The following is a 93,963-nucleotide window of genomic DNA, read 5'->3' on the forward strand; positions in this document are numbered from 1 at the left end:
ATATCGTGGGATGCAGAAGAACGCGCACCGCTTGTTCGTCACTTGTGCACTGGCGAACTTGTTCATGGTTCGCAGGCGCTTGATGCGCATGCAAGGGGCATAGTGTGCCCAATGGGCGAGAAATCGCTCGAGAACTGAAGAAGTTGGGGATACAACTCCCCAATTCTTGATGAAAATCATGTTCAGCAGCACGTTTTATGCTTTGACTGGAACATGATTTTGTAATTGATGGAAATTAGAACTTAATCAGATGTTCCCTAGAGTAATCCGGCATTCCGTTTTGCAAACCAGCGCATCAGAAAGGGAATAGCGCAAATCATGCCGAATAGCATAAACAGGCCGGCGCCACCCAATTTCAGCTTGTCACTCAGGCTAAGTCCGAAGGCCAGAAGTGCGACAAACAGCCAGATTCGTAGCACTTGCATGATCTCCAAAGGAATATCTGCTTCGACTACTTCAAAACTGGAACTGCTTTCTTCAATGAAGCGATAGCTGGCTAATGGAACAATGGGAATATAGACCAATACCACCCACTTGGTAGTGATAAAGGACTGATCCGGATGAAATTTGCATTTGCCGTAAAAAGTAGTGCCTATGCCGTTGATGGTTCTTGCCATGATGTTGTAGATGAAAAGTGATTGGAAAATAGAAGTAATCAGGCCAGGCAGCTAAGCTGGCAAGCCATTAAGGCATCAGCCAGCGCTCGATTATCCCGCATCAACCATCAGTACGTAAAGCCGCAATTGGGTCCAGTGCTGCGGCCTGTCGTGCCGGGAACACACCAAAACCCAGGCCAACTGCTATGCAGGAGCTGACCGCAATCAACAGACTCAGCGGTGACCAGGCAACAGACCAGCCCGCCAGCGCGGCGATGCTGTATGCAGCTATCGCGCCCAACAATACACCGAGCAGTGCGCCGCTGAAGGCAATCACCAGGGCTTCCGCCAGAAATTGTTCTATGACATCGCGCCTGCGTGCACCCAAGGCGCGCTTGAGGCCAATTTCACGGCGGCGTTCCAGTACATTGGCGAGCATGATGTTCATGATGCCTATGCCGCCCACCAACAGGGATACCGCAGCGATAGAGCTCATGACGATGGTAAAGATGCGCTGGGTTTGCTGGTTTTGTCTATACAGACCCATGGGGACGATGAGGTTGGTGTCATCAGCGCCGGCATGCCTTTGCTCTATCAGGTTTTGCAGCACACGGGCCGCAATATCAGGTGCTGTCTGGCCATCCAGGCGCAAACTCAGGCTATCGACTTCGTTTTCCAGCGCAGTGAATCGGAAACGGGCGCGTCCGGTTAGCCAGGGTACGAACAGGCGCTCTTCATCCAGACCAAGTTTGACGCCTTCGAATTCGGATTTGGAGAGGGCGCGGTCAGCCAGCACGCCAACTACTTCAAGCCAGGCGTGATTGAGCTTGATGCGCTCGCCAACTGGATTTTTGTCACCAAAGAGTTGATGGGCCAGGCGCGGGCCTATCACGCAAACAGGGGCGAGGGTGGCATCATCCTGCTGGCTTAACCAGCGCCCCTGGCCGATTTGCAGGCCACCGAGTTCGGCATATGAATCAGATACGGCAAAGGCGCGGGCAGGGACGACATTGCTGCCGCTGACCAGTTGATCTACCTTGATCTCTTTTTTGAGTGCCACTGCCTTGGCGCCAGGTACAACGGACAATGCAGCATCCGCGTCAGCAGCCGACAAGCCCAGTGAGCGTGTGCGTATTTCCTTGAGACGTTTGTCGTCAATATTCTTGCTGTCTATGATGACATTGTCCAGACCCAGTTCGGCGACCAGGCGCAAGGCTTCGCGGCGGCTGCCTTCACCCACGGCCAGCATGGCAACGATGGCTGCCACACCAAAGATCATGCCTAACAGGGTCAGGCCAGTACGCAGCTTGCGCCTTTGCAGCTCATTGACTGCTTCCAGTATCAGGGCGCGGTTCATGAATGTGTATCCTTGCTTTTTTCTTTGTCTTTTACTTCAGGCAACAGGACTACCTGATTGCCCTGGCTGATACCTGATTTGATTTCACTGCGCACCGGGCCACGCTGCCCCAGTACTACCGCCTGGCGCTTGAGCTGGTCGCCATCCTTGATATATGCAGCGAAATTACTCCCGTCCTGTATCAGGGCGATATTCGGTACCGTCATGGCTTTAGCCTGATTGATGAGACTGACCGTGCCTATCAATGCCTGGCCAGGTTTAAGTGCCAGACTTTGTGCCTGCGCCTTATTGAAAGCGGCTTCGAAGGTGATGAATTTGACTGGCGACTCCCGTGAAGTGACGCTGGCGCTATTGCCAACCTTGGTAATGCTCAATTCAATTTCCTGGCCGTTACCAGCTAGACGTACCTTGACTGGCAGGCCGACTTTCAAACCAAAGGTGCGGCCTTCTTCTATATTGAAATTGGCGACCAGTTGATCAAGGTCTGGCAGTGAGCCAAATTCTTCCCTGGGCCGGAAGCTTGAGCCAACCAGAGGTTTGGCACCATCCCAGTTTGCCTGCAACAAGAATACGCCATCATGCGGGGCCAGCAATTCCAGTGCATCCAGGTTCTTTTTGTGCTGGCTGGCATTCAGGCTGACACTTTCTTTCTGCGAGCTTAATACTGCCTGCTCTGCTGCACTGCGTGCCTGTACCTGCCCGGTTTTCCAGTTCAGGTAGCCGCGTTTGTTCTTCAGAAATCCGCTGTCCTGCAATTCATCCAGTATTTTATTACGTGAGAAAATAGCCAGATCGGCGTTTGCATAGCGTTCGCTGAGTCGCAAATCTGTCTGTACTTTGGCGCTGTCTGCAGACAGAGCAGAGCGGCTGCTGGCATCACTGGCCTGTATGGTCTCTGCGGCCAGTTCCTTGCGCAATAATTCCATTTCTGCCTGGGATAATTCCATGCGTGATTTTGGGGCATCAAAGAGAGCAATGACCTGGTCTTTTTTCACCAGACTGCCTTCTGGCAGCATCTTTATCAGGGTGCGCGAATCCCAGCCCTGGCCAGGTACAGTCAGTGGTGTTTTGTTGGCGGCAATGATTTCTCCATCGACGACAATATTTTCTTGCCAGTTTCTGGGCGAGAAGGTTTCAGTTGCATGCTGGGTTTGTTCAGCCTTGTTGCTGCAGCCTGTGCTGCTGAACGCTAGTGTTACGCAGATGAGGAGTAGCCTTGATTTCATTTTTTTGCTGTTCCTGTCGTCGCCGTCTCTATTCCCGATGAGGCTAAAATTGCCTGCACTGCCGCACCGGGCTTGAGCCCTTTGGGCATCTGATCAAATTCCAGCTCTATATCCCGCACGATGATGGGTTGTGAGCTTGATTTGCTATGGAATACGTTGCCCAGCCCGGTAACGCGCGCAGGCACCGTCATATTGGCGCCAGGTATGGTGATGCGGGCGCTTTGGCCAACTTTAATCGTAGTCGATTGGGCTTCGGGCACTTTGGCAGAGACAAATAATTTATCTGGGTCTGCCACGCTAGCAATTGATAATCCCATCCAGACCTGGCTGCCAGCAGCAAATTTCTCTCCTTCGAAATTGCTTTTGTAGATCATCATGCCCGGTTTGCTTGCTGTCACAGTCAGGGCTTTTTGCCCTTTGTTCAGTACGTCGATTTTCCCTTGCAGCATGGCGATCTCTGTTTCCAATCCCGTTTTTTCTGCCTTACGGGCACGTGCCTGGGTAGTGCGCAAACGCAAAGACATCGCAGCCAGATCGCTATTCAATGACTTTTCTATGACCAGCTTGTCATAATCGACGCGCCGGATTAATTCTTTGGGCATGGTGGCTTTGCGTGCAGCTTTTTCCGCATTGCTTTGTGCTTCTGCTACAGCCAGATCCGCCGCTTTTTCTGCTTCTGTCTGTTCCAGCTTCAGTTTTTCCAGCGCCCTCAGCTTCTCATTGAGCTGGCTTTTTTGACTGGCAAGCTGGTTGGGTACTTCCGCCGCCTGGAACATGGCAAGCATGTCACCTGTTTTGACGGCGCTGCCCTCGGGGGCGATCTGTGCCAGGGTATATTGCCAGATGTAGGGGATGGACGGCGGCCCTATGGACGTGATATTGCGTGATTGTATTTCACCTTCCAGTGTCAGCTCCTTGTTTTGGGAGGTAGATTTTTCGCTGATTTTCTTACTGGCCTGAGCAGGTTCTATCAGCACGCTCATACCAGGTATCAGTTTGAGGTTTGACTGCGCTGGTAATTTGATATCGACACGAAAATATCTGCCATAACCCCAGACATTGTGTTCTTCAGGTGCGTTGGAAATACTTTCTATACTGGCCATTACTTCAGTGCCGGGCAGGGCATCAAATTTCAGGCCTACAGTTTGCCCTTCCTTCAAATAAATCCTGTCTGCTTCCAGTGCCCATGCCCTGACTTCCATTTGACCTGAACCTATGACCTGTCCCGCAGTATTGCCGGGAAAAGCGCTTGAACCTTCTTCCAGGCGCTCACTACGCCAGTTGCTGTAACCATGGACGACATAGCCGTCCTGGCTGGCTCTGACCTCAGAGCGTGTCAATTGCGTTTTGAGGTAATTGATGTTGATCTCTTGTTTTTTTAACTCGAGGTCAGCATCCGATTTTTTTCTGTTGATGGAGGTGTAAGCGTCATCAAATGCCAGTTGTTTGACTTGCAGATCGCGTTCTGATCTTTCTTTTTCTGCCTGATATTTATCAAATTCCAGCGCAGCAATCTGGGTTTTGGGTAGAGCCGCATCAACCAGAGACTTGGCTAATGCAGCTTTGGCTGTGAGCAGATTTTTTTCGGCGTCCAGCGCAGTGACCTCAAGTTTGGCCAATTCGGCATCGGCTTTTGCCCGGGTTTGTTGCATGCTGATTTCCAGTTGCTCCAGGTTGGACGCATTTGGCGTTTCTATGCGCAACACCAGGTCGCCTTTTTTGACCTGGCTACCCTCAGCAACGAAATTGCGTAAGACTACTGGTGAAGAATTGGATGGCGGCACCAGGATGGCTTGAGAATCTTTTGCAATGACTTCACCAGTCAATAATACCGGGCGACTCTTTGCAGGAGTGGCGGTTTTGTCTGTGTTGACTGGCGCTAACGATGAGGCTGGCGCAAGTGCAGGTATGCTGGCACATGCAGAGAGTACGCAGATGCCGAGTTTTGATAAGCTCAGGTGTTTTCGCAAATTGTGTTTCACGCTGTTATCTCCGCGACCTTGCCGTCAGCCAGGTGTATGGTTCTTTGCGCCCTGGCAGCAACTGCAGGGTCATGCGTGACCAGCACCAGGGTTTGTCCACCTGCATGTAATTCACCCAACAAGCTAAGCACATCGGCAGCACTTTTGGAATCGAGGTTGCCGGTAGGTTCATCGGCCAGCAGCAAGGCGGGCTGATTCAACAGGGCGCGGGCGATGGCGGCGCGTTGCAACTGGCCACCAGACAATTCACCTGGCTTGTGATCGATGCGTTGTGCCAGGCCTATACGTTCGAGCAACTGGCGGGCGCGTGTTTCGGCCTGCGCATCCGGTGAATTGCTATAACGTTGCGGGAGCAGTACATTTTCCAGCACGCTAAGACGCGGTAATAAATGAAATGACTGGAAAACAAAGCCTATGCTGCGATTGCGTATATCTGAGGCCGCATCGTCATTCATGGCGCTGATTTCTTCCTGGTTAAGGAGATAGCGGCCATGGTCGGGGCGGTCAAGCGCGCCGAGTACATTCAATAGAGTGGATTTGCCAGAACCTGAGGGGCCCATGATGGCGACGAACTCACCACTGGCAATGTGTAAATCGATACCATCAAGCGCTCGTATTTCATTGCCGCCTTGCTTGTAGGTCTTGCGTATCTGACTGAGTTTTATCATGCCAATTTTTTTCTGGTTTCAGTAAGGCTGCGCCGGAAAAAAATTGCTGATGATATTGCCCGGCAAGCAAGCTGGGCAGTATCACTGTGATAATTTAATTTGTCAAATGGCTATGCAAAAATAGATGGAAAATTCGATTCTTTTTGCTGCTCATCTTCCTGAGCAATTTGAATAAACTAATCAAGCTGCCAGCAGCGCAAACGATGCTGGCAAGCAGTGCTTATTTTTTACGCTTGGGTGACAAGACGGTAGGCAAGGCTTTTGGCAAAGTGTCTGGATAATCTCGGCTAAAATGCAGGCCACGGCTTTCGCGGCGTGACAATGCGCTGTTGACGATCAGTGAGGCGACTTCCACGAGGTTGCGCAATTCCAGCAAATTATTCGAGATGCGGAAGTTGGCATAGTATTCGTCTATCTCTTCCTTCAGCAGGCGTATGCGGTGCTTGGCGCGCTCCAGGCGTTTGGTGGTGCGCACTATGCCAACATAATTCCACATGAAGCGACGCAACTCATCCCAGTTATTGGCGATGACGACTTCTTCATCTGCATCTGAAACACGGCTTTCATCCCAGTCTGGCAGGGCAATGACGCTGACACGTTCCTGGGCTTCTATGTGCTTGGCTGTGGCGCGGCCTACGACCAGGCATTCCAGCAGCGAATTACTGGCGAGACGATTGGCACCATGCAAGCCGGTGTAGGCCGTTTCGCCAACGGCATACAGGCCAGGCAGATCAGTGCGGCCATCAGTATCTGTCACGATGCCGCCACAAGTGAAATGTACTGCCGGCACCACGGGTATGGCTTGCTTGGTGATGTCTATGCCGAGCTCAAGACAGCGCGCATAAATAGTGGGGAAATGTTCTTTCAAGAATTCTGGCGGCTGGTGGCTGATATCAAGTTCAACAAAGTCCAGGCCGCGTTTTTTCATTTCAAAGTCAATCGCACGGGCGACTACGTCGCGTGGTGCCAGTTCCATGCGCTCATCATGATTGGTCATGAAGCGCTTGCCGGCAGAGGCGCCAGCTTCGGCTGGTAACTTCAGGATACCGCCTTCACCACGTACCGCTTCAGTAATCAAAAATGATTTGGCAAAAGGGTGATACAGGCAGGTAGGGTGGAACTGTATGAATTCCATATTGCCGATGCGGCAGCCAGCTCGCCAGGCCATGGCGATACCATCACCAGTAGCAGTGTCAGGATTGGTGGTGTACAGATAAACTTTGCCAGCGCCACCAGTTGCCATCACTGTGTGTTGCGCTGCAAACGTATCGACCTTGCCAGTTTTTACGTCCTGTACATACAGGCCCAGGCAGCGTGGAGTCGGCGAAGTGTCACCGATCTTGGCCGAGGTAATGACATCGATTGCATAGTGATGCTCAAACAGCGTGATGTTGGGATGATTGCGTACTTTCTGTTCCAGCGTGACTTGCACTGCATGGCCGGTGGCATCTGCCGCATGGATAATGCGGCGCTGGCTGTGGCCGCCTTCGCGTGTCAGATGAAAGCCCAGTTCTGCTTCTTCATCGCGGGTGAAGGGAACGCCTTGTTCTATCAGCCAGTCTATGGCTTCGCGGCCATGTTCTATGATGTAGCGGGTGGCACCTTCATCGCACAGGCCGCCGCCTGCGATCAGAGTGTCTGAAATATGTTGTTCATGACTGTCATGGGAATCCAGTACGGCAGCGATGCCGCCTTGTGCCCAGTTGCTGGCACCGTCAAGTAATTCACGCTTGGAAATGATGGCGACTTTGCGTGTTTGCGCCAGATGCAGGGCGACAGATAAGCCAGCCAGTCCACTACCTACGATTGCTACGTCAAAATTCTTCATTGTCTTCCGTGTCTGCCTTTATTTGCTTTCGGTTGATCCGCTTACGGTAGCTTGTCATCTTTGTGCTTAATCCCGTACTGCTTCCTATAACTTAAAGCCATACCAAATGATGAATCAGGAATGGTCTTGCTGTGTGCGTCGGGCTGTCACAGACATCTTATGATGCCTCGCTTTTTGATGTGGGCTTGTCACATTCTAATTCAGGATGCAAAAGAGGGTGGCTTTTCCATATAGCAAAAATGCGCAGCTACCTGATTTTTTGCACAGTAGCTGTCAGCTTGAAAGGTGGAAAAAACGAATAAGCAAATCACAAATCAGCAAACTTGGCCTTAAAGCTTGCAAACCGCTTGACATAAGGCTTTGCGGCTTGCTCTAATACCGGATGCAGATTTCCTGCTTGCCGTGATAGATGCACGACCAATAAAATAATCGAATACATCATCGCGAAATTCAAATTTTTGTGAGGGGGCTATAAGTGAATAAGACTGAGTTGATCGATCATATTGCGAAAACAGCGGATATTTCCAAAGCGGCTTCGTCGCGTGCGCTGGATGCTGTGATCGGTGCCGTAAAAACCACATTGAAAAAAAATGGCACGGTAACACTGGTTGGTTTTGGTACCTTCTCCGTTGCCAAACGTGCTGCCAGGGCAGGTCGTAATCCTAAGACTGGCGAGCCTATCAAGATCAAATCTGCCAAGGTTCCTAAATTTAAACCTGGCAAAGCGTTGAAAGATGCGGTAAACTAATGCACTTTCGTGGCTCAGGACATGGGTCGCGGAGTTTGTTTGTATGCGTGGGGCGCTTAGCTCAGTTGGTAGAGCGGAGCCCTTACAAGGCTTAGGTCGGGAGTTCGAGCCTCTCAGCGCCCACCAGTAGCAAGCAAGCTGTAGTGCCAGGAAGTACAAAAGAAACAAAAGGAGTGGTAGTTCAGTTGGTTAGAATACCGGCCTGTCACGCCGGGGGTCGCGGGTTCGAGCCCCGTCCGCTCCGCCAGAAAATCGAGAAGGCGAACGAAAGTTCGCCTTTTTTTGTATTCGTCAAATTGTTATTGTGATACTTAGCCACGTGATTGGTTGAACATGTTTGAATTTATTCGTACCCATCAGCGCTTAATGCAAATTTTGCTAGCTGTTCTTATCTTGCCGTCATTTGTTCTGTTCGGTAATCCTGACGCTTTGCGCTCCTACTTCAGTAAAGAGGAAGGTATTGCAAAAATTGGTAAGGTTCCAGTCTTGCAAGCTGAGTTTGATCAGGCATTGCGTGACCGGCTTGATAACATGCGCCAGATGTATGGCCCGGATTTTGATACAAAATTGCTCAATACCGTTGAGCAAAGGCAAAGCGTTCTGGATGAACTGATTGAGCGCAAGCTTATTGCTTATGATTTTTCGCAAAAGGATCTCACTGTTTCCAAAGTCTCCCTGCAAAGCTTGATTGCACAAATTCCAGGTGTGGTTACAGCTGATAATCGTTTTGATAGTGCCGCATATGCCAGGTATGCAGCTTCTCAAGGTTTGAGTACGGATGAGTATGAAAGGCGTTTGAAGTTGCGCGAGGAAATTCGGCAAGTAATTGGGCCTGTAGCTTCGGCGGCATTTGTGCCAAAAACAGTTGCAGCGCGTCTGTCAGCCATTAATGAACAAGAGCGCGAAGTGCAGATGTTGATGCTCAAGCCAGAAGACTTTGCGGCGCGCGTCAAAGTGACGGATGAAATGCTGAAGGCCTATTATGAAAAAAATGCGGCTCAGTTTGAAATCCCCGAGCAAATCAATGCTGAATATGTCGTGTTGAATAGTGACGCACTGGCAGAGCAGATCACAGTAGCAGATGCGGATGTCCAGGCTTACTATAAGGCCAATGAGAAATCCTATACGACTGAAGAACAGCGTCGTGCCAGCCATATCCTGATTACTGCAGGCAAAGACAGTAGTGATGCTGACAAAGCCAAGGCAAAGGCCAAGGCTGCAGACATACTGGCACAATTGCGCAAGAAGCCTGAAGACTTCGCCAAGCTGGCAAAGGAAAATTCTGAGGATCCGGGTTCTAAAGAAAAAGGTGGTGACCTGGATTTCTTTGGCAAGGGCATGATGGTGCCGCAGTTTGATGAAAGTGTATTCAAGCTTAAGCAAGGTGAAATCAGTGACCTGGTGCAGTCCGACTATGGTTTTCACATCATCACGTTGACTGCTATCAGGCCTGCTGGCGTAAAAACCCTGGATGAAGTCAAGGCTCAAATTGCAGCAGACATCAAAAAGCAAAAAGCAGCCAAGGCGTACAAAGAGGCGGCAGAGACTTTTGGCAATGTCTTGTATGAGCAGGGTGATAGTCTCAAACCTGCAGCAGAAAAGCTGAAGTTGAAGATTCAGACGGTGAATGGCTTGACGCGTAACAGCAAGCCTGGGGTACCTGCAACAGTAGAAACCAATAATCCTAAATTCCTGAAGGCGATCTTCTCTGATGATGTGGTCAAGAAAAAACACAACACTGAGGCGGTAGAGGTTGCTCCAAATACCTTGATTGCTGGCCGCATCGTTGAATACAAGCCTGCATCCAAACGTCCGTTTGAAGAAGTGAAAGCAGTCATCCAGGCGCAGGTCACTGCGACGGAAGCCGCAGCCCTGGCTGAAAAAGAAGGTATAGCCAAGCTGGCAGCACTGAAAACGGCTGATTCTACCGCTGGATTTGCCGAAGCCAAAGTGGTATCGCGTTTGAAAAATCAGGACATCCCTGCTGTGGCCCTGGTAGATCTGATGCGCGCTGATGTCCAGAAGTTGCCAGCTTTTGTCGGCACGCATCTGGGCAATGCTGGCTATGTTATTTTCCGTATAGGCAAGGTAACTGCTGGTACGCCGGATGCAGCGCGTCGTGCTTCAGAAGCGCAGCAACTGACAAGCATGCAGTCTGCTCAAAATCTGTATTCTTATATTGAATTGTTGAAGCAAAAGTCGAAAGTGACTGTCAATAAAGCAGCAGTAACCGCACCGGTATTAGCCGCGCCGTAATCCAGCTAATTACGCACTAAGTACGCACTAAGTTGCGTAATTCAAAAAGACATCCTCAGGGATGTCTTTTTTTTTTTGAAAATTAGTTTTGCTGATTCCTGGTCATGTTGTCTTTCTCAGGCAATTGAATTTGAAACTGGCTGCATTTGATGTGCATCAATGTAGCTGGGCAAGGTGATTGTTATTCTGGCGGTGTATTTTTACAACAGAGTGAGATCATGACAATAACTAAAGAAAACACATACAACTACCGGGTTGTACGGCAATTTTCTGTCATGGCAGTGGTTTGGGGTGTCATCGGCATGCTCGTGGGCGTGGTGATTGCATCCCAGCTTGCCTGGCCAGAATTTCTTGGGGGGATACCGTGGCTCAGCTATGGCCGTTTGCGCCCCTTGCATACCAATGCCGTGATCTTTGCCTTTGGTGGTTGCGCCTTGTTTGCAACTTCCTACTATGTCGTCCAGCGCACGTCCAATGTGCGCTTGTTTGCAGAAGGTCTGGCTGAATTCACTTTCTGGGGCTGGCAACTGGTTATCGTCGCAGCAGTCATCAGTTTGCCATTGGGTTTTACCCAAGGCAAAGAATATGCAGAACTTGAATGGCCTATAGACTTGCTCATCGCTGTCGTGTGGGTGTCATATGCCATCGTATTTTTTGGCACACTGATGAAACGCAAGGTTGAGCATATTTATGTTGCCAACTGGTTTTATGGTGCCTTCATCATCGCAGTAGCAGTTTTGCATATCGTGAATAGTGCGGCCATTCCCGTGTCCTTTATGAAGTCATATTCTGCTTATGCCGGTGTGCAGGATGCGATGGTGCAGTGGTGGTATGGTCACAATGCGGTCGGCTTTTTCCTGACGGCTGGTTTCCTGGGCATGATGTATTACTTCATCCCCAAACAAATTGAGCGCCCGGTTTATTCTTATCGTTTGTCCATCGTCCACTTCTGGGCTCTGATTTTCACTTACATGTGGGCGGGTCCGCATCATTTGCATTACACCGCCTTGCCTGACTGGGCACAATCCATAGGCATGGTGTTCTCACTGATTCTGCTGGCTCCATCATGGGGTGGCATGGTCAACGGCATCATGACCTTGTCTGGTGCCTGGAGCAAGTTGCGCTCTGATCCTATCTTGCGTTTCCTGATCGTGTCTCTGTCGTTCTACGGTATGTCAACCTTTGAAGGTCCGATGATGGCGATCAAGACTGTGAATGCCTTGTCGCACTACACAGACTGGACTGTCGGTCACGTGCACTCCGGTGCTTTGGGCTGGGTGGGTTTCATTACGATCGGCAGTCTTTACTATCTGATCCCGCGTCTGTTTGGCCAGACACAAATGCATAGCAAGAGGCTCATAGAAGTGCATTTCTGGGTAGCGACAATTGGCGTTGTGTTGTACATCGCTTCGATGTGGGTAGCCGGTGTCATGCAAGGTCTGATGTGGCGTGCAGTCAATGAAGATGGCACGCTGACTTACTCATTTGTCGAGAGTGTCAAGGCGACCTATCCCTACTATGTGATACGCATGCTGGGCGGCCTTCTGTATCTCAGTGGCATGCTGGTTATGGCCTACAACGTCACAAAAACCATCATGGCTGCCAAACCCGTGAATAACACAATCCCGGCTTTGCCTGCTGCTGCAGCACATGCTTGAATCATAGGAGAAATTTGATGCGTAATTTTACTCATGATCTGATTGAGCGCAATGTCGGTCTGTTGCTAGTGCTAGTGATCCTGACAATTAGTGTCGGTGGTTTGGTTGAGATTGTTCCTCTGTTCTTTCAAAAATCGACCACGCAACCAGTGCAAGGCATGCTGCCGTATTCGGCGCTGCAACTGGCTGGCCGTGATATTTATCTGAGAGAGGGGTGCTACGGCTGCCACTCGCAAATGATACGCCCCTTCCGTGCCGAGACTGAACGTTATGGCCATTATTCTGTTGCGGGTGAGTCTGTGTATGACCATCCTTTCCAGTGGGGTAGCAAGCGCACCGGCCCTGATCTCGCAAGGGTGGGTGGGCGTTACAGCGATACCTGGCACAGAGATCATCTGAATGACCCGCGCTCTGTTGTCGTTGAGTCGAATATGCCTGCCTATCCATGGCTGGCGAAGACCCAGCTCGTGCCTGACGATATCACGCCCAAGCTCAAGGCGATGAAGACCCTGGGCGTGCCCTACAGCGATGAGCAAATCAAGGCAGGGCCTGTCGAGCTGGCTAACAAAACTGAGCTTGATGCGGTGATCGCTTATTTGCAAGTGCTGGGCACTGCGGTCAAAAACAAGAATTGATAGCAGAAAAAGCCAGTTTTTTATCTGCTGGCCTTTTGGGGAGAAAAAAATGAATTTCACAATACTGAGCAGCGTCGTGACGGTCATCAGCCTCATCGTATTTCTTGGCATTATTTACTGGGCTTTCAGTGCCGGTAATAAAGAAAAATTTGAAAAAATGGCGCGCTTGCCAATTGATAATGAGAATGGGAAATAGCCATGGCAGACTTTTTTAATGAATGGTGGAGTACCGGTATCGCCATCGTCACGGCCTTATCCATGCTGGCCTGTGTTTTACTGTTGTGGTCGCAATCCAAAGTCAAGGTTAAGGTCGGTAGCGACGGTAAGCCTCTGCCCGCAGAAACCACTGGCCATGTCTGGGATGGTGACTTGATGGAGCAAAACAATCCGCTGCCAAAATGGTGGATGTGGTTGTTTTATCTGACCGTGGTGTATAGCGTGGGTTATCTGGTGGTATACCCGGGCTTTGGCAAATGGCAGGGCACATTTGGCTGGAGTCAAAAGGGTGCGTATGAAAAAGAAATGAGAGATGGTGAAGCGCAATATGGCCCCATCTTCAATAAATACCTGGCCATGGACATCAAGGCGGTGGCCAAAGATGCGCAAGCACATGAAATTGGTCAGCGCCTGTTCCTGAACACTTGCGCGCAATGCCATGGTTCTGATGCGCAGGGCGGCAAAGGTTATCCCAACCTGACTGATACTGACTGGCTGTATGGTGGTGATCCACAAACTATCCTGACCACGATACGTGAAGGTCGCCATGGCCAGATGCCTCCCATGGGGGCAGCGCTGGGCACCGATGACGATGTCAGAAATGTCGCCAACTATGTGCTGAGCCTGTCCAGTTCTGCACATGACCCTATCAAGGCAGCCCTGGGTAAATCCAAATTTGCCGCCTGTGCTGCCTGTCATGGTGGTGATGGCAAGGGCAACCAGGCCCTGGGTGCACCAAACCTGACAGACAAAGTCTGGCTGTATGGCGGTGGTATTGAAAACGTCATGGAAACCATCAACAAAGGCCGCAATAACCAGATGCCAGCTCACAAGGCAATTTTGACCGAAGGCAAGATACATTTGCTGGCAGCCTATGTCTGGAGCTTATCCAATAATTCTGCGACTGCGCAGGTAAGCGATGCGGATGTCAGCGCCGTCAAGCAAATTGCCGCCAGTGCTGCTGAAGCCGCATTAGCTAAATAGTCAGCTAAATAATTAGCTTATTAACTGCTTGAAAACCATGAATGTGCCAATTATGAACAGGGAGAGAAAATGATTATCCAGCACGCTCCGCCTGTACTGATTGGCACTGTCATTTTGTCTTACTAAGAAAAACAGAATCAAGATGAAGCACATACCCATAATCCCGGTGCCTATAGAAGAAGCTGAACTGGCGCTTTTTGAAGAGCGCCGGAAAATTTATCCGCGTTCACAAACTGGCTGGTTTTCTTCGTGGCGCTGGGTGCTGGTGTTATTTACCCAGGCTTTGTTTTATGGCACAGCCTGGCTGAACTGGAATGACAGGCAGGCAGTTTTATTTGACCTGGTTGCCCGTAAATTTTATATTTTTGGCCTGGTTTTGTGGCCCCAGGATTTTATTTATCTGGCGGTATTGCTGGTCATTTCAGCCTTGAGCCTGTTCTTGTTTACTGCCATTGCCGGCAGGGTATTTTGCGGTTATGCCTGCCCACAAACCGTATATACCGAAATTTTCCTGTGGATAGAACACAAGATAGAAGGTGAGCGCAACGCAAGAATGAAGCTCGATGCTTTACCTATGACAGCGCGTAAATTCTCGCTCAAGTTCATCAAGCATTTCATCTGGATAGTGCTGGCATTGTGGACCGGTTTTACCTTTGTCGGTTATTTCACTCCCATACGTGAGCTGGCGATAGAGGTGGGTAGTTTTACGCTGGGTCCATGGGAGACTTTCTGGTTTCTGTTCTATGGTTTTGCCACGTATGGCAATGCAGGCTGGATGCGTGAGCAAGTCTGCAAATACATGTGTCCTTATGCGCGCTTCCAGAGTGCCATGTTTGATAAAGACACCTTGATTGTTACTTACGATACCGCACGTGGAGATCCACGTGGTTCAAGGAATAAGAAGATTGACCACAAATCTCAGGGTATGGGGGATTGTGTGGATTGCGGCATCTGTGTGCAGGTGTGCCCGACCGGCATTGATATCCGCCAGGGCCTGCAATATGAATGTATTGCCTGCGGTGCCTGCATTGATGGCTGCGATCAGGTCATGGACAAGATGGGCTATGAGCGTGGTTTGATACGCTATACCACTGAACATGCCCTGACCAGAAAGCTGGATGACAAAGCCATGTGGAAGCGCGTATTCCGCATGCGTACCCTGATTTATGGTGGCTTGCTGGGCTGTATCATTTTGGTGGCGGCAGTTTCTCTGGCCATGCATACCCCCTTGAAAGTCGATGTCATCAAAGACCGTGGCATGCCTAAAATAACTGAAGCGGGCGCAATTGAAAATGTCTATCGTCTGCAAGTCATGAACACCCAGGAATCGGCGCGACATTACAGTGTGGCAGTAGAAGGCGCCGCAGGTGCGGTTATCGTCAACCCTGCGAATCTGGAAGTTGGCTCTGCGAGCACAAAAGCGTTTCCGGTCAGGGTCAGGGTGCCAGCCAATGTATTGGCAAGCGGTTCTAACCGCATACGTTTTGTCGTCAAGGATATTGAAACACCAGAAGTAACGGTGATTGAAAAAGCCGTGTTCACTGTTCCACGTTAGGAGAAGAAAATGGAAGCCAGTCTGATGCCCCCAAAATCCAGGCGCGATACCTGGTACAAAGAACCCTGGTTACTGCTGGTGGCTGGCGGTCCGGCCTTTGTGGTTTGTGCCAGTCTGTATACCGGCTACATTGCCATGCATGGTGCCGACAAGGTCGTGGCCGAAGATTATTACAAACAGGGCCTGATGATCAACAAGGATATACAGCGCGACGCCAAGGCCAGGGAGTTGCAACTGAATGCCTACATCAATGCCGACTTTGCCAAAGGCAAGATCGTTCTGCAAGTCAGTGGAAAGGGTAATTTACCCGAGACCATACAATTGAGCCTGGCCAATGCCGCAGCTGGCGGCAATTCAGTCAGTGAGCTCATACGTCGCTTACCGATGAAGCGTACGGCCGCTGGTCAATATGAAGGCGACCTCAAACTGATGCCAAATGCCGGAGAACAAGCTGTAAAACTGTTTCATATCAAACTGGAGACCACAGACTGGCGCCTGACCGGTGACTGGTTTGATCCAGGACAAAAACCAGTGCAGCTGAATGCGGCAAAATGAGTTCAATCCCTGAAATTTGTTGACCTGAGGCTGGACTATCACTAGAAGGGGACAGGATTTGGAAAATAGCACTATCACATCACGTAAACCACAATTGCGTTCTATGTTGATGATCGTTTTGTGGCCAGCTTTTTTGATGGCCTGTGCGGCAACGGGCTTGTTCTTTAGCCTGGTTGATCCCATGGAATTGATTGTGCTGGACAGGCGCCTGCAAATGCATGAAACAGGTGTTTATACCATAGGCTTTTTCGCCTTCTGGTTACTGGGAATTCTGTCTAGTGGTCTGACGGCCTTGCTAGTGCAAAAAGCACATTGAGACCCATCATGATAATGAACGAAGCGGCTGTATTTCCAGCAATAGAAATTCCAGAAGCACTGATACGCCGTTTCGACAGCCTGGGGCCCAGATACACGTCTTACCCCACGGCAGACAGGTTTGCAGAAACTTTCACGGCAGAGTCTTACATACGCTATCTGGAAGAACGCAGCCATTTGCTGAGCAAACCACCATTATCGCTATACATACACATCCCGTTCTGCGCCTCGCTGTGTTATTACTGCGCCTGCAATAAAGTCATCACCAAAGACCACGGGCGTTCGGCCAAGTATCTGGAATACCTGACCAAGGAATTGAAGCTGGTGACTGCCCATTTGCATGCGCGTGAAATCCTGAGCCAGTTGCATCTTGGTGGTGGTACGCCGACCTTTCTCAGCCATGCCGAATTGCGCCAGCTGATGAGCCTGCTGCACGAGCATTTTGACTTCACTGATGATGCCGAAATCTCTATAGAGATAGATCCACGTACCGTTACTACCGAAACCCTGCAAATACTGGCAGAACTGGGCTTTAACCGGACCAGTCTCGGTGTACAGGATTTCAATGAGGAAGTACAAAAGGCAGTGCACCGCATACAGCCTTACGAAATGGTGGCTGCTACGGTGGCAGATAGCCGGGCCTGCGGTTTTCAGTCTATCAATTTTGATTTGATCTATGGTCTGCCGAAACAGAATCTGGAAAGTTTTTCCGAGACACTGGACCAAGTCATCGCACTGTCGCCTGCCCGCATTGCGCTTTACAACTATGCACACCTGCCGACACGCTTTAAACCTCAGCGCCGGATCGCCGAAGCAGATCTGCCGTCTGCGGAGCAGCGCCTGCAAATTTTCCTGATGTCGATACGGCGCTTGCTGGCTGAGGGTTATGTGTATATTGGCCTCGATCACTTTGCCAAACCGGACGACAGTCTGGCACAGGCGACTCTGGATGGTAGCCTGCACCGGAACTTCCAAGGCTACACGACGCGGGCAGATTGCGATCTCATCGCCCTGGGTTTGTCGGCAATAGGCAAGGTCGGGGCATCTTATGGTCAGAATCTGCGCACTCTGGATGAATACTATGCCAGTCTGGACCAAGGCAGATTACCTGTAGAAAAAGGTTATCACCTGGACGTCGATGATATCTTGCGTCGCCAGGTCATCATGAGCCTGATGTGCAGCAATACCCTGAATTTCAAATACCTTGAAATGCAATATGGTATTTCTTTCCCTGACTATTTTGCTGATGAACTGCAAAGGCTGCAAGACTATGCACAAGAAGGCATAGTGTTGGTCAATGACAGTAGTATCAGTATTCCGCCCAAGGGCCGCTTGTTCGTGCGCGCACTGGCGATGGTTTTTGACCGCTATCTGTCGCAGCAATCAGGCGCCAGATATTCCAAACTGATCTGAGATGCTGACCCTTCCTTTGGTCTTTGCTGCAATGACAGCTGGTGCCATAGGCGGGGTGCACTGTGCTGGCATGTGCGGTGGTATTTCCGCGCTGCTGACGAAATCTGGAAAAGGCGCTTACGGAACTGCTGGCAAAATTATTCCTATTGGCCTGGCAGAGCAGGCGGAAATCAGGCAGACTTCATTTGGTTTGCCTGCCAGCGTGCAGTATCAGATCATGCTGCAGGGCGGGCGCATTTTTACTTACATGATTGCCGGTACTGTACTCGGCGGCCTTGGTGCCGCCGGCATATTGTTCAAACCTTACCTGCCAGTGCAGCAAATCATGTTTGTCATTGGTAACCTGATGTTGATATTACTTGGTTTGCGTGTATTGGGATTGCTGCCACGCCTGGCTATTGTGCAAAACCTGCTGGCAGAGTTACATGCGAAATTGACTGGCAGACTGCCATCATTGCGCCAGGTGGCGCGACATCCATTTTTGGTGGGCATGGGTTGGGGATGTCTGCCTTGCGGTCTTTTGTACGGTGTTGCACCATTCGCCTTATTGTCCGGTGATGCATGGTCTGGTGCTGTGCTGATGCTGGTGTTTGGCCTGTTTGCCTTGCCACATTTATTGCTGACCCAGGCAGTTATGCAACAGGCGCAAAATAAAACTATCATGCGTGGCTTGCGCTACCTGGGTGCAGCAATTCTGTTGGGAATAGGAGGATTTGGGCTTTGGTATTTTGATATGAAGGATATGCCATCCATCCTGTGTCTGGTACCAGCGGCTTAGCTGGCAGGTCCTGCTCAGGCTTTGATGTCGATCAGCGTGCCGAGTATCTCATCTTGCGTTTTGATAATTTTCGCAGACAGGTCAAAGCCTGCCTTGAATTGTATCGATTGCACAATTTCACTGCTCAGGTCAGTGCCGCTCTGCTCTTGTGCAGCAAGGCTGCTGCCTTCTTTGCTGATATTGGCAATCACACCACCAGCAGGCTGCTCTTGAAAGCTGACTTGTTGCGGAACAAAGCCTGCCGTACTCGCATTCGCTACATTGTGCCCTGAACTGTCGAGCGCACGAGCGTAAGCCTGGAGTCCTGAAAGGCCGCTATTGAGTGCTGAAACTGACATTGAAATGCTCCTGCAGCGATACGATTTTCCGTAAGCTTATACTGGATTTGCCAAGTCTGCACGCTTCTTCAATTTGCTTAATTTATTTGCATAATTCATTGGCATGGCTTATTTACATGGCTTATTTATATGAATTATTCCTTTAGCTTAATGGTAAATTAATCTTCAGCTCGGTTCCTTCCCCGGGCTGGCTATCAACCAGGAATTCGCCATGCATGGCTTTGACGCGCTCACGCATGCCAACCAAGCCAAAAGAACGTGATTTGCGCATCTCATCTGCTTCTATACCTTTGCCATTGTCGGTAATGCTGAAGCTCAACGTGTCAGGGGTGCGCTCGAAAGAAATTTGCACCTCTGTGGCATCTGCATGCCTGACTACATTGGTCAGTGATTCCTGGACGATACGGAAGATCGCAGTGCTGCGGGTATCGTCAAGTGCCAGTTGTTCTTCGTTTGCCTGCAAGTCACAGGCTATGCCATGGCGCTGGGAAAAATCTTTTTGCAAAGTCTGCAAGGCAAAATAAAGTCCTCCTTCATCCAGCGCACGTGGCCTAAGGTCGGTGGCGATGCGTCTCAGCGTGGTAATTGAAGTCAGCAATAACTGATCCATGCTGTTGATGGTTTGCTGAGTCTTGCCTGTCAAGACACTGTCTCGTTGCAGTAGTGATAAATCCATGCGCAGCGCGGCCAGTAACTGACCCAGGTCATCGTGCAGTTCACGGGCAATATGTTTACGTTCTTCTTCACGTATGCTTTGCAGTGCTGCTGATAACTGTGTCAATTCATCGTGATAAAGCGCCATTTTTTCTTTGGCGACCTTGCGCTCAGTGATGTCGCGGAAGATAACGGTATAAAAACGTTTGCCGTTTTCTATCTGACTGGAAATGGAAGCTTCAATGGGAAACTCATCGCCATTGGCTTTGACGCCGGTGACATAAAAATCTTCAAAATTACCGCCCATCTTCCTGCGGGTTTCACCAGTTTCGCCAAACTGCTGCACATGTTTGCCATGTACTTTGCGATGGCGCTCTGGTAAGACAAGATCAAGTGAAGCCCCCATCAGATCATCGACTTCGTAACCAAAAGTGGCAGCAGCAGCGGGATTGACGAGGATGATGGATTGTGACTCGTTGATGGTGATAATGCCATCTATGGCAGTATCTATCATGCGGCTCAGGCGCTCACGCTCCATGCTGAGCTCGGCTGCAGAGCGGGCCAGGTTCTGGCTGGTTTCTGCCAGACTGGCATACGGGGTATGGATGTTCACCGAGACCATGCCGCGATAAATGGCAATGGCAGCCAGCAACTGAAACACATGGCCGATGGCGACGAAGACATCATTGCCGTCCGCATAGATAGCAAAATACCCCTCTGAAATGGCCAGCAGGGTGGCCGCAAGAAACAGGGGCGCACGTTCTATTTGCAGGCGCTCACCTTGCTTGCCAGGTCCAGCAGACCCTGCTGAAATGGCCTTGCCCGGTTTGTTCAATTGATAGGCGGTGAACAGATTGATGGCGATCAGACCTGCTTCACACGCTATTTTGAAAGAAGTTTGCCCTTCACCCTGGATATAGGTTAGCGGCAGCAGATGTGGTAGTGCGAACACCATCATCATCCACCCGGCTGTGGCTATCAATCCTGCAATCAGGACGAAATAAGCCTGGGTCGGGCTGACTTCTGAATCCTCAGGTGCTAATGCCAGGCCCAGCAGCGTGGTGGCGATGAATGAGCGTGACAGCAGCCAGAACAGCAGGGATTTATGCATGTCTGCCGCATCAGGAAAGCCGGGCATGCCCTGAAAGCTGATCGCATGCATGAAACCGAGAATGGCAGTACACAAAAACGCTACGGCGAGAATGACACTGCTCTTTTTCCTGGCGCCGCCAAAGGCATTCCAGCATACGATGAATACCGATGTGAAAATCACGATGGTGATGGTTTCCAGCACGGTATGTACCGGCAGAGGTGCTGGCATCTGTATGGTGGACAGGGTTGCGTGGTTCAACCATAAAACGATTGATAGCAGGGCCAGCAAACCTGCTGTCCATCGTGCTTTTACCATGCCAGGGTTATCATGTGCCATGTGGTTTAGTTTTATTTAATGTAGACCAGTATTCTAATTCGTAAATGCCCGGTTAAAGCTTGGGCGACTTGCTACAAAAAAGAAAATGACACTCCTTTTGCAAGGAGTGTCATTTGCCAGGTCTCAGATGCTGATGAGCTGCTTAATGCGACATCAGCACTGGCAGCGTCATGCTTTGCAAGATGGTTCTGGTGACGCCGCCCATGATCATTTCACGGAAGCGCGAATGACCATAACCGCCCATGACCAGCAAATCGTTGTCCTGATCGTGTGACAGTGACAGCAGTGCATTGCCTATGTCAGTCGAAGTTTTATGCACGCCAACTTCTACCTTGATGCCATGTCTTGCCAGGTACAGGGCAATATCGGCACCTGGTTGTTCACCATGGCTGTCGGGTACGGCTTTGGGATTGAAAATCGCCACATGCACCAGCTCTGCGCGGCGCAGCAATGGAATTGCATCGGTGATGGCACGGGTGGATTCGCGGCTGGCATCCCATGCAATCAAGGGGCGTTTTGCAACTGTCGTGACATCGCCAACATAGGGGATGATCAGGATAGGGCGCCCTGAATTCATGATCAGGTATTCAGGAAAATCGGGCAAAACCGAAGGTGAGGGTTCATCACGGTTGGTCTGGCCTATGACCACCAGGTCGCTATACCTGGCTTGCAGGCCAACGCCACCACCGGCTTCATCATTGGCGATCACGCTTTCATAAGAATTGACGCCTAAAGCCTGGGCCTGCTGGCTAAAGTTGGCAACAGCTTTTTCTGCGCGTTCGCGCAAATAACTGAGGTGTATGCTCAGATTGGGATCATTGGCACTGATATTGCCATCCTGATAGATAAAGCGGGAGACACCGGTGACGGCGGTTCCTGTCAGATGGGCTTCGTCAGCCCTGGCAATTTCTGCTGCAACACGGACACGGAAGTTGGAACGTTCAGATTCATCGACATGAACCAAGATGGTTTTGTATGGCATGTTTTACTCCTTGATGTGAAATCCGGGAAAGAAAACAAATACAAGTTCAGCCATCTTTTTGCCATGGCAAACATGGCAAAAAGATGAAGCTACTTGTTAAAGCTTACACTAGTTTAAGGCAACAGCAACTTCTTTGCCCCATTGCGGCAATAAATTCTTGCCAACTAAAGCCGAGACTTTCTCGCTGACCTTGATGCGTGCCTTGGCAGGTGGCAGACGGCGCAGGGTTTTCAGCGCAGTTACATCATTCAGGGCGATCTGGCGCTGATCGACACTGATCAGGCCCATTTCATTGAAGGCCGACAGGGTGCGGCTGACGGTTTCCAGTGTCAGGCCCAGGTAGCTGCCTATCTCATGACGGGTCATGCGCAGATTGAAGGTTTTGCCAGAATAACCCAGTTGGCTGAAACGTTCACCGAGTGTCGTCAGGAAGCGGGCAACCTTGGCTTCTGCACTCAGAGCGCTGAGCATGCCTATCATGATCTGTTCACGTACCAGTTCGCGGCTCATGACGCTGAACATGGCTTGCTCGAGTTCTGCATAAATGCGGCCCAATGCAGAGAAAGTTTTATAAGGCAGCAGGATGATGTCGCAATCCGAGAGTGCAACAGCTTCAGATGCATGATGCTGGTTATGTATGCCATCTATGCCCAGCAAATCGCCTTTCATGGGAAAGCTCAGGACTTGTTCATTGCCGTATTCATCAAGCAGTACAGTTTTCAGAAAACCTGAATTGACGATGTACAGGGTGTCAAAATCCTGGCCTATGGTATGGATTCTCTGACCAGCCTTGAAGCGTACATGCTGGAACAATACTTCTTCATCTGCTGACGCGGCTGGAGTAGGGATGCGCAAGAGTTCACAGACTTCGCGTAGATTCGACCAGAGATTGCCATGACAGCGCCAGCCAGCCTCATTGGCGATGGCTGGAAAGGCAGTTTTGCTGGCAGCGGAAGGCAGGCTGTTTGCGCTTGTGTTGAAGGCTGCTGTAGTCATGATATTTCCCTTGTAAGGTAAGGACATTGATTAATTGATTTGATGATTTGAATCCGGTTGCTGCCAGCGCAGCAGATAATCTTGTAGCAGGCCAAAGTCCGTCGATTTATCGAGGAAACCATCGGCACCAGCCCGCATGGCATGCAGGCGGTTGTTTTCGGTTGCGTGATTTGTCAGTACCACGACTTTGATCCCTGGCCTGCTTTGCTTGATGTTCTTTAAAAACTGTAAACCATTGCCATCAGCGAGTTGTATATCGAGTATCAAGGCGTCGGCATCATTGCCCAGCAGGGCCTGATAGGCGCTGCTCATATCGCTTGCTACGCCGAGTACATGCATGCCGGGTACTTCTTCCACGAACCGTATCAAACGGTTCTGAATCAGGACTGAATCTTCAAGGATGAACAGGTTCATGCTGTTACTTGCTGTGCTTGTTTGCTCAGACTCTATTATCGTTAGCATGGACTTTGATTTAAATCAGGAGATGCTGATTTGAACTGTCAGATTTGGCGCTGCCGGGGTAGGAATATTCCTAGAGGGCAATTTGCATGACGTGATACAGCGCAGCCATCCCGCTAAGGATGGCTGCGCTGTATCAGAGGTAGTTCGATGTACTGCGGTAGAAGGCTGAGGAGAGGCTGCTTACGCCTGTGGCTGCAAGAGATGGTGGGCAACGGCGTACTGCACGAGGTCGGACAAATTACTCATGTTCATCTTTTGCATGATACGGGTCTTGTGCGTGCTGACAGTCTTCACGCTCAGATGCAGGAGTTCGCCAATTTCGGTAATCGACTTGCCTTTGACCAGGTGGGTGAATACCTCAAATTCACGGTCAGACAGGCTGGTGTGTGGCTGGCTGTCGTCCGCAGGCATGGCGCTCATGGCCAGTTGCTCTGCCACTTCTATGCTGATATACGGGCGGCCAGACGCAACTTTGCGCAAGGCGGTGACCAGTTGTGTACCTGCGCTTTCCTTGGTCAGATAACCGCGTGCACCAGCGCGTATGGCGCGCACCGCATACTGTTCTTCTTCATGCATGGTCAATATCAGTATGGGCAGTTTGGGGAATTCATCCTTGATCTGCCGTATCAGATCAACGCCGCTACGGCCAGGCATGGACAAGTCCATCAGCAAGACATCAAATTCGCTAGTGCGTACTTTTTCCAGGGTATCGAAACCATCTACTGCCTCGGCAACTACCTGTATGTCTTCTATGCCATCAAGTATGCGTTTCAGTCCTTCACGCATGATGGTGTGGTCGTCAGCAATCAGGATACGGGTCATCGTTGTTGTACAAGGCGTTAGTCATGTTGAAGCTTGTCAGGTGTTGTGCCTGCGCAAGGTGAAACGCTATTGTACTGCAAGCCCTTGCTGGCGCGGGCTCGTTGATCGTCTTCAGTGATGCTTGATACGATGTACCAGCACAGGTATCAGACACAATGACAAGACTTTGGTGGTGACACTGCCGAGTATGAATTGGCCCAGACCGCTGCGGCCATGTGAACCCATGAAGATCAGGTCGCAGGCATATTCTTGTGCAGTGTGGACGATTTCCTTGGCTGTGGAATCGTTGAATTGTATGACCTCCTGATAAGCCAGACCAGCGGCAGCGGCGACATCTCTTACCGGTTGCAGATAACTTTCTGCCAGGGTCTGCATGGCGGCCTGATATTCTTCTTCGGTCGGTCCATTAGGCGGGAGTATATCTACATACAGCGGATATTGATAATTGCCCGCAACAAAAACAGCAACCACTTCTGCCTGTAATTGTTGGGCAAATTCCAGTCCCGCCGCAACGCAGGCATGTGACAATTCAGAGCCGTCAGTGGGTAACAAGATTCTGGAGTACATATCCTGTGCCTTTCATCGTTGAGCTTGAAACCAGTATGCTTGTTGATTGTTGCACCAGCTTTGATTTCAAACAAGCTATTTGATGAATTATTCAGCAATCATTGCACACCTTTTGCGCACCCTATTGCATTCCTACTTGTATACTTATTGCGTACCCAAGTGCTGTTTGAGAAACAATAGCATTTCTTTGTAGGCAAGTTCTTTGGCTGCCGGGTTGCTGCCTGTCGTCACACCTTGTCCGGGATGTACGCCATTCGGCACATCCATGCGTTTGCGCACTGGCAGGTCTGGTGCATCAAAATCATGATAACTATCGGCAAAGACGCTGACCTTGACAGGCGAAGGCGCGAGCATTTTTTCAAAGCTCACACAAGGGGCCGCAGGTGTCCAGTCATCTTCTGCCCCTATCAGTATCAACAAAGGTGACGCCAGCCGATAGGCAGGACGTGCTTTCAGGTAACCCTGGCAACCTGGGTAAAACGCCACGGCTGCCTTGGGATAAAAATCATCTTTGCCTGCCGCTTTATGGGCAGTATTCAGGGAATTCAGCGTGGTAGAACCACCATTTGACCAGCCGAGAAGGGCTATGTTTTTTACATCAACAGTAGCTTGCTTGCCCACCCATTGCAAGGCGGCTTGCACATCCAGGCGGCGGTTGTTGGTGCTGATATCGCGGTTTTTGTAGGCGCTGCTGCAAATGCTATTTGTACCGCGCGGGCGAAAACTGTCAGGCATCAGCACGTTGTAGCCATTTTCCTGCAATAGTCTGGCCATATTATGATGCCTGGCATTCAGTTCCTGTTCATGTCCCTTGCGGGTGCTGTACAAGCCACCGCAACCATGCAGGGCAATAACAGTTGGTGCACTGCCTGCATTGCCGTTGGCATGGAACCAGAAGGCATCAAGCTGGACAGCCTGGCCATCTTGCAAGTCCAGGCTGGGGAAGCTGACTTTTTCAGGAGCTTCACCAGCCATTGCCATGGAGCTGGCCAGCAGCAGGCTGATTAATAATGCGTATCGTGGAAACATTTAAATCAGTGCCTCTAATAAAGGTGTCAGCTCCGCTGAGCTACACCATGTCAATTGCAGATCATGGCATTCGTGCCATGTGGCGAATTCGCGCAAGGTCTTTGCCAAGTCAGTCGCCAGGGCTTGAGAAACGCGTACGCCCGGTTCCAGATGCAGGGCCTTGATTTCCAGTATGCCTTCCTTGCGATGGGCTTTGGCGTCCATGCGCCCAATCAGGGCACCCTTGCGCAAGATCGGCAGGGTGAAATAGCCATAACGCCGTTTTGGCGCTGGCGTATAGCATTCAAGTTTATAGTCAAAATCAAACAGGTCTATCGCACGCTTCCTGTCCCACACTACCGGGTCAAAAGGTGAAAGGATACGGGTCGCCGTGGCTTTTAATTTGTTCTCGCTTGCCTGTTCCAGCAAATCTCTGCGATCGGGATGCACATAAAATAGGGCCTCGTGCTGGTCAACCGTAACAGGTATCAATAAGCCTTCTTTGACCAGCTGTGCTGTCTGGTTACTGACATCTGGTTTGCCCATGCGAAAATAATCACTGATCCAGTTTGCCTTGCAAATACCAAGTGCACGGACGGATTGCAATATCTGTGCGCGCTCGCAATGCAGGATGGGTTTCAGATGTTTTTTGTCATTCCATTTGGGATGAACACGTTCCCTCAGATCATAAATACGCTGGAAATTATGGCGCTTGGCGACCATCAGTTCGCCAGTTGTAAACAGCACTTCGAGTGAACGTTTTTCCGGCTTCCACTCCCACCAGCCACCGCTTTTGCCATCAGTGCGTTCAAAGTCTGCCGAGCGGCTGGCACCATTCGCATGAATATGCTGGCGCACGGTTTCTACCTGCGCAGCATTTTCTTTGAGCCACTTGTGATTGTATTTCCAGCCCATCCCTTGTGGCGACACCATCTGATGCCGGTACAGGCCGTAGTCTTCTATAGGCAAGAAGCAGGCTTCATGCGACCAGTATTCAAACAGATGACCTTCTTCCAGCAATTCATGCAGCCATGCATGCGGATAATTGCCCAGGCGGCTCCACAGCACCAGATAAGGGCTGCGCGCAACCACGCTGATGGTGTCAATCTGCAGTGCCGACATATTGCGTATGCAGGCCAGTACATCCTGTTTGTTAGCTTTGCGCGGCGAAGGATTTAACAAGCCCTGTGCGGCCAGATGCAGGGCGCGAGCGGAACTGAGTGTCAGATGGAAATCAGCTACGCTCATAGAGTTTTCCAAAGGAAGCAGAGAGAGACGGGGGGCGAATCGCCCCCCCATAGATCAGAAATCAGAAGTGTTTCAAGCCGATTGCTGCCCTGACTTCATCAGTCGTTTGTGCAGCGATTTCACGAGCCTTGCGTGTACCTTCTTTCAGTATTTGCAAAACCTGACCACGGTCTTTGGCAAATTCTTCACGGCGTTCACGTATTGGTTTCAACAAATCCTGCAAGATACCTTCCAGGCGTGCTTTGACGATGCTGTCACCGAGGCCACCACGGACATAATGGTCTTTCATTTCTTGCAGACCGGCTTTGTCTTCATCGAAGGCATCGAGGTAGATAAAGGCGACATTGCCTTCCAGATGGCCAGGGTCAGCCACGCGCAGATGCAATGGATCAGTGTAGACATTACGTACCGCTGCCTTGATTTCTGCAGGTGTGAAGCCAAGATTGATGACATTGCCCAGTGACTTGCTCATCTTGGCCTTGCCATCGACACCAGGCAGGCGGCCAATTTCAGGCACCAGCGCCTGGCATTCCACCAATATCTCTTTATTTGCCAGACGGTTGAAACGACGGACGATTTCATTGGTCTGTTCTATCATCGGTATCTGGTCTTCGCCGACCGGTACCAGGCTCGCCTTGAAGGCGCTAATATCTGCTGCCTGGCTGACAGGGTAAGTCAGAAAGCCGGCAGGGATGTCGCGCTCAAAGTTGCGCAGGGTGATCTCTTGCTTAATTGTTGGATTACGTTCCAGACGCGCTACCGTGACCAGATTGAGGTAGTAGAAAGTTAATTCCGTCAGTTCAGGAATTTGTGACTGGATCAGGATAGTTGATTTGGCCGGGTCGATACCAACAGCCAGGTAATCCAGCGCCACTTCCATGACATTGTCATGGACTTTGGCCGGGTTTTCCATATTGTCGGTCAGGGCCTGGGCATCAGCCAGCATGATGTACTGTTCATACTGGTTCTGGAATTTGACGCGGTTGCGCAGGCTGCCTACAAAATGGCCAAGGTGCAGGGGGCCGGTAGGGCGGTCGCCCGTCAGTATCAGGTGTTTTTTATCTTCGGTACCAGGGAGCATGCTAAATCCAGTTGGGTGATGCGGTGAAAAATAGCTAGTATACGTAAAAAAGCCGCTGAATCATGAGCGGCATGACGTATATCAAGGCGTGTTCTAGGGCTATGATGCCGTTTTCAGGCTGACTATGTCAAGTTTGACCAGATTTGATGTGCTTCTATCTCCATTCTGCCGCTGCATTTAATTTAATTCACGCAAAACTATCATCTTGTCATCTGAATTACTTATAAAGTCATTTCCTGCAATGATAAAATCGTGCCTGGTTTTTGTATCCAGCTTTTACAGTTGAAAGTAGCCTTATTTTGACATCTTCAAGTTCTAAAAAATTGATTATTGCCTCACGCGAAAGCCGTTTGGCGATGTGGCAGGCCGAACATGTGCGTGATCGTCTGGCTGCACTGTACCCTGATTGGCAGATAGAAATTTTGGGCATGACGACCCGTGGTGACCAGATACTTGACCGCGCGCTGTCCAAAGTGGGTGGCAAAGGCCTGTTCGTCAAGGAGCTGGAAGTCGCCATGGCAGAAGGCCGCGCTGACCTGGCTGTGCATTCTCTCAAGGATGTACCCATGGATTTGCCCGAGGGCTTTACCTTGGCGGCCATACTGGAACGTGAAGATCCACGCGATGCCTTTGTTTCGAATGACTATGCTGGTCTGGATAGCTTGCCTGCCGGTGCCGTCGTCGGTACCAGCAGCTTGCGCCGTCAGGCCCTGATTTCCACACGTTACCCGCATCTGGTGATACGCCCGCTGCGCGGTAATCTGGATACCCGCTTGCGTAAACTTGATAATGGCGAATACGCTGCCATCATCCTGGCTGCAGCTGGTCTCAAACGTCTTGGTGTACCTGAGCGCATACGCGCCTGCCTGGATCCCGAAGAAAGCTTGCCGGCAGCAGGGCAGGGTGCGATGGCAATAGAAATACCGGATAACCGGCCAGAACTGCAAGCCATGCTGGCTGCATTGAATCATACCGAGACTGCACAGGCAGTGACGGCGGAGCGCACAGTGTCAAAGGCTTTTGGCGGTAGTTGCCAAATACCGCTGGCAGCTTTTGCGACAGTCAGCCAGGGCCAGATGCAGATTCGAGCCATGGTTGCCACGCCGGACGGTACCCGCATCGCCAGGGCAGAAGCTGCTGGTGCCGCTGATCAGCCGCATGCACTGGGCCTGAAGCTGGCACAAGCGCTATCCGCGCAAGATGCAGAAGCCATATTGGCAGTGTGCAAAGCTGAGATTACTGAGTGATATAGCCAAGGCATGCAGAATCACAAGGTCATACTGACGCGCCCACTTGCACAGGCTCAGGATTTTGCCCGGCAGGTAATAGCCATGGGGCGAGAGGTTGAGCATTTTCCTTTGCTGGAGATAGCAGCACTGGAAGACAATACTGCCTTGATTGCACAATTAGGGCAGTTGCAAGACTATGCCCTGATCGCCTTTGTCAGCCCGAATGCGATAGAGGCTTTTTTCCGGCATTTGAAGAACTTGCCAGAGAAGCTGACTTTTGCTGTCATGGGAGAGGGTAGCCGGGCAAAACTGGCCGAATATGGCGTGAACGACCAGACCGCGACCATTTTGCGCCCACGTAATCAATTGAAGACAGATTCTGAAACTCTGCTTGCCGAGTTGGATCTTGATGCGCTGCGCGGCCAGAAAGTATTGATCATCCGCGGTGAGTCAGGCCGGGAATTATTGGCCGACGCCTTGCGTGCGCATGGTGTAGAAGTGGTGCAGGTAGCTGCCTATCGCAGGGTCAAACCAATACTGAATAATGAAAAAGAAAAGCATTTAACACAATTGCTTGGAAGTGATAATGACTGGGTCATCACCAGTTCCGAGGCTTTGCGCAATTTGTGTGACTATGTAGAGGCCTTGAAATTAAATAGTGGCGTGGCAAAAATGCAACGACAACATTTGCTGGTACCACACAGCCGTATCGAAGAAACCGCACAATCTCTGGGGTTTCTGCACATAACCTTAACAGCTTCTGGCGACGAACAACTGCTTGTCGCGTTACAATCTCGTCTATGAGTGAACAGCAATCAAATCCCGACGCCGTCGTGACGGCAAATCCTGTCGATGCCCAGGCACGACAGCCCGCCCCAACTTTACCTGCAGAAGCTGCCAGGGAACCAGGCTGGGCCAGTCCGGCTTATCTGGTATCCGGTGTGCTCGCAGTTTTACTGGCAGCTAACTGGTGGTCATCGCAAAATCAGATCAGTGGTTTGCGTGAAGAAGTCGCCAAGAGACTGCAAACTGCCGATACCAATAGCAGTGAAACCAAAGTGTTGGCACGCAATGTGCAAGAGACTGCCAAGGAAATCCAGTCCAAGGTCATTCTGCTGGAAGGCAAACAGTCTGAAGCGCAAAGCCAGCAACTGGCCCTTGAACAGTTGTATCAAGACTTGTCCAAGAATCGCGATGACTGGGCACTGGCCGAGATTGAGCAGGTATTGGCGACGGCTAGCCAGCAATTGCAATTGGCAGGTAATGTGCAAGGTGCGTTGATTGCTCTGCAAAATGCCGATGGCCGCCTCGCCAAATCCGATAAGCCGCAATTTATTTCCATACGCCGTGCGATTGCCAAGGATATTGAGAGACTGAAGTCTTTACCTGCCCTGGATTTGCCTGGCGTCGCACTGCGCCTGGATAGTGTGATTGCCCAGATTGACCATATTCCATTATGGTCGGATGAGAAATCAGTGGTATCAGCAACACCACCAAAAGCGCCATTGCGCGTTTTACCCAAATCTTCAGTCACTGCAAAAGCAGAAAAGAAGACTGTTGATGATGTTGAAGAAATTACCTGGAGCATGCGCCTGCAAGACGGCTGGCAGAGTTTTTCCAGCGAAATGTGGAACGAGGTCAAACAGTTAATACGCGTGCGTAATGTAGAGACGCCGGATGTATTGTTGCTGACACCATCTCAATCTTATTTCGCCCGCGAAAACCTGAAGCTGCGCCTGTTGAATGCGAGGCTGGCACTGTTGTCCAGAAATGAAAGTATCTTCAGGAGCGACATGATCGCCGCACAGGATGCCATCGGCAAGTATTTTGATACTCGTGCCAAGCAGACGCAGACTGTACAAGCCTTGTTGCGCCAGGTGCAGGGCAGCAATCTGTCGATAGAAATGCCGACATTGGGCGAGAGCCTGAATGCGGTACGTAACTACAAAGTGAAGCCATAAGAGTATGCGTATCTTTATCCGGCTTCTGATTCTTTTTGCGCTCGCTGTTGGCCTTGCCGTGGGTGCACGTTATAACCCTGGGAATGTGGTCCTGTTCTTTCCGCCTTACCGGATAGACCTGTCACTGAACTTCTTCCTGTTCCTGTTGCTGCTTACTTTTATCGTTATTTATCTGGTCATACGTGCCATTGTCACAACCAGAAAAATGCCACGCAAAGTTGCCTTGTATCGCCAGAACAAGCGTGAAAAAGACAGCAACAAGGCCTTGCGCGAAGCCTTGAAGGCCTTGTTTGAAGGCCGCTTTGGTCACGCCGAAAAAGCGGCCATGCGTGCCACTGATTTGCCAGACAATGCTGGCGTTGCTTCACTGATCGGCGCGCGCGCGGCGCATCACATGAGCCAGTATGAGCGACGTGATTCATGGTTTGCCGGTCTTGAGCAGGATGGCACTTACAAGGTTGCCCGTTTGGTGAGTATGACAGAATTGCTGGTCGATCAGCATCACCCTGGCAAGGCGCTGGAAGCAGTGCGTGAACTGAATGCCAATGGTACACGCCACATTCAGGTCTTGCGTTGGGCCTTGAAAGCCAATCAGCAGGCACAGAAGTGGCAGGAAGTATTGAAGCTGGTACGCACACTGGACAAGCACCGCGCCCTGCATCCGGCGTTGTCGCAACGTTTGCGTGAACTGGCTTATGAAGATTTGCTGAAGAACCAGGGCCATGATGCCGAATCCCTGCGCCGGGTCTGGTATGAAATCCCTCAGGCAGAGCGCAAATCGGCTTTTATCGCTAGCACTGCTGCAACAGCTTTTAACTCGCACGGCTTGTTTGATGATGCCCGTGGCATAGTCGAAAAAGCATTGGCAGAGGAGTGGGATGAGCGCCTCATGCGCGCCTACCGTGATGCTGCAGCATCAGAGGGCTCTGCTGCCTTGTTATCACAAATTGAACATTGTGAAAAATGGTCAGAGCAACATCCGACTGACCCAGAACTGGCACTGACGCTTGGTACACTATGCCTGCGTCAGAAATTATGGGGCAAGGCACAAAGGCATATGGAGCAGGCCTTGTCCGATGCAGTTGACCCGCGCACTGTGCGCGAAGGCAACCTGAAGCTGGCGCAGTTGCATGAGGCGCTGGGCCAGGCAGAAGAAGCTGCCAGCCATTATCGCCAATGTGCGATGGCAACCATGTTATGAGGATGCGGATTGTATTAACTGGCTGAAAGTTAAATTGTCATACCGCCCTGTTGCGGCGCACAATTCTGCCTTGAAAAACTATATAATCCTGTCCAAACCATTTCTTCTATTGATACTTATACAGAAAGTGCAAGATGAGCTTGAATAAAGTACCAGCAGGTCGTGATCTGCCAAATGACTTCAACGTTATTATCGAAATCCCTATGAATGGCGATCCGATCAAGTATGAAGTCGATAAAGACACTGGCGCCCTTTTTGTTGATCGTTTCATGGGTACTGCCATGCATTATCCTTGCAACTATGGCTATGTGCCACAAACTCTGGCTGGTGATGGCGACCCGGTTGACGTATTGGTCATCACGCCTTTCCCGCTGATCCCTGGTGTGGTAGTGCGTTGCCGTCCTATCGGCATCCTGAAAATGACAGATGAAGCCGGTAACGATGCCAAAGTATTGGCTGTACCAGTAGATAAAATCCTGCCTATCTACACACACTGGCAAAAACCTGAAGACCTGAACGAATTGCGTCTGCGCCAGATCCAGCATTTCTTTGAGCACTACAAAGATCTGGAAAAAGGCAAATGGGTTAAAGTTGAAGGTTGGGGCGGTCCCGACGATGCCAGGGCAGAAATTTTGGCAGGCGTAGAAAGTTTCCAAAAAGCCGAAGCTTAAGACTTAAGAGCTAGCAATTAAAAGTTAGTAACTAAGAGCTTTAGAATTAAAAAAAGGTGCGATTTGATCGCACCTTTTTTGTTTTTTTCTGACGCAATCAGCGTGCATCGCTACCAGGCTCATATCCTGTGTATCAGATAAGCTGCCACACCGACGACGGCAGCAATCAGCGCGGCCCAACTCAGCCAGGAACCAACGTGTGGACTATCGTCATTGGCATAGTCGCTGGTATCACCACCTTGTTTCTGACGCTTGCGCTTTAGTTTTCTGTCGCGCTCCAGGAATTTCTCTAATGCCAAAGACATTTCAGCGGCACTTTCATATCGTGCTGCAGGATCTTTCTGCATCGCTTTCATGACAATTTTGGATAGTGAATCCGGTATGCTAGTGCGAATTTCTGAGGGATATTTCGCTACTTTATTTACAATCTGTTGCAATAATTTGTCAACATCTTGCGACTGAAATGGCTTTTGGCCAGTCAGCATTTCATACATGACTGTGCCCAGCGAATACACATCCGTCAAGGCATTGACAGCTTTGCCATTAGCCTGCTCTGGTGACATGTAGTTGGGCGTGCCCAGAATATTATTGTTGAACAGGGTGTGGGCTTGTTCCCTGGTTTCATCCAGTACGCGATTTGGTGCGCGGGCAATACCAAAATCCACCACCTTGGGTTGCTGGCTAGGTAAAACAAAGATATTCGCAGGCTTGATGTCGCGGTGTATCACGCCATTGGCATGGGCGTAAGCAAGTGCCTCGGCGATCTTCTGTATGATATTCGCGGTCTCTATGATGTCGAATTGCTTGCCGTCTGCCAGGATATGCCGCAAATCCTTGCCCTGCAGAAATTCCATCGCGATAAATGTCGTGCCACCTTCGCTGGACGCGTCGAATATCGTCACGATATTCGGGTGGGATAACCTGCCAGCCGCACGTGCTTCATTGATAAATTGCTGCTCGCGTTGCTTCTTGTCGGCAGCATTATTGCCAGCACTAAATATTTTAATGGCGACATCGCGGTCTATGACGGGATCGTGGCCCAAATACACGGCACCATTTGATCCCATGCCCAGACGCTCGCTGAGGTAAAAGCGTCCGACGCGTTTGCTTGGCAATGCAGCAGGTGGTGCATTCGGTGTCGAGAGAAAGTTATTTTGCATGGCGACAGGATGCCTTGAACGAAGCAAAATTTCAAGTAGCGCTTACTTCATTGTGTTTCAGCGCTTTATATGGTGTGTGTTGATGTAACTCATCTAAATATAGCTCAATATCTTGTGTTTCACGTACAAGGAAATTTGATACTGCGTCAAAAAATTCTGGATGACTCAAGTAATGTGCTGACCAGGTCGTGGTTGGCAGAAAGCCGCGTGCCATTTTGTGCTCGCCTTGTGCTCCGCCTTCGAAAATCGCAATTTTTTCCTGTATGCAGAAAGCTATGGATTGGTAGTAAGCGGTTTCAAAATGCAGGCAGGGATGTGTTTCCAGGCAACCCCAATAACGCCCATACACGCGCTGCTGATCATGAATGAGCAGGGATGCAGCGATCTTATTGCCTCGCAATGCAATGATAAGATGGATATTTTCTGGCATGGCACGACCTATGCGCAAGAAAAAATCCAGATTCAGGTACGGCGTTGAATGATGTTCTTCATAAGTCTGGTCATAACAGCTTTTGAAAAAGCGCCAGTCGTCTTCTTGTATGTCTTTGCCGCGCACATGCTGGAACTGTATGCCGGCATCCTGCACTTTCCTGCGCTCGGCACGAATATTCTTGCGTTTTTTCTTGTCTAGCGTATCCAGAAAATCATCAAAACATTGGTAGCCCTTGTTTTCCCAGTGAAACTGCACGCCTTTGCGCAACAGATAGCCTTCTTCATTGAGCATGCGCGCCTGATCTTCCGGCAAGAACAGCAAATGGCTGGAAGAGTATTCACCGGCCTCTTGTAGCTCCTGCAGGGCAGCGATCAATGCCCCTTGTGCGGCAGTATTGCGTGCCAGCAGACGGCTGCCCGTGATGGGAGAGAAAGGGATGGCGGACAACAGCTTGGGATAATAATCGTGGCCATGCCGCTCAAACGCCCTGGCCCAGGCCCAGTCAAACACATACTCGCCATAGGAATGGCTCTTTTCATACAGCGGCATCGCAGCTTCAAGCTGCTCGCCATTCCAGATGGTAATAAAACAGATTTGCCAGCCAGTTTTTTCAGTGGCAGAACCTGACTCTTCCATGGCGCTCAAAAATGCATACGATAGAAATGGATTGGCAAGCGTCTGATCTGCAATCAGGCTGTCCCATGATGATTGCGCTATCTCGCTCAGTGAAGTGACGATACGCATGCGATAATGTGGGGCTGGAGATTCAGATTTCATTTTCGATTTAATACAGATTTGCAAATATGACCGTAAAAGTTGCCATTGCCCAGATGAATAGCGTTGTCGGTGATCTTGCCGGCAATGCTGCCCAGATCGCAGAATATGCCCGCCGTGCCGCAGAGCAGGGAGCAGACATACTCGTCACACCGGAATTGTCCCTGGTAGGCTATCCACCAGAAGATTTATTGCTGCGCCAGGCGTTTTATCATGATACTGCTGCCGCACTCGATACCTTAAAGAAACAGCTTACGCTATTTCCCGGCCTTGCGGTTTTGGTCGGTCATCCGGGTGAGGTCGATGGTAAACGGTATAATGCTGTTTCTGTGCTGCAAGATGGTGTGGTATTAGCAAGTTATTTTAAGCGTGATTTACCAAATGATATGGTGTTCGATGAAAAACGCTATTTTTCATCAGGTAACGAGGCTTGTGTATTCGCTATCAAGGGCGTGAATTTCGGCATCAATATCTGTGAAGATACCTGGCTGCCAGATGCGCCAGCACAAGCCAGGCAGGCGGGCGCAGAAGTGCTGCTGGTGCCAAACGGTTCACCCTATCACATGGGCAAGCAGCATCAGCGCTACGACGTCATGCGCGCCAATGTGATTTCTCAGGGTTTGTCCCTGGTGTATGCCAATCTGGTCGGTGGCCAGGACGAATTGATTTTTGATGGCAATTCATTTGTCATGGATGTCCACGGTCAGATTTGCGCCCAGATGAAGCATTGCGAAGCTGATTTGCAAGTAGTCGAATTTGACGGCGCGCAGCCTTTGAATGCTCGCGTGGAAGCGGCCTTATCGCTGGAAGCGGAGGTTTATCAGGCACTGGTCATGGGCGTGCGTGATTATGTAGGCAAGAACGGCTTCCCCAGTGTATTGCTGGGTTTGTCTGGCGGGGTTGATTCTGCCCTGGTGCTGGCAATTGCAGTCGATGCGCTGGGGGCAGACAAGGTCAGGGCGATCATGATGCCTTCGCCTTATACTGCCGATATTTCATGGCTGGATTCGCGTGATATGGTGGCACGCATAGGTGTGCGCTACGATGAAATCGCCATCAGCGATTGCTTCAGCGCATTCCGTTCTACTCTGAGCCAGGAATTTGCTGGCTTGAAGGAAGATACCACCGAAGAAAATATACAGGCTAGGATACGTGGCACACTGTTGATGGCCTTGTCGAACAAATATGGTTCCATCGTTTTGACGACGGGTAACAAGAGTGAAATGGCAGTTGGTTACTGTACTTTGTACGGTGACATGGCAGGTGGCTTTGCCGTCATCAAGGATATTGCCAAAACCCTGGTATATCGCCTATGTGCCTATCGCAATACCCTGTCAGCCGTAATACCCGAGCGGATACTGACGAGGGCGCCATCAGCTGAATTGCGACCTGATCAAAAAGACCAGGATTCTTTGCCGCCCTATGACATTCTGGACGGCATCATGGCCATGTATATGGAAGAAAACAAGGCGCGTGCCGAGATAGTTGCGGCAGGCTATGCGGCAGAGGATGTGGAACGCATCACGCGCCTGATCAAAATTAATGAGTACAAGCGGCGTCAAGCGCCCATAGGTATCAGGATTACCCATCGCGCTTTCGGGCGTGACTGGCGTTATCCTATTACTTCGAAGTTCAGAGACTAGTTTGATCCGTATTAATTATATTAATCGTATTAACCGTAACAATTTAAGGAGAGGGAAATGAAACAGATTACCGCTATCATCAAACCATTCAAACTCGACGAGGTGCGTGAAGCGCTGGCTGACGTTGGCGTGACAGGATTGACTGTGGTCGAGGTAAAAGGTTTTGGCCGTCAAAAAGGGCACACGGAGCTGTATCGTGGCGCTGAGTACGTGGTCGATTTCTTGCCCAAGATCAAGGTGGAAGTCGTAGTAGATGACAAGATTGCCGACAATGTAGTCGACGCAATTATTAAGGCGGCTCATACCGGCAAGATTGGTGATGGGAAGATTTTTGTACAAAATGTGGAGCAGGTAATACGTATTCGCACTGGCGAGACGGGTCCTGATGCGGTTTAAATATGATGATGTTTAAGAAGTTTGCAGTAAATGAATTTGTTGGTGTTTCAAAAGCAAGAGCAAAAACAAAAATAGGGGTGGCACTGGTGTTGATGGCGATGGCAAATGCCCAAGCCGAAACCGGTGTCACAGATAGAAAAATTTTATTGGGTCAGTCAGCCGCATTTTCCGGCCCGGCAGCACAACTTGGCTTGCAGCTCAATTCAGGTGCCAAGACTTATTTTGATCAGGTCAATGCTGCAGGTGGTGTCTATGGCCGCAAGATTGAAATCATACAAAAAGATGATAAGTATGAGGCAGATCTGGCGGCTACCAATACCAGGGCCCTGATTGAAAATGATGGTGTATTTGCTTTATTTGGCTATGTAGGTACAGCCACCAGTAATGCAGCCTTGCCCATTTTCACGCAAGCAAAAGTCCCTTTTTTCGCACCTTATACCGGTGCGCAATCCTTGAGAGAACCTCTCAACCGTCAGATTTTCAATATCCGGGCAAGTTATAACGACGAGACTGAATATCTGGTCGATCGTCTGGCCAATCTGGGGACAAAAAATATCGCCATTTTTTACCAGAACGATGCCTATGGCAAGGCGGGTCTGGCGGGTGTGGAACTGGCGATGAAGAAAAGAAATTTGCGTATAGCCGAGATGGCAACAGTGGAAAGGAACAGCACTGATGTCTCAGCTGCCGTTGCCAAGCTCTTGCCAAAACGGCCTGATGCCATCATACAGATCAGCACCTATGCAGCCAGTAGTGCACTGGTCAAAGAAATGCACAGGGCTGCCTATACAGGCATGTTCTACAATGTTTCTTTTGTCGGTAGCCAGGCTCTGGCAGATGCCCTGGATAAAGATGGCGTCGGTGTCGTGATTTCACAGGTGGTTCCATTTCCATGGTCACCGTCAATACCAGTAGTTGCCGAATACACGAAAAGTATGGAGAAAGCCGGAAATAAAAATCTGAACTTTTCCAGCTTTGAAGGTTATCTGGCTGCCAAAGTATTTGTGGAAGGCTTAAAGCGCGCCGGATCAGGTCTCACCAGAGAAAAGCTGGTGTCTGCACTGGAAAGTATTAACCGCAGCAGTTATGACCCTGGTGGTTTTGATGTGAGTTTTTCGCCTTCGAATCATAACGGTTCAAAATATGTTGATATGACCGTTATTTCGAAGGACAAGAAGTTCCGCAATTAAGTTTGCTATGCCTGAGCCTCGGTTTGTCGGGGACTCAGGCTGCATAGCTATGAGCCATCGTCAAGATTTCAATAGCACGATCAAGGCACCAGAGCCACCATCAGCCGCAGTCGCCTGGCTGAATGCCAATACTTCATCTTTCTGTATCAGCCAGTTTCTGACTTTTTGCTTCAGTACAGGTTCCTTGTTGACAGAGCCCAGACCTTTGCCATGGATGATGCGCACGCAACGTGTGCCATTGCGCATGCACTTGCGCAAAAATTCTCCCAGACTATCCCTGGCTTCATCGCGACGCAAGCCATGCAGGTCAAGTTGCGCCTGTATGACCCAGTGGCCTTTACGCAGCTTCCTGACGACATCCTGGCCCACGCCTGATCTGGTATAGCTGAGGTTTTCATCAGTTTCCAGCAAAGAATCAGCATCGAATTCATCCGACAAAGATTCTTGTAGGGCTGCCTGTTCATCTGCAATGTGCTGAAACGGCAGGGGTTCAAGGCGAGCTGGGGCAGGGTGATGTTTCACCGCGGTTTTTAAAACCTCTACCTTGCCTACGCTGGAACGAAAAATATTCGCCTCTTCCCTGGCTTTCTTTTCCCGTTCCAGACGTTCTGCTTCGGCACGTTGTCGGCTTTCTTCTTGTTGCTTTAATTGCTGACTGAGTGACTTCAGGTCAGCAAGGTTTTTAAAAGACGACATCCTTTACATCCTTGGCGTTTGACTTATTCTTCCAGGAAGCGTTGCGCATCCAGCGCTGCCATACAGCCTGTACCAGCACTGGTAATCGCCTGGCGATAGATATGATCCTGTACGTCACCGGCAGCAAACACGCCTGGTACATTGGTCGCTGTTGCCATGCCCTCAGTACCGGTACGGGTTTTGATATAGCCATTCTTCATATCAAGCTGGCCATCAAAGATGCTGGTATTTGGTTTGTGGCCTATCGCAATGAATACGCCATGCAGAGTGATAGGGGTAACAGTTCCATCTGCTGCCTTGATATTGATGCCAGTCACACCAGAGTCATCACCGATGACTTCATCGAGCGTATGGTTCCATTTGACTTCGATCTTGCCTTCTGCCACTTTGGCCATCAGGCGGTCAATCAAAATTGCCTCTGCACGGAACTTGTCGCGACGGTGGATGACGGTAACCTTGCTGGCGATATTCGACAGGTAGAGGGCTTCTTCCACCGCTGTATTGCCACCACCAACCACAGCCACTTCCTTGCCGCGGTAAAAGAAACCATCGCAAGTAGCGCAGGCAGACACGCCTTTGCCCATGAAAGCCTGTTCAGATGGCAGACCCAGATATTGAGCAGATGCGCCGGTAGCAATGATCAGGGAGTCGCAAGTATATTGCGCCTGGTCACCGATCAGGCGTATCGGTTTTTCATCGAGCTTGGCGGTGTGGATGTAATCAAAAATGATTTCTGTATTAAAGCGTTCTGCATGCTGCAAAAAGCGCTGCATCAGTTCTGGTCCTTGTACGCCCATAGGATCAGCAGGCCAGTTTTCTACATCGGTGGTGGTCATCAACTGGCCGCCTTGTTCTACACCGGTGATCAGTACAGGTTTCAGATTGGCGCGGGCAGCATACACAGCGGCGGAATAACCTGCGGGGCCAGAGCCAAGAATTAATACGCGGGCATGTTTGGGTGTGGACATAGCAGACCTGATAAAAAAGTTGATGATTAGCTGAATTGCAGATAATAGATGGCGTTTTTCATGCAAATTTCAAGTTTTTTGCTGATTTTGCATCGCTATCCTGAGGTAAGCCTGAATTATAGACTATCCTCATAGTGGTCGTCTTCCTGCCGTGGTGCGCCAGACGGGCATATCTGTTTCAACTGTTACAGTGCACAAGTTTGGCGCATACACGGCTTCATGCTATCTTGTCAGCTTTTGATAGCTGTCCGAATGAGGTTGCTCTCTGTTTTATGACTACTGGTAACGAAGCTTATACTCGAAGCAAGAAAACTGCAGCACCTGCAGCGCCACCAAACCGCTTTCTGGTTCTTTTGATGGAAGCGAAATGGATAGCCCTTGCCGCATTTTGCATTTGCCTGATACTGATCATGGCAAGTTATTCCACGCAAGACCCAGGCTGGTCGCGGTCGGTGGATATTCCGCGCATACACAATATCGCTGGCAAATTTGGTGCCTGGCTATCTGATGTGCTGTTTTATGTATTTGGCATTTCGGCATGGTGGTGGTGTGTATTTGCCTGCCGCCAGGTGTGGATCTCGTATAGTAATTTGTCGCAAAGAGTGAAACTCAATCCTGATCCGGAACCTGAAGTCGGCTTCCCTGAAATCCTGGTGCGTAATATTGGTTTTGGCTTGCTATTGGCTGGCAGCATGGGACTGGAATATTTGCGCATGCACAGCCTTAAAGTAGCCTTGCCGCTAGGGCCGGGCGGGGTATTGGGTGAGTTGATCGGCAATGCCGGTTTTGCGGCATTGGGCTTCACTGGCGCGACACTGGCTTTGTTGCTGATGATTGCTCTGGGTATCAGCCTCTATTTCCACGTGTCCTGGCTGACCATCGCAGAACGCATAGGTACAGGCATAGAATGGGCTTTTGTCTTCGTGCAAAGCAAACATGCAGATGCAGAAGACCGGCGCGCTGGCCAGACTGCCGCCGTCAAGCGTGAAGAAGTCGTAGTGCAGGAAAGAGCCAAAATCGTTGAAGCCACACCAATACGCATAGAGCCGCAAGTAGTTGCCGTGCAGCGCTCAGAGCGAGTGGAAAAAGAAAAGCAGGTTTCCCTGTTCAATGAATTGCCAGATACCAATTTACCACCCTTGTCTTTGCTGGATGAGCCGCCGCCAGTGCAAGAAACTGTCAGCGTACAAACCCTGGAATTCACCAGCCGCCTGATAGAAAAGAAACTCTCAGACTTTGGTGTTGATGCCAAGGTTGTTGCAGCTTATCCTGGCCCTGTAGTAACCCGCTATGAAATAGAACCGGCTACTGGCGTAAAAGGTAGCCAGATTGTGAATCTGGCACGTGACCTGGCGCGCTCTTTGTCGCTGACATCCATACGCGTGGTTGAAACCATCCCCGGTAAAAATTACATGGGCCTGGAGTTGCCCAACCCCAAGCGCCAGATCGTTCGCCTGACCGAGATTTTGGGCTCCAAGGTCTATAACGACAGCTCATCGAGCCTGACCGTGGCATTGGGCAAGGATATTGGCGGCCTTCCTATCTGTGCAGATTTAGCCAAGATGCCTCACTTGCTGGTGGCCGGTACGACAGGTTCTGGTAAATCTGTGGGTATCAATGCCACCATCCTGTCGCTGCTGTACAAGTCAGACCCAAATGATGTACGCATGATACTCATCGATCCAAAAATGCTGGAGATGTCGGTGTATGAGGGCATACCGCATTTGCTGGCTCCGGTGGTCACGGATATGCGCCAGGCAGGCCATGCCCTGAACTGGGCGGTGGCAGAGATGGAACGCCGTTACAAACTCATGTCCAAACTCGGTGTGCGTAATCTGGCTGGCTATAACGCCAAGATTGCAGAGGCAACGCGTAAGGAAGTGCATATCCCTAATCCTTTCAGTCTGACGCCAGATGCGCCAGAGCCCCTTGAAAAACTGCCAACCATCGTCATTATTATTGATGAGCTGGCTGATTTGATGATGGTGGTCGGTAAAAAGGTAGAAGAACTGATTGCCCGTATTGCGCAAAAAGCCCGTGCTGCGGGCTTGCATCTGATATTAGCGACGCAAAGACCATCGGTGGACGTGATCACGGGCCTGATCAAGGCGAATATTCCTACCCGTATCGCCTTCCAGGTCAGCAGCAAGATAGATTCACGCACTATTCTTGATCAGATGGGCGCAGAAGCATTGCTGGGCATGGGTGACATGCTTTACATGCCACCGGGCACAGGCTTGCCTGTCCGTGTGCATGGAGCTTTTGTCTCGGATGAAGAAGTACATCGCGTAGTTGAATATTTAAAATCGCAGGGCGAACCAAATTACATAGAAGGCATACTTGAAGGTGGCACTCTGGAAGAGGGCGGCGAAGCCGGTGGCGAGAGTGCTGGCGCAGGTGGTGGCGAATCAGATGCCTTGTATGATCAGGCCGTTGCCATCGTACTCAAGAATCGCCGTGCCTCTATCTCGCTCGTACAAAGGCATTTACGCATAGGCTATAACCGTGCAGCCCGTTTGCTGGAACAAATGGAACAAAGTGGTGTCGTATCTACCATGCAGTCCAACGGCAACCGCGAAATTCTGGTTCCTGCTGGGAATACAGAATAATTGTGACGGAATAAAGCAAAACAATAGCAGCGACAGAACAGGATAAATCAGTGAAGAAACAATTTAGCATGAAGGCAAAACTGGTGGCAGGTGCGTTTGCATTTGCCATGATACCTGCATGGGCATCCGCCACTGCGGTTGATCAGTTCAAATCCTTCGTCACCAATAATAAAAGCGCCAAGGGTGAATTTACCCAGCAGCAAGTCAAAATGGTCGATGGCAATCCCAAGATCAGCAAGACAGCAACAGGCAATTTTGTGTTTGCCCGTCCAGGCAAGTTCATCTGGTCTTATGTGAAGCCGTATGAGCAAGTCTTGCAGGCAGATGGTGAAAAGCTGTACATCTACGACAAAGACTTGAATCAGGTCACGATACGTCCGCTTGGTAATTCCCTGGGTTCCAGCCCCGCAGCCATTTTGTTTGGCAGTGCTGGCGCGGCTGATCTGGACAAGAATTTCAATTTCAAAGAGGTCGGTGTCAAGCAAGGCTTGGAATGGCTGGAAGCTACGCCCAAAGCCAAGGACTCACAGTTTGAAACCATAGGTATAGGTATGAAAGATGGCGTGCCTGTTGCCCTGGAATTGCACGACAATTTTGGCCAGTTTTCTACCTTGACCCTGAGGAACCTGGAAAAAAATCCTGCGCTGAAGCCTGAGCAATTCAAGTTTGTCGTGCCTGCTGGTGCAGATGTATTTCGCCAGTAATAGCGCTTAATGAACATGTTGCACAATAATCCGCGCAAAAAACCTGCCCCACTGGCAGAGCGCATGCGTCCGGCTACGCTGGACGATGTCATAGGCCAGCAACATATACTGGGCGAGGGCAAACCCTTGCGAGTGGCTTTTCAGTCGGGTGAACCACATTCGATGATATTGTGGGGTCCGCCAGGCGTAGGCAAGACCACGCTGGCGCGCCTGATGGCTGATGCTTTTCTATGTGAATTCATCGCCTTGTCGGCAGTCTTGTCCGGCATTAAGGACATACGCGAGGCGGTAGAGCGTGCGCAGATATTGCAGGCCACTTCACATCGCCGCACCATTTTGTTTGTTGATGAAGTCCATCGCTTCAACAAGAGCCAGCAAGATGCCTTCTTGCCGCATGTGGAAAGTGGTTTGTTTACCTTCATAGGTGCGACGACAGAAAATCCTTCATTTGAAGTCAATAGCGCCTTGCTGTCACGGGCCTCAGTATATGTGTTGAAGTCACTAACAGATGAAGATCTGACAGCCATGGTAGTGCGCGCCTGCGAACGTGAGCTTGATGGCTTGACACTGACGCCAGAGGCTATGGCCAGCCTGGTGTCCAGTGCTGACGGCGATGGCCGCAAATTGCTGAACAATCTCGACATCGTTGCCCATGCAGCGGTCGCCAAAAATCTTGATACAGTAGATCAGGGTTTGCTGGGTGAATGCCTGGGTGACGCCTTGCGCCGCTTTGACAAGGGCGGTGATGCTTTCTATGACCAGATTTCTGCCCTGCATAAATCGGTACGTGGCTCCAACCCTGATGCAGCCTTATACTGGCTGGTACGCATGCTCGATGGCGGTGCCGACCCACGTTACATGGCAAGACGCATAGTACGCATGGCGTCAGAAGATATAGGCCTGGCTGACCCACGCGCCTTGCGCATTTGCCTTGATGCGGCAGAAACCTATGAACGGCTGGGTTCGCCCGAAGGGGAGTTGGCCCTGGCAGAAGCAGTGATTTATCTGGCATGCGCTGCCAAGTCGAATGCAGTCTACAAAGCCTATAACGCCGTGCGCGCCATGATCGCCAAAGACAAGTCCCGCGTCGTACCAGAGCATTTGCGCAATGCACCCACCAAGCTCATGAAAGAACTGGGCTATGGCAAATTGTATCGCTATGCCCATGATGAGCCAGATGCCTATGCCGCAGGTGAAACTTATCTGCCAGAGGGTCTGGAAAATGAATCCTGGTATCACCCAGTGCCACGCGGGCTGGAAATCAAGATAGCGGAAAAACTCGCGTATTTGCGCAGCCTGGATGATCAGGTCAAATAATTTCAGTTTCGTCTGAATTTCAATTATTTAAGCTTCATTCGTTTAGATTTCATTCGTCTGAGTTTCATTCTTTTATATATCATTGCAAACCAATAATCATAACAAGGACTTTCATGAATAAAACATTGACCGCAAGCGCAAGCCTATTGTTATTGTCACTCGCAGGCACTGTCTATGCCGAAACAGAGGAGCAGCGCAGTACATTGGCTGACCAAAAAGAAGTCGCCGTCACGATCTACAATGAAAACCTGGCACTGATCAAGGACCAGCGCAAGCTGCCTTTGAAACGCGGTGCAAGCGCACTGGCTTTCCGCGATGTTAGTGCCAAGATGCGTGCTGAAACTGCCTTGCTGCGCAGCTTGTCTTCTCCAGGCAGCTTGTCTGTGGTTGAGCAAAACTTTAATTTTGATTTGCTGACACCGCAAAAACTGCTGGAAAAATATGTAGGCCGCAACGTCAACATCATTCGCACCAATCCGGCGACTGGCGCAGAGACTACAGAATCGGCCACAGTCTTGTCCGCCAATAATGGCGTGGTATTGAAGATAGGTGACCGCATCGAAACCGGCTTGCCAGGTCGCATCATTTATCCTGATGTGCCAGCAAACCTGCGTGACCGTCCTACCCTGGTCATGGCACTTGATAACAACGGGGCACAGCAACAGGATGTAGAACTTAGTTACCTGACAGGCGGTTTGTCCTGGAAGGCAGACTATGTCGTTGAGCTGAATGCGGCTGATGACAAGCTTGATATTTTAGGCTGGGTTACGCTGGGCAATACCAGTGGTACGACTTACCGCAATGCGAAGCTGCAACTGGTGGCGGGTGATGTGCATCAAGTGCTGCAAAAAGTAGAAATAACCGGTAGTTCAGTCAGAAGACTGGATGCCCCGCAGCCCATGATGGCAAAAAAAGCCATGGCGGAAGAATCTTTGTTTGAGTATCACCTGTACACACTGGACAGGCCAACCACCATAGCAGAAAACCAGACCAAGCAAGTGGCCTTGTTGTCTGCGTCCGGCGTTCCCGCCCGCAAGGAATTGTTGTTGGCAGGTAGTGATTATTACTACCAAAGCAGTTACGGTGATCTTGGTCAAAAAATGAAGATAGGTGTTTTTGTTGAATTCGACAATAAAGAAGCTTCGCAATTGGGCATGCCTTTACCTAAAGGTGTTGTACGCGTTTACAAAAAAGATGGCGCGGGTAATGCGCAGTTCATTGGTGAAGATAACGTTGATCACACACCAAAGAATGAAAAAGTTCGCCTGAAACTGGGTGAAGCCTTTGATGTAACAGCAGACAAAAAGCAGACTGACTTCAAAAAACTCGCAGCGAGTGGCAAATACAATTATGTATCTGAAAGCGCCTATGAGCTGGTTTTGAAGAATGCCAAAAAAGAAGCCGTCATCGTCACCGTGCAAGAACCCATGCCTGGTGACTGGCAAGTCTTGAGTAGCAGCCATCCTTATACCAAGAGCGCCAGCAATACCGCAGTATGGAAAATAAGCGTGCCTGCAGAAGGCAATACCAAGCTGGTTTACCGTAGTCTTGTGAAGTATTGATGCATAGGTATTGATGTAAAAACGGCATTTTCCTTTGTCTGAAAATAGGGGAAATGCCCATCCCTTGATACAATACTCGATTAGCTTAGTTCACTGCACTTAAAATCATGATAGATATTCAACTTTTGCGCAAAGATATTGCCAGTGCGGCAGCGCGCCTGGCTACCCGTAAATTCCAACTGGATGTAGAAACCTTCAATGCCCTTGAAGCCGAACGCAAGCAAATCCAGTCCCGTACTGAAGAGCTGCAAGGCAAAAAGAATACCATCTCCAAACAGATCGGTAATCTCAGAAGCAAAGGCGAAGATACTTCCGCATTAATGGCTGAAGCTGCGAGCATTCCGGAAGAGTTGAAAGCATCAGAAGCGCATTTGAGTGATGTGCAGGTGCGTATGAGTGCCTTCCTGCAAACCATTCCTAACCTGCCACATGAATCTGTTGCTGTCGGTGAAGACGAAACCGGCAATGTGGAAGTACGCAAGGTCGGTATGCCACGCGCATTTGACTTTGAAGTCAAAGACCATGTAGACATCGGTTCTGCCCTGGGTCTGGATTTTGAAACTGCAGTCAAACTGACAGGTTCGCGTTTCTCTGTCATGAAAGGTGGCATGGCACGCCTGCATCGCGCACTGGCTCAGTTCATGCTCGACATGCAAACGCTGGAACATGGCTATACCGAAATGTATACACCTTACATGGTCAATGCTGATTCCATGCGTGGCACAGGCCAATTGCCCAAATTTGAAGAAGACTTGTTCGCAGTAAAAAAAGGCGGGCAAGAAGGCGCAGGCGAGACGTTTTACCTGATCCCGACTTCAGAAGTTACATTGACGAATACTGTGCGCGATGAGATTCTGGCTGCCGATGCATTGCCTATCAAAATGACGGCGCATACTCCATGCTTCCGTTCTGAAGCCGGTAGCGCAGGCCGCGACACCCGCGGCATGATACGTCAGCATCAATTCGACAAAGTCGAAATGGTGCAAATCGTTCATCCAGAAAAATCCATGGAAGCCCTGGATGAAATGGTGGGCCATGCTGAAGCCGTTCTGACCAAGCTGGAGCTGCCTTACCGCGTCATGAGCCTGTGTACTGGTGATATGGGCTTTGGTGCCTGCAAGACTTTCGATCTGGAAGTCTGGCTGCCAGCACAAAACACTTACCGTGAGATTTCTTCTATCTCGAATATGTTCGACTTTCAGGCGCGCCGCATGCAAGCCCGCTTCCGCAATGCCCAGGGCAAACCAGAATTGGTACATACCCTGAACGGCTCTGCACTTGCAGTTGGCCGTACTTTAGTGGCTGTGCTGGAAAATTATCAGCAGGCGGATGGCTCTGTCGTCATCCCTGCAGCTTTGCGCCCTTACATGGGTGGCCTGGAAAAACTGGCACCTGCAGCTTAATTAGTCCTTGCTTCATGAAAAAAGCGCTTCACTACATAAAGTGAAGCGCTTTTTTTATGTGCAGATGGCGCTTAACCTACCAGCAAATCCATTTCAGAGCGACGATCTACAAACAGGCTATTGCCATGAATTTTCTTGGCCTGCTTCTTGGCATCTGATGCGGCGATGGAAATCTGGTGATGTGAGTAATAACGGTTTGCTCTTGACCTGACCACACCCAGGGAGAGGCTGACCAGTGGGTAAAAGACTTTCTTACCCTGCCTGTCTTCACTGAGATAACCACCTCTTTCGCGGTCTTCAATGCTGTAAAAATCATCAATGGCAGCAGAGAAACTAGCCAGTATTGCCTGGCAACGCACTTCCCAATCCTCACTGCGGAACAGAATGATGAAATCATCGCCACCGATGTGCCCTATAAAATCCAGTTGCGGATCACAGTGCTGCTTTAATACATCGCTGGTCATTTGTATGATGTCGTCGCCACGGCGGTAGCCATAGACGTCATTAAATGGTTTGAAATGATCAAGGTCGCAATAGCAGGCACAAAAAGACTGCTCTTTCTGTAGCAGCAAATCAATATGTTCATTGATGGGCACGTTACCCGGTAGTTGCGTCAAGGGATTGGCATAACGCGCCGCATTGATTTGCATCTGCGTGATCTCGCGCATCAAGTCCGGCCCGCTGCCCAGGCCTATATAGCGGCCCTGATCAGTAATGATAATACCGTTGATTAACTGCTCAGAATTAGCTTCCACGATAATGTGGCTGACATCCTGCATGCTGGTATTTTTATCGACAATGACAGGATGCGCTTCCATGAAGACGGTGCAAGGCTTTTTGCCATACAGCTCACGCTGATAAGGCCGGGCAAAGCGGTCTATCATGTGATAACGGTTGATCAATCCCACAGGCATGCCGTCATCCACCACGGGAATGATCTGCAATTTGGGGTTTTGCAAGAAGATGTCATCCACCTGGTTGTTCAGCATGCGTGAAGAAATAGTTGGTGGCGTCTTTAAAATCTTTTCTACCGTGGCAGCCTGTTCAAAACTGCCGGAGGTACGTCGCGCAGCCTGATATTGGTTCGGCGTTAAAATCCGCGCCACTTCAGCAGACACTGCACGCGCAGGAGTAGGGTGGGGGCGGGCGATATGATAACCCTGGCCACAGGCCACACCCAGGTCACGCACCGCTAATAACTCAGCCTGGGTTTCTATACCTTCAGCAACGACGCGCGTTCCAGATTTTTCAGCGATGCTTTGTATTGAGCGCACAAACTGCGCCTTGACTGGATCATGATCTATGCCCTGGATAAAATGCATGTCGATTTTGACATAGTCAGGCTTTAATTCTGACCACAAACGCAGACTGGAAAAACCTTCACCCAGATCATCAATCGCAATTTCAAAACCCATCTCGCGATAATGGATGACAGCCTCGCACAACAAGGCATAGTCGTGCGTGGGCTGGTATTCAGTCAATTCTATGATGACACGTTCAGGGTTAATGCCAAGCTCATGGATATAATCCAGCGTCTCACCATAGCGCACATCTCTCTGCAACAAACATTCTGGACTGACATTCAAAAACAGCTTGCCAGGCAATTTCTGCGCAGCGAATTGTTCCAGCACGATACGGCGGCACAAGTGTTCTACCGTCACCGTCAGATTATTGTCCCACGCAGCTTTGAACAAATTGACAGGGGAGTGCAGCGGGCTGTCCGAAGGGCCACGTATCAAACCCTCATAGCCAAGGATGTCACCATTCTGCATCTGCACGATGGGCTGGAAGCGTGCGGTAAGCAGGCGCTGCTCAATAATACGCTGCAGATGCGCCAGCATCAGCGCTGCAGACTGTACACCGAACTGGCTGATGTCTTGCTCTGATACCAGGTTTTGCTGAGACAGATAATCCACAGTATCCCCCGCTAAACTACTTTCCATTGAAGCTGATCCTAATATTGAAATGCCAGGTGTAGTCATAATTGCTGTTATATTATTGCAATAATAGCAAATGGCATCTTGCTGCATTGCATCAGAATATAGTCTTGCTTTATGACATCTTCATGTCACGACCGCAGCGATGCGCGCCCATGTCTCATAGGCTTGTTAATCGTGTAATTTTGAATTGAGCAAGTTCTTTGCTATAATCACAGGCTTCGTTTATGACGAACAACCAAGCCGGAGAAGTGGCAGAGTGGTTGAATGTACCTGACTCGAAATCAGGCGTACTAGCAATAGTATCGGGGGTTCGAATCCCTCCTTCTCCGCCAGAATATGAAAAGCCCTTGATAAATTATCAAGGGCTTTTTTTATTTTTCAATTTAATCAGTATGCCAATTTTATTTGGTGCCTTGCTTATTCAAACTACCTCCTTACCAGGATCGGCACATGTGGTAAAAATGGTGGGGGGTTCCAATCCGAATGTTGCTCCTGGAGTCCTCAAGCAATTGAGTGATATGTATCCTGGGTTAAGGATTAATATTCCCGTTGAGACCGTTCCAGGAATAATTCCGAAAACTGGTTCGCAAATAGCAATTATTAATGGACAGAAGGCAAGATAATGATAATTTACATACAGAATTTCGTTCAAATGACTGTTAGAGCGAGAGTCGCTTTTACGTTATGTGTTAGTGAGCAATTAATGCCTGAATTATTTGATGACGAGAGTGGATATCTATTAGCAAAAAAATGTATAACAATGATCTCATCCTGGCTATCTGGAGAGGCTGTGTGCGGTCATGATTTAAATGATTTGTTAATGAACCAATTTGATGAAGGTATTTTTGCGAAAATTGATTATCGTACAAAGAAGATAACTGATCTTGCCTATACAGTTGTTGGTGCTGCTACTAGTTATGCGGCTTGGCACGCTTACCGCGCAGAAAAAGCATTTCTTCCAGAGGGAATAGAAGCAATTACCGAAGAATTTGTTCAATGGTTAGTTGATGAGGCAGGTAAATCTCAATTATTTGATACTACATTTGTTGAAAAAACTTACGACTACTTAACCGAGTGCTATAGAACCGATGATGTCGCTGACTTAGGGCCGACTATCGACTTTGAGAATCTAAAGCAAGCGGTTCGGCTAAAGATGTCATAGAAAGCATATGCTCACCCGAAAAGAAAAAATTGGGGTCAGTTCTAACTTTCCAACATCTGCCTTCATGCCTTAGCCATTATGTTATGCTTTACACATGGTCAGACCACTACGCTTAGAATTTGCCGGAGCTCTGTATCACGTGACGTCGCGAGGCGACAGGCGTGAGGATATTTATCTCGATGACGAAGACAGGCAGGGGTGGTTGACGGTGCTGGCAGAGGTCTGTTACCGCTTTAACTGGGTGGTGCATGCCTACTGCGAGATGAGTAATCATTATCATCTTTTGGTGGAAACCGTGGATGGTAATTTGTCGCGTGGCATGCGCCAGCTCAATGGTTTGAATACCCAGCGTTTCAATCGCAAACACAAACAAGTCGGGCATTTGTTCCATGGCAGGTACAAGGCTATTCTGGTGCAAAAAGAAGCGCACCTATTAGAGCTGGCCCGCTACGTTGTTCTTAATCCTGTGCGTGCAAAGATGGTTGACTTACCAGAGCAATGGCACTGGAGCAATTATGACTTGTGCGTGCGCGACCAGCGTGCACCATCCTGGTTCGATACCGACTGGTTACTGGGGCAGTTTGGAACCAACCGCAAGCAGGCACGTTTGGCCTATGCAAAATTTGTGCTGGAAGGTGTGCGCCTGGCATCTCCTTTGCTGGCGACCAGGCATCAGTTACTCCTGAGTGACGAAGCATTCGTTGAAAAATACCAGCATCAATTACGGCCAGAGGAACTACGTGAAGTATCTCTGGCACATCGCCGTACGGTCGTGCTGCCCAGTCAAGCTTATCAACAAAAATATGCAGATTTCCATAGTATAGAATTGTTGGAATGTTAGACCTGACCCCTGATGTTTTTTTATTTATATGTCCCCACCAGTGAGCTTGATGCTGACTATAAATTATTGACATATGAAAACGTGAAATTGAGTGTCCCGGCAGAGATGCCACATGCCAGTATTTTGCGTAGAGGTTTTCGTGCGAGTTGGTATCAAATGAGAGAATCAATGAAATTCAGAGAAGCGAAGGCGTTTGGTTTTCGGATAGGTTGATTTGCAATTTTTGCGTAAGCATGCAGCCGAGTTTGCCAAGGTTGAAAAGGAATATTTTATGAATGAATTGCCTGAGCCTATTAAGTCTATTTTGCGTGATTATTGTCACATTGAATGGTTTGAAATCGATGAGCTTGCAGATGAAGTTCGAAATGGGAGTAAGAAATTCGATGTCAAAGAACTTAAGAGTCAATTTGAATCAATGATTTCTACAACAGCTGATATTACGCAACTTGTGAATTTCCTTACGTTTAACGAATTTGAATCAATGGACGAGGTGCGTGTTTGGTTGGATGATATATATAAGTTAGTCTTTCCTTAATACTGAGGTACTCTGACTTTTTCGCGCATTCTCGTTTGTTAAAATAAACGATCAGGAGAGATAATGAGATATATCGTGAAGTTTGTTTTGATTAGTTGGACTTCATGAGTCTCAAGTCTAATATTGGCGAACTTGTGACTCGTTGGAGAGATCAAGACATTGAGATGCATCCCCCGTTTCCGAAGGAGGTTATACATCAAGTCTTTAATGATATCGGTGTTCCTGCCACAGACGACGTTGTTGCGTTGTATGAGTCTCTTGGTGGAATGTCAAATATGAATGATGACAATTGGCGAATTTGGTCTCTGCAAGAAATCTCGCATGCGAATCAAGATTTGTCAGAATTTGGGGTCATTTTTTCAGACTATCTTTTAGACTGTTATCATTTCCGGCTAAAGCCAGTCTCAGAGGCTGTATCGGAAGTCTGGATTGAGGGCTTCGACGATGGCCAGCCTGTTTGTGTCGCAAAAAGTTTAGATGATTTCTTTGAGCGCTATGTCATTTCGCCTGAATCAGTGCTCCATGCGCCATATAGACCTATAACAAATTAGAAGTTGCTGCTGCTCTTAATTCAAATAGAGTCGGTAATGATGCAAATAATATGCTAACGCAAAAACTTCAGAACTTGCTGTTACTTTTTATGGAGGGTTGGGTGGCAATAATTTACAACAGATTGATTCGAAATTTTGACGTCCTTTTGCGACCGTTTAGAAAAAGCGAAAATATGCCGGAAATCAAACAGGTCTCGTGCATAGCTGTGTATGTAAAGCTGTCACAGGGCGTTGAGAGCTTTCTTAAAAAAATTAGACATTTTGATCCTCTTGCTGAACTGGATTTGGTAGATGGAGTATTGATGGTGTTCTGCGCTACAGATGAATTGAACGCGCTAATTACATCCTCCGTACAAGATGCCAAGAAAAAATTTGATTGTGCTTCCTCAGTGGGGTTGATGATCCTGGCTTTTAACGAAGCTGGGAAATTGCAATTTCCTCCTATGGGCATGGCTGTCAATGCGGCCATATTGGAAGCTTCCAGGCTTCAGGGTATGCGGCATTCTGTGTGAAATTTTCTCTATAGATTCAAATCGCAATATTCGCATATAAAAAATTCCATCGTTCTACATGTGTACAAATTGCATACAATTGCACGACACTTGTTAGAAATACTCTTCCTGTCTCCTCCCTATAATCCCCACCTGACAGAGCGCGTCTTGGTATGTCTGTGATGCGCAGTAAATCAGCGCTTGCATGATGTGAGCTTGTACGGGCTCTTGTGCGTGAGCCCGGCACCTGTTTGCCGGACGCGGAAGCAGTGACCGTAGTTATGCTGCTCAAATAATTATCTCCACTTGTTCAGGCTTTGAACATTCGTATCCCTGTTGGGAGGATGAGTTTCGTCTGTACTTTTTGTGGCTGTGTGCTGGTAGTTGGTGACTCTGAATGTGTCGCGAAATTTTTGAAATGAATTGAATGAATCCACACGCAGTACCGTCCATTACCCCTTTGAACTTGCTTGCTTCTTTACGGCAGCATCGCAGGCTCATCGTGAGTTTGATAAAGCGTGAAGTGTTGGTGCGCTATCAAGGCTCGCTGCTGGGTTTGTTGTGGTCTTTTTTTAATCCTGTGTTGATGCTGGCGGTTTATACCTTTGTGTTTAGTGTGGTGTTCAAGGCGCGCTGGGCTGGCGGGTCTGAATCGAAGACAGAATTTGCCTTGGTTTTGTTTGCGGGTTTGATGGTGTTTGGTCTGTTTTCTGAATGCGTGAGCCGTGCGCCTGGCCTGGTGGTCAGTAATGTGAACTACGTCAAAAAAGTGATATTCCCTCTGGAGATTTTGCCTGTAGTGGCGATGGGGGCAGCTTGTTTTCATTTGATGGTCAGCTTCTCAGTCTGGCTGATTTTTTATTCGATATTTTTTGGTGTGCCGCCTGCGACGATTTTTATGCTGCCTTTGGTTTTATTGCCACTGGTTTTGTTGAGTCTGGGTGTGAGCTGGTTGCTGGCTTCGCTGGGGGTTTTTATTCGTGACATACATCAGGTGGTGGGTGTTGCCGTATCCGTGCTGACATTTTTGTCGCCGGTGTTTTATCCGATAGCGGCCTTGCCGGATGGCTTTCGTGCCGTGGTTCAAGTCAGCCCTTTGACTCAGGTGATAGAGCAGAGTCGTGATGCCATGATCTGGGGTAAGCCGCTGGATTGGCAAAGTTGGCTGGCTTATTTTTTATTGTCTGGTGTTGTTGCCTGGTTGGGTTTTGCCTGGTTTCAAAAGACGCGCAAGGGGTTTGCTGATGTCCTCTAAGTTTTCCATCAAGGTAGAGCATTTAAGCAAGTGCTACCAGCTCTACGACAAGCCGCAGGACAGGTTGAAGCAAATGCTTTTATCCCGATCCAGGACTTATTACCGTGAATTTTGGGCTTTGCGCGATGTGTCGTTCGAGATTGCACCGGGTGAGACCGTGGGCATCATAGGTCGCAATGGCAGCGGCAAGTCCAGCCTGTTGCAAATGATATGTGGCACTTTGTCACCAACATCGGGAGCGGTGACGACGCATGGCAGGCTGGCTGCATTACTGGAATTGGGCGCTGGCTTTAATACTGAATTTACCGGACGTGAAAACGTTTTGCTGAATGCAGCGATCCTCGGCTTCCCGCGAGAGCAAATGCTGGAACGCATGGGAGAAATTTTGGCTTTCTCTGAACTTGGTGATTTTCTGGATCAGCCGGTCAAAACTTATTCCAGTGGCATGTATGCACGTTTGGCGTTTTCTATTGCGATTCATGTTGATCCTGAGATTTTGATCGTGGATGAGGCGTTGGCTGTGGGCGATGCGCGCTTTGTTGCCAAGTGCATGCGCCGTATCAAGGATATACAGAAAACTGGTGCCAGTATTTTGTTTGTCAGCCATGACGTTAGCTCGGTACGTACCCTGTGTGACCGCGCCATCTGGCTGGACAAGGGGCGTATGCTGGAGCAGGGCGATGTCTTTCCTGTGACTGGGCGCTATATGGAAATGATGTTTCAGGATGATGATGCCAGCGACGATGGTGAACATGAAGCCATGCACTCGGCCAATGTTCCTGCATTGGGGAATGTACTGACTGAAGTGGTGGTGGAAGACATTGCACTTGACAGCCGACCAGTTACTCACTGGGGTTCACATAAGGGCTTGATCCTTTCTGCTGCGGTGCTGGATGCGAGTGGCGCACGCCGTGATGTCCATGACTGGGGCAAAAGCATGGAGATCAGGATCAGCCTGCGCATACCGCAAAGCATAGACAGAGAACATTTAAGCGTTGCCGTCTCTATCAAAGATTTAAAAGGCAGCGACCTTATCGTTTCTACTACCCATGATTTTGAAACCAGGCGCTTGCCGGACGATGAAGAATTTGAAGTCAGCTTCACACTCACCAACTCACTGGTCACTGGTAAATATCTGCTGGTTGCCGCAGTAGAGAACCGTCTGCACCGTGATATTCATTACTACGAATACATAGAGGGGGCGCATTACTTTTCTTCACGCGCGGATCAGCGCTTCTTTGGTTTGTTTCAACCGCCGATCTCGCAAGAGATTGTTGCGCCTGCTCTTGACCTCAAGCGAAAGAAACTGGCTGCCTGAAGACTATGAAGCACTCTTCATTAAAATTAATCAGTGATAGATAACACGAACATGCAAACACAAATTAATTCCCGCGATTATTGGGACGCGCGATTTGAAAATGATTGGGTCGCTTGCAAAGGCGACAAACAATCGCGTTTCTTTGCCAGCATCGCCATTCAGCAATTGCCGGGCTGGTTGCTGGATCAAATCAGGCAAGAGAAATTAAGTGTGGCGGATTGGGGCTGCGCGCAAGGGGATGGCACTGATGTCTGGGCCAGCCATGTACCGGCTGAACAGATTAAAGGTGTCGATTTTTCTGCTGCTGCGATACAGCAGGCGCATGCGCGTTATCCCGCCCTGGCGTTTACAAATACCGACTGGCTGTCGTCATCACCTTCAGAGCAGGATGTATTTGATGTCGTGTTTTCTTCGAACACGCTGGAGCATTTTCATCAACCCTACCAGGTTTTGCAAACGCTGAGTCAGCGGGCAAGCAAGGCACTGGTGTTGGCCTTGCCTTACCGCGAGCTGGAGCGTGAGAGTGAGCATTTCTATTCTTTCTTGCCAGAGAATATCCCGTTACAACTGGAAAATGGCTTCAGCCTCGTTTGGGCCAAGGTACTGGATTGCCGTCTTTTGCCAAACAGCCTGTGGCAGGGTGAGCAAATCATCTTGATGTATGCAGATATGGGCTGGCTTAAGAAACTAAGTTTGCGCTTGAGCCATGTGCACTTGATGCAAACTGACGTGCAATCTGAACTGCTTCAATTGCAAAACTCACTGAGCGAATCGCAACTGCAATTACAGCAGGCACAGCAAACTCAAAAATCGCTAGAGTTGGAAAGTGTGCATCAAGAACACATGTTGCAGCAACATGAAAAAGCTTATCAACAGCAGCAACTGGATATCGCTGAATTGTTGTTGAAGTGTGAAAAACTGCAGCAAGACATAGACGAGAAGGTACAGCAGATACTGAGCCTGAAAGATCAACTGATGAACCGTGAACATGCATTGCAGGCGCAATACAAAGTTCAATCCGAGTTGCGGATTGTAACAACCGATCTGCAAAAGAAAGCGGATGACTACGATAAGCTGCTCCAGCAACTTGATCTGCGTGATGCACAAATCAGCAGGCTGAATTTGGATGTGCATTACAAAGAGCAAGCTATCAGGGAGATCAAGCAGTCTTACTCCTGGATATTGACGCGCCCCTTGCGTTTTTTCAAACAGTTCTTTCAAAGTCCGGGGCGCGCCTGCTATGACCTGGCGAAATTTATGTTCTGGCGTTTGCCAGCAAAAATGCGCTGGGCATTGCATGGGCCAAGGCATGATTTCGTGCGCTGGGTGAGAGCATCCGCTTTGCCGCTTAATTCACCACAGCTGGTGGCTGCCGGGATTCCAGTCGTCATTGACAACCCAGGTGCGCCAGTGGCTATGAAGCCAGCTAAAAACACAGATTTAAGCTGGCCTGAATTCCAGCAACAGGTCTTGTCGCGTCGTGCAGATTACAAGGGCATCTTTATACAGGAGCTGGTGATCGACTGGAATGTACCTCTGTATCAACGTCCTCAGCATATTGCCGCTGCCTTTGGTCGCCTAGATTATCTGGTCATTTACCGCACTGATAACTGGGCCGGTGATGACGTGCAGGGCTGCAGGGAAGTGGCGAAAAATGTCTGGATTACGAACCGACATGAAGTCAATCAATTACAGGGTGTGGTGCGTTCATTGTATTCAACTGCCTATGCCAATACACCTGAGCTGCTGCTGGAAAGTGGCAGGCGTGGCACGCTGGTGTATGAGTACATAGATCATATCGATCCGCAAATCAGTGGCGATGCAGAAAACGTGCGCCGTTTGCTGGCGCTGAAGGATTTCGCTTTCAATGGTGGCGCAGATTATGTGGTGGCATCTGCCAAAAAATTATATGAAGAAGCCGTTGCTGCTGTCGGCACAGATAAGGTCATCCTCGCACAAAACGGTGTGGATACTGCGCATTATCGTCACCCCAAACACCTGAGCACGCCGCTACCGCAAAACCTGCAAAAATTTCGCGCCAGGTACAGCAAGGTAGTCGGTTATTTTGGTGCACTTGCTCCCTGGCTATGGTACGAGGCCGTGGCTGATCTGGTTACCAGCCGCCCTGATCTTGGTTTTGTGTTTATTGGGCCTGACTACTACGGTGGTTCAGACAAACTGGTGAAGGCTGACAATCTTTTGTATATGGGGACGGTGGATTATCAAATCCTACCAGCGTACGCAAGCCAGTTTGATGTTTGCTTTATTCCATTCGCGCCCGGCGAAATCGCCCGTACCACTTCACCTCTCAAACTATTTGAATACTTTGCACTGGAAAAACCTGTGGTCGTGACCACGGATATGGCGGAGTGCGTCGCATTTGACGAGGTATTTTCTGGCAATAGCGTGGAATCGCTAAGTACTGCGCTGGATGCTGCCTTTGCAGTGAAGGATGACCCTGAATTTACCCGACGCCTGGCTGATCTGGCAGATGCCAATGACTGGGATTGTCGTGCCAGGGCGATGGAAAAAGCATTTCAAAAACCTTCATTGCATTGAAATGCATTGAAATGCATGGACAGTAATTTCTGAATCTGAAAGTAATTCATCATGAAAAAAATATTGTGTGTCGTTGGTACACGTCCTGAAGCCATCAAAATGGCTCCCGTTATTCTGGCCTTGAAGCAAGAGCCCTGGGCGCAAGTCAGGGTGCTGGCAACGGCACAACATCGCCAGATGCTGGATCAGGTGTTGTCATTTTTTGATATTGAAGCTGATATTGATTTGAACATGATGCGACCTAACCAGTCATTGACAACACTCACTGGCCGCATGTTGCTGGATCTGGATGCTGTCTTGCTGGCAGAGAAACCGGATGTGGTATTGGTGCAAGGCGATACAACGACCGTCATGACGGTATCGCTGGCTTGTTTTTATCACCGTATACCTATTGGTCACGTTGAAGCTGGCTTGCGTACCTGGGATAAGCAAAACCCATTTCCAGAAGAAGCAAACCGGGTATTGACTGGCCGTCTCGCGCAATGGCATTTCGCTCCAACAGAAAGTTCACGCCAGAATCTCTTGCGTGAAGGTGTGGCCGATAGCGACATCATGGTCACAGGCAATACCGTCATTGATGCTTTATTGATGACGGCTGAACGTGAACTGAACCTGGGCATAGAGCTGGATGCCAGCAAACGCATGGTGCTTATTACTTCCCACAGACGCGAGAATTTTGGTGAGCCATTTGCCCATATCTGCCGCGCCATATTGAAGCTGGCGCAGGATAACCCGGATGTGCAGTTCCTTTATCCTGTGCATCCAAATCCGAATGTCAAGGAAGTTGCCCATGCAACGCTGGGTGAGTGCGCGAATATTCATTTGTGCGCACCCTTGGATTATGCGCCATTCGTGGCTGCGATGAAGCGTGCTTATCTGATCATCAGTGATTCTGGTGGGGTGCAGGAAGAAGCGCCGGCGCTGGCCAAGCCTGTGCTGGTCTTGCGTGAAGAAACTGAACGGCCAGAAGCAGTAGAGCAGGGCGTAGTCAAACTGGTTGGGGCAAATTACGACAATATCGTTGCAGAGACACAAAGGCTGCTGGATGATGAGCTAGCATACAAGGAGATGGCCAGAGGCGTATCGCCGTATGGTGATGGCCTGGCAGCCGGACGGATAGTGCGCGTACTCAAGCAATATTATGCGGCCCAGGATAAATCTGCAGATAGTCATACCGAAGCCGCACTTGAAGCTGAGCCTGCATGATGCGCCTCGTCTATCTCTCGCCTATTCCGTGGAACAGCTTTGCCCAAAGACCACATCAGTTTGTGCGCTGGTTTCATCAGCAATTTAATGCGAAGGTATTGTGGATAGACCCGTATCCCACACGTTTGCCAGACATGAGCGATGTGCAACGTGTGCTTGCTTCAAAATTTGCGCAGACATCTGCTATTGCTGGCACCTTCAAGGAAAAAGAAAACCCGGAAAAAGCAGACTGGTTAACACTGGTCAAGGTTCCTGCCTTGCCGATAGAACCTTTGCCTGCTTCCGGGTTTTTGCAGCAATGGTTTTGGCGCAAAGCCATGGTAGAGATAGACGCATTTGTTGGGAACCGTAAAGCACAGATAGTTGTGGGCAAACCATCCAAGCTGGCTTTGCAGGTTTTGGCGCGCTACCCTGAGATGGCATCCATGTATGATGCCATGGATGATTTCCCCGCATTCTATGAAGGCTGGTCCAGCAAAGCCATGCAATACACCGAGGACAATCTGGCAGCCAAGGTCAATAAGATCGTGGTTTCTTCAAGCGCCGTTTCTCGTTTTTCTGAACAGGCTGACAAACTGAGCCTGATACTGAATGCCTGTGACAGCGATAACCTGCCGCCTGCATTGCCAAGATCAGAACAGTCACCAGTGTACGGCTATGTTGGTACGATAGGGCACTGGTTTGATTGGGATGCAGTCGTCAAGCTGGCCTCTTCCCTGATCAACACTGACCCACGCGCTCTTGTGCGCCTGATAGGGCCAGTGTTCACGCCGCCACCTTGCGCATTGCCAAAGAATGTGCAAATCCTGCCAGCATGTAGCCATGCGCGTGCCATGCAGGCCATGCAAAAATTTTCTGTAGGCTTGATACCATTCAAGCGCAAATTGCTGACGGCCTCGGTTGATCCTATCAAGTACTATGAATACCGCTCGCTGGGGATACCGGTTTTGTCATCTGACTTTGGTGAGATGTCTTTGCGGGCAGATGAAGATGGCGTGTTTTTATACAATGGGGATAGTGATTTTACGACTTTGCTCAAGACTTGCCTGAGGCATCGCAGCAGTGCAGATGGCCTGAGCAAGTTCAGGGCAGATAATTCCTGGGCTGCCCGGTTTGCCGGATTGATACCGCTGTTTGATGCCAGTGCTGATCAGAGGGGGGGGCGTAGAAAATCTGCTGCCAGGCTTGAGCAGTTTGCATGGCAGCGTGCCTGATTTTGTCTTAACGCTCCAACCGGGTTTTCAAGTTCAGGAACCAGGATTCGTAATAACGGAAGCTGATGCTGGCGATGATGGTAGCTACAATCAGCGTCAGCAAGAAAACCGTAATGCCTGGTTCGTGAATCTGCAAGACAGCAAAAAGTTTGGTGACAAAGTTTTTGCACAACATGTGCAGCATATACATGCCATAGCTGATCGACCCCAGATAGGCGATGGGCTTCAATGACAGTATGGGTGCCAAGGGATGGTGTTCCCGAATGACACAAGCGCCAACCAGACCCGCAAACAATATCGAGGTAACAAAGCCAGGCGATACATTGCCAAGCAAGACTAGCAGCAGTGCTATGAAGAACACAGGTACTGACCATGTCTGCCCAAGGATACGGTAGAGCCAGCTAAAGTGCTGCTCATTGTTTAAGCCTATCGCCAGCAAGGCACCGATGACGATCGGTAGTTGTATGATATCGAATGCGTGCAGCCCTGCTATTTGGCTTGCTACGCAAACTGCAATGACGCTGATCAGGATGATGCTGGCTCTTTTGACTGAACCTGCGAGTAATAAGAGTGGTGGCCACACCAGATAGAATTGTTCTTCCGCTGCCAGTGACCAGGCAAAATAAAAAATGACCCTTCCATCCAGGGCAACAAAGATATTTGATGTGTAAGTCGCAAAGTAGATCAGGTTATGAAAGAAAGCCTGGCCCACTTCAGAATGTCTTTCCAGTGCATATACCAGGACGATATACAGCGCCAGGGTACCGTAATACAGCGGGAAGATGCGCAATGAACGGCGCAGGTAAAACGCCTTGAGGTCTATCTTGCCATTGCGTTCTCGTTCTCTTAGCAACAAGGTCGTGATCAAAAAACCGCTGATGGCAAAGAACAATTGCACACCTTGTGCACCTATGCTGGTCAATATTTCATTGATGCCCGCAGGCGCAGTGTGATGCCAGATGACGGCGATGATGCTGATGGCGCGCAAGCCATCCAGGGATGCAAATCTTTTATTTGACAGGTAATCGGCAAACGGCTTAAACATCCATGCTCCTGGCAGACTGGCTGGTGTGCTTGTCAAGTTTCATGTTTGTCTGGTCTGAGTACGTTTGCTGGGATGGATAGTCTTCGGTTAAGGCAAGTTTACCTTTAAGTAAGAAAGCCCGCATGGAAATTTATCTTTGCGGGCTTTGCTGTTTAATTTGCAGGTGGTAAGCAAGTTCAGGTTTCTGACCACATGCGCAAGAGATTGTGGTACTGGCCTGTCAGGCTTAATACTTCTACACTATCACCAAGCAAGCTGCGCAGGCGGGTGATGTTCTGGTCCATTTCAAACAGCATGGTGCGGCGGGCGTCGTCGCGTATCATGCTTTGTGTCCATAAGAAAGAGCATACGCGTTCGCCACGGGTAACTGGCAAGACCTGATGCAGGCTGGTTGATGGGTAGAGTATCAGGTCACCGGCAGGCAATTTCACTTCATGTGTGCCATAGGTATCAACCACTTCTAGCTCGCCACCATTATATTCTTCCGGGTCACACAGGAACAGGGTAGAAGATACGTCGGTACGCAAGCTATAGTTGACATTGGTAGCATTAGCAACATTGCGCACAGCGCCATCTACGTGCAGGCCATAGTGTTCACCACCGGCATAAGAGTTAAACAGGGGCGGCACGATGCGCAAGGGCAGGGCGGCGGCAAAGAACAGGGGATTGTTTTTTAATGCTGCCAGAACGATGTGACCCAGTTCTTGTGCCAGCGCAGAATGTTCAGGCAGTTGGCGGTTACGTTTAACCTGGGCGCCTTGTGCCCCTACAGTCTGTTTGCCATCAACCCAGTTGGCTGCGTCCAGCCTTAGTCTTATTGCGCTGACTTGCTCACGGCTGAGCACGCCAGGTATATGTAACATCATTACGAACGCTCCAGAAAAAAGCCCCTCAAGTCGAGGGGCCAGTTTGCTTACCTTAGAATTTTACATTTGCTGTCAGGCTGACTGCCCTTGGTGTACCTGGAGTATAACGGTAACCACTTTTGTTGATGGCAGCAACATAGACTTTGTCAGCGATGTTATTGATGTTCAGTTGCAGGTCTATGTTTTTGTTGATGGCATAGCTGGCCATGGAATCAAATACCCAATACGCTTCTGTTTTTGCCGGTGTACCTACTGCACCATCCGTGCCGCGCAACAGTGCATCAACAAAACGTGCGCCGCCGCCAATCTTGATACCCATAGGTAACTGATAAGAAGTCCAGGCAGTGAAGCTTTGTTTAGGCGTGTAGCTCAGATTGTTGATGCCGCTGGCAGTCACCAGTGGGCCACTTTCAACACTGGTATCCATGCGTGTGTAACCTGCGCTGACCAGCCAGTTGCGGTTGATCGCACCTGTCACGCCCAGCTCTACACCTTGCACGCGTTTTTTGCCTGTCTGGTAGTACAGCAAATCTGTCAGGTTTTGTACGACTTCATTGGATACTTCAGTACGATAGATCGCTGCTGTGAAAGACAGTTTTTGATCCAGCAAATCCCACTTGGTACCAATTTCCATATTCTTGGTTTCTTGCGGATCAAACTTTGGATTGGCTGCGCTGCTGGCAGATGCGCTTAATGCAAAGTTGGAACCACCAGGCGGCTGCTTGGACGTGGAATACGATGCATAGACGCTGCTGTCCTTGGTTGGTTTGTACAAAGCCCCCAGTTTGAAGTTGACCAGGTTACCGGTCATATTCAGGTTGGTGGGAACTGGCGTGCCAACTGGCAAGGTAGGGTTGGCCGTAGCTGTGGACAGGCTCACGGCAGAATAATCTGTCGTGTAATGGTCTATACGTACGCCTGCATTGGCTTGCCATTCAGGGCTGAACTTGATTGTGTCAAATACATAGGCGCTGGCTGTATTGGTTGCACCACGGGTAAAGACGGCATTACGTACCGGGTTCAGGCCAGTCACAGGGTCACGGGGATTGGGGTTGTAGAAATTAGCTGCTGGCAAAGTACCCAGGCCATCATTGCCCCAGGTATTTTGTTTTTCGCTGGTAATTTCAACACCGCCGACAAGGCTGTGTTTCAAACCACTCAGGTCCAGGTCTGCCACCAGGTTGGTCTGGTTGGTCAGAATTTCATTTTCCTGGTCTTTCAAAGTACGCGTACCGCGTGCCAGTGTCCAGGTAGAGAGATCAGTTGTTGATGGCGTCAGCAAATTGGCTGTGGAACCCATGAAGGATGTTAGCAGGTAATGCTGGCTGGTTTTACCATAGCGTGCTGTGTTGATCAGTTTTACCTTGTCGCTGAAGTCATGTTCAATACGGCCAGTCAGCATGTCAGCTGTGACTTTGTCAAAGTCATTGACAGAGCCATAGAAATTCTCTGGATTGACTTTAGGTGCAGATCCAATGAAAGGACGTTTTGGATCAGGGCTGGTATAGCCAGGCAGACCTACAGTGGGCACGCCACCATCAGGTACATTGTCTTGCTGCACATGCAGGTAATTCACATAGATGCGGGTAGCAGACTTCAGGCCAAAAGCGAAAGATGGCGCAACACCCCAGCGTTTGTTTTTGAGTTCATTGCGGCCAACCACGCCACTGTCCTGATCTACCACATTCAAACGGAATGCAGAGCCCTGTTCAGCACTGATGGCCTTGTTCCAGTCCAGTGCCACACGTTTTTGGCTACCACTACCGACAGTCACATTACCCAGGATGGCATCATCAAGAGTTGCCTGTTTGCTGACCAGATTAACTGAGCCTGTAGGGGCACCACGGCCACCATCTGTACCTGCCGGGCCCTTAAGTACGTCGATTTGCTCGATATTGAACAAATCACGGGAGATCGAACCCAGGTCACGTATGCCATCTACATAAATACTGCTGGAGCTATCAAAACCACGCATGTAGATGCTGTCACCAGTGCTGGTACTGCCATTTTCACCCAGGAAGAATGCGCCCACACCTGGCGTATTGCGCAGCGCTTCTGTCAGTGTCAGGGCACCTTGCTGATCAATCAGTTCACGTTTGATGACAGTAATGGTTTGTGTCGTATCGACCAGCGGTTGCGTGTATTTAGGGGAGGATGCTTTGTCCGCCTTGAAATCATTCTCGGTCTTTGCCGTCACTTTAACTTCAGGCAAGGCCGGGTCAGCGGCATGGGCAGCGATAGGCAGCAAAAATGCCGCCGCTGCCACCGTCATGGTGTGGTTGATGCGCGTGTTGAAACTGGAGTGCTTGCGACTCTTGATGTGAACCATAATATTTCCTGGATGATAATGAAAATAAAATACCGCTGGCTTTTCTTCAAGAATGGCTGAGGTAGGAATGTAAAAAAATCAAAGCGCAATTGTAACGAAATGAATATTGAAAGTAAATGATAATCGTTCTTATTTATATTTAATATGCATCAACTTTCATGTAAACAAAATGAAAATTGTCTATGATGCAAGGAGATATAGCACTTGAAACAGCTTTTGCTTCATTGTTTGATTGAATTTTCGTTTTGATAATAAAACGTAATTTTTTGTTACTTCGCGTGATATTTTTGTGCCTGCGGTCAACAATAGTCTGAGTACCGCGTTGATTGAGTACATTACTTTTTTTCGGAGTTCATTATGCGCAAGCTTACTATCCTGGCCACTATCGCCGTTGTTGTTTCTCTGGCAGGATGTGCTGTCCAGCGTTATCCTGCCCACGCGCAAAACCAGTATCCACAGCAATATCAGACCCAGCCGCAATATCCTGCTTACGGACAAAACCCTCAGAATTATCCGCAGCAATACCAGAATACCTATGTGGATACAGCAACGATTGTTGCTGTGCGTGAGGTAAATGTCGGCAGTGGCGGTTCTTCTGGCGGCGGTGCGGTGGTTGGTGCACTGCTAGGCGGTGTGCTTGGACATCAGGTCGGCAAAGGCACGGGGCGTGATCTGGCTACCGTTGGCGGAGCTATCGCCGGTGGTGTCATAGGCAATGAAATGGAACGTAATTCCACCCCAAGGAACAAACTGGAGCTGACTTTACGTCTGCCGAATGGTGATCAGCGCGCAGTCCTGGTAGAGCCAAACAACTATTATCGCGTAGGCGACAGGGTCAGGGTAACTTTCCAGAATGGTCAGATGTTATTGGCACCCTGATTGGCGATAAAGTTGTTGCTAGCCATACCAAACAATAAATCCGCATGCATCATTGCCTGCGGATTTATTGTTTTAAGATTTGATATGGTTCTTTGCTCTCAGCTCATACAGTAAAGCTTGGGGACTCAGGCTACAATGTAGCTTGCCCATATATTAGCTTGCCCACATATACGCTGAGATGAAATCTGAACCATGTCCAAACCCATGTTGAGTACCAAAGAAGCATTAGATTTTTTATTGTCAGCGGTGCGCCCTGTTTGCGCTGCCGGGGATAATGAAAAACTCCCCACGATTGCGGCAAATGACCGCATCCTCGCTGAAGATCAGTCGTCTTTATTGGATGTTCCACCCGCGGATAATACCCAGATGGATGGCTATGCTGTACGCGCAAGCGATTGCGCCAGCGGCGAGACGCGTCTGCGTATCTCGCAAAGAATACCGGCTGGTCATGTGCCACAGGCGCTGGAACCAGGTACGGCTGCACGTATCTTCACTGGCGCCATGATACCTGCGGGCGCAGATGCGGTCGTTATGCAGGAGCAATGCCAGGCAGACGGTGAATTTGTCATCGTCAAGCACCAGCCACGTAGTGGCGAATGGGTGCGTCGCCAGGGCGAAGATATCCAGGCAGGTTCCACCATATTGAAAGCGGGCACGCGTTTGCGGGCGCAGGAACTGGGATTGGCTGCATCGGTAGGTCTGGCACAATTGCCCGTATTGCGTCAGCCCAGAGTCGCGGTATTTTTTACCGGCGATGAACTGACCATGCCTGGTGAGGCCTTGAAGCCTGGCGCGATTTACAATTCCAATCGTTTCACACTGAATGGCCTATTGCAAGACCTGGGTTGCATCGTCACTGACTATGGCATCGTGCCAGACAAGCTCGACTCAACCCGTGACACTTTGCGCCATGCCAGCCAGGATCATGATCTCATCATCACATCCGGTGGTGTTTCTGTTGGTGAAGAAGACCATATAAGGCCGGCAGTTGAGGCCGAGGGTAGTCTGAACATGTGGCAGATCGCCATGAAACCCGGTAAGCCTTTGGCTTTTGGTGAAGTTGGCAAGGCATTTTTCATGGGTTTGCCGGGCAATCCGGTATCGAGTTTCGTCACTTTCCTGCTGTTTGTGCGTCCGTTCATCCTGCGCATGCAGGGTGTAGAAAAAGTGGAACCTGCTGCTTACCAGGTGCGTGCTGACTTCGACTGGTTAAAGCCGGACAGGCGCAATGAATTCTTGCGCGCGCGCCTCAATGCGGATGGTGGCCTGGATTTGTTTGTCAATCAAAGTTCTGGTGTATTGACTTCGACTGTCTGGGGTGACGGCCTGATCGATCTTGCACCAGGGCAGAGCATACGCCAAGGCGAGCTGGTACGATATATCCCTTTCAGCAGTTTGATGTAAGCTGCTGCTCGCTTGAATTTACCGCAATTTCCAGTGTTTTAGATAATGAATATACAGTTACGTTTCTTTGCCAGTGTCCGCGAAAAACTGGGCATGTCCGAACAAAAGGTAGTCTTGCCAGATGATGTCAGAACAGTAGGCGAGGTCAGGGCCTGGCTGGCAGCGCGTGGTGATGTGTGGGCTGAGGTGCTGGCACCCGGACGTGCCTTGCGCATGGCTTATAACCAGCAGATGTGCGAGCCGGATACCGACATCAGCGAAGGGGCTGAAGTGGCTTTCTTCCCACCAGTTACCGGCGGGTGATGTATGGCTATCCGTGTACAGACTGCTGACTTTGATTTGAATGCCGAGCTGGCACAACTGCGTCAGACTAACCCTGGCATAGGCGCTGTAGTCAGTTTTGTTGGTCTGGTGCGCGATATCAATGATGGCCGGGACGTCAGTGCCATGGAGCTGGAACATTATCCTGGCATGACGGAAAAAGCGCTGGAACAAATAGTCAAAGAGGCTGAGGCGCGCTGGAAGCTGATCAATACTATTGTGATCCACAGGGTAGGAGTCTTACAGCCGCTCGACCAGATAGTCCTTGTGGCCGTGGCAACGCGCCACCGTGGCGATGCTTTTGCGGCTTGTGAATTCATCATGGACTATCTCAAGACCCAGGCAGCTTTCTGGAAGAAAGAGCAGACGCCAGAAGGCGCACGCTGGGTGGATGCGCGTGAATCCGATGATCGGGCTTTGCAAAAATGGATGCCACAAGCAACTGGGAGTGGTATATGAGCTGGCTGGGTGCACTGGCAGTTGGCATAGGTGCGGCGTTCGGTGCGTGGCTGCGTTGGGCTCTGGGTTTGTGGTTCAACGGTGTGCTGCCCTTGTTACCGGTCGGTACCCTGATCGCCAATCTGGGCGGCGGCTATATTATCGGTTTTGCGGTAGCTTTTTTTTCTGCATATCCGCAACTGTCTCCTGAATGGCGATTGTTTCTGATTACTGGTTTTCTGGGTGGGCTGACAACCTTTTCTACTTTCTCGGCAGAAGCCATGAGCCTGCTGCACCGTGGCGACTACGGCTGGGCTTTACTGCATAGTGGCGTGCATTTGCTGGGTTCCATTATTTGCTGCTTTGCTGGTTTTACGAGCTACAAGGCGTTCTTCCAGTAAATTGCCTGGTGTTTTAAAGCCAGGTCTCATGTACTTGCAAATGGCTGGGCAGCATATTGATGTATTGCACGATGCGGGGTTTCTTGCCACGGTTAGGGCGGCTGCCATGGGGCAGGGCCTGGTGCCAGATCACAAGGTCGCCCGCTTTGCCACCCACGGGTATCGAACCCAGCGTATGTAAATCTTGTTCCCTTGGGTTGGTATTGTCTGGCAACTCATTTAGCCATGTCGCCAGTCTGCGATGAAAACCAGGTACCAGGGTCAATGCTCCCTGTTCTGGCGGCGTATCTGTCAGGTAGAGTAAGCCCTGGGTGGCAAATGGTAGGGGCTGCTGCAAACTCACATCCCAATGCAGGTCAGGCCCCTGGAAAATATGGCCCTCTTTCTCAGGGACGTTAAAGCTGCAGCGGTCAGTGGTCGCCCATAAATCTGCCGTCCCCCACAATTGTGCAAATGCCTTGTGTATGCGTAATGCGCGGCGGTTTTTTTCGAAAGCGCCGGACTGGAATAACTGCACCATGATGTTTGCATGACCCTTGTGGTACCAGCTTGCCTCATCATCTTTGCGTGCGCCCAGCGCCTCCCAGATCACTTGTTCAGCCTCAGCACAATCTGCAATTGGCACAGCGTTGGACAAGACCACAAAGCCATGTTCAGACCAATGCTGCAGCTCTTCTGCACTGAATACGTCGGACATATTGTTGACTTGCCCGAACAGGTTCAGAATCTCATCCGGGAGTGGCGCATCTTGATACAGGTTGTGCAAGCGCGCGATGGTGCTTCCAGATGGCATGCCTGCTGTAGCAAAGGTCCATGTCTGGAAATCGGTAAAACCAGGGCGGTTTTGCAGAAGATACTGTGTGGTTTGTTCCAGCCCCAGTCCCAGCACATGCAGGAGCAGGCGGTCCCTGTGGAACTCGGGATTGTGCCCCTGGTTCTTGCCATTCAATGCTGCCATCATGCGCGACCAGTAGTGATACAGCCCCGGTACCTCCGGCTGTTCATGTCCGTTTGATTTTGCTTGAGAATCTGATAGTGGCATGGCAGGGGCCTGGAATATAAAAACAGCATCATAGGAAATAAAAGTCTATACCGCAATACACGTGCAGGTATTGCAATATTGCCTATTGCTTCTTAAAACACATGGGTATAATCCCTGTTAATTATTTAAACCACATCCCCTCTGATCATCATGAGTGCTGACACTACTTCTTTGTTTCCTGCCATAGAACCACATCGTACTGGTATGTTGAAAGTCGATGATATTCATACCTTGTACTGGGAGGAGAGTGGCAATCCCAACGGCCAGCCCGTGATTTTCTTGCATGGCGGCCCGGGTGGAGGCACAGCGCCAAATCACCGTCGTTTCTTTGATCCTGCGCATTATCGCATCGTGCTGTTTGATCAGCGTGGCGCGGGTAAATCCCTGCCGCTGGGTGAATATCGCAATAACACGACGGCTTTGCTGGTGGAGGATATAGAAAAAATCCGCGCCATGCTGAGTATAGAGCAATGGCTGGTCTTTGGCGGCTCCTGGGGCTCGACTCTGGCACTCGCTTATGGCGAAGCGCATCCTGAGCGCTGCCTGGGTTTTGTGCTCAGGGGTATTTTCCTGTGTGCCAAGGCCGAGGTGGAATGGTTTGTGAATGGCATGAAATGGTTCTTCCCTGAAGTGCACCAGCGTTTTGCCGAGGGTGTGCCAGCAGAAGAACGCCATGATTTGCTGCAAGCTTATGCTAAACGCTTGTTCAGCGACGACCCTGCTATTTATACTGAGGCAGCACGTAACTGGAGCCGTTATGAAGGTTCTTGCATCTTCCTGCTGCCGCAACCCGACACTATTGCCGATTTTGAGTCAGATGCTGTTGCCATAGGCCTGGGCAGACTGGAAGCGCATTACATGATCAATGGCGCATTCATGCACGAAGACCAGTTGATTCAGGATATAGACCGCATCCGCCACTTGCCAGCCGTCATCGTGCAAGGCCGTTATGATGTGGTTTGCCCGCCCGTGACTGCGCACCGTCTGCATCATGCCTGGCCAGAAGCGAGTTTGCAGATGATTGCTGATGCGGGCCACTCTGGTGGTGAACCGGGCATTGCTGCGGCACTGGTAGAGGCAACCAATCAATTTAAAAAATCCGGCAAATTCGCTTGAGATTTTGCCGTCTTTAGTTTGTCGTTTTTAGTTGGCGCTTTTAGCTAAGCTCTTAATTCAGCATCCCCGCCGGAGGAGCCTCCGGCGCATTGCCCATCATTTCCAGGGTGAAACCCCAATCCGCTTTTTCAACGGCATCCTGGAATAATTTACAAAAGCCGTGCAGCAAACGCTTGCCCATGGCAATTTCAAAATTCTTGCCACTGGCAACCGTAAATTCCATCCTGAATGGCAGTTTTGCGTGCACGTGGAATTGTATATTCTCTGGCAACATGGCTTCTTTGCCCAGCGGCCAGCTTTCAACATCGTCTTCCAGTGGCGCATTGAAATGACCGCTGTCCTTCATTTCAGCCACCGAGGCCTCATGTTCCATTTGAACCAACTCTGAACTGGCGTGGGCAGCGCTGGGTTTGCTCATCTTTACTTGCTTGCCCATGGCTTCCAGCAGGCCTGGCCAGAACTTCATGGTCGTGCTGCGGGTAAACAAGAGGTCTATCTCTTGTCGGGCGGGCTTGTCCTTTTCTGCAAATGACAGTTTGAGCAGCAGTCTATCCTGATCAGGAAGATAAGTAATTTGTATCTGATGTAAATCCATGTGGTCTTTGATATAAAACAAACATCGTGAAATGCACTGCGAGTTTAGCTTTGCCTATTCTTGAAATTGGCTGGCCTGCCCCAAATTGTATGCTAACTAATTATTCAGGAGAGAGTCATGCGGCTCGACAAATTAACCACCAAGCTACAAGAAGCACTCGCCGATGCGCAAAGTCAGGCAGTCGGCAATGATAACCAATACATAGAACCTGTGCACGTCTTGTTGGCATTAATCAACCAGGACGATGGTAGCAGCCATTCGCTGCTGCAAAGGGCAGGGGTAAATGTGACAGCCCTCAGTAATGCCTTGAAAGCCGCTTTGGAGCGTTTGCCCAAGGTCAGTGGCACCGATGGCCAGGTACAGGCCGGGCGTGAACTCGTGGGGCTGCTCAATCTGGCGGACAAGGAATCACAAAAGCGTGGCGACCAGTTCCTCGCCAGTGAAATGATCTTGCTGGCCCTGACCGATGATAAGTCTGAAGCAGGCAAGCTGGCACGTGAAAATGGCCTGACACGTAAAGCGCTGGAGGCAGCCATAGCCGCCGTGCGTGGCAGCAATAATGTCGATAGCCAGGATGCCGAAGGGCAACGCGAAGCTTTGAAAAAGTATACGCTGGACCTGACCGAGCGTGCTCGTCTGGGCAAGCTCGACCCTGTGATTGGCCGTGATGATGAAATCCGCCGCGCCATCCAGGTCCTGCAGCGTCGCAGCAAGAATAATCCTGTGCTCATCGGTGAACCTGGTGTCGGTAAAACTGCCATTGTTGAGGGCCTGGCGCAGCGTATCGTCAATGGCGAAGTACCAGATAGCCTGAAATCCAAGCGAGTCTTGTCGCTGGATATGGCTGCTTTGCTGGCTGGTGCCAAATACCGTGGTGAATTTGAAGAGCGCCTGAAGGCCGTGCTCAAGGAAATCGCGATGGACGAAGGCCAGACCATCGTCTTTATCGATGAGCTGCACACCATGGTAGGCGCAGGCAAGGCAGAAGGTGCGATGGATGCTGGCAATATGTTGAAACCAGCACTGGCGCGTGGTGAACTTCACTGCGTGGGCGCAACTACGCTCGATGAATACCGCAAATACATAGAAAAAGATGCTGCGCTCGAGCGCCGTTTTCAAAAGATTATTGTTGATGAACCGAGTGTAGAGGCAACCATAGCGATCCTACGTGGCTTGCAAGAGAAATATGAAGTCCATCACGGTGTCGATATCACCGATCCTGCGATAGTCGCAGCGGCAGAATTATCACATCGTTATATTACTGACCGCTTCTTGCCGGACAAGGCAATCGACCTGATTGATGAGGCCGCGGCCAAGATCAAGATAGAGATAGATTCCAAGCCTGAAGTCATGGATAAGCTGGATCGTCGCCTGATACAACTGAAGATCGAGAAGGAAGCGGTCAAGCGCGAAAAAGATGAGGGTTCTAAAAAACGCCTGATCCTGATTGAAGAAGAGATAGGCAAGTTGTCGCTGGAGTATGCTGACCTCGAAGAAGTCTGGAAGGCAGAAAAAGCCCTTGTGCAAGGTAGCACCCATATCAAGGAAGAAATAGAAAAAATCCGCCTGCAAATGGATGAAGCCAAACGCCGTGGTGACTGGCAAACCATGTCTGAGTTGCAGTATGGTCAATTGCCCGAGCTGGAAGCCCAACTCAAGCATGCAGATATTCAGGCGGATAAAAACCAGCAAGACGGCAGCAAGATGAAGCTCTTGCGCACGCAGGTCGGTGCAGAAGAAATTGCAGAGATTGTCTCGCGTGCAACTGGCATACCCGTGTCACGCATGATGCAGGGAGAGCGTGAGAAATTATTGCACATGGAAGACGCCTTGCATCAGCGTGTCGTTGGCCAGCATGAGGCAATTACTGCGGTATCTGACGCTATCCGCCGGTCACGTTCTGGCTTGGGTGATCCTGGTCGTCCTTATGGTTCTTTCTTGTTCCTCGGGCCGACTGGCGTCGGTAAGACAGAATTGTGCAAGGCACTGGCGAATTTCATGTTTGATACTGAAGAATCCTTGATCCGTATCGACATGAGTGAGTTCATGGAAAAACATTCGGTTGCCCGCCTCATAGGTGCGCCACCTGGCTATGTTGGCTATGAAGAAGGCGGCTATCTGACTGAGGCCGTCAGGCGTAAACCGTATAGCGTGATTTTGCTGGACGAGGTCGAAAAAGCGCATCATGATGTGTTTAACGTGCTGTTGCAGGTATTGGATGACGGCCGAATGACAGATGGACAAGGCCGTACGGTGGACTTCAAGAATACCGTGATCGTCATGACATCCAACCTGGGCTCACATCAGATACAGGCGATGGAAGGCAGTGATCCAGAAGTCATCAAGATGGCTGTCATGGGGGAAGTCAAAACCCATTTCCGCCCTGAATTCATCAACCGTATTGATGAAATCGTGGTCTTCCATGCACTGGATGCAAAAAACATAGGCGCGATTGCCAAGATACAGCTCAAGACCCTGGAACAGCGTTTGCGCCAGATGGACATGGGTTTGCAGGTCAGCGAAGATGCGCTGCAAAAAATTGCCGAGGCCGGTTTCGATCCTGTGTATGGTGCAAGGCCTTTGAAACGTGCCATTCAGCAAGAGATAGAAAATGTTTTGTCCAAATTGATATTGCAGGGCAAATTTGGGCCTAAGGACATTATTGCGATTGATGCCAAAGATCATGAGCTGATATTCAGCAAAGCAGGGGAGCTGGCTTGAAATTAGTGGGAACTTGGGGATAGATTACCGGTCTATACCAAGGTAGGAAAGCAAGTTGGGGCAGCAATTAAATGCTGCCCTTTTTTTGTCCCTAGTGATTCAAAACAAGTCTTGCGGCACAAATTATCTCTGTTTGAAAAAACTCGATGGCGACTCACCAAAAGTTTTTTTGAACATCGCAGAAAATGCCGACTGGCTCGCGTAGCCAAGTTCAGACGCTACTTGCGATAAAGGCATGCCACTGGTGATCAATGGCGATGCCTTCGATAAGCGCATCTGCTGACGCCACGCAGTAAATGACATATCTAGTTCTTGCTCAAACAGGCGCGATAAGGTGCGTGAAGATGCGCCTACCTGCACCGCATAATCTTCCATTGTCAGGCCAGAGGCAGGATCTGCCAGCAAAATTTCACACAGGTTTTTAAGCCGTTTATCTCTGGGCATGGGCAGGCGTATGGGCAGTGCTTTTGCTGCTTGTAATTCATCCATGATGACAGCCGCAATATGAAATTCACGCGGGCTGGCGACTTCTACCACTTCCATGCAGGCAATCAATTCCCTGAGCAGGGGAGAAACTTCCAGTACCAGGCAATCTGTACCACGAAAAGGTGCAAAATCGGCATGAATATTGAGCAGCCTTAGATGCGAGGGTTCTATGATGCGTACCTCATGCGCCACATTCGGTGGTATCCAGATTGCACGCAATGGCGGCACGAACCAGGCGTTATTGTTCGCCAGTATCTGCATCATGCCCTGGGGCGTGTAGGTGAACTGCCCCCAGGTGTGGCTGTGCATGCTGATGACTTCTTCTGTCGGCAAGTTCCTGGCTGCCAGACGCACCGGGCGCTCAGGCGAGGGACGCTTGTCTGGCGCTTGAGGGCGGGTATCGGTGAGGATGTCAATTGCCATGATAAATCCTAGTTTGGCGGAAATGCGATAAAGTTTGTCTATCTATCTTAAATCAGACTGAACAAATTTGCATACACTGCTTATTAATGGCTGACTTAATAGCTGACTTAATACCTGCCTGCACGATTGTTTGCTGCAGGCTGCAAGTGCATTTGGAAACAGGAGAAGACTTTAATGACGACATTAGCGACAAACCAGGCAGCGCCGGAGAATATGAAAAAGGATGTGATGGTGATCAGCCTCGTTGGCCTGGCGCATGGCATTTCCCATTTTTTCCATATGATACTGGCGCCCCTGTTCCCCTGGATTAAAGATGCCTTCAGCCTGTCCTTTGCAGAGTTGGGTTTGCTGATGACAGTATTTTTTGTGATTTCTGGCATAGGTCAGGCCTTGTCAGGTTTTATTGTCGATAAAGTCGGGGCCAGAGCAGTGCTGTTTTTCGGCATTAGCTGTCTGGGTGTAGCTGCCCTGGTATTGTCGATGTCACAAAATTACAGCATGCTCTTGATGGGTTCCATGTTGGCTGGGGTAGGGAATAGCGTATTCCATCCTTCTGATTACACTCTGCTCAATAAAAAAGTATCGAGCCAGCGGCTAGGCTATGCGTTCTCCGTGCATGGCATCACCGGCAATCTGGGGTGGGCAGCCGCGCCGGTATTTCTGGTGACTATCGCCGGCTTGACAACCTGGCGCACGGCCTTGTTTTGCGCGGCTTTCCTGCCTTTTGCCGTGTTGGCTGTCCTGGTTTTTTATCGCGACTTGTTGCATACCGAAGTGATCCAACATAAAAGCGCAACACATGCAGCTAAAGCTGCCGAGGGTTCGATGGATTTCATGCGCATACCTGCGGTATGGATGTGTTTCGGCTTTTTCTTCATGATTGCCATGGCACTGGGTGGCATACAAAGTTTTTCATCCGCCAGCTTGCGTCAGATGTATGACATGTCGCTGGGTTCTGCCACCACTGCCTACACTTTTTACATGCTGGCTTCGGCTGGTGGCATGCTGTGGGGTGGTTTTTTGGCGGCCAGGACGACGAATCACGATAGAACGATTACCTTGGCCTTCAGCTTCGCCGGGATTTTTTCACTGATACTGGCCAGTGGGGTTGTCAATGCTGGCATCGCTATCCTGCTCATGGGCGCCATCGGTTTTGGTTCTGGCGTTGCCGGACCTTCGCGTGATTTGATGATACGTGCTGCTGCCCCCAAGAATGCGACTGGCCGTGTGTATGGCATAGTCTATTCCGGTCTTGATTCTGGCCTGGCAGTGGCGCCGCTGATTTTTGGTGCCATCATGGATGCGCATCATCCATCCTGGGTCTTTATCTGTGTCGGCTTCTTCCAGGTGTTGGCAATCTTGACGGCTGTCAATGTCGGCAGCAGGACCAGGGCATTGGCGGCCTGAGCATAGCTGGTTAGAATAGGGTTCCACACTAACGAGGATAAATCATGAGCTTTGCCACCTGTGATATTTGTGATGCCAACGAAGACAAGATTGCCACGCATGAACTGGCAGTTATCCCGCCCATCTTTTTGCGTTATGGCGCGCACATCAAATTCAGCGGTCAGGCAGTGACGTTGAAAGTCTTTGAGGACAATGTACTGGTCAGGGAAACGCTGGAAACTCCAGGAAATGGCCGTGTTCTGGTCATCGATGGTGGCGGCAGCTTCCGTTGTGCTCTGGTGGGCGGCAATCTGGCCGCACTGGCTGAAAAAAATGGCTGGGCCGGTATCGTGGTTCATGGTTGTATCCGCGATGTAGATGAAATCAATGCCTGCAATATTGGTGTACGGGCCATGGCACCCATGCCTTTGCGCGCTGCCAAACATGGTGGTGGCATGCGGGACGCACGCATCAATGTCGCAGGCGTGGCGATCAAGCCGGGTGACTGGATTTATGCCGATGCCGATGGAGTCCTGGTAGCCAGACAGGCGCTGGCCTGATTGCTACTGTCTGGAGCGGTGTAAACGCATACGGACTGCGGGCTGGTATGCGTTTTTTGTTTTTCGGGCAGGGAAATCGCAGGCTATGGTATAAAGCCTGATCCCTGTCATTTATTCTATTAATTTATGTTTCTTCGCGTATTGGTTCTTGCCCTTGCTTCTGCTTTGTCGATCACTGCGCCTGCTCAAGCACAGGATAAGCAGGGCACTGCATCTGTCAAATCAGGTAGTGAGCCATTCCAGAATAAAAAAATCTTTCAGATGACGCCGCAAGAAGTGGATCAGTACCTGGCATATTTGCATGCCAATGTGCCTGACCTGCGCCAGCGCATCGCCCTTATTGCCAGAAAAAATATAGGCCAGCCCTACAAGCTGAACCTGCTGGGCGAGTTCCCCTTTGAACTGCATGACAACCTGCCCATGTATAGCCTCACGCATAGCGATTGCCTGGTGTTTGCTGAACATACCTATGCGATGGCCCTGAGCAGTTCCTGGGAAGAATTTTTCTGGACCTTGCAACGCATACGCTACAAAGACGGTCTGATCGGCGTGGTGACGCGCAACCATTACACGGAAGTCGACTGGAATACCAATAATGCCTGGTTGCTTAAAGATGTCAGTGCCGGTTTTGGCGCAGACAAAGTGGCGAGCTATGATATCGTCGTCGACAGGGCAAAATTCCTGCGCGAGCAACACCATAAAGAAACTACCATCCCCGTGCAAACCAGCCATGAAGCCTATGTCAAGGCCGACAAGGTCAGTGCCATACTGGATCAATTGCGCGATGGTGATTTTGTGAACGTGGTATCAGACAAAGATGGGTATCAATCCATCACCCATGTCGGTCTGGTCGTGGTTGATGCGAATGGCAAGCGCAACTTCTTGAACTCTGGCGAACCACAGGTCAAGGAAGAGAGTTTTGATACTTTCATTAGCCGCACCAATGAAAAGACCAGAACCAGCAAGCAGGCCAAGCCACGCCGCTTGCTAGGTTTTAAATTCTTGCGGCTGCGCGACGATATCGTCATCCCTGGTGCCGTCACTTTGCCAAGGCCAAAGCAGGCGCAGTAAAAACCTGAACTAAGTCACACTAAGGTTTTCTGCGCAGGGCAGTGAAGCTGGCTGGTTCCCATTCACGCATGGCCAGCAATACTGCAGTGCCCCGCCTTTTCTTGAGCGGACTGCTTAAACTCTCGGTATGCAGCTCAGCCAATTTTTGCCTGAGCTGGCGTATCTCAGCCTGGAATTTTTCAGCGGCGGCATCTGTCAGCATGCCATGTATGAAATGCTGTGACTCATATTCATGACTAAACGGCGCATCCAGAAAATCTGCCATACCAGTGTCGTGGAAATATTGGCGTATGGGGCCATGTGGCAGCCAGTCAAAATCCCTGGCGATATTCAAGCGTATGCGATTATTTGGCATCAGGCTGATCAGGCATAATTTATCCAGACGCAAGAGTTTGCTCAGGCATTCTGTTTCACTGAGTTGATAGACATGCAGGATTTCTTCAAATTTCCAGTGGTTCAGGGCGCAAACTGCCACCAGCAGCAATTTTGTGTCAGAAACTAATTCCTTTTCCTGCGCAGGGCTCAGACTATGGATCCGGGTGTTGCTGGTATTTGCCTCTTGCGTGATCTCCATCAGGCTAAAGCCCAGAAACTGGCTGATTTGTGCCAGCCTTTCTATACTCATATTGGCACCATTATCGGCACTCAAGAGGCGCTTGATACTGGCCTCGGACAAATCCAGGGCCACAGCCACGTCCCTATATGTTTTGCCTTGCAGCTTCAATTGCTGCTTGATGCTGTTCAATAATTGCCGGATTTCTGTCATGGTTCTGCATGCGCAAGGTTGCGGGATTTAATACTTCGATTATTTTATGGTGCTACTTTACCAGTATTAGTTACATTATTTGCTGCCTGTCTCCACAATTACCTATCTCTTAAAACATAGGTGAAGAAAATGAAAGCTGGCTTACGTACGCTGCCTTTGCTGATTTCGGCGCTGGCAGCCCTGGCATTATTACTGCATGGACCGATTGCCCAGCTAGCGCATTATCATGACTTTGCTGACCAGTCAGACTGGGCGGGTATACCTCATGCGATTGATGTACTGACCAATCTTGGCTTTGCGATAGTGGCGATGGTTGGCGGCTGGTTTTTGCTGGAAAAATATCGCAAGGGTGAGGTTGGTATCGCATTCCCCGCTTATTGCGTCTTTGCTCTCAGTATCGCTGCCACTACCGTGGGTTCCAGTTATTACCATTTAGCACCTGACGATGCACGTCTGTTCTGGGACAGGTTGCCCATTGTCTTTGCCTGTTGCAGTTTGCTGGCGGCAGTGAGGGCAGATAGCCTGCCAGGTATGGATGCGCGCAAAGCCTTTTTGGAGCTGGTGCTGTTATTGATGGCGGCTTTGATGTCTGTGATCTGGTGGCAGCAGACAGATGACTTGCGTCCCTATTTACTGATACAGGGTTTGACTCTGGTATTGATCCCCTTATGGCAATGGATATGGAAAGCAGAACGTGCAGACCGCCTGGCATTTGGTGCAGCGATGTTTTTATACGTGATTGCAAAAATCACTGAAATGCTGGATGAGCAGATTTTGCAGCAACTCCAGATCATGAGCGGCCACAGTATCAAACATTTGCTGGCAGCCCTGGCTGCTGGCCTGATTGTCTGGCGTTGGCGCGCTCACAAGGAGGTGCAAACAATAGCACCCGTTCAAAACATTGTAGTCCGCAGGCAAACTGCTTCATAATCAGGCTATTAATCAATTAGTCTGGGTTTGAAGCCATGTGTGGATATTATGTGGATAGATAGCCACTGTCATCTGGATGCAAGTGAGTTTGGTGGCACATCGCTGACTGTGGCCGAAGCTGCTGCGCAAGCAGGCGTTTCGGCCATCGTTGTGCCTGCCGTCCACAAAAGCAATTTTGACACTGTCATTCAGTTGGGCGAGCAGCGACCCGATTGTTTTTATGCTCTCGGCATACACCCCATGTATGTGCCAACTTCAAAAGAAGAAGACTTGCTGCTCTTGCGCGAAAAAGTAAGTGCCTTGATGGCTGGCGCAGATACGCAAAAAAAGCTGGTAGCCATAGGCGAAATTGGCCTCGACTATTTTGTACCTGCACTGACACAGAGCCCTTTGAAGGAAAAACAGGAATACTTCTATACAGAACAACTGAAGCTGGCCAGGGATTTTGATTTGCCTGTGCTGCTGCATGTAAGGCGTTCACAAGACATCATCCTCAAGCATTTGCGTCGCATCAAAGTACGGGGCGGTATCGCCCATGCATTTAATGGCAGTGCACAGCAGGCACAGACCTTCATTGACATGGGTTTCAAGCTGGGCTTTGGTGGCGCCATGACTTTCACGCGCGCCTTGCAGATACGCAGGCTGGCAACGGACTTGCCCCTGTCCAGCATCGTGCTCGAAACCGATGCGCCAGATATCCCGCCTAGCTGGTTGCCAGAGGGCGCGAATACACCAGCCCAGTTGCCAAAGATAGGTGCCGTGCTGGCAGAGTTGCGTCATCTGAGTCTGGCTGAAGTAGCGCAAGCAACTACCGCCAATGCCATGCACATCATGCCACGCATGCAAAGGGGCTAGTCTGTGCGGGCGGTGATGTTGGGCTTGGTGTTTGGTGTCGCCATCTTGCAGCAACAGGCAGCGCTATTGAGCTACAACTTGTTGGCGCTGCTGGTGGTTTCAGCACTATTCATCATTCTTCTTCTGCTTAAATACAAACTAGTACCCTGGATGCATCTGCCCGCGCGCTTTGCGGTTGCTGCTCTATTGGGCTTCGTCTGGGCCAGCGCTTATGCACATTTCTATATGCGCGAAGAGTTACCCAAAAAATGGGAAAACCAGGATGTGGTATTAACCGGCACCATAGACAGCCTGCCTTTTCAATTTGAACACGGGCAAAGATTCAATTTTGCAGTAGAGCAGGTGCGTGCTGATGGTGTTGGCGATCTGACTGGCATTGCGCATTGGCCATCCAAAGTCGCATTGTCCTGGTATGGCGCTGACCGTGGCAGTGATATGCGACAGGTGACGACAGTCCAGCCAGGTGAACGCTGGCAATTCAAAGTGCGGCTGAAGCGCCCGCATGGCAACGCCAATCCACTCGCTGGCTTTGATTATGAGGCATGGCTGCTGGAGCAAGGCATACGTGCTACTGGCACTGTACGGCTCGATAAATTTGAACCAGAAGCTATTATCTATAACCGCAAGCTGGCTGACTTTGTCTGGAGCATCAACAATGTCGTCGAATACAGCCGCGCCAAGTTACGCGACCGCATACACGCTGCTCTGCCCGGCCAGCAATATGCTGGGGTGCTGGTCGCCCTGGTGGTCGGCGATCAGCGTGAAATTCCTCAATCTGACTGGACTATATTTAACCGGGTGGGCATAGGTCATCTGATCAGTATTTCTGGCTTGCACATTACCATGGTCGCAGGCTTGTTCGCTGGCCTGGTATTTTACTTCTGGCGGCGCTCTTTTTTCCTCAATATTTCTTTGCCCTTGCGCCTGCCTGCGCAAAAGGCAGCGGCACTGGCAGGTGCGTTGATGGCACTGGTCTATGTTGCCCTCGCTGGATTTGGTTTGCCTGCGCAAAGAACGCTGATCATGCTCAGCGTCGTGGCGGTGGCGATATGGACAGGGCGCATCAGCAGTTTTTCTGCAGTCTTAAGCCTGGCGCTGGGACTTGTCGTATTGGCAGACCCTTGGGCGGTGTTGTCTGCGGGGTTTTGGTTATCCTTTTCGGCTGTCGGCGTCATCGTTTTTGCTACTGGCGGGCAAGGGCGCGTAAAACCCCAAGAAAGTCGTGCAGCCGGCCTCATTGCCTCTTTGCGTTCGGCATCACTGATGCAATATGCAGTAACTCTGGGCATGATACCGCTGACCATGTTCCTGTTTGGCCAGATATCCCTCATCAGCCCGTTGGCAAATGCAATCGCTATTCCCCTGGTCAGCTTTGTTGTCACGCCATTGGCCTTGGTCGGCAGTATCCTGCCTGCGCTTTTATCAGGATGGCTGCTGCAAATTGCTCACGTCTTCGTCGATTTTCTGGCACGCTTCCTGACTTACTTCAGTGCCTCGCCGTATGCCGTGTGGACGGCACCTGTCCCCTCATTCTGGCTGTTTGCGCTGGCCATGGCCGGTGTATTGTGGCTGCTGGCTCCCAGAGCCTGGCCCTTGCGCTGGCTGGGGCTGGTCTGTTGCTTGCCATTGTTATTGCAGACTTCGCAAAAACCAGCAGAGGGAGAGTTGGCCGTGACGGCACTGGATGTAGGGCAGGGTATGGCTTTATTGCTGGAAACTGCACATCACAGACTACTGTATGACAGCGGCCCCAGTCTGGGGCTTGATTCTGACAGTGGCAGCCGCGTGATTTTGCCTTATCTGCATGCTAGGGGCATCAATGAACTTGATGTCATGATGATTTCCCATAACGACAATGACCATTCTGGCGGAGCCTTAAGCATACTCAAGCATTTGCCTGTAGGCCTGTTAAGTACGTCCCTGAGTCTGGATAGCCCCATCGTTCAAACTGCAAAGCAGCACAGGCGTTGTGTGGGTGGGCAATCCTGGGATTGGGATGGCGTACATTTTGAAGTCTTGCAACCCGGCTCAGCCAGTTATGAAAGTACGAAATGGAAACCGAATGCCCGTAGTTGCGTATTAAAGGTCTCTGCCAAACTGCATTCCATTTTGCTGGCGGGTGACATAGAGGCCATACAGGAAGATGAACTGGTGAACAGCATCCCGCAAAAATTGAAGGCGGATGTGTTGCTGGCACCGCATCATGGTAGTGGGACATCGTCTACGGAGCCGTTCCTAAAGGTGGTGCAGCCAGAGCTGGCAATTTTCCAGGTCGGTTACTTGAACCGCTACCACCATCCCAAGCCAGAAGTCTTCCAGCGCTACGCTGATTTTGGAATAAAACGTCTAAGAACAGATGAATCGGGTGCAATCAGCATACAATTTGGCGCATCATTGAAAACTTCACAATTCAGACAGGAAAACGCGCGTTATTGGTTTGACCGGTAATGCTATGCCCTTTTTATGAACGAGACTACCGTAAAACCCATCATCCATTTTGTCCATGGCAATAGCTTTCCCTCCGGGACATATCGCGTGTTTCTCGATCATTTGCGATCCTCTTATGATGTGCATGCCACCGACATGGTTGGCCACAATCCGGCATATCCTGTGACAGATGGTTGGCGCAACCTGGTGCAAGAGTTGATAGACACTTTGCAGGCAAGTTATCAGCAACCCGTGATATTGCTGGGCCATTCGCTGGGTGGCATCTTGTCCCTGATGGCTGCGAGGGCCAGGCCAGACCTGGTGCGTGGGGTCGTGGTACTGGATTCTCCTGTGGTATCTGGCTGGCGGGCGATGTTATTGCGTATATTCAAGTCCCTGGGGCTGGACAAAAAGTTTTCACCTGCGCGTTTTTCAGAAAGACGACGCCATCTGTGGAAAAATGAAGAAGAGGCCTATCAGCACTTTGCATCGAAGGAGATGTTTGCCATCTGGCCGCCAGAAGTCTTGCGTGATTATATGAAAGCCGGGCTTAAACCACACCCGGAAGGCGTGACCCTGCGTTTTACCCGCGAAGTAGAAACAGCTATCTACCGCACCTTGCCGGATGGTTTGGGTAGATTGAACAAACGGCCCCCCAATGTGCCAGTTGGTTTTATTGGAGGTACTGAATCCATAGAGTGCCGCCAGGCTGGCCCTCATGCGACAAAGAAATTAATGGGTGATAATTACGTACTTATTCCAGGTGGACATTTGATCCCCATGGAAGTGCCTGAGCAAACTGCCGCAGCCGTGTTGGCAATGCTGGAACGCATGAAACAAAGTGCAGCATAAGCTCCCTATAAACTTTATCTCGACAAATACATGAATCAAATCAAGCCTGTATTGAAATTTGCTTTGCCACTGGCGACATTGCTCTTTACGACCAGCGTGTTTGCACAAGAGACTTTGCCATCCTGGAATGAATTCACACAGGTGCGGCAGACTGGCAAAATAACCTGGCAAGTGGATATTGATAATGACAGCTTGCTGTTCAAGAAGGATGACGGTTTTTACACCAGCGGTAACAGAATAGGGCAGAGCTTTACCAAAGGAGACACCACGCAGGCGCTGACTTATGGCTGGCGACTGGGGCAGGAGCTATATACAGCATCAGACATCAAACTGACTCCGAACCAGATCGCTAAAATTGATCACCCTTATGCTGGCTGGTTGTTTGCAGGCGTGTATCGTGAAAAGAATGAAGCCAATGGCAGCAGCCAGCGATTGGGTCTGGACCTAGGATGCCTGGGCCCTTGCGCCGGTGGCGAGTGGACGCAGACACATTTGCACAGATTGCTGAAGCAGCCTTTGCCACAAGGCTGGAGTACGCAGCTGCGCAATGAATGGGGTGCAGTCCTGTCAGGTGAATATTCACCGGGCCGCATCGTGGCCATGTCCAATGTAGATATTGCTCCGCGCCTGAAGGGTCGTTTCGGTAATATATTTACTGATGCCAGTGCCGAGTTGATGATACGTGCGGGCAGCCTGAATGCATTGCCTGAACAAGCAGCCAGTTATGGCTTCTTGCGTACCGAGCTCAAGACTGTTGCCTACAATGCAAGCATACAGGGCGGCTACTTTAGTAATCAGACTACTGCAGTCAAACCCAAAAGTCTGGTGGGCGAGTTTGAGATAGGTTATTTATGGCGTGGTGAAAACTATGGTGCATCAGCATCCTTCATCCGTCGCAGCAATGAAATCAAGGAATTAAGCAATGGCCAGGGCGCGCAGAATTTTGCAAGATTGCAATTTATTTATGCAATGTAAATCTGCCGGCTCCTGAAATTTCAAGCTAATTGCGAGCGGGAATTCTCGCACATCACGGCTTAGTGATGTATAATTCGAATTTCCCGCTTGTGCCGTTCGGCACCTTCTGCAATGACTAAGTTTGTATTCGTTACGGGGGGCGTAGTCTCCTCTTTAGGCAAGGGTATTGCCGCTGCCTCTCTCGCTGCGATCCTTGAATCGCGCGGTCTCAAAGTCACTATGCTCAAACTTGATCCGTACATTAATGTGGATCCAGGTACCATGAGCCCATTCCAGCATGGCGAAGTTTTCGTGACCGATGACGGCGCTGAAACTGATCTGGATCTGGGGCACTATGAGCGCTTCATCACGGCCAAAATGAAAAAGGTGAATAACTTCACCACTGGTCAGATTTATGAATCCGTTATCCGCAAAGAACGTCGTGGCGAATATCTGGGCAAGACTGTGCAAGTTATCCCGCACATCACCAATGAAATCCAGGAATTCATCCATCGTGGCGCTGCCGGTGCTGACGTTGCTCTGGTTGAAATCGGTGGTACGGTCGGTGATATCGAATCCCTGCCTTTCCTCGAAGCTGCCCGTCAACTGAGCCTGCGCGCTGGCCGCAATGCCGCTGCCTTCGTGCATCTGACACTGGTGCCGTATGTTGCCGCTGCCGGTGAATTGAAAACCAAGCCTACCCAGCACAGTGTACAAAAACTGCGTGAAATTGGTATTTTCCCTGATGCCTTGCTGTGCCGTGCTGACCGTCCTATCCCTGATGATGAACGCGCCAAGATTTCCCTGTTCGCCAATGTGGCTGAAGAAGCAGTGATCTCTGTATGGGATGCAGATACCATCTATAAGATTCCACAGATGTTGCACGACCAGGGTCTGGATAAAATCGTTTGCGATAAACTGGGCTTGTCACCAAAACCAGCTGATCTGGCGATGTGGGACAAATTGATTTATGCGCTGGAAAATCCGAAAGAAGAAGTCACTATCGGTATGGTCGGTAAATATGTTGATCTGACAGAGTCGTATAAATCTTTGACAGAAGCCTTGCGTCATGCCGGTATCCACACTGAGAGCCGTGTGAATATTGAGTATGTTGATTCTGAAGAAATCGAAGCGCACGGTACCAAGTCACTGGAAAAATACGATGCCATCCTGGTGCCAGGTGGTTTTGGCAAACGCGGCGTAGAAGGCAAGATTCTGGCAGCCCGCTATGCTCGTGAAAATAAAATACCTTACCTGGGCATTTGCCTGGGTATGCAAGTTGCTCTGATTGAATATGCCCGTAACAAGGCCGGCCTGAGCATGGCAAACTCGACAGAATTTGATGCAGAGACAGAACAGCCAGTGGTTGCCCTGATCAATGAATGGCAAAACCATGATGGTAAAGTCGAGACACGGGATGAAAATTCTGACCTTGGCGGCACTATGCGCCTGGGTGCACAAACTTGTGCGGTTATTTCTGGTACGCTGGCTTCAGAGATTTATGGCAATGTCGTGACTGAGCGTCATCGTCATCGCTATGAAGCCAATAATCATTATCTGGGGCGCGTTGAGGCAGCTGGTTTGATCGTTTCTGCCCGTACGCCGACAGAAGATTTGTGCGAAATCATGGAATTGTCACGTGATGTGCATCCCTGGTATCTGGGTGTGCAATATCACCCTGAGTTTAAATCGACGCCGCGTGATGGTCATCCTTTGTTTATATCTTTCGCCAGGGCGGCGATAGATCATAAAAAGGCGCAGGGTAACAAGGCATGAGATGTAAGGGATTTGATGCAGACCTCCAGTCGGGTAGTTTGAATGCTGGTTTGTCTGTTATCTGCAAATTCTGATTAAAAAGGCGAGCCACTTTTGCGGCTCGCCTTTTTTGCAAGATGGTATGTAGTTGCCTGAAAGAATGTTGTTGGCAGGCCCCGGAGACTGTACTGACGGGGATATGCCAGGGTTTTTGAGCCTGCTTTTGCATGATTTGATCTGTAGTGAAGGTTTTTTTGCTTATCAGCGTAAAAAGCCGCAAGAATAAAGTTTTGTCCGGCTTGAAGTGTTGCCGTAATGGGGTATCATCTGCACCATTATTTTGGCTGTAATAAAGTCATACAGCTGCCAGCTTTATTTATCTGTCGGCATATCCAGCCAACAGATGTTTTGCAAATCAGATTCGTATTAATTTGTTAGATATTTTGTTCGATATTTTGATTGTTTAGGAGAATTGAATGAGTGCCATCGTTGACATTATCGGTCGTGAAATTCTGGATTCGCGCGGTAACCCAACTGTTGAATGTGATGTCTTGCTGGAATCTGGTGTCATGGGCCGTGCTGCTGTGCCTTCAGGCGCATCCACAGGTTCCCGCGAAGCCATAGAGCTGCGTGATGGCGACAAGTCGCGCTATTTGGGCAAGGGCGTCTTGAAAGCCTGCGAACACATCAATACCGAAATCGCTGAAGCCATCATGGGCCTGGATGCGAATGAGCAGGCATTCCTGGATCGTACCCTGATCGATCTGGACGGCACTGAAAACAAGAGCCGCCTGGGTGCAAATGCCATGTTGGCCGTGTCCATGGCTGTCGCCAAAGCTGCCGCTGAAGAAGCTGGCCTGCCACTGTACCGTTATTTTGGTGGCTCAGGCGCGATGCAATTGCCAGTACCGATGATGAACGTCATCAACGGTGGTGCACACGCTGACAATAATCTGGATATTCAAGAGTTCATGATCATCCCGGTTGGTGCGCCAACTTTCCGCGAAGCAGTTCGCTATGGTGCAGAAGTATTCCATGCACTGAAAAAAATCCTGCACGACAAAGGTCTGACGACAGCGGTTGGTGATGAAGGTGGTTTTGCACCTTCCGTCGATAATCACGAATCTGCCATCAAACTGATTATCCAGGCGATAGAAGCTGCTGGCTACGAGCCAGGCACGCAAATCGCTCTGGGCCTGGATTGCGCTGCCAGCGAATTCTACAAAGACGGCAAATACCACCTCGAAGGTGAAGGCCTGACTTTGTCTTCCGCCGACTTTACCAATCTGCTGGCAACCTGGGTAGATAAATATCCTATCATCTCCATCGAAGACGGCATGGCTGAAGGCGACTGGGACGGCTGGGCTATCCTGACTGAAAAACTGGGCAAGAAAGTCCAGATCGTTGGCGATGACTTGTTCGTCACCAATACCAAGATCCTGAAAGAAGGCATACAAAAAGGTATCGCCAACTCCATCCTGATCAAAATCAACCAGATTGGTACTTTGACAGAAACTTTTGCTGCGATCGAAATGGCAAAACGTGCTGGTTATACAGCCGTTATTTCCCATCGTTCCGGTGAAACAGAAGACAGCACTATTGCCGATATCGCCGTTGGTACCAATGCCTTGCAAATCAAGACCGGTTCTTTGTCCCGTTCTGATCGTATGGCAAAATACAACCAATTGCTGCGTATTGAAGAAGATTTGGGCGAAATTGCCAGCTACCCTGGTCGCGACGCCTTCTATAATCTGAAGTAATCTGGTATCGTGCAAATAAAAAGGGGAACGGAGTTCCCCTTTTTCTTGTAGGTCTGCTTTTGGAAACAGATTAGTTTTGTTTTTATTATTTTGCTTTAATTATCCGTGCGTTTGATAGCTCTTTCCTTTGCTGCCCTGTTGATGTTGATCCAATACCCGCTGTGGTTGGGTAAGGGGGGCTGGTTGCGTGTCTGGGAGTTGGACAGGCAGGTAGCGCAGGTCAAAGGAAATAACGAAAAATTAAAAGAACGCAATGGCAAGCTCGAATCCGAAGTACAGGATTTAAAAAACGGTACAGACGCGGTCGAAGAGCGCGCCCGCTTTGAACTCGGCATGATCAAGAAGAACGAAATTTTCGTACAGATACTTGATGCCAACTCACCTGCTTCAACGACTGCACAGCCTGACCAGGTCAAGCGCTGATTGTATTAATGGTCAGCCAGATGTGGCTGCGCTACCGCATTACAACTCACTTACACCTCATTTACATCCCATATATTTATAACCACATATTTGTTCGTCTTATGTGTAGCCAAACGGCTTTCTGGTGTTAGAATCACCAGTCTTTTTTGCATTTACATTTCGTAACAAAATTGCAGATATTGCATTTTCTGAGATGCCAGCTGCATTTTGTACTTTTTATGCATGTGCGCTTTTGCGCTCAAACTTCAATTACTTCATGAAAAATAACAAGTATCAATTTTTTATTCCCGTCTTATTGTCAGCATTGCTCAGTGCTTGTGGTGGTGGAAGTGGAGGCGGTAGTACCGTCAGCAATAACGCGAATGGCACCACAGTAGCTGTCAGTAACAGTGGTCGTCAATTTATCGGCGTAGTCGCAAAGGGACGCATCGTTGGTGCGCACGTATCAGCCTTTAGTCTTGATCAGGCCGGTAATAAATCTGCCAGTTCTTTTGCGACAGCTACTACCGGCGCTGACGGCAGCTATGCGATATCGGTATCTGGCAGTGTTGCCAGTTTCCTCATCGAAGTAAGTGCTGCGCCTGGCGCAATAATGTATGACGAGGCTACCCAGGCAGACTTGCCTTTTCCTGAAGACTTGAAGTTGCGCAGCGTTGTCAAGCAAGGTAGCAGTCCTGAACCAGTATATTGGGGTAGCGTTACGCCGCTGACAGAATTGATCGTTCAGGTTGCAGAAAAAGCGGGCGGACTGACACCAACAAACATAGACCGGGCCAGGGCAGGTGTACAGGCCTTGCTGGGTTTTGACCCGCAAAGGGTGCTGGCAATCCACACGACTGCAGATGCATCGCAAGATACTTATGTTGATGAAAAAATTCAGGGCCTGAGCCTGACTGCCATTTCGCAACTGGCACTGGACAAGGCTCTTTCCTGCGACGCTGCAAACCAGGGTAGCCGTGTAGCTTGCGTGGTAAAACAAATCGCCTCTGCTGGCAAACTGGATGGCAATGATTTTATATTGCGAGAAGATGTACGTGCCGCTTTGCGTGCCAGCTTTGAAAAAGTCGCACAAGATGAAAGCCTCAACAAATCAGGCAAAAACTCAGTAGCTGGTACCAGTGCGTTTACTGCGAATAGTCTGCCAGCACCCGCTCCTGAACAGGACAAGATCGCTGCAACCAAACAATTATTTAGCAGCTTGCGCAATAACATTTATGCGGTATCGAATTCACAGCAAAATGGTGGCCTGGATTTGCGCCTCAATGCTGTCAAGTCCGACTTTGAAAAAGCGACGCAACCGCTGGACAAGGATTTGCTGATCTGGTCCAAAACCATCACGGAAGGTATAGATCAATTCAATAAATACAGGAACGGTCAGACCAATGCAACTGCGGTCAATGGCCTGTTCTATGGGCAAACTGCATTGTGGAGTGTTTATCAGAATATCGGCAATCTGGGCGATTGCACTGTCATGCGTGATGCCTTGAATGTGGCAACTACACCTGCGCAAGCTGCAGGCATAGAATGCCGTTTCTCGCGCTTTATACTGCCGGGCACCTATAAATATGCTTATCAATATCAGGTTGAGTGGGTGGAATTGGTAGATCGTATCTGGCTGGAACCAGTGGCAAATGACGTCACCCGTTTTAACTACAAATCTGAACTGGTACAGCAAAAAGCAGTGTTCGTCTGGAATGAAGGTAAGAATGATTTCCTCAGAAGACCAGTTAATCCTGCAGACGTAGTTGCCACGTATGGCAATTCAAATGATGCATACACTGGTCAGATGAGTATTGCCATGGAAGGCAACAAGCTATATGCCTTCACGGTTGAAGGCAAGATGCCACCACGCACGAATAGCGCTGGGCAGTTGATTTCAGATTTTGAGCGCTGGAGTCTTCGCACGGACCGCAATCAAACCGTCGATGGCAATTTCCGCTATGACTTTAGTGGTGAGCTTAAATCTTATGTCAAAGATCAGGTAAGTTCACGTCTGTCACTGGATAAAGGTTCTTACGCAATTGTTGCCTTGAGTTACAAAGGTAATCTGCAAAAAAATGGCATCAAAGAATTCAATCTGGCGATTACGGCTGAAGCTGGTAATAGCAAAGTGCATGGCGAGATAAAAATCGGAAATGCATCTGCCGACAAGAATGGCCTCAGCTATCAACCAAATCGTATTGATTTTATAGGTAGCATCAGCAATGCCACAGGCCTTGCAAATGCACTGGAGATTTTCAACGGTCAATTGACGGTAGAGCGCTTTGCCTACGGCAGCTTCGATAGCAACAAGCCCGAGTCAGCAAATAATTTTGTGCGCAAGGCAGTAGCATTGTCAGGCGTTATACAGGTGCCAGAACGCCCGCCATTAAAATTGAATGTGACTGGCAGTAATGACGCTTTCGGTAGTAACAGTATTTTTGCGCAATATCTGGATGGCAGTAGTGTCATCAATGCGCAAATGAGTGAGAGCATTGGCAAGCCCCGCGTTGTGCGCGTCAGTAGCTCGTCCGGTGTTTCTTTTGATGTGTATGGCAAGAATGAAGTTGCCGACATCCTCAAAGATGGCAGCAAGGTAGGCTGGCTGGATATCAAAGTAGGCCGTATCAGCTATGTTGATGGTAGCTTTGAAACCATCCGATAGTTTGTATATTGTTTGACGGCCCGCTGCATGTCAGCGGGCTATTTTTTTTGAGTAAGCCATGTTTTCTTCCCGTCTGATATTTTCCTTATTCTGCGCATCAATTACCCAGCAGGCATATGCTCTGGATGTGCTTTCCCCACAAAAGAACGATGAGGGCTGGCAGGTATTTTCCAATGTGGATTTGTGGGAAGCCTCAGACTTCATGCCCACCCGCAAAATCGAAGGCGACTGGAATACAGATTTTTCTCCCAAAGATGGTCAGAATGTCAGTCTGCGTCGTTTGCGGGCAGAGCTGGGTGTGGGTTATAAAGAGTGGCGCTTAAATCTGGAAGCCCGCCAGGAAGGCATGCTTAAAGCCAGCGCATCCACCCTGGCATTTGTGAAGGCATACAAGCAAGCTGGTTTGCCACAACAAGCTGTCAATTATCAACTGGCTGCCCAGCTGGAAAGCTGGTCAGGCTTTGGCCTGAGGGCAGGGCGCTGGTTTGATTTTGGTGGTGTGTATCAACCGCGCTTCTTTGCCAGTGCCGTGTATTACATGAATCCGCAATACCGCTCTACACAGGCAACAGGTGCGGCCAGTTATGTCGATAATCAACACTACAGTTTTTCTGCTAGCGAGCTGGATGTGAATAGCCGCTACCAATATTTGTTCCAGCAATTTGAGCCTGAAGCCAGGGGCTACAGCTCCAGCCTTGCCATGGATTGGCAAATCAATCCTGCATGGCGTGTGCAATATCAACTGGAAGATGTATTCAATCGCTTTGCCTGGAAAAATTTGCCAGAGCTACAGCAAAGCCTGAGCTCTGCCGTCGTGCAATATGACAGCAAAGGCTATCTGAACTATCAGCCTCTGCTACAAGGCGTCAACCGTCAGAGGACGCGCTCGATCTCAGTGCCACAAACGCATACAGCGCGACTCGCTTACCAAAACCAGCAATGGGAATTTGCCGCGCAAGTCCGGCATTTTTATGGCGTAAATCTACCAGTGTTGAGTGTCGCCAATCATTCTGCCTATGGTCGTTTTGATGCCAGCTTTGATACGCGTTATAAATCAGTTGGCATAGGCTGGAGCAATCAATTTGTCGGTGTGCATTTGCAGACAGATAATCTGAATTTGAGTAGTGCCAAAGTGTTGGGTCTGGGTGTGCAGGCACGTTATCAATTCTAAACCCTACATATTTATGTCGGATATTGGTAACTGCTTAAGATTTTGTAATTCTCAACTCAATTTATTTGATAGTAAAACAGAGTAAGTTGGTTCTTGGCGATCAAGTGACAAAACACTGTATTCTATATATTTGGTAGTAAGCGAGGATCAAAGGTGGTTTTATTAATTTCTTTGTGATTTACACGTTCAAACAATCTGAGCAGCGCGGCCCCTCTAAGAAAAATAGCTGCTTCTGGAGTGCCTTTACCTTCGGCGCTGATGTGTTCGTCAAACTCAGCGGTAGCTCCAGCAATGGCTATCAAGAATAAATTCAAATCATCATTAATAATAGCCAAAAGCGCTTGCGGTAAAAATTGCCCAAACGATAAACTCGAATTCTTAATGAGACGCAGTGTCAGTTTTCTTGCACTATCTTTTTCGTCTTGAAGAAGTGCTGCGATTGCGCTGATAAATTCAACTCGTGAATCAGATTGCTGCACTGTAAATGATAGTATGTCTCGCGCTAGGTTAGGTGTGCGTGATTCATTTAATATCAAGCTAACACATAATATTTCCTCGCTGGTTTCGTAAACATATTTGGCATTAACTTGTGAAAAATACCTGTCATCGAAGAATAATTGAAATCGTAGCAAAGTCTCATGATACGCAGCTAGAAAACCTTTGAAATCCCCGGAAGCGTAAGCTAAAGCACCTAAATTTAGGCTATTTCTTAAATGAAGTGCCAGCAGGCGTCCATCTTGCAGCAAACCCGAATTGATAGCAGCCAATACTTTTGGTGATATCTTGCTGAGGATTTTCTCCCATCGTTCAAGATCTTCTTTTTTTATATGTGGGATTGTCTGCATGATTTAAACTTGGCGATTACGAATCATAAATAAATAAGGTAATCCCCCGGCTCTGCCGGGGGACTCCTCAAGGTTTGACCTATACGGCGGTCGGTTTGAAACTTCTATCTCTACCAAAAGAAGGAGTTTCAAGATGAAAGAGTATCAAAGTT

84 protein-coding genes and 3 tRNA genes are annotated in these 93,963 nt (G+C 49.7%); 58 read left to right on the top strand and 29 right to left on the bottom strand.

The features are described 5' to 3' along the window. Nucleotides 1-257: 257 nt before the first annotated feature. The 6 genes from ACO0LL_RS22660 to nadB form a co-directional block, all read right to left on the bottom strand. Entirely contained in the window at nucleotides 258-617 is a 360-nt protein-coding gene (locus ACO0LL_RS22660) for a hypothetical protein (protein ID WP_422953082.1), read from the bottom strand. Nucleotides 618-717: 100 nt separating this feature from the next. Then, nucleotides 718-1,953, bottom strand: coding sequence for an ABC transporter permease (locus tag ACO0LL_RS22665; RefSeq protein ID WP_422953083.1), 1,236 nt, complete (start codon nucleotides 1,951-1,953; stop codon nucleotides 718-720). Further along, a complete protein-coding gene (locus tag ACO0LL_RS22670; protein WP_422953084.1) occupies nucleotides 1,950-3,179 on the bottom strand; it encodes an efflux RND transporter periplasmic adaptor subunit in 1,230 nt (409 codons plus the stop codon). Before ACO0LL_RS22670 ends, ACO0LL_RS22665 begins: the two co-directional genes overlap by 4 nt. Then, complete coding sequence (locus ACO0LL_RS22675) at nucleotides 3,176-5,161, bottom strand: HlyD family secretion protein (RefSeq protein WP_422953085.1); 1,986 nt, start codon at nucleotides 5,159-5,161, stop codon at nucleotides 3,176-3,178. Before ACO0LL_RS22675 ends, ACO0LL_RS22670 begins: the two co-directional genes overlap by 4 nt. Further along, nucleotides 5,158-5,829, bottom strand: a complete 672-nt coding sequence (locus ACO0LL_RS22680; RefSeq protein ID WP_422953086.1) for an ABC transporter ATP-binding protein — start codon at nucleotides 5,827-5,829, stop codon at nucleotides 5,158-5,160. Before ACO0LL_RS22680 ends, ACO0LL_RS22675 begins: the two co-directional genes overlap by 4 nt. A 220-nt stretch (nucleotides 5,830-6,049) precedes the next feature. Next, entirely contained in the window at nucleotides 6,050-7,657 is a 1,608-nt protein-coding gene (gene nadB, locus ACO0LL_RS22685) for an L-aspartate oxidase (RefSeq protein ID WP_422953088.1), read from the bottom strand. Between the two features lie 475 nt (nucleotides 7,658-8,132). On the opposite strand from nadB, the gene ACO0LL_RS22690 reads away from it, so the two are divergent. From ACO0LL_RS22690 to ACO0LL_RS22750, 13 genes are all read left to right on the top strand, one after another. After that, nucleotides 8,133-8,405 carry an HU family DNA-binding protein gene (locus ACO0LL_RS22690; protein WP_162040973.1) on the top strand — a complete coding sequence of 91 codons (273 nt, stop codon included), beginning with the start codon at nucleotides 8,133-8,135 and terminating at the stop codon, nucleotides 8,403-8,405. A gap of 50 nt (nucleotides 8,406-8,455) precedes the next feature. Next, nucleotides 8,456-8,531 (top strand) — tRNA-Val (locus tag ACO0LL_RS22695). Between the two features lie 44 nt (nucleotides 8,532-8,575). After that, a tRNA-Asp gene (locus ACO0LL_RS22700) sits at nucleotides 8,576-8,652 on the top strand. Nucleotides 8,653-8,738: 86 nt separating this feature from the next. Further along, the gene (locus tag ACO0LL_RS22705; protein WP_422953089.1) at nucleotides 8,739-10,661 is read left to right on the top strand and encodes a peptidylprolyl isomerase; all 1,923 of its coding nucleotides are present in this window, start codon (nucleotides 8,739-8,741) and stop codon (nucleotides 10,659-10,661) included. 218 nt (nucleotides 10,662-10,879) lie between these two features. Beyond that, nucleotides 10,880-12,319, top strand: coding sequence for a cytochrome-c oxidase, cbb3-type subunit I (gene ccoN, locus ACO0LL_RS22710; protein ID WP_422953090.1), 1,440 nt, complete (start codon nucleotides 10,880-10,882; stop codon nucleotides 12,317-12,319). 17 nt (nucleotides 12,320-12,336) lie between these two features. Then, nucleotides 12,337-12,954: a cytochrome-c oxidase, cbb3-type subunit II gene (ccoO, locus tag ACO0LL_RS22715; protein WP_422953091.1), complete on the top strand. Its 618-nt coding sequence runs from the start codon at nucleotides 12,337-12,339 to the stop codon at nucleotides 12,952-12,954. A gap of 49 nt (nucleotides 12,955-13,003) precedes the next feature. After that, nucleotides 13,004-13,150, top strand: coding sequence for a cbb3-type cytochrome oxidase subunit 3 (locus ACO0LL_RS22720; RefSeq protein ID WP_422953092.1), 147 nt, complete (start codon nucleotides 13,004-13,006; stop codon nucleotides 13,148-13,150). A gap of 2 nt (nucleotides 13,151-13,152) precedes the next feature. After that, nucleotides 13,153-14,154, top strand: a complete 1,002-nt coding sequence (gene ccoP / locus ACO0LL_RS22725) for a cytochrome-c oxidase, cbb3-type subunit III (RefSeq protein ID WP_422953093.1) — start codon at nucleotides 13,153-13,155, stop codon at nucleotides 14,152-14,154. A gap of 142 nt (nucleotides 14,155-14,296) precedes the next feature. Further along, entirely contained in the window at nucleotides 14,297-15,709 is a 1,413-nt protein-coding gene (ccoG, locus tag ACO0LL_RS22730) for a cytochrome c oxidase accessory protein CcoG (RefSeq protein WP_422953094.1), read from the top strand. Between the two features lie 9 nt (nucleotides 15,710-15,718). Then, on the top strand, nucleotides 15,719-16,264 hold the full coding sequence (locus ACO0LL_RS22735) for a FixH family protein (protein WP_422953095.1): 546 nt from the start codon (nucleotides 15,719-15,721) through the stop codon (nucleotides 16,262-16,264). 58 nt (nucleotides 16,265-16,322) lie between these two features. Next, the gene (locus ACO0LL_RS22740; protein WP_422953096.1) at nucleotides 16,323-16,580 is read left to right on the top strand and encodes a hypothetical protein; all 258 of its coding nucleotides are present in this window, start codon (nucleotides 16,323-16,325) and stop codon (nucleotides 16,578-16,580) included. A gap of 8 nt (nucleotides 16,581-16,588) precedes the next feature. Beyond that, nucleotides 16,589-17,992 carry an oxygen-independent coproporphyrinogen III oxidase gene (gene hemN, locus ACO0LL_RS22745; RefSeq protein WP_422953097.1) on the top strand — a complete coding sequence of 468 codons (1,404 nt, stop codon included), beginning with the start codon at nucleotides 16,589-16,591 and terminating at the stop codon, nucleotides 17,990-17,992. Between the two features lies 1 nt (nucleotide 17,993). Beyond that, entirely contained in the window at nucleotides 17,994-18,770 is a 777-nt protein-coding gene (locus ACO0LL_RS22750) for a sulfite exporter TauE/SafE family protein (RefSeq protein ID WP_422953098.1), read from the top strand. Nucleotides 18,771-18,784: 14 nt separating this feature from the next. Here ACO0LL_RS22750 and ACO0LL_RS22755 read toward each other — a convergent pair whose 3' ends face one another. The 10 genes from ACO0LL_RS22755 to trpS all read right to left on the bottom strand — a co-directional run bounded on the left by ACO0LL_RS22755 (nucleotide 18,785) and on the right by trpS (nucleotide 28,357). Beyond that, the gene (locus ACO0LL_RS22755; RefSeq protein ID WP_422953099.1) at nucleotides 18,785-19,108 is read right to left on the bottom strand and encodes a flagellar basal body rod C-terminal domain-containing protein; all 324 of its coding nucleotides are present in this window, start codon (nucleotides 19,106-19,108) and stop codon (nucleotides 18,785-18,787) included. Nucleotides 19,109-19,250: 142 nt separating this feature from the next. After that, on the bottom strand, nucleotides 19,251-21,191 hold the full coding sequence (locus ACO0LL_RS22760; protein WP_422953100.1) for an MASE3 domain-containing protein: 1,941 nt from the start codon (nucleotides 21,189-21,191) through the stop codon (nucleotides 19,251-19,253). 142 nt (nucleotides 21,192-21,333) lie between these two features. After that, a complete protein-coding gene (locus tag ACO0LL_RS22765; RefSeq protein WP_422953101.1) occupies nucleotides 21,334-22,173 on the bottom strand; it encodes a universal stress protein in 840 nt (279 codons plus the stop codon). Nucleotides 22,174-22,281: 108 nt separating this feature from the next. Next, nucleotides 22,282-23,169: a helix-turn-helix domain-containing protein gene (locus ACO0LL_RS22770; protein WP_422953102.1), complete on the bottom strand. Its 888-nt coding sequence runs from the start codon at nucleotides 23,167-23,169 to the stop codon at nucleotides 22,282-22,284. A gap of 30 nt (nucleotides 23,170-23,199) precedes the next feature. Next, the gene (locus ACO0LL_RS22775) at nucleotides 23,200-23,583 is read right to left on the bottom strand and encodes a response regulator (protein WP_422953103.1); all 384 of its coding nucleotides are present in this window, start codon (nucleotides 23,581-23,583) and stop codon (nucleotides 23,200-23,202) included. Between the two features lie 228 nt (nucleotides 23,584-23,811). Then, a complete protein-coding gene (locus ACO0LL_RS22780; protein WP_422953104.1) occupies nucleotides 23,812-24,453 on the bottom strand; it encodes a response regulator in 642 nt (213 codons plus the stop codon). A 111-nt stretch (nucleotides 24,454-24,564) separates the two neighbouring features. Next, entirely contained in the window at nucleotides 24,565-25,020 is a 456-nt protein-coding gene (locus ACO0LL_RS22785; protein WP_422953105.1) for a universal stress protein, read from the bottom strand. A gap of 144 nt (nucleotides 25,021-25,164) precedes the next feature. Beyond that, entirely contained in the window at nucleotides 25,165-26,049 is an 885-nt protein-coding gene (locus ACO0LL_RS22790; RefSeq protein ID WP_422953106.1) for a dienelactone hydrolase family protein, read from the bottom strand. Then, complete coding sequence (locus tag ACO0LL_RS22795; RefSeq protein WP_422953107.1) at nucleotides 26,050-27,276, bottom strand: winged helix-turn-helix domain-containing protein; 1,227 nt, start codon at nucleotides 27,274-27,276, stop codon at nucleotides 26,050-26,052. 61 nt (nucleotides 27,277-27,337) lie between these two features. Then, complete coding sequence (gene trpS, locus ACO0LL_RS22800) at nucleotides 27,338-28,357, bottom strand: tryptophan--tRNA ligase (protein ID WP_422953108.1); 1,020 nt, start codon at nucleotides 28,355-28,357, stop codon at nucleotides 27,338-27,340. Nucleotides 28,358-28,656: 299 nt separating this feature from the next. On the opposite strand from trpS, the gene hemC reads away from it, so the two are divergent. The 5 genes from hemC to ppa all read left to right on the top strand — a co-directional run bounded on the left by hemC (nucleotide 28,657) and on the right by ppa (nucleotide 33,419). After that, nucleotides 28,657-29,604, top strand: a complete 948-nt coding sequence (hemC, locus tag ACO0LL_RS22805; protein ID WP_422953109.1) for a hydroxymethylbilane synthase — start codon at nucleotides 28,657-28,659, stop codon at nucleotides 29,602-29,604. A gap of 12 nt (nucleotides 29,605-29,616) precedes the next feature. After that, the gene (locus ACO0LL_RS22810) at nucleotides 29,617-30,390 is read left to right on the top strand and encodes a uroporphyrinogen-III synthase (protein WP_422953110.1); all 774 of its coding nucleotides are present in this window, start codon (nucleotides 29,617-29,619) and stop codon (nucleotides 30,388-30,390) included. After that, nucleotides 30,387-31,547 (top strand): uroporphyrinogen-III C-methyltransferase, encoded by a 1,161-nt coding sequence (locus ACO0LL_RS22815; RefSeq protein WP_422953111.1) that lies wholly within the window; start codon nucleotides 30,387-30,389, stop codon nucleotides 31,545-31,547. The genes ACO0LL_RS22810 and ACO0LL_RS22815 overlap by 4 nt, the downstream gene beginning before the upstream one ends. Before the next feature lie 4 nt (nucleotides 31,548-31,551). Next, the gene (locus ACO0LL_RS22820; RefSeq protein ID WP_422953112.1) at nucleotides 31,552-32,748 is read left to right on the top strand and encodes a heme biosynthesis protein HemY; all 1,197 of its coding nucleotides are present in this window, start codon (nucleotides 31,552-31,554) and stop codon (nucleotides 32,746-32,748) included. 134 nt (nucleotides 32,749-32,882) lie between these two features. Continuing rightward, the gene (gene ppa / locus ACO0LL_RS22825; protein ID WP_422953113.1) at nucleotides 32,883-33,419 is read left to right on the top strand and encodes an inorganic diphosphatase; all 537 of its coding nucleotides are present in this window, start codon (nucleotides 32,883-32,885) and stop codon (nucleotides 33,417-33,419) included. 119 nt (nucleotides 33,420-33,538) lie between these two features. Here the strand turns inward: ppa and ACO0LL_RS22830 are convergent, their stop codons facing one another. Further along, the gene (locus tag ACO0LL_RS22830; RefSeq protein ID WP_422953114.1) at nucleotides 33,539-34,579 is read right to left on the bottom strand and encodes a serine/threonine protein kinase; all 1,041 of its coding nucleotides are present in this window, start codon (nucleotides 34,577-34,579) and stop codon (nucleotides 33,539-33,541) included. Nucleotides 34,580-34,610: 31 nt separating this feature from the next. Next, nucleotides 34,611-35,789, bottom strand: a complete 1,179-nt coding sequence (locus tag ACO0LL_RS22835) for a GNAT family N-acetyltransferase (protein ID WP_422953115.1) — start codon at nucleotides 35,787-35,789, stop codon at nucleotides 34,611-34,613. A gap of 26 nt (nucleotides 35,790-35,815) precedes the next feature. Between ACO0LL_RS22835 and ACO0LL_RS22840 the strand changes: the two genes are divergently transcribed. The 3 genes from ACO0LL_RS22840 to ACO0LL_RS22850 all read left to right on the top strand — a co-directional run bounded on the left by ACO0LL_RS22840 (nucleotide 35,816) and on the right by ACO0LL_RS22850 (nucleotide 39,015). Next, entirely contained in the window at nucleotides 35,816-37,429 is a 1,614-nt protein-coding gene (locus tag ACO0LL_RS22840) for an NAD+ synthase (protein WP_422953116.1), read from the top strand. A 57-nt stretch (nucleotides 37,430-37,486) separates the two neighbouring features. Further along, entirely contained in the window at nucleotides 37,487-37,825 is a 339-nt protein-coding gene (locus tag ACO0LL_RS22845) for a P-II family nitrogen regulator (protein WP_110253085.1), read from the top strand. Nucleotides 37,826-37,917: 92 nt separating this feature from the next. Further along, the gene (locus ACO0LL_RS22850; RefSeq protein ID WP_422953162.1) at nucleotides 37,918-39,015 is read left to right on the top strand and encodes an ABC transporter substrate-binding protein; all 1,098 of its coding nucleotides are present in this window, start codon (nucleotides 37,918-37,920) and stop codon (nucleotides 39,013-39,015) included. 60 nt (nucleotides 39,016-39,075) lie between these two features. Here the strand turns inward: ACO0LL_RS22850 and ACO0LL_RS22855 are convergent, their stop codons facing one another. Together ACO0LL_RS22855 and trxB are read right to left on the bottom strand one after the other, a co-directional pair. Then, nucleotides 39,076-39,711 (bottom strand): Smr/MutS family protein, encoded by a 636-nt coding sequence (locus tag ACO0LL_RS22855; protein ID WP_422953117.1) that lies wholly within the window; start codon nucleotides 39,709-39,711, stop codon nucleotides 39,076-39,078. A 23-nt stretch (nucleotides 39,712-39,734) separates the two neighbouring features. Continuing rightward, nucleotides 39,735-40,679 (bottom strand): thioredoxin-disulfide reductase, encoded by a 945-nt coding sequence (gene trxB / locus ACO0LL_RS22860; protein ID WP_422953118.1) that lies wholly within the window; start codon nucleotides 40,677-40,679, stop codon nucleotides 39,735-39,737. 272 nt (nucleotides 40,680-40,951) lie between these two features. Here trxB and ACO0LL_RS22865 point away from each other — a divergent pair, with 272 nt between their 5' ends. The 5 genes from ACO0LL_RS22865 (at nucleotide 40,952) to serS (ending at nucleotide 48,274) form a co-directional block, all read left to right on the top strand. Continuing rightward, complete coding sequence (locus ACO0LL_RS22865) at nucleotides 40,952-43,288, top strand: DNA translocase FtsK (protein ID WP_422953119.1); 2,337 nt, start codon at nucleotides 40,952-40,954, stop codon at nucleotides 43,286-43,288. 50 nt (nucleotides 43,289-43,338) lie between these two features. After that, on the top strand, nucleotides 43,339-43,992 hold the full coding sequence (gene lolA / locus ACO0LL_RS22870) for an outer membrane lipoprotein chaperone LolA (RefSeq protein WP_422953120.1): 654 nt from the start codon (nucleotides 43,339-43,341) through the stop codon (nucleotides 43,990-43,992). Between the two features lie 15 nt (nucleotides 43,993-44,007). Next, on the top strand, nucleotides 44,008-45,309 hold the full coding sequence (locus ACO0LL_RS22875) for a replication-associated recombination protein A (protein ID WP_422953121.1): 1,302 nt from the start codon (nucleotides 44,008-44,010) through the stop codon (nucleotides 45,307-45,309). Nucleotides 45,310-45,422: 113 nt separating this feature from the next. After that, a complete protein-coding gene (locus tag ACO0LL_RS22880) occupies nucleotides 45,423-46,871 on the top strand; it encodes a DUF4139 domain-containing protein (protein ID WP_422953122.1) in 1,449 nt (482 codons plus the stop codon). A gap of 107 nt (nucleotides 46,872-46,978) precedes the next feature. Next, the gene (serS, locus tag ACO0LL_RS22885) at nucleotides 46,979-48,274 is read left to right on the top strand and encodes a serine--tRNA ligase (RefSeq protein ID WP_422953123.1); all 1,296 of its coding nucleotides are present in this window, start codon (nucleotides 46,979-46,981) and stop codon (nucleotides 48,272-48,274) included. 71 nt (nucleotides 48,275-48,345) lie between these two features. Here serS and ACO0LL_RS22890 read toward each other — a convergent pair whose 3' ends face one another. Continuing rightward, nucleotides 48,346-50,115: a GGDEF domain-containing protein gene (locus tag ACO0LL_RS22890; RefSeq protein WP_422953163.1), complete on the bottom strand. Its 1,770-nt coding sequence runs from the start codon at nucleotides 50,113-50,115 to the stop codon at nucleotides 48,346-48,348. A gap of 341 nt (nucleotides 50,116-50,456) precedes the next feature. On the opposite strand from ACO0LL_RS22890, the gene ACO0LL_RS22895 reads away from it, so the two are divergent. From ACO0LL_RS22895 to ACO0LL_RS22950, 12 genes are all read left to right on the top strand, one after another. Continuing rightward, nucleotides 50,457-50,546 (top strand) — tRNA-Ser (locus tag ACO0LL_RS22895). 15 nt (nucleotides 50,547-50,561) lie between these two features. Next, nucleotides 50,562-50,837: a hypothetical protein gene (locus ACO0LL_RS22900; RefSeq protein ID WP_422953124.1), complete on the top strand. Its 276-nt coding sequence runs from the start codon at nucleotides 50,562-50,564 to the stop codon at nucleotides 50,835-50,837. 29 nt (nucleotides 50,838-50,866) lie between these two features. After that, complete coding sequence (locus ACO0LL_RS22905) at nucleotides 50,867-51,376, top strand: Imm6 family immunity protein (protein ID WP_422953164.1); 510 nt, start codon at nucleotides 50,867-50,869, stop codon at nucleotides 51,374-51,376. Between the two features lie 139 nt (nucleotides 51,377-51,515). Beyond that, nucleotides 51,516-52,217, top strand: a complete 702-nt coding sequence (locus ACO0LL_RS22910; RefSeq protein ID WP_422953125.1) for a transposase — start codon at nucleotides 51,516-51,518, stop codon at nucleotides 52,215-52,217. A 271-nt stretch (nucleotides 52,218-52,488) separates the two neighbouring features. After that, a complete protein-coding gene (locus tag ACO0LL_RS22915) occupies nucleotides 52,489-52,752 on the top strand; it encodes a hypothetical protein (RefSeq protein ID WP_422953126.1) in 264 nt (87 codons plus the stop codon). 104 nt (nucleotides 52,753-52,856) lie between these two features. Continuing rightward, a complete protein-coding gene (locus ACO0LL_RS22920) occupies nucleotides 52,857-53,303 on the top strand; it encodes a hypothetical protein (RefSeq protein ID WP_422953127.1) in 447 nt (148 codons plus the stop codon). A gap of 50 nt (nucleotides 53,304-53,353) precedes the next feature. Continuing rightward, on the top strand, nucleotides 53,354-53,815 hold the full coding sequence (locus ACO0LL_RS22925) for a hypothetical protein (RefSeq protein WP_422953128.1): 462 nt from the start codon (nucleotides 53,354-53,356) through the stop codon (nucleotides 53,813-53,815). A 406-nt stretch (nucleotides 53,816-54,221) separates the two neighbouring features. Further along, nucleotides 54,222-55,049: an ABC transporter permease gene (locus ACO0LL_RS22930; protein WP_422953129.1), complete on the top strand. Its 828-nt coding sequence runs from the start codon at nucleotides 54,222-54,224 to the stop codon at nucleotides 55,047-55,049. Then, a complete protein-coding gene (locus tag ACO0LL_RS22935) occupies nucleotides 55,039-56,367 on the top strand; it encodes an ABC transporter ATP-binding protein (protein WP_422953130.1) in 1,329 nt (442 codons plus the stop codon). The genes ACO0LL_RS22930 and ACO0LL_RS22935 overlap by 11 nt, the downstream gene beginning before the upstream one ends. Before the next feature lie 51 nt (nucleotides 56,368-56,418). Then, complete coding sequence (locus ACO0LL_RS22940; protein WP_422953131.1) at nucleotides 56,419-58,926, top strand: methyltransferase domain-containing protein; 2,508 nt, start codon at nucleotides 56,419-56,421, stop codon at nucleotides 58,924-58,926. A 51-nt stretch (nucleotides 58,927-58,977) separates the two neighbouring features. Continuing rightward, complete coding sequence (gene wecB, locus ACO0LL_RS22945) at nucleotides 58,978-60,132, top strand: non-hydrolyzing UDP-N-acetylglucosamine 2-epimerase (protein ID WP_422953132.1); 1,155 nt, start codon at nucleotides 58,978-58,980, stop codon at nucleotides 60,130-60,132. Then, nucleotides 60,129-61,346: a glycosyl transferase gene (locus ACO0LL_RS22950; RefSeq protein WP_422953133.1), complete on the top strand. Its 1,218-nt coding sequence runs from the start codon at nucleotides 60,129-60,131 to the stop codon at nucleotides 61,344-61,346. Before wecB ends, ACO0LL_RS22950 begins: the two co-directional genes overlap by 4 nt. A 7-nt stretch (nucleotides 61,347-61,353) precedes the next feature. On the opposite strand, the gene ACO0LL_RS22955 is transcribed toward ACO0LL_RS22950, so the two are convergent. From ACO0LL_RS22955 to ACO0LL_RS22965, 3 genes are all read right to left on the bottom strand, one after another. Next, nucleotides 61,354-62,391 (bottom strand): acyltransferase family protein, encoded by a 1,038-nt coding sequence (locus ACO0LL_RS22955; protein WP_422953135.1) that lies wholly within the window; start codon nucleotides 62,389-62,391, stop codon nucleotides 61,354-61,356. A 176-nt stretch (nucleotides 62,392-62,567) separates the two neighbouring features. Next, a complete protein-coding gene (locus ACO0LL_RS22960; protein ID WP_422953136.1) occupies nucleotides 62,568-63,257 on the bottom strand; it encodes a Fe2+-dependent dioxygenase in 690 nt (229 codons plus the stop codon). 52 nt (nucleotides 63,258-63,309) lie between these two features. After that, nucleotides 63,310-65,586, bottom strand: coding sequence for a catecholate siderophore receptor Fiu (locus ACO0LL_RS22965; RefSeq protein WP_422953137.1), 2,277 nt, complete (start codon nucleotides 65,584-65,586; stop codon nucleotides 63,310-63,312). 357 nt (nucleotides 65,587-65,943) lie between these two features. On the opposite strand from ACO0LL_RS22965, the gene ACO0LL_RS22970 reads away from it, so the two are divergent. From ACO0LL_RS22970 to crcB, 5 genes are all read left to right on the top strand, one after another. After that, nucleotides 65,944-66,465, top strand: coding sequence for a glycine zipper 2TM domain-containing protein (locus tag ACO0LL_RS22970; RefSeq protein WP_422953138.1), 522 nt, complete (start codon nucleotides 65,944-65,946; stop codon nucleotides 66,463-66,465). Between the two features lie 192 nt (nucleotides 66,466-66,657). Beyond that, nucleotides 66,658-67,869 carry a gephyrin-like molybdotransferase Glp gene (gene glp, locus ACO0LL_RS22975; protein WP_422953139.1) on the top strand — a complete coding sequence of 404 codons (1,212 nt, stop codon included), beginning with the start codon at nucleotides 66,658-66,660 and terminating at the stop codon, nucleotides 67,867-67,869. 45 nt (nucleotides 67,870-67,914) lie between these two features. Continuing rightward, the gene (gene moaD, locus ACO0LL_RS22980; RefSeq protein WP_422953140.1) at nucleotides 67,915-68,172 is read left to right on the top strand and encodes a molybdopterin converting factor subunit 1; all 258 of its coding nucleotides are present in this window, start codon (nucleotides 67,915-67,917) and stop codon (nucleotides 68,170-68,172) included. A 3-nt stretch (nucleotides 68,173-68,175) separates the two neighbouring features. Then, complete coding sequence (gene moaE, locus ACO0LL_RS22985) at nucleotides 68,176-68,649, top strand: molybdopterin synthase catalytic subunit MoaE (protein ID WP_422953141.1); 474 nt, start codon at nucleotides 68,176-68,178, stop codon at nucleotides 68,647-68,649. Next, nucleotides 68,646-69,029: a fluoride efflux transporter CrcB gene (crcB, locus tag ACO0LL_RS22990; protein ID WP_422953142.1), complete on the top strand. Its 384-nt coding sequence runs from the start codon at nucleotides 68,646-68,648 to the stop codon at nucleotides 69,027-69,029. The genes moaE and crcB overlap by 4 nt, the downstream gene beginning before the upstream one ends. Nucleotides 69,030-69,042: 13 nt before the next feature. On the opposite strand, the gene ACO0LL_RS22995 is transcribed toward crcB, so the two are convergent. After that, nucleotides 69,043-70,071 (bottom strand): phytanoyl-CoA dioxygenase family protein, encoded by a 1,029-nt coding sequence (locus tag ACO0LL_RS22995; RefSeq protein ID WP_422953143.1) that lies wholly within the window; start codon nucleotides 70,069-70,071, stop codon nucleotides 69,043-69,045. 150 nt (nucleotides 70,072-70,221) lie between these two features. Between ACO0LL_RS22995 and pip the strand changes: the two genes are divergently transcribed. Continuing rightward, the gene (gene pip, locus ACO0LL_RS23000; protein ID WP_422953144.1) at nucleotides 70,222-71,187 is read left to right on the top strand and encodes a prolyl aminopeptidase; all 966 of its coding nucleotides are present in this window, start codon (nucleotides 70,222-70,224) and stop codon (nucleotides 71,185-71,187) included. A 52-nt stretch (nucleotides 71,188-71,239) separates the two neighbouring features. Here pip and ACO0LL_RS23005 read toward each other — a convergent pair whose 3' ends face one another. After that, nucleotides 71,240-71,782 carry a hypothetical protein gene (locus tag ACO0LL_RS23005; protein ID WP_422953145.1) on the bottom strand — a complete coding sequence of 181 codons (543 nt, stop codon included), beginning with the start codon at nucleotides 71,780-71,782 and terminating at the stop codon, nucleotides 71,240-71,242. A 117-nt stretch (nucleotides 71,783-71,899) separates the two neighbouring features. Between ACO0LL_RS23005 and clpB the strand changes: the two genes are divergently transcribed. Beyond that, nucleotides 71,900-74,503, top strand: coding sequence for an ATP-dependent chaperone ClpB (gene clpB, locus ACO0LL_RS23010; RefSeq protein ID WP_422953146.1), 2,604 nt, complete (start codon nucleotides 71,900-71,902; stop codon nucleotides 74,501-74,503). 123 nt (nucleotides 74,504-74,626) lie between these two features. On the opposite strand, the gene ACO0LL_RS23015 is transcribed toward clpB, so the two are convergent. After that, complete coding sequence (locus ACO0LL_RS23015; protein WP_422953147.1) at nucleotides 74,627-75,412, bottom strand: AraC family transcriptional regulator; 786 nt, start codon at nucleotides 75,410-75,412, stop codon at nucleotides 74,627-74,629. A 174-nt stretch (nucleotides 75,413-75,586) separates the two neighbouring features. On the opposite strand from ACO0LL_RS23015, the gene ACO0LL_RS23020 reads away from it, so the two are divergent. The 3 genes from ACO0LL_RS23020 to ACO0LL_RS23030 all read left to right on the top strand — a co-directional run bounded on the left by ACO0LL_RS23020 (nucleotide 75,587) and on the right by ACO0LL_RS23030 (nucleotide 78,429). Beyond that, a complete protein-coding gene (locus ACO0LL_RS23020; protein ID WP_422953148.1) occupies nucleotides 75,587-76,819 on the top strand; it encodes an MFS transporter in 1,233 nt (410 codons plus the stop codon). A 44-nt stretch (nucleotides 76,820-76,863) separates the two neighbouring features. Then, complete coding sequence (gene rraA, locus ACO0LL_RS23025; RefSeq protein ID WP_422953149.1) at nucleotides 76,864-77,358, top strand: ribonuclease E activity regulator RraA; 495 nt, start codon at nucleotides 76,864-76,866, stop codon at nucleotides 77,356-77,358. A 126-nt stretch (nucleotides 77,359-77,484) separates the two neighbouring features. Then, nucleotides 77,485-78,429: an N-acetylmuramoyl-L-alanine amidase-like domain-containing protein gene (locus tag ACO0LL_RS23030; protein ID WP_422953150.1), complete on the top strand. Its 945-nt coding sequence runs from the start codon at nucleotides 77,485-77,487 to the stop codon at nucleotides 78,427-78,429. Between the two features lie 19 nt (nucleotides 78,430-78,448). Here ACO0LL_RS23030 and ACO0LL_RS23035 read toward each other — a convergent pair whose 3' ends face one another. Then, nucleotides 78,449-79,195 (bottom strand): transcriptional regulator, encoded by a 747-nt coding sequence (locus ACO0LL_RS23035; protein WP_422953151.1) that lies wholly within the window; start codon nucleotides 79,193-79,195, stop codon nucleotides 78,449-78,451. A 129-nt stretch (nucleotides 79,196-79,324) separates the two neighbouring features. Here ACO0LL_RS23035 and ACO0LL_RS23040 point away from each other — a divergent pair, with 129 nt between their 5' ends. The 10 genes from ACO0LL_RS23040 (at nucleotide 79,325) to ACO0LL_RS23085 (ending at nucleotide 92,966) form a co-directional block, all read left to right on the top strand. Further along, entirely contained in the window at nucleotides 79,325-80,125 is an 801-nt protein-coding gene (locus ACO0LL_RS23040) for a hypothetical protein (RefSeq protein ID WP_422953152.1), read from the top strand. A gap of 48 nt (nucleotides 80,126-80,173) precedes the next feature. Further along, nucleotides 80,174-80,980, top strand: coding sequence for a TatD family hydrolase (locus ACO0LL_RS23045; RefSeq protein ID WP_422953153.1), 807 nt, complete (start codon nucleotides 80,174-80,176; stop codon nucleotides 80,978-80,980). Nucleotides 80,981-80,995: 15 nt separating this feature from the next. Further along, on the top strand, nucleotides 80,996-83,428 hold the full coding sequence (locus ACO0LL_RS23050) for a DNA internalization-related competence protein ComEC/Rec2 (protein WP_422953154.1): 2,433 nt from the start codon (nucleotides 80,996-80,998) through the stop codon (nucleotides 83,426-83,428). A gap of 15 nt (nucleotides 83,429-83,443) precedes the next feature. Continuing rightward, nucleotides 83,444-84,259, top strand: a complete 816-nt coding sequence (locus ACO0LL_RS23055) for an alpha/beta fold hydrolase (RefSeq protein ID WP_422953155.1) — start codon at nucleotides 83,444-83,446, stop codon at nucleotides 84,257-84,259. A 30-nt stretch (nucleotides 84,260-84,289) separates the two neighbouring features. Further along, nucleotides 84,290-85,234 carry a lipid A deacylase LpxR family protein gene (locus ACO0LL_RS23060; RefSeq protein ID WP_422953156.1) on the top strand — a complete coding sequence of 315 codons (945 nt, stop codon included), beginning with the start codon at nucleotides 84,290-84,292 and terminating at the stop codon, nucleotides 85,232-85,234. A gap of 111 nt (nucleotides 85,235-85,345) precedes the next feature. Next, nucleotides 85,346-86,989, top strand: a complete 1,644-nt coding sequence (locus tag ACO0LL_RS23065; RefSeq protein WP_422953157.1) for a CTP synthase — start codon at nucleotides 85,346-85,348, stop codon at nucleotides 86,987-86,989. Between the two features lie 455 nt (nucleotides 86,990-87,444). Continuing rightward, nucleotides 87,445-88,728, top strand: coding sequence for a phosphopyruvate hydratase (eno, locus tag ACO0LL_RS23070; RefSeq protein WP_186946653.1), 1,284 nt, complete (start codon nucleotides 87,445-87,447; stop codon nucleotides 88,726-88,728). A gap of 105 nt (nucleotides 88,729-88,833) precedes the next feature. Continuing rightward, nucleotides 88,834-89,151, top strand: coding sequence for a cell division protein FtsB (ftsB, locus tag ACO0LL_RS23075; RefSeq protein WP_422953158.1), 318 nt, complete (start codon nucleotides 88,834-88,836; stop codon nucleotides 89,149-89,151). 256 nt (nucleotides 89,152-89,407) lie between these two features. After that, nucleotides 89,408-91,795: a hypothetical protein gene (locus ACO0LL_RS23080; RefSeq protein WP_422953159.1), complete on the top strand. Its 2,388-nt coding sequence runs from the start codon at nucleotides 89,408-89,410 to the stop codon at nucleotides 91,793-91,795. Between the two features lie 58 nt (nucleotides 91,796-91,853). Beyond that, nucleotides 91,854-92,966 carry a hypothetical protein gene (locus ACO0LL_RS23085; protein WP_422953160.1) on the top strand — a complete coding sequence of 371 codons (1,113 nt, stop codon included), beginning with the start codon at nucleotides 91,854-91,856 and terminating at the stop codon, nucleotides 92,964-92,966. A gap of 122 nt (nucleotides 92,967-93,088) precedes the next feature. On the opposite strand, the gene ACO0LL_RS23090 is transcribed toward ACO0LL_RS23085, so the two are convergent. After that, on the bottom strand, nucleotides 93,089-93,811 hold the full coding sequence (locus tag ACO0LL_RS23090; protein WP_422953161.1) for a hypothetical protein: 723 nt from the start codon (nucleotides 93,809-93,811) through the stop codon (nucleotides 93,089-93,091). Nucleotides 93,812-93,963: the final 152 nt, after the last annotated feature.

Origin of the sequence: Undibacterium sp. TC4M20W (genome assembly GCF_049340245.1) — a bacterium.
Lineage (GTDB): Bacteria > Pseudomonadota > Gammaproteobacteria > Burkholderiales > Burkholderiaceae_D > Undibacterium.

Bases quoted from the DNA above. Each gene is read 5' to 3' on its own strand.
- ACO0LL_RS22660 (WP_422953082.1), bottom strand. From the start codon at position 617: ATGGCAAGAACCATCAACGGCATAGGCACTACTTTTTACGGCAAATGC.
- ACO0LL_RS22665 (WP_422953083.1), bottom strand. From the start codon at position 1,953: ATGAACCGCGCCCTGATACTGGAAGCAGTCAATGAGCTGCAAAGGCGC.
- ACO0LL_RS22670 (WP_422953084.1), bottom strand. From the start codon at position 3,179: ATGAAATCAAGGCTACTCCTCATCTGCGTAACACTAGCGTTCAGCAGC.
- ACO0LL_RS22680 (WP_422953086.1), bottom strand. From the start codon at position 5,829: ATGATAAAACTCAGTCAGATACGCAAGACCTACAAGCAAGGCGGCAAT.
- nadB (WP_422953088.1), bottom strand. From the start codon at position 7,657: ATGAAGAATTTTGACGTAGCAATCGTAGGTAGTGGACTGGCTGGCTTA.
- ACO0LL_RS22705 (WP_422953089.1), top strand. From the start codon at position 8,739: ATGTTTGAATTTATTCGTACCCATCAGCGCTTAATGCAAATTTTGCTA.
- ccoN (WP_422953090.1), top strand. From the start codon at position 10,880: ATGACAATAACTAAAGAAAACACATACAACTACCGGGTTGTACGGCAA.
- ccoO (WP_422953091.1), top strand. From the start codon at position 12,337: ATGCGTAATTTTACTCATGATCTGATTGAGCGCAATGTCGGTCTGTTG.
- ACO0LL_RS22720 (WP_422953092.1), top strand. From the start codon at position 13,004: ATGAATTTCACAATACTGAGCAGCGTCGTGACGGTCATCAGCCTCATC.
- ccoP (WP_422953093.1), top strand. From the start codon at position 13,153: ATGGCAGACTTTTTTAATGAATGGTGGAGTACCGGTATCGCCATCGTC.
- ccoG (WP_422953094.1), top strand. From the start codon at position 14,297: ATGAAGCACATACCCATAATCCCGGTGCCTATAGAAGAAGCTGAACTG.
- ACO0LL_RS22735 (WP_422953095.1), top strand. From the start codon at position 15,719: ATGGAAGCCAGTCTGATGCCCCCAAAATCCAGGCGCGATACCTGGTAC.
- hemN (WP_422953097.1), top strand. From the start codon at position 16,589: ATGATAATGAACGAAGCGGCTGTATTTCCAGCAATAGAAATTCCAGAA.
- ACO0LL_RS22750 (WP_422953098.1), top strand. From the start codon at position 17,994: ATGCTGACCCTTCCTTTGGTCTTTGCTGCAATGACAGCTGGTGCCATA.
- ACO0LL_RS22755 (WP_422953099.1), bottom strand. From the start codon at position 19,108: ATGTCAGTTTCAGCACTCAATAGCGGCCTTTCAGGACTCCAGGCTTAC.
- ACO0LL_RS22760 (WP_422953100.1), bottom strand. From the start codon at position 21,191: ATGGCACATGATAACCCTGGCATGGTAAAAGCACGATGGACAGCAGGT.
- ACO0LL_RS22765 (WP_422953101.1), bottom strand. From the start codon at position 22,173: ATGCCATACAAAACCATCTTGGTTCATGTCGATGAATCTGAACGTTCC.
- ACO0LL_RS22770 (WP_422953102.1), bottom strand. From the start codon at position 23,169: ATGACTACAGCAGCCTTCAACACAAGCGCAAACAGCCTGCCTTCCGCT.
- ACO0LL_RS22775 (WP_422953103.1), bottom strand. From the start codon at position 23,583: ATGAACCTGTTCATCCTTGAAGATTCAGTCCTGATTCAGAACCGTTTG.
- ACO0LL_RS22780 (WP_422953104.1), bottom strand. From the start codon at position 24,453: ATGACCCGTATCCTGATTGCTGACGACCACACCATCATGCGTGAAGGA.
- ACO0LL_RS22785 (WP_422953105.1), bottom strand. From the start codon at position 25,020: ATGTACTCCAGAATCTTGTTACCCACTGACGGCTCTGAATTGTCACAT.
- ACO0LL_RS22790 (WP_422953106.1), bottom strand. From the start codon at position 26,049: ATGTTTCCACGATACGCATTATTAATCAGCCTGCTGCTGGCCAGCTCC.
- ACO0LL_RS22795 (WP_422953107.1), bottom strand. From the start codon at position 27,276: ATGAGCGTAGCTGATTTCCATCTGACACTCAGTTCCGCTCGCGCCCTG.
- trpS (WP_422953108.1), bottom strand. From the start codon at position 28,357: ATGCTCCCTGGTACCGAAGATAAAAAACACCTGATACTGACGGGCGAC.
- ACO0LL_RS22810 (WP_422953110.1), top strand. From the start codon at position 29,617: ATGCAGAATCACAAGGTCATACTGACGCGCCCACTTGCACAGGCTCAG.
- ACO0LL_RS22815 (WP_422953111.1), top strand. From the start codon at position 30,387: ATGAGTGAACAGCAATCAAATCCCGACGCCGTCGTGACGGCAAATCCT.
- ACO0LL_RS22820 (WP_422953112.1), top strand. From the start codon at position 31,552: ATGCGTATCTTTATCCGGCTTCTGATTCTTTTTGCGCTCGCTGTTGGC.
- ppa (WP_422953113.1), top strand. From the start codon at position 32,883: ATGAGCTTGAATAAAGTACCAGCAGGTCGTGATCTGCCAAATGACTTC.
- ACO0LL_RS22830 (WP_422953114.1), bottom strand. From the start codon at position 34,579: ATGCAAAATAACTTTCTCTCGACACCGAATGCACCACCTGCTGCATTG.
- ACO0LL_RS22835 (WP_422953115.1), bottom strand. From the start codon at position 35,789: ATGAAATCTGAATCTCCAGCCCCACATTATCGCATGCGTATCGTCACT.
- ACO0LL_RS22840 (WP_422953116.1), top strand. From the start codon at position 35,816: ATGACCGTAAAAGTTGCCATTGCCCAGATGAATAGCGTTGTCGGTGAT.
- ACO0LL_RS22845 (WP_110253085.1), top strand. From the start codon at position 37,487: ATGAAACAGATTACCGCTATCATCAAACCATTCAAACTCGACGAGGTG.
- ACO0LL_RS22850 (WP_422953162.1), top strand. From the start codon at position 37,918: ATGGCGATGGCAAATGCCCAAGCCGAAACCGGTGTCACAGATAGAAAA.
- ACO0LL_RS22855 (WP_422953117.1), bottom strand. From the start codon at position 39,711: ATGTCGTCTTTTAAAAACCTTGCTGACCTGAAGTCACTCAGTCAGCAA.
- trxB (WP_422953118.1), bottom strand. From the start codon at position 40,679: ATGTCCACACCCAAACATGCCCGCGTATTAATTCTTGGCTCTGGCCCC.
- ACO0LL_RS22865 (WP_422953119.1), top strand. From the start codon at position 40,952: ATGACTACTGGTAACGAAGCTTATACTCGAAGCAAGAAAACTGCAGCA.
- ACO0LL_RS22875 (WP_422953121.1), top strand. From the start codon at position 44,008: ATGTTGCACAATAATCCGCGCAAAAAACCTGCCCCACTGGCAGAGCGC.
- ACO0LL_RS22880 (WP_422953122.1), top strand. From the start codon at position 45,423: ATGAATAAAACATTGACCGCAAGCGCAAGCCTATTGTTATTGTCACTC.
- serS (WP_422953123.1), top strand. From the start codon at position 46,979: ATGATAGATATTCAACTTTTGCGCAAAGATATTGCCAGTGCGGCAGCG.
- ACO0LL_RS22890 (WP_422953163.1), bottom strand. From the start codon at position 50,115: ATGCTGGCGCATCTGCAGCGTATTATTGAGCAGCGCCTGCTTACCGCA.
- ACO0LL_RS22905 (WP_422953164.1), top strand. From the start codon at position 50,867: ATGACTGTTAGAGCGAGAGTCGCTTTTACGTTATGTGTTAGTGAGCAA.
- ACO0LL_RS22915 (WP_422953126.1), top strand. From the start codon at position 52,489: ATGAATGAATTGCCTGAGCCTATTAAGTCTATTTTGCGTGATTATTGT.
- ACO0LL_RS22920 (WP_422953127.1), top strand. From the start codon at position 52,857: ATGAGTCTCAAGTCTAATATTGGCGAACTTGTGACTCGTTGGAGAGAT.
- ACO0LL_RS22925 (WP_422953128.1), top strand. From the start codon at position 53,354: ATGCTAACGCAAAAACTTCAGAACTTGCTGTTACTTTTTATGGAGGGT.
- ACO0LL_RS22930 (WP_422953129.1), top strand. From the start codon at position 54,222: ATGAATCCACACGCAGTACCGTCCATTACCCCTTTGAACTTGCTTGCT.
- ACO0LL_RS22935 (WP_422953130.1), top strand. From the start codon at position 55,039: ATGTCCTCTAAGTTTTCCATCAAGGTAGAGCATTTAAGCAAGTGCTAC.
- ACO0LL_RS22940 (WP_422953131.1), top strand. From the start codon at position 56,419: ATGCAAACACAAATTAATTCCCGCGATTATTGGGACGCGCGATTTGAA.
- wecB (WP_422953132.1), top strand. From the start codon at position 58,978: ATGAAAAAAATATTGTGTGTCGTTGGTACACGTCCTGAAGCCATCAAA.
- ACO0LL_RS22950 (WP_422953133.1), top strand. From the start codon at position 60,129: ATGATGCGCCTCGTCTATCTCTCGCCTATTCCGTGGAACAGCTTTGCC.
- ACO0LL_RS22955 (WP_422953135.1), bottom strand. From the start codon at position 62,391: ATGTTTAAGCCGTTTGCCGATTACCTGTCAAATAAAAGATTTGCATCC.
- ACO0LL_RS22960 (WP_422953136.1), bottom strand. From the start codon at position 63,257: ATGATGTTACATATACCTGGCGTGCTCAGCCGTGAGCAAGTCAGCGCA.
- ACO0LL_RS22965 (WP_422953137.1), bottom strand. From the start codon at position 65,586: ATGGTTCACATCAAGAGTCGCAAGCACTCCAGTTTCAACACGCGCATC.
- ACO0LL_RS22970 (WP_422953138.1), top strand. From the start codon at position 65,944: ATGCGCAAGCTTACTATCCTGGCCACTATCGCCGTTGTTGTTTCTCTG.
- glp (WP_422953139.1), top strand. From the start codon at position 66,658: ATGTCCAAACCCATGTTGAGTACCAAAGAAGCATTAGATTTTTTATTG.
- moaD (WP_422953140.1), top strand. From the start codon at position 67,915: ATGAATATACAGTTACGTTTCTTTGCCAGTGTCCGCGAAAAACTGGGC.
- moaE (WP_422953141.1), top strand. From the start codon at position 68,176: ATGGCTATCCGTGTACAGACTGCTGACTTTGATTTGAATGCCGAGCTG.
- crcB (WP_422953142.1), top strand. From the start codon at position 68,646: ATGAGCTGGCTGGGTGCACTGGCAGTTGGCATAGGTGCGGCGTTCGGT.
- ACO0LL_RS22995 (WP_422953143.1), bottom strand. From the start codon at position 70,071: ATGCCACTATCAGATTCTCAAGCAAAATCAAACGGACATGAACAGCCG.
- pip (WP_422953144.1), top strand. From the start codon at position 70,222: ATGAGTGCTGACACTACTTCTTTGTTTCCTGCCATAGAACCACATCGT.
- ACO0LL_RS23005 (WP_422953145.1), bottom strand. From the start codon at position 71,782: ATGGATTTACATCAGATACAAATTACTTATCTTCCTGATCAGGATAGA.
- clpB (WP_422953146.1), top strand. From the start codon at position 71,900: ATGCGGCTCGACAAATTAACCACCAAGCTACAAGAAGCACTCGCCGAT.
- ACO0LL_RS23015 (WP_422953147.1), bottom strand. From the start codon at position 75,412: ATGGCAATTGACATCCTCACCGATACCCGCCCTCAAGCGCCAGACAAG.
- ACO0LL_RS23020 (WP_422953148.1), top strand. From the start codon at position 75,587: ATGACGACATTAGCGACAAACCAGGCAGCGCCGGAGAATATGAAAAAG.
- rraA (WP_422953149.1), top strand. From the start codon at position 76,864: ATGAGCTTTGCCACCTGTGATATTTGTGATGCCAACGAAGACAAGATT.
- ACO0LL_RS23030 (WP_422953150.1), top strand. From the start codon at position 77,485: ATGTTTCTTCGCGTATTGGTTCTTGCCCTTGCTTCTGCTTTGTCGATC.
- ACO0LL_RS23035 (WP_422953151.1), bottom strand. From the start codon at position 79,195: ATGACAGAAATCCGGCAATTATTGAACAGCATCAAGCAGCAATTGAAG.
- ACO0LL_RS23040 (WP_422953152.1), top strand. From the start codon at position 79,325: ATGAAAGCTGGCTTACGTACGCTGCCTTTGCTGATTTCGGCGCTGGCA.
- ACO0LL_RS23045 (WP_422953153.1), top strand. From the start codon at position 80,174: ATGTGGATAGATAGCCACTGTCATCTGGATGCAAGTGAGTTTGGTGGC.
- ACO0LL_RS23050 (WP_422953154.1), top strand. From the start codon at position 80,996: ATGTTGGGCTTGGTGTTTGGTGTCGCCATCTTGCAGCAACAGGCAGCG.
- ACO0LL_RS23055 (WP_422953155.1), top strand. From the start codon at position 83,444: ATGAACGAGACTACCGTAAAACCCATCATCCATTTTGTCCATGGCAAT.
- ACO0LL_RS23060 (WP_422953156.1), top strand. From the start codon at position 84,290: ATGAATCAAATCAAGCCTGTATTGAAATTTGCTTTGCCACTGGCGACA.
- ACO0LL_RS23065 (WP_422953157.1), top strand. From the start codon at position 85,346: ATGACTAAGTTTGTATTCGTTACGGGGGGCGTAGTCTCCTCTTTAGGC.
- eno (WP_186946653.1), top strand. From the start codon at position 87,445: ATGAGTGCCATCGTTGACATTATCGGTCGTGAAATTCTGGATTCGCGC.
- ACO0LL_RS23080 (WP_422953159.1), top strand. From the start codon at position 89,408: ATGAAAAATAACAAGTATCAATTTTTTATTCCCGTCTTATTGTCAGCA.
- ACO0LL_RS23085 (WP_422953160.1), top strand. From the start codon at position 91,854: ATGTTTTCTTCCCGTCTGATATTTTCCTTATTCTGCGCATCAATTACC.
- ACO0LL_RS23090 (WP_422953161.1), bottom strand. From the start codon at position 93,811: ATGCAGACAATCCCACATATAAAAAAAGAAGATCTTGAACGATGGGAG.